The sequence below is a fragment of the Burkholderia sp. S171 genome (assembly GCF_009766085.1).
Lineage (GTDB): Bacteria > Pseudomonadota > Gammaproteobacteria > Burkholderiales > Burkholderiaceae > Caballeronia.
On record NZ_LMUF01000030.1, the window covers coordinates 311632 to 426377 of the forward strand.

General features: G+C 60.4%; 101 protein-coding genes, 1 tRNA gene and 4 pseudogenes (1 of these 106 running past the window's edge). 60 read left to right on the forward strand and 46 right to left on the reverse strand.

What is annotated here, in order from left to right; translation table 11 throughout:
- The first annotated feature begins 109 nt into the window (after nt 1-109).
- Nucleotides 110-1138, forward strand: coding sequence for an autotransporter outer membrane beta-barrel domain-containing protein (locus GSQ93_RS15300; RefSeq protein ID WP_301952066.1), 1029 nt, complete (start codon nt 110-112; stop codon nt 1136-1138).
- Nucleotides 1139-1195: 57 nt separating this feature from the next.
- Here the strand turns inward: GSQ93_RS15300 and GSQ93_RS15305 are convergent, their stop codons facing one another.
- The 3 genes from GSQ93_RS15305 to GSQ93_RS15315 all read right to left on the reverse strand — a co-directional run bounded on the left by GSQ93_RS15305 (nt 1196) and on the right by GSQ93_RS15315 (nt 3614).
- A complete protein-coding gene (locus GSQ93_RS15305) occupies nt 1196-1711 on the reverse strand; it encodes a hypothetical protein (RefSeq protein ID WP_158936512.1) in 516 nt (171 codons plus the stop codon).
- The gene (locus GSQ93_RS15310) at nt 1708-2262 is read right to left on the reverse strand and encodes a hypothetical protein (RefSeq protein WP_158936513.1); all 555 of its coding nucleotides are present in this window, start codon (nt 2260-2262) and stop codon (nt 1708-1710) included. Before GSQ93_RS15310 ends, GSQ93_RS15305 begins: the two co-directional genes overlap by 4 nt.
- A gap of 281 nt (nt 2263-2543) precedes the next feature.
- On the reverse strand, nt 2544-3614 hold the full coding sequence (locus tag GSQ93_RS15315) for a sigma-54-dependent Fis family transcriptional regulator (RefSeq protein WP_158936514.1): 1071 nt from the start codon (nt 3612-3614) through the stop codon (nt 2544-2546).
- 533 nt (nt 3615-4147) lie between these two features.
- Here GSQ93_RS15315 and GSQ93_RS15320 point away from each other — a divergent pair.
- From GSQ93_RS15320 to GSQ93_RS15360, 9 genes are all read left to right on the forward strand, one after another.
- Nucleotides 4148-4480: a hypothetical protein gene (locus tag GSQ93_RS15320; protein WP_158936515.1), complete on the forward strand. Its 333-nt coding sequence runs from the start codon at nt 4148-4150 to the stop codon at nt 4478-4480.
- 98 nt (nt 4481-4578) lie between these two features.
- The gene (locus tag GSQ93_RS15325) at nt 4579-4896 is read left to right on the forward strand and encodes a YqjD family protein (RefSeq protein ID WP_158936516.1); all 318 of its coding nucleotides are present in this window, start codon (nt 4579-4581) and stop codon (nt 4894-4896) included.
- 55 nt (nt 4897-4951) lie between these two features.
- Nucleotides 4952-5221 carry a hypothetical protein gene (locus GSQ93_RS15330; protein ID WP_158936517.1) on the forward strand — a complete coding sequence of 90 codons (270 nt, stop codon included), beginning with the start codon at nt 4952-4954 and terminating at the stop codon, nt 5219-5221.
- A gap of 382 nt (nt 5222-5603) precedes the next feature.
- A complete protein-coding gene (locus GSQ93_RS15335) occupies nt 5604-7007 on the forward strand; it encodes a sigma-54 dependent transcriptional regulator (RefSeq protein ID WP_158936518.1) in 1404 nt (467 codons plus the stop codon).
- Between the two features lie 359 nt (nt 7008-7366).
- Nucleotides 7367-7651: a hypothetical protein gene (locus GSQ93_RS15340; RefSeq protein WP_367889756.1), complete on the forward strand. Its 285-nt coding sequence runs from the start codon at nt 7367-7369 to the stop codon at nt 7649-7651.
- A gap of 167 nt (nt 7652-7818) precedes the next feature.
- Entirely contained in the window at nt 7819-8082 is a 264-nt protein-coding gene (locus GSQ93_RS15345) for a hypothetical protein (protein WP_158936519.1), read from the forward strand.
- Nucleotides 8083-8291: 209 nt separating this feature from the next.
- The gene (gene otsA, locus GSQ93_RS15350; protein WP_158936520.1) at nt 8292-9734 is read left to right on the forward strand and encodes an alpha,alpha-trehalose-phosphate synthase (UDP-forming); all 1443 of its coding nucleotides are present in this window, start codon (nt 8292-8294) and stop codon (nt 9732-9734) included.
- A gap of 143 nt (nt 9735-9877) precedes the next feature.
- Nucleotides 9878-10225 (forward strand): chemotaxis protein, encoded by a 348-nt coding sequence (locus GSQ93_RS15355; RefSeq protein ID WP_254073881.1) that lies wholly within the window; start codon nt 9878-9880, stop codon nt 10223-10225.
- Between the two features lie 186 nt (nt 10226-10411).
- On the forward strand, nt 10412-11293 hold the full coding sequence (locus tag GSQ93_RS15360) for a YihY/virulence factor BrkB family protein (protein ID WP_254073882.1): 882 nt from the start codon (nt 10412-10414) through the stop codon (nt 11291-11293).
- Nucleotides 11294-11368: 75 nt separating this feature from the next.
- Here the strand turns inward: GSQ93_RS15360 and GSQ93_RS15365 are convergent, their stop codons facing one another.
- Entirely contained in the window at nt 11369-12853 is a 1485-nt protein-coding gene (locus GSQ93_RS15365; protein WP_158936522.1) for an RNA polymerase factor sigma-54, read from the reverse strand.
- 484 nt (nt 12854-13337) lie between these two features.
- Between GSQ93_RS15365 and GSQ93_RS15370 the strand changes: the two genes are divergently transcribed.
- Nucleotides 13338-13670: a BON domain-containing protein gene (locus GSQ93_RS15370; RefSeq protein WP_158936523.1), complete on the forward strand. Its 333-nt coding sequence runs from the start codon at nt 13338-13340 to the stop codon at nt 13668-13670.
- A gap of 201 nt (nt 13671-13871) precedes the next feature.
- A complete protein-coding gene (locus GSQ93_RS15375) occupies nt 13872-14189 on the forward strand; it encodes a hypothetical protein (protein ID WP_158936524.1) in 318 nt (105 codons plus the stop codon).
- 205 nt (nt 14190-14394) lie between these two features.
- On the opposite strand, the gene GSQ93_RS15380 is transcribed toward GSQ93_RS15375, so the two are convergent.
- The 7 genes from GSQ93_RS15380 to GSQ93_RS15410 all read right to left on the reverse strand — a co-directional run bounded on the left by GSQ93_RS15380 (nt 14395) and on the right by GSQ93_RS15410 (nt 19887).
- A complete protein-coding gene (locus tag GSQ93_RS15380) occupies nt 14395-14847 on the reverse strand; it encodes a PA2169 family four-helix-bundle protein (RefSeq protein WP_158936525.1) in 453 nt (150 codons plus the stop codon).
- A gap of 576 nt (nt 14848-15423) precedes the next feature.
- Nucleotides 15424-16029, reverse strand: coding sequence for a hypothetical protein (locus tag GSQ93_RS15385; RefSeq protein WP_158936526.1), 606 nt, complete (start codon nt 16027-16029; stop codon nt 15424-15426).
- A gap of 68 nt (nt 16030-16097) precedes the next feature.
- The gene (locus GSQ93_RS15390) at nt 16098-16454 is read right to left on the reverse strand and encodes a DUF1488 domain-containing protein (protein WP_254073883.1); all 357 of its coding nucleotides are present in this window, start codon (nt 16452-16454) and stop codon (nt 16098-16100) included.
- Entirely contained in the window at nt 16451-17134 is a 684-nt protein-coding gene (locus GSQ93_RS15395; protein WP_254073884.1) for a DUF4142 domain-containing protein, read from the reverse strand. The genes GSQ93_RS15390 and GSQ93_RS15395 overlap by 4 nt, the downstream gene beginning before the upstream one ends.
- A gap of 51 nt (nt 17135-17185) precedes the next feature.
- The gene (locus tag GSQ93_RS15400) at nt 17186-17740 is read right to left on the reverse strand and encodes a type 1 glutamine amidotransferase domain-containing protein (RefSeq protein WP_158936527.1); all 555 of its coding nucleotides are present in this window, start codon (nt 17738-17740) and stop codon (nt 17186-17188) included.
- A 128-nt stretch (nt 17741-17868) separates the two neighbouring features.
- Complete coding sequence (locus tag GSQ93_RS15405; RefSeq protein ID WP_158936528.1) at nt 17869-19236, reverse strand: MFS transporter; 1368 nt, start codon at nt 19234-19236, stop codon at nt 17869-17871.
- Between the two features lie 147 nt (nt 19237-19383).
- Nucleotides 19384-19887, reverse strand: coding sequence for a YbhB/YbcL family Raf kinase inhibitor-like protein (locus tag GSQ93_RS15410; protein WP_158936529.1), 504 nt, complete (start codon nt 19885-19887; stop codon nt 19384-19386).
- A 325-nt stretch (nt 19888-20212) separates the two neighbouring features.
- Between GSQ93_RS15410 and GSQ93_RS15415 the strand changes: the two genes are divergently transcribed.
- Nucleotides 20213-21670 carry a sensor domain-containing diguanylate cyclase gene (locus tag GSQ93_RS15415; RefSeq protein ID WP_158936843.1) on the forward strand — a complete coding sequence of 486 codons (1458 nt, stop codon included), beginning with the start codon at nt 20213-20215 and terminating at the stop codon, nt 21668-21670.
- A 29-nt stretch (nt 21671-21699) separates the two neighbouring features.
- Here the strand turns inward: GSQ93_RS15415 and GSQ93_RS15420 are convergent, their stop codons facing one another.
- A complete protein-coding gene (locus GSQ93_RS15420) occupies nt 21700-22182 on the reverse strand; it encodes a hypothetical protein (protein WP_254073885.1) in 483 nt (160 codons plus the stop codon).
- Between the two features lie 148 nt (nt 22183-22330).
- On the opposite strand from GSQ93_RS15420, the gene GSQ93_RS15425 reads away from it, so the two are divergent.
- Nucleotides 22331-23008, forward strand: coding sequence for a TetR family transcriptional regulator (locus GSQ93_RS15425; protein WP_158936530.1), 678 nt, complete (start codon nt 22331-22333; stop codon nt 23006-23008).
- Between the two features lie 119 nt (nt 23009-23127).
- Nucleotides 23128-23295, forward strand: a complete 168-nt coding sequence (locus GSQ93_RS15430) for a hypothetical protein (protein WP_158936531.1) — start codon at nt 23128-23130, stop codon at nt 23293-23295.
- 28 nt (nt 23296-23323) lie between these two features.
- On the opposite strand, the gene GSQ93_RS37780 is transcribed toward GSQ93_RS15430, so the two are convergent.
- Nucleotides 23324-23668: a hypothetical protein gene (locus GSQ93_RS37780; RefSeq protein ID WP_216857623.1), complete on the reverse strand. Its 345-nt coding sequence runs from the start codon at nt 23666-23668 to the stop codon at nt 23324-23326.
- Nucleotides 23669-23756: 88 nt separating this feature from the next.
- On the reverse strand, nt 23757-24155 hold the full coding sequence (locus GSQ93_RS15440) for a DUF1090 family protein (protein WP_158936532.1): 399 nt from the start codon (nt 24153-24155) through the stop codon (nt 23757-23759).
- Between the two features lie 279 nt (nt 24156-24434).
- Between GSQ93_RS15440 and GSQ93_RS15445 the strand changes: the two genes are divergently transcribed.
- The 5 genes from GSQ93_RS15445 (at nt 24435) to GSQ93_RS15465 (ending at nt 25860) form a co-directional block, all read left to right on the forward strand.
- Nucleotides 24435-24665, forward strand: coding sequence for a hypothetical protein (locus tag GSQ93_RS15445; RefSeq protein WP_158936845.1), 231 nt, complete (start codon nt 24435-24437; stop codon nt 24663-24665).
- A 44-nt stretch (nt 24666-24709) separates the two neighbouring features.
- Nucleotides 24710-24913, forward strand: coding sequence for a hypothetical protein (locus GSQ93_RS15450; protein WP_158936533.1), 204 nt, complete (start codon nt 24710-24712; stop codon nt 24911-24913).
- A gap of 105 nt (nt 24914-25018) precedes the next feature.
- Nucleotides 25019-25192 carry a hypothetical protein gene (locus tag GSQ93_RS15455; protein WP_158936534.1) on the forward strand — a complete coding sequence of 58 codons (174 nt, stop codon included), beginning with the start codon at nt 25019-25021 and terminating at the stop codon, nt 25190-25192.
- Nucleotides 25193-25312: 120 nt separating this feature from the next.
- Entirely contained in the window at nt 25313-25504 is a 192-nt protein-coding gene (locus GSQ93_RS15460) for a hypothetical protein (protein WP_158936535.1), read from the forward strand.
- A gap of 179 nt (nt 25505-25683) precedes the next feature.
- Entirely contained in the window at nt 25684-25860 is a 177-nt protein-coding gene (locus GSQ93_RS15465; protein ID WP_158936536.1) for a hypothetical protein, read from the forward strand.
- 101 nt (nt 25861-25961) lie between these two features.
- Here the strand turns inward: GSQ93_RS15465 and GSQ93_RS15470 are convergent, their stop codons facing one another.
- Nucleotides 25962-26222, reverse strand: a complete 261-nt coding sequence (locus GSQ93_RS15470; RefSeq protein WP_158936537.1) for a hypothetical protein — start codon at nt 26220-26222, stop codon at nt 25962-25964.
- Between the two features lie 246 nt (nt 26223-26468).
- Here GSQ93_RS15470 and GSQ93_RS38515 point away from each other — a divergent pair, with 246 nt between their 5' ends.
- Nucleotides 26469-26783, forward strand: a complete 315-nt coding sequence (locus GSQ93_RS38515; protein WP_301952061.1) for a DUF4258 domain-containing protein — start codon at nt 26469-26471, stop codon at nt 26781-26783.
- A gap of 8 nt (nt 26784-26791) precedes the next feature.
- Nucleotides 26792-27226 carry a DNA-binding transcriptional regulator gene (locus GSQ93_RS15480; RefSeq protein WP_158936538.1) on the forward strand — a complete coding sequence of 145 codons (435 nt, stop codon included), beginning with the start codon at nt 26792-26794 and terminating at the stop codon, nt 27224-27226.
- Nucleotides 27227-27383: 157 nt separating this feature from the next.
- On the opposite strand, the gene GSQ93_RS15485 is transcribed toward GSQ93_RS15480, so the two are convergent.
- From GSQ93_RS15485 to GSQ93_RS15495, 3 genes are all read right to left on the reverse strand, one after another.
- Nucleotides 27384-27458: transfer RNA gene (locus GSQ93_RS15485), tRNA-Arg, on the reverse strand.
- Nucleotides 27459-27932: 474 nt separating this feature from the next.
- Nucleotides 27933-29132 carry a GGDEF domain-containing protein gene (locus GSQ93_RS15490; protein WP_158936539.1) on the reverse strand — a complete coding sequence of 400 codons (1200 nt, stop codon included), beginning with the start codon at nt 29130-29132 and terminating at the stop codon, nt 27933-27935.
- Between the two features lie 453 nt (nt 29133-29585).
- Nucleotides 29586-29870, reverse strand: coding sequence for a hypothetical protein (locus tag GSQ93_RS15495; protein WP_158936540.1), 285 nt, complete (start codon nt 29868-29870; stop codon nt 29586-29588).
- A gap of 158 nt (nt 29871-30028) precedes the next feature.
- Here GSQ93_RS15495 and GSQ93_RS15500 point away from each other — a divergent pair, with 158 nt between their 5' ends.
- Together GSQ93_RS15500 and GSQ93_RS15505 are read left to right on the forward strand one after the other, a co-directional pair.
- Nucleotides 30029-30829: a hypothetical protein gene (locus GSQ93_RS15500; RefSeq protein WP_158936541.1), complete on the forward strand. Its 801-nt coding sequence runs from the start codon at nt 30029-30031 to the stop codon at nt 30827-30829.
- A 61-nt stretch (nt 30830-30890) separates the two neighbouring features.
- Complete coding sequence (locus GSQ93_RS15505; RefSeq protein ID WP_158936542.1) at nt 30891-31625, forward strand: bifunctional 2-polyprenyl-6-hydroxyphenol methylase/3-demethylubiquinol 3-O-methyltransferase UbiG; 735 nt, start codon at nt 30891-30893, stop codon at nt 31623-31625.
- 56 nt (nt 31626-31681) lie between these two features.
- Here the strand turns inward: GSQ93_RS15505 and GSQ93_RS15510 are convergent, their stop codons facing one another.
- Complete coding sequence (locus GSQ93_RS15510) at nt 31682-31864, reverse strand: rubredoxin (protein WP_158936543.1); 183 nt, start codon at nt 31862-31864, stop codon at nt 31682-31684.
- Between the two features lie 366 nt (nt 31865-32230).
- Between GSQ93_RS15510 and GSQ93_RS15515 the strand changes: the two genes are divergently transcribed.
- The 5 genes from GSQ93_RS15515 (at nt 32231) to GSQ93_RS15535 (ending at nt 40213) form a co-directional block, all read left to right on the forward strand.
- Nucleotides 32231-32638: a DUF4399 domain-containing protein gene (locus GSQ93_RS15515; protein WP_158936544.1), complete on the forward strand. Its 408-nt coding sequence runs from the start codon at nt 32231-32233 to the stop codon at nt 32636-32638.
- Between the two features lie 200 nt (nt 32639-32838).
- Complete coding sequence (locus tag GSQ93_RS15520) at nt 32839-34773, forward strand: ATP-binding cassette domain-containing protein (RefSeq protein ID WP_158936545.1); 1935 nt, start codon at nt 32839-32841, stop codon at nt 34771-34773.
- Between the two features lie 321 nt (nt 34774-35094).
- The gene (locus GSQ93_RS15525; protein WP_158936546.1) at nt 35095-37110 is read left to right on the forward strand and encodes a DNA topoisomerase IV subunit B; all 2016 of its coding nucleotides are present in this window, start codon (nt 35095-35097) and stop codon (nt 37108-37110) included.
- 92 nt (nt 37111-37202) lie between these two features.
- Nucleotides 37203-39515, forward strand: a complete 2313-nt coding sequence (gene parC / locus GSQ93_RS15530) for a DNA topoisomerase IV subunit A (RefSeq protein WP_158936547.1) — start codon at nt 37203-37205, stop codon at nt 39513-39515.
- A 239-nt stretch (nt 39516-39754) separates the two neighbouring features.
- The gene (locus GSQ93_RS15535; RefSeq protein ID WP_158936548.1) at nt 39755-40213 is read left to right on the forward strand and encodes a CopD family protein; all 459 of its coding nucleotides are present in this window, start codon (nt 39755-39757) and stop codon (nt 40211-40213) included.
- Nucleotides 40214-40342: 129 nt separating this feature from the next.
- On the opposite strand, the gene GSQ93_RS38520 is transcribed toward GSQ93_RS15535, so the two are convergent.
- A complete protein-coding gene (locus tag GSQ93_RS38520) occupies nt 40343-40468 on the reverse strand; it encodes a hypothetical protein (protein WP_301952062.1) in 126 nt (41 codons plus the stop codon).
- Between the two features lie 265 nt (nt 40469-40733).
- Here GSQ93_RS38520 and GSQ93_RS15540 point away from each other — a divergent pair, with 265 nt between their 5' ends.
- Nucleotides 40734-43778 (forward strand): autotransporter domain-containing protein, encoded by a 3045-nt coding sequence (locus GSQ93_RS15540; protein WP_216857624.1) that lies wholly within the window; start codon nt 40734-40736, stop codon nt 43776-43778.
- A 121-nt stretch (nt 43779-43899) separates the two neighbouring features.
- Here GSQ93_RS15540 and GSQ93_RS15545 read toward each other — a convergent pair whose 3' ends face one another.
- From GSQ93_RS15545 to GSQ93_RS15560, 4 genes and pseudogenes are all read right to left on the reverse strand, one after another.
- Nucleotides 43900-46305 carry an EAL domain-containing protein gene (locus tag GSQ93_RS15545; protein WP_158936550.1) on the reverse strand — a complete coding sequence of 802 codons (2406 nt, stop codon included), beginning with the start codon at nt 46303-46305 and terminating at the stop codon, nt 43900-43902.
- A gap of 606 nt (nt 46306-46911) precedes the next feature.
- Nucleotides 46912-47376 (reverse strand): RidA family protein, encoded by a 465-nt coding sequence (locus tag GSQ93_RS15550; RefSeq protein WP_158936551.1) that lies wholly within the window; start codon nt 47374-47376, stop codon nt 46912-46914.
- An 84-nt stretch (nt 47377-47460) separates the two neighbouring features.
- Nucleotides 47461-48669, reverse strand: coding sequence for a PLP-dependent aminotransferase family protein (locus GSQ93_RS15555; protein WP_158936552.1), 1209 nt, complete (start codon nt 48667-48669; stop codon nt 47461-47463).
- 412 nt (nt 48670-49081) lie between these two features.
- Nucleotides 49082-49732: pseudogene (locus GSQ93_RS15560) on the reverse strand (VOC family protein); the annotation flags it as partial.
- A gap of 335 nt (nt 49733-50067) precedes the next feature.
- On the opposite strand from GSQ93_RS15560, the gene GSQ93_RS15565 reads away from it, so the two are divergent.
- Nucleotides 50068-51510, forward strand: coding sequence for a PLP-dependent aminotransferase family protein (locus GSQ93_RS15565; RefSeq protein WP_158936554.1), 1443 nt, complete (start codon nt 50068-50070; stop codon nt 51508-51510).
- 176 nt (nt 51511-51686) lie between these two features.
- Nucleotides 51687-53594 (forward strand): molecular chaperone HtpG, encoded by a 1908-nt coding sequence (gene htpG, locus GSQ93_RS15570; protein ID WP_158936555.1) that lies wholly within the window; start codon nt 51687-51689, stop codon nt 53592-53594.
- Between the two features lie 94 nt (nt 53595-53688).
- Here htpG and GSQ93_RS15575 read toward each other — a convergent pair whose 3' ends face one another.
- On the reverse strand, nt 53689-53946 hold the full coding sequence (locus tag GSQ93_RS15575; protein ID WP_158936556.1) for a hypothetical protein: 258 nt from the start codon (nt 53944-53946) through the stop codon (nt 53689-53691).
- 156 nt (nt 53947-54102) lie between these two features.
- Here GSQ93_RS15575 and GSQ93_RS15580 point away from each other — a divergent pair.
- The 6 genes and pseudogenes from GSQ93_RS15580 to GSQ93_RS15605 all read left to right on the forward strand — a co-directional run.
- Nucleotides 54103-54642 (forward strand): annotated as a pseudogene (locus GSQ93_RS15580) (chorismate lyase); the annotation flags it as partial.
- A gap of 23 nt (nt 54643-54665) precedes the next feature.
- A complete protein-coding gene (locus GSQ93_RS15585; RefSeq protein ID WP_158936558.1) occupies nt 54666-55139 on the forward strand; it encodes a DNA-deoxyinosine glycosylase in 474 nt (157 codons plus the stop codon).
- Nucleotides 55136-56059: a spermidine synthase gene (locus tag GSQ93_RS15590; protein WP_158936559.1), complete on the forward strand. Its 924-nt coding sequence runs from the start codon at nt 55136-55138 to the stop codon at nt 56057-56059. Before GSQ93_RS15585 ends, GSQ93_RS15590 begins: the two co-directional genes overlap by 4 nt.
- Nucleotides 56060-56356: 297 nt before the next feature.
- Nucleotides 56357-56611, forward strand: coding sequence for a DUF3311 domain-containing protein (locus GSQ93_RS15595; RefSeq protein ID WP_158936560.1), 255 nt, complete (start codon nt 56357-56359; stop codon nt 56609-56611).
- Nucleotides 56611-58161, forward strand: coding sequence for a monocarboxylate uptake permease MctP (gene mctP / locus GSQ93_RS15600; protein WP_158936847.1), 1551 nt, complete (start codon nt 56611-56613; stop codon nt 58159-58161). Before GSQ93_RS15595 ends, mctP begins: the two co-directional genes overlap by 1 nt.
- A gap of 153 nt (nt 58162-58314) precedes the next feature.
- Entirely contained in the window at nt 58315-59424 is a 1110-nt protein-coding gene (locus GSQ93_RS15605; RefSeq protein ID WP_158936561.1) for an FUSC family protein, read from the forward strand.
- Between the two features lie 32 nt (nt 59425-59456).
- On the opposite strand, the gene GSQ93_RS15610 is transcribed toward GSQ93_RS15605, so the two are convergent.
- From GSQ93_RS15610 to GSQ93_RS15635, 6 genes are all read right to left on the reverse strand, one after another.
- Nucleotides 59457-59873, reverse strand: coding sequence for a VOC family protein (locus GSQ93_RS15610; protein ID WP_158936562.1), 417 nt, complete (start codon nt 59871-59873; stop codon nt 59457-59459).
- 169 nt (nt 59874-60042) lie between these two features.
- Nucleotides 60043-60996: a transaldolase gene (gene tal / locus GSQ93_RS15615; protein WP_158936563.1), complete on the reverse strand. Its 954-nt coding sequence runs from the start codon at nt 60994-60996 to the stop codon at nt 60043-60045.
- 294 nt (nt 60997-61290) lie between these two features.
- Nucleotides 61291-62478 (reverse strand): benzoate/H(+) symporter BenE family transporter, encoded by a 1188-nt coding sequence (locus GSQ93_RS15620; protein WP_158936564.1) that lies wholly within the window; start codon nt 62476-62478, stop codon nt 61291-61293.
- A 184-nt stretch (nt 62479-62662) separates the two neighbouring features.
- Nucleotides 62663-63838, reverse strand: a complete 1176-nt coding sequence (locus GSQ93_RS15625; RefSeq protein ID WP_158936565.1) for a VWA domain-containing protein — start codon at nt 63836-63838, stop codon at nt 62663-62665.
- Nucleotides 63839-63866: 28 nt separating this feature from the next.
- On the reverse strand, nt 63867-64481 hold the full coding sequence (locus tag GSQ93_RS15630; protein ID WP_158936566.1) for a GNAT family N-acetyltransferase: 615 nt from the start codon (nt 64479-64481) through the stop codon (nt 63867-63869).
- A gap of 13 nt (nt 64482-64494) precedes the next feature.
- Nucleotides 64495-65337, reverse strand: a complete 843-nt coding sequence (locus GSQ93_RS15635; RefSeq protein ID WP_158936567.1) for a MoxR family ATPase — start codon at nt 65335-65337, stop codon at nt 64495-64497.
- 414 nt (nt 65338-65751) lie between these two features.
- Between GSQ93_RS15635 and GSQ93_RS15640 the strand changes: the two genes are divergently transcribed.
- Both GSQ93_RS15640 and GSQ93_RS15645 read left to right on the forward strand, forming a co-directional pair.
- On the forward strand, nt 65752-66117 hold the full coding sequence (locus GSQ93_RS15640) for a c-type cytochrome (RefSeq protein WP_097261818.1): 366 nt from the start codon (nt 65752-65754) through the stop codon (nt 66115-66117).
- A 154-nt stretch (nt 66118-66271) separates the two neighbouring features.
- Complete coding sequence (locus tag GSQ93_RS15645; RefSeq protein WP_254073909.1) at nt 66272-66577, forward strand: c-type cytochrome; 306 nt, start codon at nt 66272-66274, stop codon at nt 66575-66577.
- 109 nt (nt 66578-66686) lie between these two features.
- Here the strand turns inward: GSQ93_RS15645 and GSQ93_RS15650 are convergent, their stop codons facing one another.
- From GSQ93_RS15650 to rsxB, 3 genes are all read right to left on the reverse strand, one after another.
- A complete protein-coding gene (locus GSQ93_RS15650) occupies nt 66687-67118 on the reverse strand; it encodes a DUF1841 family protein (protein ID WP_031361310.1) in 432 nt (143 codons plus the stop codon).
- Between the two features lie 111 nt (nt 67119-67229).
- Entirely contained in the window at nt 67230-67874 is a 645-nt protein-coding gene (gene nth, locus GSQ93_RS15655; RefSeq protein WP_158936569.1) for an endonuclease III, read from the reverse strand.
- 5 nt (nt 67875-67879) lie between these two features.
- On the reverse strand, nt 67880-68812 hold the full coding sequence (rsxB, locus tag GSQ93_RS15660; protein WP_158936570.1) for an electron transport complex subunit RsxB: 933 nt from the start codon (nt 68810-68812) through the stop codon (nt 67880-67882).
- A gap of 474 nt (nt 68813-69286) precedes the next feature.
- Between rsxB and GSQ93_RS15665 the strand changes: the two genes are divergently transcribed.
- On the forward strand, nt 69287-69919 hold the full coding sequence (locus tag GSQ93_RS15665) for a TetR/AcrR family transcriptional regulator (RefSeq protein ID WP_158936571.1): 633 nt from the start codon (nt 69287-69289) through the stop codon (nt 69917-69919).
- A 121-nt stretch (nt 69920-70040) separates the two neighbouring features.
- Here the strand turns inward: GSQ93_RS15665 and GSQ93_RS15670 are convergent, their stop codons facing one another.
- Complete coding sequence (locus GSQ93_RS15670) at nt 70041-71312, reverse strand: polyhydroxyalkanoate depolymerase (RefSeq protein WP_158936572.1); 1272 nt, start codon at nt 71310-71312, stop codon at nt 70041-70043.
- Between GSQ93_RS15670 and GSQ93_RS15675 the strand changes: the two genes are divergently transcribed.
- Complete coding sequence (locus GSQ93_RS15675) at nt 71311-71493, forward strand: hypothetical protein (protein WP_158936573.1); 183 nt, start codon at nt 71311-71313, stop codon at nt 71491-71493. The genes GSQ93_RS15670 and GSQ93_RS15675 overlap by 2 nt on opposite strands.
- A 322-nt stretch (nt 71494-71815) precedes the next feature.
- Here GSQ93_RS15675 and GSQ93_RS15680 read toward each other — a convergent pair whose 3' ends face one another.
- Nucleotides 71816-73675 carry a glycoside hydrolase family 15 protein gene (locus GSQ93_RS15680; RefSeq protein WP_158936574.1) on the reverse strand — a complete coding sequence of 620 codons (1860 nt, stop codon included), beginning with the start codon at nt 73673-73675 and terminating at the stop codon, nt 71816-71818.
- A gap of 373 nt (nt 73676-74048) precedes the next feature.
- On the opposite strand from GSQ93_RS15680, the gene GSQ93_RS15685 reads away from it, so the two are divergent.
- A complete protein-coding gene (locus GSQ93_RS15685) occupies nt 74049-74297 on the forward strand; it encodes a hypothetical protein (RefSeq protein ID WP_158936848.1) in 249 nt (82 codons plus the stop codon).
- A gap of 183 nt (nt 74298-74480) precedes the next feature.
- Here GSQ93_RS15685 and GSQ93_RS15690 read toward each other — a convergent pair whose 3' ends face one another.
- Nucleotides 74481-74633, reverse strand: coding sequence for a DUF3096 domain-containing protein (locus GSQ93_RS15690; protein ID WP_158936575.1), 153 nt, complete (start codon nt 74631-74633; stop codon nt 74481-74483).
- 331 nt (nt 74634-74964) lie between these two features.
- Here GSQ93_RS15690 and GSQ93_RS15695 point away from each other — a divergent pair, with 331 nt between their 5' ends.
- Both GSQ93_RS15695 and GSQ93_RS15700 read left to right on the forward strand, forming a co-directional pair.
- Nucleotides 74965-76188 carry a lactonase family protein gene (locus GSQ93_RS15695; protein WP_158936576.1) on the forward strand — a complete coding sequence of 408 codons (1224 nt, stop codon included), beginning with the start codon at nt 74965-74967 and terminating at the stop codon, nt 76186-76188.
- A gap of 141 nt (nt 76189-76329) precedes the next feature.
- Entirely contained in the window at nt 76330-77403 is a 1074-nt protein-coding gene (locus tag GSQ93_RS15700) for a transporter (RefSeq protein ID WP_254073887.1), read from the forward strand.
- Between the two features lie 82 nt (nt 77404-77485).
- On the opposite strand, the gene GSQ93_RS15705 is transcribed toward GSQ93_RS15700, so the two are convergent.
- Both GSQ93_RS15705 and GSQ93_RS15710 read right to left on the reverse strand, forming a co-directional pair.
- Nucleotides 77486-81778, reverse strand: a complete 4293-nt coding sequence (locus GSQ93_RS15705) for a DNA translocase FtsK (protein WP_158936577.1) — start codon at nt 81776-81778, stop codon at nt 77486-77488.
- Between the two features lie 412 nt (nt 81779-82190).
- Nucleotides 82191-82709, reverse strand: coding sequence for an META domain-containing protein (locus GSQ93_RS15710; RefSeq protein ID WP_254073910.1), 519 nt, complete (start codon nt 82707-82709; stop codon nt 82191-82193).
- Nucleotides 82710-83142: 433 nt separating this feature from the next.
- Here GSQ93_RS15710 and purT point away from each other — a divergent pair, with 433 nt between their 5' ends.
- The 6 genes from purT to GSQ93_RS15740 all read left to right on the forward strand — a co-directional run bounded on the left by purT (nt 83143) and on the right by GSQ93_RS15740 (nt 90784).
- Nucleotides 83143-84357 (forward strand): formate-dependent phosphoribosylglycinamide formyltransferase, encoded by a 1215-nt coding sequence (gene purT, locus GSQ93_RS15715; protein WP_158936851.1) that lies wholly within the window; start codon nt 83143-83145, stop codon nt 84355-84357.
- Nucleotides 84358-84424: 67 nt separating this feature from the next.
- A complete protein-coding gene (locus GSQ93_RS15720) occupies nt 84425-84580 on the forward strand; it encodes a DUF6726 family protein (RefSeq protein ID WP_346730470.1) in 156 nt (51 codons plus the stop codon).
- 130 nt (nt 84581-84710) lie between these two features.
- Nucleotides 84711-85121 carry an MliC family protein gene (locus GSQ93_RS15725; protein ID WP_158936579.1) on the forward strand — a complete coding sequence of 137 codons (411 nt, stop codon included), beginning with the start codon at nt 84711-84713 and terminating at the stop codon, nt 85119-85121.
- A 335-nt stretch (nt 85122-85456) separates the two neighbouring features.
- Nucleotides 85457-87109, forward strand: coding sequence for an acetolactate synthase large subunit (locus tag GSQ93_RS15730; protein ID WP_158936580.1), 1653 nt, complete (start codon nt 85457-85459; stop codon nt 87107-87109).
- Between the two features lie 18 nt (nt 87110-87127).
- Complete coding sequence (locus GSQ93_RS15735) at nt 87128-88597, forward strand: aldehyde dehydrogenase family protein (protein ID WP_158936581.1); 1470 nt, start codon at nt 87128-87130, stop codon at nt 88595-88597.
- A 564-nt stretch (nt 88598-89161) separates the two neighbouring features.
- Nucleotides 89162-90784, forward strand: coding sequence for a DEAD/DEAH box helicase (locus tag GSQ93_RS15740; protein ID WP_158936582.1), 1623 nt, complete (start codon nt 89162-89164; stop codon nt 90782-90784).
- A 169-nt stretch (nt 90785-90953) separates the two neighbouring features.
- On the opposite strand, the gene gluQRS is transcribed toward GSQ93_RS15740, so the two are convergent.
- Entirely contained in the window at nt 90954-91853 is a 900-nt protein-coding gene (gene gluQRS / locus GSQ93_RS15745) for a tRNA glutamyl-Q(34) synthetase GluQRS (protein ID WP_158936583.1), read from the reverse strand.
- A 264-nt stretch (nt 91854-92117) separates the two neighbouring features.
- Nucleotides 92118-92855: pseudogene (locus GSQ93_RS15750) on the reverse strand (sulfurtransferase); the annotation flags it as partial.
- A gap of 238 nt (nt 92856-93093) precedes the next feature.
- Here GSQ93_RS15750 and dnaE point away from each other — a divergent pair.
- The gene (dnaE, locus tag GSQ93_RS15755; protein WP_174254634.1) at nt 93094-96657 is read left to right on the forward strand and encodes a DNA polymerase III subunit alpha; all 3564 of its coding nucleotides are present in this window, start codon (nt 93094-93096) and stop codon (nt 96655-96657) included.
- An 11-nt stretch (nt 96658-96668) separates the two neighbouring features.
- Complete coding sequence (locus tag GSQ93_RS15760) at nt 96669-97766, forward strand: glycosyltransferase family 4 protein (protein WP_158936586.1); 1098 nt, start codon at nt 96669-96671, stop codon at nt 97764-97766.
- Here the strand turns inward: GSQ93_RS15760 and GSQ93_RS15765 are convergent.
- Complete coding sequence (locus GSQ93_RS15765) at nt 97735-98502, reverse strand: glycosyltransferase family 2 protein (RefSeq protein WP_158936587.1); 768 nt, start codon at nt 98500-98502, stop codon at nt 97735-97737. The two genes, GSQ93_RS15760 and GSQ93_RS15765, sit on opposite strands and share 32 nt — an antisense overlap.
- A gap of 451 nt (nt 98503-98953) precedes the next feature.
- Here GSQ93_RS15765 and GSQ93_RS15770 point away from each other — a divergent pair, with 451 nt between their 5' ends.
- From GSQ93_RS15770 to msbA, 6 genes and pseudogenes are all read left to right on the forward strand, one after another.
- Nucleotides 98954-100051 carry a glycosyltransferase family 4 protein gene (locus GSQ93_RS15770; protein WP_158936588.1) on the forward strand — a complete coding sequence of 366 codons (1098 nt, stop codon included), beginning with the start codon at nt 98954-98956 and terminating at the stop codon, nt 100049-100051.
- Nucleotides 100048-100923, forward strand: coding sequence for a polysaccharide deacetylase family protein (locus GSQ93_RS15775; RefSeq protein WP_254073888.1), 876 nt, complete (start codon nt 100048-100050; stop codon nt 100921-100923). The genes GSQ93_RS15770 and GSQ93_RS15775 overlap by 4 nt, the downstream gene beginning before the upstream one ends.
- A gap of 102 nt (nt 100924-101025) precedes the next feature.
- A pseudogene (locus tag GSQ93_RS15780) lies at nt 101026-102307 on the forward strand (nucleotide sugar dehydrogenase).
- Nucleotides 102308-102376: 69 nt separating this feature from the next.
- A complete protein-coding gene (locus GSQ93_RS15785) occupies nt 102377-103513 on the forward strand; it encodes a glycosyltransferase family 9 protein (protein ID WP_158936589.1) in 1137 nt (378 codons plus the stop codon).
- Nucleotides 103510-104799, forward strand: coding sequence for an O-antigen ligase (locus GSQ93_RS15790; protein ID WP_158936590.1), 1290 nt, complete (start codon nt 103510-103512; stop codon nt 104797-104799). Before GSQ93_RS15785 ends, GSQ93_RS15790 begins: the two co-directional genes overlap by 4 nt.
- Nucleotides 104800-105069: 270 nt before the next feature.
- Nucleotides 105070-106788 carry a lipid A export permease/ATP-binding protein MsbA gene (msbA, locus tag GSQ93_RS15795; protein WP_174254635.1) on the forward strand — a complete coding sequence of 573 codons (1719 nt, stop codon included), beginning with the start codon at nt 105070-105072 and terminating at the stop codon, nt 106786-106788.
- 186 nt (nt 106789-106974) lie between these two features.
- Here the strand turns inward: msbA and GSQ93_RS15800 are convergent, their stop codons facing one another.
- The 4 genes from GSQ93_RS15800 to GSQ93_RS15815 form a co-directional block, all read right to left on the reverse strand.
- Complete coding sequence (locus GSQ93_RS15800) at nt 106975-107613, reverse strand: VC0807 family protein (RefSeq protein ID WP_158936853.1); 639 nt, start codon at nt 107611-107613, stop codon at nt 106975-106977.
- Between the two features lie 67 nt (nt 107614-107680).
- Complete coding sequence (locus GSQ93_RS15805; protein ID WP_158936592.1) at nt 107681-107983, reverse strand: hypothetical protein; 303 nt, start codon at nt 107981-107983, stop codon at nt 107681-107683.
- Between the two features lie 107 nt (nt 107984-108090).
- Nucleotides 108091-111306 carry a multidrug efflux RND transporter permease subunit gene (locus GSQ93_RS15810; protein ID WP_158936593.1) on the reverse strand — a complete coding sequence of 1072 codons (3216 nt, stop codon included), beginning with the start codon at nt 111304-111306 and terminating at the stop codon, nt 108091-108093.
- Between the two features lie 552 nt (nt 111307-111858).
- Entirely contained in the window at nt 111859-112080 is a 222-nt protein-coding gene (locus GSQ93_RS15815; RefSeq protein WP_158936594.1) for a hypothetical protein, read from the reverse strand.
- Nucleotides 112081-112844: 764 nt separating this feature from the next.
- Here GSQ93_RS15815 and GSQ93_RS15820 point away from each other — a divergent pair.
- Nucleotides 112845-114746: the beginning of a CheR family methyltransferase gene (locus tag GSQ93_RS15820; protein ID WP_158936595.1), read on the forward strand. It continues 2259 nt past the right edge of the window; 1902 of the gene's 4161 nt are visible here — the first part of the coding sequence; the start codon lies at nt 112845-112847; its stop codon lies beyond the right edge, outside the window.

Below are 114746 nucleotides of genomic sequence, written 5' to 3' on the forward strand. Positions count from 1 at the left end.
GCCTGTGACGCCACCGCCTGTGACGCCACCGCCTGTGACGCCACCGCCTGTGACGCCACCGCCCGTGACGCCACCACCCGTTGTGCCACCGCCCGTCACGCCACCATCCGTGACTCCGCCACCCACGTCACCGCCGCCCGTGACTTCATCACCAACGCCCCCGATCCAGACTGACCCGACGCCGCTCTATCGAATCGAGGTACCGATCTACGCAGAGATTTCATCGCTTGCGCGCGAACTCGGCATACAGCAGATCGGCACGTTTCACGACCGCGCCGGCGACCAATCGCAGCTGAACGAGACCGGTGCGTTGCGTGCAGCGTGGAGCCGTGTCTGGGGCAACCGGACGATCACAAGCAGCGACACGGGCGTCGATCCGCATTTCAACGGCGCAATTGGCGGCATGCAAATCGGTCAGGATCTCTACGCCAGTACCACCGCCGATGGGCATCGGGACCACTACGGATTTCTGCTCGGCGTGGCGCGCGCATCAGGCGATGTGAGCGGTTTCGCGCTCGGCATGCCGACCGTGCAGGCGGGCAGCCTGAGTATCGATGCCGGGAGCATCGGCGCTTACTGGACGCACATCGGCGCGGGTGGCTGGTACACCGATACCGTCGTGATGGGTAGCACGTTGACGATCAAACCGTCGTCGAACGACGGCATCAGCCCGACCACGCATGGCCGGTCGATAGCGGGATCCATTGAGGCCGGCGTGCCGTTTCCCTTGGGCGAAGGATTGAGCATCGAACCGCAGGCGCAAGTGATCTGGCAACACGTGGGAATCGACGATCTCAACGACGGCATTTCAAGCGTCGCCTTCACCAATCCCAACAGCGTCGCCGCCCGCCTCGGCGTGCGGCTGACGGGGCGGATGCAAGCACTGGGCGTGACGATGCAACCGTATGCAGGCGTGAATCTCTGGCGCTACTTCAATGCCACGAGCCACGTGACGTTCGACGGTACGACTGACATTCCGGCGCAATCATCGTCGACGATTGCCGGTATGGCAGCCGGGGTCGCTGTGAACCTGAGCGCACGAGGCAGCGTCTTCATAAGCCTGCATTACGCGATGAACGCAAGCGGAGCCCGCCGCGAGACGCTAGGCGGGAACGCAGCGGTACGCTGGCGCTGGTGAGGCGCCTGTGAGCGTCGATGCACAGCGACGCACATCGAATAACAAAGCTAAACACGACTACTGCAGATTGCCCCAGCGCGCGACAGCCGGTTCCGCCGATGCCCACTTCCAGCCACCGCTATTGTCATTGCCCTTGCAGGCCTGCGCGAGGAACCAGTCCTGATGCGCGTCCGGCTTGTCGCCATCCGCGACCGAGAACGCGAACTCTCGGCAGGTGGCCAGCGCGCTGCTGAATTCACGCAGCACACGCACGTCGCCGTGGCCGTTCTCCACCGGCAGCGTGTGTTTTACGCGCCACGGTTTTGTATCGCCGATAGGGAGATCGCCCGCGGTCGTCGCAATGGCGATTTGCTGGTCGCTGTGCAGGCGTTTCATCAGGCGATTGACGGCTTCGTCGGTAGCAGCCTGGACCGCGATACCCACGCCGAAACCGATGGCCGGATTAGTCGTCACCACGCCCGTGGATATGCCCGCAGCCGCACCGGCCGCAGCACCGATGGACGAACAGCCGCTAACCAGAACGCAGCTTGCCGCCACGCCCGCCGCGAGCATCAAGCCGAACCCGGGCCTCATTGCAACGCACCCCAGCGCGGCGTGGCGGGTTCCGCCGACGCCCACTTCCAGACCTGGCCGTCACGGCAGATGGACGCAACATAAAAACCGCTGTCCGCCGGTTGATCCTTGGTGGCATCGGTATCGACGGAGAATACGATCTCCTTGCAGTCGAGCGTCCCGGTGCTGATGGTCCGGCTCACGGTCACGCGGCCTTTCTCGTCCGGCTCGATAGGCACGCTATGCACCGCGAACCACGGCGCCACCGCGCCGACGGCAAGTGGTCCGGCCGCTCCCGCGATCCGGTCCTGCGTATAGGTGTGCATCACGCGCTCGCTGTACTGCACGCCGGCTTTGGCGGCAGCAACGGCGCCTAGGCCGATGCCGGTTGCCACCGCGGCATTGCGGGTCACACTGCCTGCGATTGCGGCGCCGGCGACACCGGCGCCTGCCACGGCGCCTTCGCTATAGAGCGAGCTACAACCTGAAAGTGCGGAGCACGCGAGCGCTCCGACCAGAAGCGTTGCCAGTGCGACGACGTTGGGGGGACGCCGGTAAATCGTTTTCTGCATGGTGCTGTACCTTCCTCGCCTTTCTTTATTCTTTCGATAACGGCTACCGGCTTGCTTGTGCGGGCACTGAAGGAACACTAAGCAATCGGAGCGCCCGCGCATTTTGAAGGACGCAGCGAAATGAAGGGCAAAGAAATTTGCAAGAAATTGCAAATGCGGGGAACGTGGTGCGGAAAATGAAAACTGCCGGTGACAATCTCGCGGTCGAGTGAGTCGATGAGCCGCATCAGGGCCCATTGACTTCATCGACTTCATAAGCCTTATCGCGGCATTAGAGCGATCTAGCTGTCCGCGCTTGTCGACGTTGACGCGTCTCCGTCGCCGCCTTCGTTCTCATAAGTGCCGAGGCGGTTGTACAGCGTCTTTAGGCTCACGCCGAGCGCCTTCGCGGCGCGACGTTTATCTCCCCCGCAATGCTTGAGCGTGCCGAGGATGATTTGTTTCTGCGCATCGGCGAGCGGCGTGCCGACCCACACGTTCATTGCGTCGCCTTGCGTGACCGGTTTTTTAACGCGCGAGGCCAGATGCGGATGCGCAATCTCCACGGTTTTCTCAGCCAGGATGAACGCGCGATACACCGTGTTCTTCAACTCGCGCACATTGCCCGGCCATGAGTACGTGCGCAGCATGTCGAGCGCGCGTTTGCTGAAGGACTTGTTCGTCCCTTCTTGCGCGTTCATCTCGGAGAGGAAGTGCTGCGCGAGAAATTCGCGGTCGGTATCGCGTTCACGCAGCGGCGGCGCACGCAGCGGAAATACGGCGAGCCGATACATCAGGTCCTCTCGCAAGCCGTTCTCCTTCACCGCCACGATAGGGTCGCGATTGGTCGCCGCGATCACGCGGACATCGGAGTGAATCAGGTCGCTGCCGCCCACGCGAAAGAACGTGCCTGTTTCCAGCGCACGCAGCAACTTGACTTGCCGAACCGGTGACATCTCCGTCACTTCATCAAGGAACAGCGTGCCGCCGTTCGCATGTTCGAAGTAACCGAGGCGTCCCTGCACGGCGCCCGTGAAGCTGCCTTTCTCGTGGCCGAAGAGTTCGGGTTCGATAAGGTTATCGGGAATCGCGCCGCAATTCACGGCGACGAACGGGGCGTCACGGCGGGCGCTTTGATCGTGGATCGTGCGGGCGATCAGTTCCTTGCCCGTCCCCGATTCACCGATGATCAACGCGGTGGCATCGGTGGCGGCCACGCGCTCGATCTGCGAGTACAACTCCATCATCACCGGCGATGAACCGTACAGAAGTCCATACGATTTCAGCCCGGCAATTTCACCGGCGTTGCGTTTTTTTTGCGATGGCGTGTCGCCGGAGGCGACGGCCGGCGAGTCCAGATCGATTGACGCCATGAGTCTTTTGTCCTGCAAATGTTATTCGGGCGACAGCTCAGCCGCTGGGGGAAGACGAGGCGGCGCCGCAGGCCGAGGCGGTCACCGCCAGTCGGATGGCAGGCCCGTTGTGACTGCCGCTCGGGTGGGCGAAGCATCGTTCGACGGGCACTAGTTCGGTTGTTTCGCGAACCGGCGCTTGCATGCGGCTTATCTCATAAACCGTATTTAACCATCCGTAACGACTTAGCGCCAATGTGCTTTGCATGAGCTTTGGCCTTTCGTTGTCCTTTGTCGTTGACTTTGCGCGGCAATTAAATCCGCGTATCTCCATACGAATTGGAAATATTGGCCAGAGGCGGAAAGCTTCACCGATGCCGCCGGAAAATTACGTGTGCCGGGCGTAATTGTTACGTGTTTGACGTGGCCCTCAGCCGCTGCGCTTTGCAGATAATCGACGTTTTGCCGTAGCGGCATACGTATTGAACGGGATGGCACGAAACCTGCGACTGGGGTGGCATCTGCAATGAAAGGCCGGTTTCCGGCACCAAGCCATGGAAGATTCCCTTCACTTCGAGATTCCCGTGCAACCGCGTGTGCGCCCCGTCCGTCGGGCTCGTGCGCCGCAGCGCGCGGCCGAGCGTCCGGAACTACTGACGGCCGAACCGATCAATCTTTATCACTGGGCCGCCGTCGCGCTGGTGACTGCGCTGATGTGCGTGGTGATGGCTTGCGCTGCCGGCACACCCGCACTGGCGCGGGCAGCGAGCGTCACGAGTGTCGTGTTTGCTTCGCTCGGTAGCGTGCTTGTGCTGGGCGCCATGCTGCGCGGGATGCGGCTGCGGCGTTCGGAACATCGGACGCCACTCAAGACGCGGACGCCGTGATGCGGGTGCAGAAGTCGTCGCGTCCGGCGGCCGATCATGAGGCCAATTTATCAAACGTACGAAACGTATCAGACGTCAATGGCAAGGGGTTTCATAACATGAGTCAAACCACCGTCCAAATGTCCTTGGGCAAGCAAAAGATCATCGAAGACATCAAGGTGTTGCTGAACGATTCGGAAGAACTCGTGCGGCTGAGCGCGTCGTTGCCGGCTGAAGGCGTGGACGCGTTGCGCACGCGTTTGCGTGACCATGTCGATGCAGCGCGCAATGCGCTTGAAGCAGCACAATCGAATGCGCAGGAGCGATACCGCGCCAGTCTGGACGGCACGGTGCAATACACGCGCGACAACCCCTGGCAAGCGCTTGGCATTGCAGCAGGGATCGGGTTTCTGGCGGGCATCCTGGTTTCGCGCTAACCGGTCACCTATAACCGCTACAACCGTTATAACCGCGACAAACGGAGGGATCACAATGGCACGACCCAAACTCGGCCTGTTCGGTGCGTTGTTCGCGATAGGCAGCGTCTTAGCCTGGCGATGGGCGCAGGCACAGCGCGACGCTCCAAAACGCGGTGCGCGTGAATTGAACCGCTGGGAAGACGAGGGCGGCAAGGTCGTCGCGCCGGCAAGCGCTTCGGCCGCGTCTGTTGCTACGCCCGTGGCGCCGGTCAAGCCATCGAACGGCTTGGGCAACGGCGCGCTGGGTGGCACACCGGACGCATGGCACTTTCCGCATAGCTGATTCATAGCTGATTCACAGGTGATCGAGAGCAGGTTTTGCCACGCCCATGGGGCGCATTAGCCAATCTCAACACGCGACCGGAACATCAGAACCAAGCGGCCAGGCAGACTATTCGAAACGCACGCCCAGGCGTGCGTTTCATCTTGATAAAGCCTTATAATCGAATCACCTACAGTAATAAGTTCGCTATATGGCAATAATTGCGCGATGCAGTCAGGCGCCATTCGCGAAACCGGAAAGACTTTCATCTTTCGGCGTGCTTGAGTTTCTCTCAGTGCCCATTCGGCCTGGCGGCGTACTGCTTTCATAGCACCGTCCCAGAGACCTCCACGACGCTTTCTGCGCCGTGTGACCCTCAACGCTTTGGATAAATTCGAGACGCATGCCACACGTATTGATTGTCGATGACGATCCCAGTACCCGCGAGGCACTAGCCGCGATCATCGGCGAAGACGGACTGACTACCGCGACGGCGGGTGATCTGCGCGAAGCGCGGATTCAGCTCGTGCGCCAGACGCCGGACGTCGTGTTCACCGACCTCAAGCTGCCCGATGGTTCGGGCGTCGATCTGTTCGAGGACCTCGATCCCCGATCCGGCGTGGAAATCATCGTCATTACCGGCCACGCGACGGTGGAGTCGGCGGTCAGTGCGCTCAAGATGGGCGCAACGGACTACCTCGTCAAACCCATCAACATGCAGCGCGTCAAGGCAATCCTGAGCCGCCTGCCGCGTCCTGGCGACCTCAAGGCCGAGATCGGCACCTTGCGTGGCGAGCTGCGCCGCATGGGCCGCTTTGGCCTGATGCTCGGCAATTCGCCGGCCATGCAAACGGTCTACGACCAGGTCGGGCGAGTGGCGCCCACGGCGGCGTCGGTATTGCTGATCGGTGAGTCGGGTACGGGCAAGGAAGTTGCCGCGCAGACGCTTCACGAGCTGAGCCTGCGCCGCAAGCATTCGTTTATTGCCGTGAACTGCGGAGCGATCTCGCCGAACCTGATCGAGTCCGAGATGTTCGGGCATGAGCGTGGCTCGTTCACCGGGGCGGATCGTCAGCACAAGGGTTACTTCGAACGCGCGAACGGCGGCACGCTGTTCCTCGATGAAATCACCGAGATGCCGATCGAGTTGCAGGTGAAACTCCTGCGCGTGCTCGAGACCGGCATGTTCATGCGGGTGGGTACGACGAAAGAACTTGAGACCGACGTGCGCCTGATTGCCGCGACGAATCGTGATCCGGAGCAGGCTGTGCATGAAGGCAAGTTGCGCCTTGACCTGTATCACCGGCTCAACGTTTTCCCGATTAACCTGCCGCCGTTGCGCGAGCGCGGCACGGACGTGGAGTTGCTCGGCCAGGCGTTTCTCGACGAGCTCAATTCACGCTACAACACCAAGAAGACGTTTCCGGCTCCGGTGCGCGACATGCTCGCGTCGTATCCGTGGCCGGGTAATGTGCGCGAGCTGAAGAACTACGTGCAGCGCGCGTACATCATGTCGGGCGCCGAGTCGGACAGTACTGCGACCGTGCCGCTGCAGATCTCGATGGCGAAGCCATCGGCGGGAACGGCCGTCACTATTCCCTTCGGCACTTCGCTTGCGGAAGCGGACCGGCAGTTGATCCTCGCCACGCTTGAGCAATGCGGCGGCGTGAAGACGCGTGCAGCGGAAATTCTTGGCATCAGCCTGAAGACGCTCTACAACCGGCTGGTTGAATATGGCGATGACGCCGCGAACAAAGCGGCGCTAAGCGAAGCCAGTGAAGTAGGTGATGCCGACGCCGGGCGATGAGCTCTAGCGGTAACATCGCTGGCCTAATGGCTGGTAGCGGCTAAGGATTGGCCTTGTAGTGCGCACTGAGTGAGTCAAACTCAAACGCCCGTCTCATTGGGACTTCGAAAGATGTCCGCTTTGGACGGGCGATTTTCGTTGGTGCGCGCGAACGCAGCGCCGATAATGTCATCAGGCTTCCAGGTTGAGCGTTCCAAACACTTAAACCCGGGGCATGGCCCTTGCTGTGATTGAATGGCTTGGCTCGTGGGCGGTCCGTTCCCTTGGCCGCAGGAGTTCGAGCCGAGAGTCCTTGGCCGGATCGGCCGCTGCGCGCGATCCGAACGAGTGTCATCATCAAAAGATCCAGGGAGCCCGCCATGACCGATCTCGCCTCGCTTCAACGCCATCCCCGAAACGTTTTGCATGTGTGGCAAGTGTTGCGCGTTTCACGATCGCCGCATTTGATGCCGGTCCACGCGCAGACGCCGCAGCCGCCTGACCCGCCTTTTAATCCCGACACACCGCCGTCGCCGTCACCGCAAGAACCCCCGGACACCATTCCCGATCCGACCCGCGAGCCGCCGTCACCGCCGAGTCAGCCAATTGGCGATCCGCCTCCGGGACCAAACGAAACGCCGCATGTCTCGGGCACGTTGCACTGAAGCCGCGGGTAAGCGGGGCCTTTGAACATATTTCATCGTCGCTGTAGGCATTACAACGTATTAGGCAAGAATGACCGGATATGAGCACCGGGTCGGGTCATTTTTGCTGAATTTTGTTGGCAATCCGCCGCCGAATGCTTCTCCGACGGCCTTCTTCTGGAGGCACCATGAGGCACCCCGCACTCCGTCGCTCAGCACGCCATTCATCGAAGCGTGAGGCGCGGCCCGATCCAGCCAAACTGATTCCACCCGAGGCCGCCGCTGTTCCGGCCGACCCGGCCAGTTCAGGCGATCCGCAATCCCAGCATGACCCGGCTGCGCAGAACCGCCCCGCGCCGGGCGTACCGCCGGACGGCGACCATAACCAGGGTGGTATTCGGAAAGAAGGGCTCGATTACCAGCGGGATCTCGGGTCCGAGCAGGACGCTTGACTCGGGTTGAATCGCGTTTGAAGTAGCCGGATTGCGCCTTCGTGCCACCATGAAAATTTTCTGCGTGGCGCGTGATGGCCGCGTGTTTTCGTTCGTCTGTCACATTTATACACAATTTTTATTTTCCAAATTGTAAAAAAGGCACGTGTCTTGCATTGCTATTCCGATCAATTCGAACGAGCAACGACAACTGATGAGGTGAAGCAGTAATGAGCAGATTGATCGTGGTATCGAATCGTGTCGCGCCGATCCAGGAAGGCAAACCGGCTGCAGGCGGTTTGGCGATCGGCGTTCTGGACGCGCTGAAGGAGACAGGCGGTGTGTGGTTCGGCTGGAGCGGCGAGATTGTGGGTGAGGCCTCGGCGCCGGTCATCGAGAAGCGTGGCAACGTGACGTATGCGACCGTCGGGCTGACCCGGCGGGATTACGACCAGTATTACCGCGGCTTTTCCAATGCCACGTTGTGGCCGACATTTCACTATCGCAACGACCTGTCGCGCTTCGACCGTGAGGAATATGCCGGTTACGCGCGAGTGAATGAGGCGCTGGCCAAGCAGCTCAAGCCGCTGCTCGAACCCGACGACATCATCTGGGTGCACGACTATCACCTGCTGCCGTTCGCGCAGGAATGCCGGGCGGCGGGCATCAAGAATCCGATCGGTTTTTTCTTGCACATCCCGTTTCCCGTGCCCGAGATCCTGCGGACGGTGCCACCGCACGAAGAACTGATCAAGGCGATGTGCAGTTACGACATCGTGGGTTTCCAGACCGAGGCGGACAAGCAGTCGTTTGTCGATTACATCGAGCGCGGGCATTTGGGGCATCTCAGCGAAGACGGGATGCTGCAGGCGCATGGGCGCATGTTGAAGGTCGGGGCGTATCCCATCGGCATTTATCCGGACGCCATTGCAAAGGTCGCCGAGCAATTTTCGAATCGCAAGCCGGTCAAGAGCCTGCGCGATAGTCTGCGCGGGCGCAAGTTGATCATGAGCGTCGACCGGCTCGATTATTCGAAAGGGCTTGCCGAGCGTTTCCAGGCGTTCGAACGTTTGTTGTTGCACGCGCCGGGATGGCACGGGCGGGTATCGATGGTGCAGATCGCGCCGCCAACGCGCTCGGACGTGCAGACGTATCAACGCATTCGCCAGAACCTGGAAGGGGAGGCTGGACGGATCAACGGCCGTTTTGCGCAGCTCGACTGGACGCCGATCCAGTATTTGAACCGCAAGTACGATCGCAGTTTATTGATGGCGTTGTTCCGGTTGTCGCAGGTCGGGTATGTCACGCCGTTGCGCGACGGGATGAACCTCGTGGCAAAGGAATATGTGGCGTCGCAGGATCCGGCCGATCCGGGCGCCTTGGTGTTGTCGCAGTTTGCCGGCGCGGCGGATCAGTTGCCGGGCGCGCTGGTCGTCAATCCGTTCGACTTGTCGCAGATGTCCGAGGCATTGGAGCGGGCGTTGTCGATGCCGCTTGCGGAACGCCAGGCACGTCACACGGACATGATGGCGCCGTTGCGCGAGAACAATCTGTCGGTCTGGCGTGACTCGTTCCTGTCTGATTTGCGCAGCGTCGCGACGGCTGCGTCGGCCACGAAGAAAGCGGTGCGGCAAGTGACGGAGGCGAAACGCCCGGCGCGCGCAGTGAGCTAAGTGCGCAGTCTTGTATCGAGTTAAACCGTAAGACGAATTGAGCCCCGCGCCGATCAAACGCCGCGGGGCTTTTTTATGGGTGACGTCGATGAGGGCGGAACGGGACTTGCGTCGCTGAAGGGACGTTTAGTCAGGAGGTGATCATGAGTGGAAGCACATTGGACCCGGATGAAGAAGGTGGCGTGGAGGTGGGCAAAGGACATGGAACCGGCGCATTGGGGCCGAGCGATTCGTCCGATAGCGGCTCGGATGTGCAGGGCGAGAAGCGTTATCCGGGCGATATCGAGGACGAACTCGACGCGCACGCTGTCGGTCAGTCCGCCGGGGAACTGAACAGCGACACGGACCGGTATGGAACGGGCGAGATGGCGTCCGCCGATGGTGACAACAATCTTGAGCCCGACTCGGACATCCTGCCGGACGGCGTGGAAGACGAGGCGCGCGCGATAGACGATGAAACTGCCGACCCGGCCAGCGACGAAGACCTTTAGAACCTTTCCGGAAACAGTGGCTGAAAAATGGCGCGCCCGTCCGGGCGCGCCATTTTGCGTTTAAGGAAAGTAATAAGAAATACTAATCACCGAGGCGAAACAAACAACGCCAATCCGGGAGGCCACGGCCAAACCTCAAATCCGCGCTACCATCGCGAAAAGCAAAACTTGCGGGAGCGCCCAGCCTTGAACACTGCAGCAAAAGACCAAAGACTGAAGTCTTTCTGGTCGTGGATCCAGGACCCGATCGTCGGGTGGTCGCAGGACCACGGGCTGATGTTTTCAGCGGCGATCGCGTTTTTTGCTGCTTTCTCGCTGGCGCCGACGCTGGTGATCATCATCGCGGTGGCGAGCATTTTCTTCGGCGCGGATGCGGTCCAGGGGCGTCTGTTCGGCGAAATCGCGGGGATAGTGGGCGCCGACGCCGCGCATGGCCTGGAAGCGATCGTCGCCAACGCCTGGCATGCGGATATCGCGACGCGCACGGCGATCTTGTCGGGCGTGGGCGTGTTGATCGGAGCCTCGGCGACCTTTTCGTCGCTCTATACGGCGCTCAACGTGATCTGGCCTGCGCCCGTCACGAGCACTCGGGCCAGCATCATTGCCCTTCTGCGGGTCCGCGCCATTTCCTTCGCGTTCGTTCTGGGCGCGGCCTTGCTGATTGTTGCGTTGCTCGTACTCGATGCCCTCGTGGTCCTGGTTGGTCAGTGGGTGCTTGGCACGAACGGGCCGTCCTTCCTGATCGCGGCAATAGCGCAACGAGCCATTTCCCTGGTGATGATGGTGCTCGCGTTCGCGGTGCTGCTCAAATTCCTGCCCCGCGCGCGCATGCAATGGCGCGATGCCGCACTCGGCGCGGCGACCGCCGCGGTTTTGTTCGAAGGAGGAAAGCGGCTCTTCGCGTTCTATCTGCAGCACGCGGGCACCGCGAATACGTTCGGTGCGGCCGGGTCGTTCGCGATCATCCTGATGTGGTTGTACTACTCGGCGGCGGTGTTCCTGCTGGGCGCGGAAGTGTCGGCCATGGTCGCGCGAAGACGCACGCAACGAACTTCCGGCTGGCGATAAAAAACGCCCGTCGACGTAGTCGAGGGGCGTTTTTTTGCAGCCTGTTTTACAGCCTTTGAAACCGTATCGTCTACATCAGCCGCGACGCAACTCCGCCGGCGGCACCTTCATCAAATGGCGATACTTCGCCACCGTCCGGCGCGCCACGATCACCCCCTGATCTGCAAGCATCTTGGCGAGGCTCACATCGGATAGCGGATCGGTGCTGCTCTCCTTCGCGATCATTTCCTTCAGCAGGGCACGCACGGCGGCAGCTGAGCAAGTACCGCCGCTTTCAGTGCTGAGTTCGCGCGGGAAGAAGTGCTTGAACTCGAAAATGCCCCGCGGCGTGGACATGTACTTGTTGCCCGTCGCGCGCGAGATGGTCGACTCGTGGAGTTCGAGTTCGTCGGCCACATCGCGCAATACCAGCGGTTTCAATGCGATTTCACCGTAATCGAAGAACGCCTTCTGATGTGACACGATGCATTCCGCCACGCGCTGGATCGTCGTGAAGCGTTGCTGCGCGTTGCGGATCAGCCAGCGCGCTTCCTGCAATTGTTGAGCAAGCGGCGAGCGGCTTGCGCCCGCCGATTGCGCGAACAGTTCGGCGTACATGCGATGAATGCGCGCACGGGGCAGCACGGCGGGGTTGATCGTTACGACCCAATTCTTTTTCACCTGCCGCACGATCACGTCGGGCACTACGTAGTTATCTTCCGCAGCGCCGTAGTTCGCGCCCGGTTTGGGATCGAGTTTGCGCACGAGCGCGCAGGCAATGCGCAGTTCTTCCGCGCTGCAGCCAATCTTCTTCTGCAACTCGGCCTGCTCGCGACGCGCGAGCCGCTCGAGATGATGGGTGACGATCTCAAGCGCGACCGCGCGTCCCGGAGTTTCGGCGTCGAGCGCGTCGAGTTGCAGCGACAAACATTCGGACAAGTTACGCGCGCCCACGCCCGGCTTGTCGAGCGATTGCACAAGCTTCAAAGCGATATTGAGTTCATCTTCTGAAAGCGCTGGCTCTATGTCCACGAGCTCCGACAGCTCCTGCAAATCCTGCCGCAAGTAACCGTCATCATCGAGTGCTTCGATAATGAGCTGCGCCACTGCACGGTCGCGATCATTGATGGGATAGAGCCGCAACGTGTCATGCAGCGTTTCATGCAGCGAGGGTTCAATGCGTACCCAGTCGGCCGGGTCGGAGCCTTCGCCATCGCCGTTATTGCGCGTCGACGTCCGGCCGAACGGATCGGATGAAAACTCGTTCATCGAGTCCTCATGCGACTGCGAGTCGCTGCTGTCCGAAGTGTCGGCGCTACTTTCGGTACTCATGGGCGCGTCCACAGGCGCAGTTTGATCGACGGGCGCAGGCGTGTCGGCCATGGAGTTGCCGTTGTCGGTGGACAGCGCATTGTCTTCCGCCTGCGTCTCGTCGTATTCGAGGAACGGGTTCGTATCAAGCGCGTTGCGCAATTCCTGCTGAAACTCAAGCGATGACAGTTGCAGCAGACGAACCGATTGCTGGAGGCGCGGCGTGAGCGCAAGACTTTGCTTGGTGCGTAGTTCGAGGGAAGGCGGCATTGCGTGTTGTTCCTCATGTTAGGACTTTCGTGGGTCCTTAAGAGCAACAGTCATGCCATGCGCGCGCCCGTGCGCGTGAGCGCTAGGTTTCAAGACGATTTTCATTCACCGGCGGCGCGCACGGGGGTTCGTCCAGCAGGCAAATGCGCGCACTTTTTACACGGGTTCGGGCAAAAGCACTGCGTATATGAAGATGTGTTTTACCTCGGCCGATGAAGGTAAACAGTGCGTGGACAAAATTCTGGGTAAGCGTTGCAGCACAGGGTCGAAACGGGGATTTCAATGTCACATTTGCCGATTGTCGTAGACGGTCCGGCACGCTCTTTGCGTCTGACCTATTACTACTCGCAGGGTCTTGGCGCTGCGGGTATGAAAACGAGCAGGGCTTTGCAGCAAAGATGCTGCGGCCGTACGAGGCGGCCTACGCTCAACTAACACAGCGGCAATGCCGCAGTTTTTTAAACCAACTAGAAGGAGAATTACTATGAAGTCGACCCAAATCCTGAAGGCAGCCGGCAGTATCGCGTGTGTCGTGTTTGCGCTTAACGTCAGTGCACAAACCGCTACAACGTCGACAGGCGCCTCCACGTCAATGGGTACCAAGGTCGATGACACGGCAGTCACGACCAAGGTCAAGGCCGAATTGCTGGGCGCGAAGAATGTCAAGTCCACGCATATCCATGTGAAGACGCGTGCGGGCGTGGTGTCGCTGACGGGTACGGTGCCGTCGGCAGAAGACAAGAGCGGCGCGGAAGACGTGGTGTCGAAGGTGGACGGCGTGTCGTCGGTGCGCAATCACTTGAAGATCGTAGAGTAAGATTGGCGCAAGACGGGCTGGTACAAAACGGGCAGCGTGGTTGCTGTCCGTTTTGTTTGTATCTCGTTGGAAGTTGGGCAGCGGTATGAAGTAGTTAATAAGAAGTACGAATAGTTGCAGTCTGGATGCAGTCCATCACTCATAACGGACCTGGTCTTCGCTAATCCCGATGAACCAGTTCCCCAGGGAAAGGAGATTTCCATGAATCAATCGAAAAAGTTTGCGTTGCTAGGCGCTTTGGCTCTCGCGCTTTCAGGTCCTGCGCTGGCGCAATCGGCTGGAGGCTCGTCAGGTGGGCCGACGGCTGGGGCAGGCGCGAGCGAAGTTGGCGGGCACGCTGGCGCTACCGCCGCGCCTACAGAAGGCGGTATGGCGGCTTCCGGGAGCATGGGCATGAGCAAGAAGGGCACGCACGGAACGACCCTGCACAAGCAGAACAAGGCGACGCATCTTCGGGGCGCGTCGGCGGCTGCGGCGGCCTCGGCAATGGGTACCAACGACAAGGGTTCACCGCAGTAAGCTGCGGTACCGGTCTTGGCTCGGGGCGTACAGGAACCCGCCGGCTGCGGTAGCAGTCGGCGGGTTTTTTCTGGTTTCCATCGTTGGATTTATACGCATAAAAATCAATATGGATACCGAATGATTATGCGAATTTCTAGGTGTGAATGTAAAAAGCCGATGCGCCTTTCGGCGCATCGGCTTGCTTTCAACGAGTGACCGGTGATTATGGCTTGGCGGCTGCGTATTGGTCGCGCAGATCGCGAATACGGTCGTGATTTTCGATTACGCCCTGGTACTGGCGCTCAACCACGGCGCGTACATCGGCCGGCAATTCCTTGTCCAGCGCGTCGCGATAGTTTTTCTTCGCCACATCTTCCCCGCGCTCGCATTCCTCGAGGATTGCGTGATCGCTACGGTTGGTTACCGCCGACTTTATGTCCACCCAGCCGCGATGCAGTGCTCCACCCACCGTGCCGCCGGTTTGCGGTTTTCCGCCCAGCCGCTGGACCACGTCCTGTAACTCATGCGCCCCGCGTGCACAATCTTCCGCGCGGCCTGTAAACAGTTGCTTTAGCGTCGCGTCCTTGGTGTCTTCAGCGGCCTTCCGGAAGCCCTTCTCGCCGTCCTTCGACGTTTCAACCAGATCGTTCAGTACCGATACGATGTTAGTGCTCATATGAACCTCCTTTGAGTGATCGAAGATGGCCCGCGGTCCTCTGATTTCCCGGATCGCGGTCCAAAAGAGAGTCGCAACAGCTGTGCCCGATCCGAGCTCGATACTCGCGCATTCGATTGCAAAGTGCGGATGGTTTTGGGGTTAGCGGCCTGTCATCGCTTTCTTAATTGCCTCCTAAGAAGTAGGGGCAGCTTGTGGCACGTGCTTTGCTAAAAGACACCCAAAAATTGAATGTCGGAGAAGTAATGACCGTTAAAACCCGCGAGTTTCTTGTATTTGTTGCCATCGTCACATCTGCGATCGTGCTGCAATTGCGTCAGCACAGTATTGATGAGAGTCTCGCGGCCACGCGTGGGCAATCGATGCACGAAAGTCTCTGCTACCCAGCGGTTTCAGCATTGAGAAGGGGGCCCCTGCGCGCGAGTTGCGAGCCGGCGAACGACGTGCGAGGCACACGTGTCCAGCCGAAGATAAGAGTTCAACTTTGGGTGTAATTCATAGTGTTCCGAAACAACAAAGTAAATCAGGCCGCTCACAGAGCGGCCTGATTTACATCAACGCGTGAACTACCCAAACTTACGCACGCGGTTCCGCGAATTCCCGAACCGGCTCCGGTGGCTTGACCGGATCGAAATCGGCCCAGCGTCCGTTTCGCCATTGACCCGTTGCACGCTCGACTTCCATGCCGCCCGCATCGCGAAGAATGGCTGCTGCCTGCGCCTGCAATTCCGGGCCAACATGAACCGCGACTACAACGCCGGAATGCCTCGCGTCGAGGGCGTTAGCCGAGCCATGATTTTCGGTGGTGGTCGCATCGGCGGCCGGGCGCTTGCCGGACCGCGCATGGCTCATTGCGCCCGCTAGCGATCCGACATACGCGCCTGCCCCGGCTGCGAGCACGGCGGCCAGCCAAGGCGTTTTGAACAATACGAAAACACCTGCACCCACAATTGCGCCGAGCACCGCGCCAATCGTGGCACCTTTGCCCGCTCCCTTGCCTGCGTCCTTCGCACCGGCATCGGCGTAGTGGTCTCCGCCTGTTTCAAGGCGCGCATGCTGGCCGCTCGGGGCGACGTAAAAGAGCGTGACATCTTCTTCGAGAAATCCACCTGCAAAAAGACGCTGCGCTGCGACTTCGGCTTTGGGAAAGGTTTGAAACCGTCCTGCAATGATCAGGGACATGAGGACCTCCGGGAAGCGATTGTTTCGATGAACCGCGTCAATGAACCGATGACGGACGAAGCGCGTGGTCAATCCGGTTCCATGCCCGCCACGCGGAACAGTCCGCTACGTAATACGACGCTCTCTCCGCCATTGCTGTCAAGCGCTTCGGCGCAGACCGAGCGGATTCGCGCGCAGCCTCGTTCGAACGCCTGGAGCAAATCGTCCTCCCGCGCCGACGCAGCGCCGAAATGATCCTCGAGTGCTTCGGCGGAAATGGAACACACCACCGCTTGGCCGTCGATCAGCGCGACGAAATGAACGGCGAGATCGTCGCCGTCATAGGTGGGCGCCGCGTCGGAAAACTGGATGTGCATGGTCGAGTCCTCATAGGCTGGCCGAGGTTGCGGAACGATAGAGGCGAGCGAAGCGGAAGCGGTCGTCATGATGTCACTCCCTTCAGCTTGGCGAGCTGCTGCGCCATTGCATAGTGATGCTTGATAATAGGAAGCGCCTTGGCGGCAACATTTTTGAGTGGCGCATTATTGCCGTCCTTGCTCTCGGTGCTGAATACCGCCACTGCTTTCCGATGGCCGCCCACCGCCACCTGTACGATGTAAGCCTTGTCGAAGTCTTTGCCATGCAACGACTCCAGGCTTCCCGTCACCGATGCATCCGCGCTCGCCGCCGCCGTGATGCCTTGCCGCTTTGCAACAACATCGAGGTTGCGCGCAAGACGGGTGTGATCCGCGATCATCCGTTGCGCAAAGCTCTTGACGTCCGCATCCGACGAATTCGTCAACGCCAGCTTGCTGGCCGCAATTTCGGTTGCGCCCGCAGTGCCGGCGTCCTGCACGAACTGTTGATCGGCCGGCGATAATTTGGCCGGGGAAGGCGAGGAGGCCGCCATGGGCGCAGGCGTCGCCGCTCCGTCCGACCCGGGACGTGCCGGCGCCACGGCATTGTTGTTTTGCGCGCTTGCATTCATCGACGCAAAACTTGCACCGAGCGTGAGCGCTGCGAGCGCTGCGAACACACCAACGCTGCGCCGCGACATTGGGAGCGCTATCCCAAGACCCAAAGCGTGCAAACCTTGGCGACTATCCGTCAGCATCGATTTTGTCATTCGGTTCTCCATAGACAATCGGGACTCCATAGACAATAGGGAATCCTCCGCTCAAGCGGCTTTCTTCCGCTCGCTGAGCGCTTCGATAATGACTTTGTTGAACGCGGGAAGATCGTCTGGCTTGCGACTCGTGATGAGATTGCGATCGCGATGCACTTCCTCATCGACCCATGTGCCGCCGGCATTGCGGATATTGTCCTGCAGCGTCGGCCAGCTCGTCAGCGTCCGGCCCGAGACAATGCCCGCGGAGATCGGCAGCCAGCCGCCATGGCAGATCACGGCGATGGGTTTGCCGTCCTTATCGAATTGCTTCACGATGCTTTGCGCCTTCGCATCCACGCGGATTGCGTCGCCGTTGACCACGCCTCCCGGCAACACGACTGCGTCGTAATCGGATGCACGCGTCTGGTCGAAGGTGGCGTCGACCTTGACCTTGTCGCCCTTGTCGGTGTGCACGAAGCCCTGGATCTGTCCCGGCTTTTGCGAGATCACATGCACTTGGGCGCCGGCAGCTTTCAGCGCCTTTTGCGGTTCGACCAGTTCGGCTTGCTCGAAGCCATCGACAGCGAGAATTGCGACCTTGTAACCGTTGAGAGAATCAGCCATGAAATACGCTCCTTAGTGCATTGAACCAACCGGCTCCGGTGTACGGAGCCACGCTCGTTCAATTCAGCAAAGGGTGTGCCTACAAGACTGTAATGCGGGGCTATATGACGGGAATAGAGAGGCCGGTGTCAGGCGGTCGCGGGCGTCTTGCCGCGCGAAATGCGCAGCAGGCTGACCATGGCCGCTGCGGCTGCAAAACCTGCCGCGACAACCAGCGTAATGGTCGTGCCGTGCTGCGGTGCAATGCCGAAGATCAGCGCGACCAGTGCCGCGCCGAGCGTTTGCCCTGAGAGTCGCGCGGTGCCAAGCATGCCGCTTGCCCCGCCGCTTCTATGACGCGGCGCCGACGACAGCATCTGGCGATTGTTAGGCGACTGGAACAAACCGAAGCCCAGGCCGCACACCGCCATGCGCCACGCGATGTCGACGGGCGCGGGATGCGCGCCGGTGGTCGCGAGTAGCAGCAAGCCGAGCGTCATGATGGCCAGCCCGATGCCGCCGAGTACACCCGCTGAATATCGATCGGACAGCATGCCGGCCAGTGGCGCGATGAATACGATCACCAGCGGCCACGGCGTCATCAGAAAGCCTGTCAGGACCTGGCTCATGCCAAAGGTGTTCTGCAGCAGGAACGGCAGCGAGACGAAGGTCAGCATCTGCGCGGTGAACGAACAGAAGGACGTGATGATGGACAGTGCGAACACCGGGATTCGCAGCAGATCGATAGGCAAGAGCGGCGCGGTTTGCGTCAGTTGCCGCCGCACGAAAAAGTATCCGATCAAACCGGCCACGAGAAACTCCGCGAGCACGTACGAACGATGTTCTCCGTGGCCGAGCCCATCGACCGCGGTGATCGCAAGGCCGAACACCGCCGCGTTCATCAACGCGCTGAGATAGTCGTAGGGTTGCCGGTGTCCCCGCGTGCGCGGTAACGCTTTCCAGCCGGCCGTGTAGGCAGCAATGCCGATGGGCACGTTGATCGCGAAGAGCCACGGCCACGGTGCAATCGCGAGAACGCCGGACGCCACCGTGGGCCCTATGACCGACGAGATCGCCACCACGGAGGCGTTGATGCTGACGCCGCGGCCCAGATGCTCCGTGGGATAGATCATGCGCACCAGGGCTGTGTTGACGCTCATGATGCCCGCCGCGCCGAATCCTTGAATTACCCGTGCAACGGCAAGCGAGGTCAGCGACCCGGACAGCGCGCAGCCGAACGACGCAATGGTGAACAGCGCGAGTCCCGACATGTAGACCCGCCGGTAACCAATCCGGTCGCCGAGCGAGGCGAGCGGCAGCAGCGAGACCGTGATGGCGAGCTGATACGCGTTGACGACCCAGATCGAGTCGGCGGGACTGGCGTTCAGGTTGCGGGCGATGGTGGGAAGCGCGACGTTGGCGATGGCGCCGTCGAGCACGGCGAGCGTAATGCCGAGGGCTACGACCAGGATGGCCCAATAGCGCTGGGGAAGGGGAAGGCCTTGGTCTGCGTCCATCGATAGGGAAGAAAAGGGGAGCGCCGAAGTGTAAGGCTCGCGCCTTTCAGACGGTTTACTTCCTTCAAAACGGGTTCAGGACGCGTTCAAAACGCACAGGGCCGCGCGACGCCGTGCGAGCGTGTGTGCGCGACCCCGATCCGGCGCTTATTTCAACTGATACAGCCCCGTATACGTAGCCGAATCGATTTCGTTGAGATGCGTCATGAAACGCGCGACCGCGTTGGTCGCCGAGACATCGAGCGGCAAGTGATCCGCTTTCAGCGCGTGAATCCGGAAAATGTACCGGTGCGGTTTGTCGCCGCGAGGGGGCGCTGTGCCGCCGAAACCGACCGTGCCATAGTCGTTGCGCATTTGCAGCGCACCGGCGGGCAGCAGGCTGCCGTCGGCCTTGCCGGCGTTCTGCGGCAGCGAGCGGGTGTCCACCGGAATATTCACCACGATCCAGTGCCAGAAGCCGCTGCCGGTGGGCGCGTCGGGGTCGTAGACGGTGAGCGCGAGGCTCTTGGCTTCGGGCGGCACGCCGTCCCATTGCAGCGCGGGCGAGAGGTTTTCGCCGTCTACGCCGAATGCTTGCTGATCGAACTCATGATTCTTCGAAAGATATCCGTTGGCCGCGAATTCATCGGACCAAATGCGAAAGTCAGCCATGGCAACGTGTCTCCTTTGCTAGGTTTTAAGCGGTTTGATATCCCGGCGCCTGGCCGGCTTTCAATCATTCGCCCGGGCGTAAATAGACTGCAAGACGGCCGCAAAACGGCCACTTTACGTGCGGCCACCAGCGCCTGCGCGCAGCAAACATGCCTGAAGTCCTCCATTGTTGCTCACGGCCGCAGTGAGCGCGTTCCCCCTGATTATTTCCTTCCAGCTTTCTTCCGCCACGTCTGCGCATAAAATGGCGGAACTGAACCATATCAAGCTAGATCATCGGAAAAGGATGGACATGCCGAACAACCAGGGGCGCGTTTTGCAGAGCATGGCGGCGGCATCGACGACTGCGTCAAACGCGCCGGCGGACGATGCCGATATGTTCGACCTCGCGCCCGTTTCGCTTTGGCTCGAGGATTTCAGCGCCGTGCGCGAGGTGTTCGAAGGCTGGCGCGCACAGGGCGTGGTCGACCTGCGCGCTTTCCTGCTTGAAGACTTGACGCGGATTGCCGAGTGCTCGTCGCGCATCCGGCTGATCAAGGTCAACCGGCGCACGCTCACGCTGTTCGGCGCGAAGGATATCGACCATCTGGTACGTAATCTGGGCGCTGTTTTCCGCGACGACATGCTGCTCACCCACGTAGATGAACTCGAACAACTCTGGTCCGGAAAACCGGCGTTTGTGAGCAAGACGGTGAACTACGCGCTCGACGGCAAGCGGCTCGACGTATTGCTGAAAGCGGTGATCCTGCCCGGCCACGAAGCAACCTGGGACCGCGTGCTGGTGACCGTGGAAGACATTACGGAACTGGAAGATGTGCGCCGCAAGGCCGCGCTGAGCGAACTGTATGCGCGCGGCCTGTTCGAGCATTCGCCGGTTTCGCTGTGGGTTGAAGACTTCAGTTCCGTGAAGGCGCTGCTGGACGATATACGGGAACGCGGGATTGTCGACTTCCGGACATTCACGAATGTTCATCCGGAATTTGTCGAGCGCTGCATGCAGGAAATTCACGTGCTCGATGTCAATCAGCACACGCTGACCATGTTCGGCGCACCGGACAAAGGCGCGTTGCTCTCACGTCTGGGCGACGTTTTTCGCGACGAGATGGTGGGACATTTCCAGGAACAACTTATCGATCTATGGGAGAACCGCCTGTTCCACCAGCGCGAGGTCGTCAACTATTCGCTGGAAGGGCAGCAGTTGCATGTGCATCTGCAATTCTCGGTATTTCCCGGCCACGAAGCCGATTGGGATCTCGTCCTCGTCGCGCTCACCGACATCACCGCGCGCAAGAAAGCGGAGGCGTACCTGGAGTTTCTCGGCAAGCACGACGCGCTGACGAAACTCAAGAACCGCTCGTTTTACATCGATGAAATGAACCGGCTGGAGCGCAAAGGCCCGTTCCCGGTGACCGCCGTGGCCGTAGACCTGAACGGTCTCAAGACCGTCAACGATCAACTCGGCCACGCCGCCGGCGACGCGCTATTGCGGCGCGCCGGCGAAGTCCTCGGCAAGGCGGTCGAAAAGCCGAGCCATGCTGCGCGCATTGGCGGCGACGAGTTCGTGCTGCTCCTGCCCGGCGTGGACGAACGCGGTGGCGCCGCGGTAATCGACAGCATCCGGCAACTGCTCGAGGTCAACAACCAGTTCTATTCGGGCATGCCCTTGAGCTTTGCGATGGGCGCAGCCACCGCGCAGGACGGCGAGCGGCTGGAAATCATGCTCCAACGTGCCGACGCCGCCATGTACGCCGAAAAGCGTGCTCACTACGGCGCGCCTGGCTAAGCGCGGCTTATTTTCGGGTCACGTTCGGGTTACTTCGTCACTTCGTCGATCCCCTGGGTCAGCGCCGGACACGCTTCGCCGATCTCTTTTGCGTACTCGGTGGGGTTGTTGGTTTTCATCGCCGCGAAGCGATCGACCGTGGATTGCGCTTCCTTGTAGCCGAGATTCCACTCGCCCTCGAAATCGGGCGCGGCGGGAAAACTCTTGCGCGTCATGGCCTTGAACCGGTCGATCTTCACGCGATCGATGTGGCAAATATCGGCGGCTCCCCGTGCAATGTTGGCGCTCGTGCGCACGCCTTCGGCCGCGAGACTTTGCGGTGACGGCGGTTGCACCGCGGGATGGCCCGGCGGCAGTGCCTGAGCGGGAAACGGCTGTTGGGTGGGCGCGTTTTGTGCGTTAGCGTTTAATGACACGGCACACGCGCCACCCATTACGCATGCAATAAGGGTCGGCTTGACCATCGAATGGATGGCCGATACAACGCGGGCCAGAGCTTGCTTGTGAATCATTCGGTTCCTTGTGGGGCGCGCTGCAGGGGTCTGCAAAATCCTGCGGAAGTATAGCGAAAACGGGACGAAACCCCTTGAAACAAGGGTTTTTGTGAAGAATTCGCATGCTAAAATATTTGTTAACCTAAGGCGCTCTGCACATTAAACGATGAAAAAGGCAAGCAAAGTTGCAGCGCCGGTTCGGTCGGGCAAGCCCCCCGACAAACGAAAATACGACCCTGAACAAACCAAGCGAAACATTATCGACATCGCCACCGAGGAGTTCGCGGCGATGGGTCTCACTGGTGCACGGGTCGACGCCATCGCGGAGCGCACCAATACAACGAAACGCATGTTGTATTACTACTTCGGCAGCAAGGAAGGGTTGTACGAAGCGGTCATTGAAGAGGCGTACGGCAAGATCCGCGCGCTTGAACAGTCTCTACAACTCGATACCATGGACCCGCGCGAGGGCTTGCGCGACCTGGTGGAATTCACGTTCGATTTCCACGACAAACACCGCGATTTCGTCCGCCTCGTGACCATCGAGAACATTCATGGCGCGAAGTACATCGGCCAGTTGAAGACGTTCAGGGCGCGCAACGCGAGCGCGGTGAAAACGATCGCAGACCTGATCGCTCGCGGCGTTGCGGCGCGGCATTTTCGTGGCGATGTCGATCCACTCGACCTGCATCTGCTTATCAGTTCGCTGTGTTTTCATCGCGTCGCGAACCGGCATACGTTCACCGTCGCTTTCGGGCGCGATCCATCCGGGACGAGGTCGCGGGATCGGCATCGCGAGATGGTTGTCGACGCCGTCATGCGGTTCATGCGGCGCTCAAACTGAGCGCGGTTGCACTACGCCGAGAAGCAAGCCGAGAGTGGATTAAGTCCACTGCCCACGCCCCGATCCCTGACGCCTGACCTATGCTTGAATCATGGCAGTCGACCGGAATGGAGGACGTCATGGAGGGTTTAGCGAATATCCTCGTTGGTCTCGCGGCACTGGCCGCGCTCGCGATTGCGGTGCTCGCGCACGACTGGCGTGACGAATTCCGCGAGCGTATGCTGCGTCGCCGCAGCCATGCAAATTATGGCACCTTGCGCGACTGGTGGCTTCGGCACAGGCACTGAGCGCCTGCGCGAGCTGCGCGTGACGTTCCTACGAGCGGTCTTTCCCGAACGGATGAGCCGGTTTCCATTGCGGGACCATGCGCGGCATGGGTGCAATGGACGTCGCTGGGTCGGGAGTGAGTTCGGGCGCGGTATCGAGTGGCCGGTGGCCGGCTTCGTGCGCATCGATCTGCAGATACAGCCGATGAACCGTCTGGATCTGCGTGTGGGAAAGATGCGAATTTCGCGCGACAAGCGCAAGCCGCTCGCGCCAGTAAGTAGGCGGCATGATGGGGCACAACGCGTCGTCGATCAATGAACGCCGCAGCACCAGTTCGAGGTGCGTCAACTCCTGGTCTGCGAATAGCGCAGAGGGCGCGCCTTGCAGTTTCATGTCGATGGTTGAGTCCATCAATGCGTAACGGCAGCGCGGAAACAAACTTTAGCGAACGCCCGGTCGGGACAAACCCTTAACAGGCGGCCTATTGAACGGGTCGCGCCACCGCCCGGTCCAGATCGGCGCGCGCCCGGTTCACCTTGCGCTCCCAAGCCGCTATGTTCAGCTGATCCGTGCCCTTTTTCCGGGCGCGGGCCAACTCCGCTTCCCAGTCACGCAACCGGTTCCTGGCCTCGGCCACGGCACTGTCGTGCCGTCTCAACGCGTCTGCACGTTTTTGCGCAATCGCGTCGGGCGTGCATTCGGCGTTGGTCTTGTTGAGTTCGGCTTGCAGGGCGTCGAGTTGCGCTGAGTTGTCCTGGTTCAGCGCCGTAGCCATCTGCCTTTCGAGAGTCTGGCGATGGGCATCGCAGGCATCGGTTTCCTGCGAGGCGTGAGCGGTCGACAAACACAGGCTTAAGGCGACGACGGCAAGCAATTTCATAGCGGAATCCGTGGCTGACGAGATTGGGCAGGGTTGGGCAGGGGACAAACGGTATTTAACCTGTACAAGGTGTCCGCTTATTCGGCTGGACGGTTTATTGAATAACGATCGTGCATCCCTTCGTCCCGGCCAAGGTCGGCGTATTTTAACGAGTTTATGGGGACCGAAGGGGCCAATACGACGGCCATGCGTCCGGTCACTCACGCTAAGTCGCATCATGCGGAACGCGTCTTGCGCGAGATTGCTGGAACTGTTCACATTTTTGCGAGGAACACGCCGATGCGTTTCGATTACAAAGGTTTTCACATCGACTGTCGCTCACGACACGATCAAGATGGCTTGTATTACGCGCAAGCTCGCATGATCCGCATGTCGGCGGACGACGCGCATCCGGAAAAGCACGAGTCAGGCGACATCGACGCATTCGATAATGACGGCGATGCCATCGCGTGCGCACGTGCATGGGCGCTCGACTGGTGCGACGAGCACGAAGCCGCAGGGCGGGCCTGAAGTCGTCGTCATGCTAGGATCGCGTCCTGCCAACGGGAGAAGCCATGCGTTATATGCACAATGAACATGTCATCGACGTGTTCGTCGAACAACGCGGCGGCCGCTGGGACTGGTCCGTGCAGGCGGGCAGCTTGCCGTTGAAGACGAATGCGGGCGAGATGGCGCCGACCAGCAATGTCGCCGAGAACGAAGCGCTTTATTGGGCGAAGCGGGAGTTGAACCGCCGCTTTCCGGTTGAGCCGGAGTGACAGGTTATGGGTTCGAGTTTGCTCGCGAGTATTATCTGGCGCTGCTGTTCAACGCGCCGGTAATGCGGGCTTAAAGTTCCTTGTATCGGCGCCGTTAGTGTTGGCATGGATACCAAAGACCCCACCCCAGAAGCCTCCCGCGATCTCATCCGAGCTGCGGGCGAAACGCTCGAACTGATCTGCCGCCTGCGTGGGGTTGATATCGAAGATCTCTCCGATGACGAGCTTGGCGAGTTCTTTTCCAATGCACTGGGCGATGACATTATCGGCCCCTGGTGATTGGGACGGACTACGGGAACACGGTGTCGCGCTGTGAATCTGTTTTGGATAACAGTGCGTCGTTCTTGAGGTTTTTAGCGAGGCATTAAAGCTCGCTTGAGCCGTGCCGTTATTGCGCTCATGAAACTCGACAAACTCGCTTATACCGATACCCGTAGCGCACTCAATGCCGCCGACGAAGCGTTGGAATTGCTTTGCCGCCTGAGGCAGATTCCGCTCGACAGTTTGTCGGACGCGGAATTGGGCGAGTTCTTTTTCAATGCGCTTGAAGACGAGCTGGGCGGTGGCGCTTATCCTGGCGGGCGAATTTAATTTTTTACAGCGATGCGAGCGGCGCTCGCAATCAGCGTCATGCGTTTTACATGATGCACCGGGCACGGATTGCTTGCGACGTATTACCTTGGCCTGTCAGGATCCGGCTTGGCGCGGCTCGTCGAAAATATCGTGCATTTGGGTCTAAAGTTTTGTCAGCAGAGGCCGTTAGCGGATGCATGGACACAACCAACCCCACCGCCACCGCGTTTCGAAACCTCGTCATTGCTGCTGACGAGACGCTCCACGTGCTTTGCCGCCTGCGCGGTATTACGATCGACGATTTGTCGGAGGACGCGCTGGAAGCATTTTTCTTCCAGGCACTCGATGACGAATTCTGGATCGGCGCGCGGTAAGTTGCGGTAAAACGCGGTAAGTAGCAGAGGGCACTGGTATCCGCCGGCATCGACCGGCGGCTTCTTCGTTTCTTCCTCGCTTCCTCGCTTCCTTCCCCCATCTACGCCAGCAGGTCTGGCCGTGCTGTAAAGCGCGGATCGGCTAGCCACGCAACAAACTCGTCGCGCCACTGCTCGAAAGCGTTCTCGTCCAGGTCGAATATTTCATCGACATGACCGGCGTCGCGCAAGTAGGCGCCCAGCACCTGTCGCCCGTCCCAATAAGCAACCGCGAAATCGGTCAGGTCCGCGGTCATGCCGCGTGGCTGATCGGTCAGCAGCATCCTGAGTTGAGCCTTGAAAACGCTATAGGTCGTGGCCATGGCGGATCCCGAAGAAGAATCGACACCCTGCGAGGCGAAACAGGGCCCGCTAAGAGTAGCGCTTTCCGAGGCCTTCGTGCGTGTGGAAGAGTGGGGTAGGTCGCTTAGGCGTGCGGTTTAACGGCGTCGTTGTCGGGATGCTGGAAATGCCGCACAGCGGCATCTGCGGCAAGGTTCGATTGGGTTGACGCCGGACGACATTTAAGTTACTTGCATTTCTTGCTGCTACCCATAATAATTATGGGTATGGTTTCCAGCCCCACGCCCTTCCGACTGAGCGATCAAAGCTTGAGGCGCCTGATAAGCGACGCAGCTAAAGACACGTCCAGAGTGTTCTTCACGTCGCACTCGAAGAAGCGAATGAAGGAGCGGAAAATTTCGCCGACTCAAGTGTATGACTGCCTGCGCAATGGCCTGGTGACAGAGCCCGCGCACACGAACATTCATGGGCACTCGCAATGCACGCTTACGAGGCGAAATGCCGGCGACGACGTTCGGGTGGCTGTCGCACTCGAGCGCGCTGAGAATGGCGAATGGGTTGTTGTATTGACTGTTTTTTGAGGTGGACGATGTACCACTACACAGAGATCGGGCTTCAGAACGTGTGGCTGGAAAACGGCTACAACGAGCGGAAGACTCCATACGGAAAGGCTATTTCAATTGAGGACGCTGATGGACTGCACAAAGCCATCGGGCGGGCGGTGGCTTGCAAGAGTCATCTGACGGGCGCTGAATTCAGATTTCTGCGCAAGGAGATGGATTTGTCCCAGCACGGCGTTGCGGATCTCCTTGGCACGTCAGAGCAGACTGTCGCGTTGTGGGAGCGGCGCGGCAAGATTCCGAAGACCGCAGACCGTATGATTCGGGCGATCTATTTGGAATCGGTTGATGGCAATGTAAAGCTGAAAGAACTCATTGGTCGCATCGCTGATCTGGACCGCAAGGAAGATCAACGAATGGTGTTCCATGACACAGATGCGGGATGGTTTCCGCGAGCGGCATAGCTAGGCCGTCGAGCCCCGCTCAAGGTGTCAAAGTAAGAGACGTTACCGTCGAACAGTTGGCGGCGTTTGAGCATTTCAAACTGCGCCCTTATCAGATCGAGGCGGTTCGACGCGTGTCGAATTTTTGGTAATCGTTGGGTGTTGCTGGGAACTGAGATGGTCCCCCCGGCAGGAATCGAACCTGCATCTAGCGCTTAGGAGGCACTTGTTCTATCCATTGAACTACGGGGAGATGGATATTTCAGCGGGTGGGCTCAAGCCTTGAAGATGATGGCTTTGGCGCCGCCCAGTGTGCGTTTTCGGCTGGTTTGCTTCTTCCTAAGTGAAGCGCCGTGACGCACTGTGAATCCGGATTTCTCAACTTGGCTGCTACGCTTTTGCTACGGAACGGTGCTTTTGGCGACTTGACCTTATAGCAACAGGTAGCAATCCCAAGCAGATCGACCTTGCTGTTTAACGATTTCGAGCAAAGAACGTGACCTCGATCTTACCCGTCGGTGAACGCTGGCGAGCATGGATCCGGCGCAGCGGGCAGAGTATATCAAAGACGTTTAAAACGAAAGTCGCGGCTCAAGCGCGAGAGCGGGGAAGCGGGGAAGCGGGGAAGCGCAATCAACAAGGGTCGCAATGCTGTCGATACCAACACCGCCACCCTTAGGCCGCCAATAACCAGGTAAAGGCAGACGGGGCTACGCAAAGAGAACCGTCAAGTTGGTTCGGGTGCGTCCTTCGTCGCGCCCACCGCCTCATCGCCCGTAGACACCGCCAACACCACCCGATTTCGTCCCATCGCCTTGGCCGAATAGAGCGCTGCGTCGGCCCGCGCCATCAAATTTGCCAGCAGCTCATTCGCTTGATATTCATCCACGCCAGCACTGAACGTGCACGTCACTTCTCCACAAGGTACTTCTAACGTCGATGCAGCCAGATGCAGTCGCAAACTGTTCACCAACGTCATCGCGTCCGCCCGGGTTGTCTCAGGGAACAATATTGCAAACTCTTCCCCGCCAAGCCGCCCAAAAATGTCTCCTCGCCGGATGCCCTGCGACACTATCGAAGAAAAGTGAGCGAGCGCGCGGTCTCCGGCCGCATGGCCGTGAACGTCATTGACTGCTTTGAAGTTATCGATATCGAGGATTGCGACCGCGAAGCGGGATTTCGCGCGGTTACTACGCTCCAGTTGCGACTCGGCTTGCGCCATAAACTCGCGCCGCACGAGCGCACCGGTCAACTCATCAATAGCCGCCAACCGCTCCATCCTCTCCGCCATGCGGTCATAGGCCAGCATGAGCGCGCCGATAGAGAGGCAAGGCAGGGTGACAATGCCGAGCGCGAGGAACGCAATGGTCAGTGGCGTCGGCTCGAGAAACCGCGTGTGATGCTCCCAGCCGAAGCCAGCGGCAAGTCCACGTGCAACATGAACGAGCCCGCCGAGCGCGGCGATAATCGCGACGAATTGATAACTGTATCCCGGTCGATGCAACGGCCTCCTCGTGTAGGTAATCCACCCCACGGACAACCGAACGTAGGCGAGAAAAGCGGACATCAGCACAACCCGGGCAGCGGCGTTCGGCGAAAGCGCGGTCCAGTAAATAACGCCAATCACCAGCATCGTGAAAGCAGCGACTTCGTGAACCCTCGAAGGTCGAAGGCCGAAGAAGAGTCGGCAACCTTGTAGTACAAGAAACGCGGCGCTGGCGAATAGCAGACTCGCGACCACGATGGTTAGCTGTGTCGGCGAAATGTCATCCAGAGCCAGCGCGGCGAATGCCGCCACAATCAGGACGTTTGCAGCTATCCAGCGAAACAATCCGGGTATCCCGGACCGCACCAGCGAGCCAAATACGACTACGCTGATCGCGCCGGACATAATTCCGACAACGTAAAGTGCGACGGGACTGAACATAGGTTTCAGTGAGCAAGGTGACTGAAAAGATTCGCGCGAGTCGAATAGGTTGAGCGCCTGACACTCTCGTTTCAAGGTTGCACGAAGGTGCTGAACGACGACGCCCGCGGCTCAGATAATACGCTCTGGCACCAAATATTCACAAAAATGCAATGCGTTGCCGCATTCTCGCGCGATGGCATAGTGGCAAGTCGCTCGCGAGGCTGGAAGCAGCAGCATTCAGCCGACGCGTTCCGCTCGAATTTTTGCAGGTAAGCCGCCGAGCCGAGGCCGCTTCTGGCTGTTAGCTGTTTTTATAGCGTTGGCTCAGCGTCAAGCGGGCAAGGGGAGTTTGTGCGACCGGTTTGTGCGATCTCCCGAATCCGGTCTGCTACAGAAGTGCTTGAGAAAAGCGGGGATATCCGCAGGGATGCCGCGATTCGGGGAATCGGGAACACCCCACAAAGCAACAAACTAAAGCGCCGACCGGTCGCCGCACACGAGCGGCGCGGTCCCACGACTGCTGCCGGTCGCAAAACCCGAGATCAAGGTCAACGCCGTTCTCAACATATCGTCGGACACCGTGCTGTCTTTTGGCCGTGCGAATGGTTTGATCGATTTGTCCGTGCACTCATTGCCCATGACTCGGTCGTTCGCGGGCGCTGCGCTGCGGATGACGTTATCGGCGGCGACATTGGCGAATGCGCACCCGCTGGCCGCTAAAGCGAACGCAGCAACCCAGTATTTCGTCTTTTTCATACCCTCTCTCACCGGTCGATTAACAAGCACGACTGCTGATTATCGTTGCTACTTCATAGCAGGGTCAACGTGATCACGCCACAACCCGCCGCATTAAACCATTCGTCTGGAATAAGCTGCCACTTCGTCCGATAATACAAACGTCCCTGACCTTCGCCATGACTGAACTCGAAACCTCTGTCATCGTGTTCTTGTGCCTGCTCGCGGCCACGGGGCTGGGTGTTTTCGTGCGCCCGTTGCTGCCTGAAGAACACAAGGCGCACGAAACCGTGCAGTTGCTGAAACTGGTGGTCGGCATGCTGGTTACGTTCGCGGCGCTTGTGCTGGGTTTGCTGACGGCATCGTCGAAAGCGGTATTCGATACCACCACCACCGACATCCGCACCTATGCCGCAGCGCTGATCCAGCTCGACAACAGCTTGCGCGAATACGGCCCGGATACCGGCGCTGCCCGCCGGGTTCTGCGCGCCTACACGGCGGCCGCGATCGCGTCCACCTGGGCGCAGGAACCGCCGCCTCCTGGCGACTATTATCAGAAAACACTGCCGAGCTACGGCACCGATAACCTCGATAGCCGCGTACTGGGCGCCATGCTTGAACGGGCGCAACGATACACGCGAGAGTTGAAGCCGCCTGACGAGTTGCACCAGAAGCTCGCCGAAGAAGCGCTTGGCCGGTTTGACCGGCTGATCCAGCAACGCTGGAAAATCGTGGAGGAGGCACGTGGTTCGGCTTCTTCGCCGTTCGACCGGATTCTCGTCTTCTGGCTGCTCGTCATCTTCCTTTGCTTTGGCCTGATCGCTCCACGTAACGCACTGGCGATGGTTACGATCATGCTCGGGGCGTTATCGATAGCGTCCACAGTGCTCGTGATCCTCGATCTCGACACACCGTTTGCGGGCACCATCGTCGTGCCGAGCCAGTCCATGCGCGATGCGCTGGGTTACCTCAACCGTTGAAACTCTGAAACGCTCAACGCCCGGCGCTTAACCACTTTTAGCCACTCGTCCAACTTATCCGATGCCATCCACGCTATACACTGACCCGCGCCTCGTCGCGCTGTACGACACGCTGAACCCCTTCGCCGCCGACACCGACTTCTACCTCGCGCTGGCCGCAGGCAAGCAGCGCGTAATCGATCTCTGTTGCGGAACGGGTTTGCTCGCGTGTGAATTGGCGGCGCGGGGGCATCGGGTGATTGCAGTCGATCCCGCGCCCGAGATGTTGCAGGTGGCGCGGCATCGACCGAACGGCGACCGCGTCCAGTGGATTGAAGGCGATGCTCGCGCGCTCGCCTTGCTGCCGCCCGCCGACCTGCTGATCATGACGGGCCACGTCGCGCAGGTGCTCCTCGACGACACCGCGTTCCTCAATACGCTCAAAGCCGTCCGCTACGCGTTGCGCGACGGCGGCACCCTGGCGTTCGAGAGCCGCAATCCGGCCGCGCGAGCGTGGGAATCCTGGACGCCTGCGCAATCGCACAGGCTGATCGATGTGCAGGGGGGCGGCGAGGTGGAGGTGTGGCAGGACGACGTAAGCGGAAGCCCGGAGTCGGGCATTCGCTTCAACACGTATTATCGATTCAAGGCGACAGGCGAGACGCTGATGTCCGCGAGCGAACTGCGCTTTCGCACTCAGGAGGAACTCGCCGCGCAACTCGAGGCCGCGGGGTTTCGCCACCTCGGATGGCAAGGCGGTTGGGATGGTGCAGCGGTATCGGCGGCGAGCCGGGAACTGATTGTGGTCGCGCGCTGAACGGGCGCGAAATCAGGCTGAAACGACCCAACACAACGACCGATTTTGCAGCCGGATCAGAACTCGACTGCCACGAAATCGTCTTTGCCGACGTCGCATAATGGACAACGCCACGTGTCCGGGATATCAGCGAAACGGGTTCCGGCCGCAATGCCGTCTTCCGGCAAACCGTCTTCTTCGTTGTATATCCAGCCACAAATCAGGCAAACCCAGCTTTTATATTCTAAAACTTCACTCACGACAGACTCTTTCTTCTCGTTCGACAAAATATAGATAAATATTCCACGCGGCGGCGATAACCCGAAAGTTCGCCTTCCGGATTGCGCCCGCGTGCGGCCGCCGAAACATTCGGCGACCCGCATAGTACCGGATTGTCAGAATGTGTCATCGAAGTGGAACAGATCCGGGGCAGGGCGACAGCATGGATCTGCGTGATTTCTTATGCTCGGTGTATCCTCTCCCCGGCGGTTTTTGAGTCCCTTGCGTGTCGTCCGGCGGGCTGCGTCCTGTCTCTGCCGCGTCGATCACGCCACGCGTGTCGCACGAACCGTTTTGGCTTGCCTGGATGTTGATCCGGCAGCCGCATTCTTCTGGGAGCGAAAAAAATGATGTTCAAGAAACTGTTGTCGGGAGCGGTGTTGTCGAGCGTTTTCCTTGTAGCCGTTGCGGTGCACGCGCAACAAGCCCGGGTGTTTTTTGTCGAGCCGAAGGACGGTGCTACCGTCACGAGTCCGGTGCATGTGGTATTCGGTCTGGAAGGCATGGGGCTCGCGCCGGCCGGCGATACGGATCCGCAAAAAGGCCACCACCATCTGTTGATCGACGCAGGCCCGATGCAAAAGGGTCTCGTGATTCCAATGAACGATAAATCGCTGCATTTTGGCAAGATGCAGACGGAAGCGGACGTGAAGCTGCCCCCGGGCGATCACACGCTGACCCTGCAATTCGGCGACGGCGCACACCAGTCGTTTGGACCAGAAATGAGTCAGACGATCAAAATTCACGTGAAATAACGGCTCTCGTGCCGGAATTCATCGGTTGGCGTCGGGCCGCTCTGGTCTTGGCGCTCATCTCAAAAACGCGGCGCGGCCGCGTTTTTTTTGCAGCTTTTCGGGCACCTCGCCTTGTCCTGATGGCATAGGGCGTCCAAGCGCGCCGGTCAAGACCGGTACAATGGCCGCTTCCAGTATTTGCACTTTTCCGGCTGCCTCCCATGTCGCTTTATTCCATTTCGAACGCGCAACTCGCGTTCGGCCACGTTGCGTTGCTCGATCACGCTGACTTTTCACTCGAAGCGGGCGAACGCGTCGGCCTGATCGGCCGTAACGGCGCGGGCAAGTCGTCGCTGCTGAAGATCATCGCCGGGCTGACCAAGCCGGACGACGGCCTTATCACGCGGCAAAACGAGCTCACGACCGTCTACGTGCCGCAGGAACCTGAGTTCGACCTGGAGGCGTCGGTGTTCGACGTCGTCGCGTCCGGCTTGTCCCATGAGCGGGAGCTGCTCGACGAATATGACGTCGTGGCGCACAAGCTTGCCGATACCCCCGAAGGTCCCGAGCACGACGACCTGCTGCATCGCATGAACGCGCTGCAGTCCTCGCTCGACTTGCACGATGCGTGGAGCTGGCAAACTCGCGTGGCGACCACGCTGCAGCAGATCGGGCTGGATGGCGACATCCGTTCGGGCGCGCTTTCGGGCGGCATGAAAAAGCGCGTGGCGCTGGCCCGCGCGCTGGTCGTGCAACCGGACGTGCTGCTCCTGGACGAACCGACTAACCACCTCGACTTCGACGGCATTCGCTGGCTGGAAGAGATGCTGGTCACGTTGCGCACGGGTTTGCTGTTCATCACCCACGACCGGGCTTTCCTCGACAAGGTCGCGACTCGCATCGTGGATCTGGATCGCGGACGCTTGCTGTCGTATCCAGGTAATTACAGCGCGTACCAGACGCGAAAGGCGCAGCAGCTTGAGATCGAACAGGTCGAAGCGGCCAAGTTCGACAAGTTGCTGGCGCAGGAAGAAGTGTGGATTCGCAAAGGCGTGGAGGCGCGGCGTACGCGCAGCGTTGGGCGTATCGCGCGGCTGGTAGAAATGCGCAACGAGCGCGCCGAACGGCGCAACGTGCAGGGCAACGTGAAGCTTGATGTGGGCCAAGGCGAGCGCTCGGGCAAGATCGTTTCGGAACTGACCGATGTGACGAAGAAATACGGCGACCGAACGATCGTCGACAACTTCAGCGCCACCGTCATGCGCGGCGACAAGTTCGGGTTCATCGGTCCGAACGGCGCGGGCAAGACCACGCTGCTCAAGATGATCCTGGGCGAACTCGCACCGGACGAAGGCACGGTGCGCACCGGCACGAACACGCAGGTAGCGTATTTCGACCAGATGCGCGCGCAGCTCGACCTCGACAAGACGCTCGCCGACACCATCAGCCCAGGCAGTGAATGGGTCGAGGTGAACGGCGTGAAGAAGCACGTCATGAGTTATCTCGGCGACTTCCTGTTCGCACCGGAGCGCGCGCGTTCGCCTGTGCGTTCGCTGTCGGGCGGGGAACGCAACCGCTTGCTGCTCGCACGTCTGTTTGCGCGACCTGCGAACGTGCTGGTGCTGGACGAGCCGACCAATGACCTGGATATCCAGACGCTCGAATTGCTGGAAGAACTGCTCACCGATTACGACGGCACGGTGCTGCTGGTGAGCCATGATCGCCAGTTCCTGGACAACGTCGTGACCTCGGTCTTTGCGTCGGAAGGCGGAGGCATGTGGCGCGAATATGTCGGCGGTTTCACCGACTGGCAGATCCAGCGCGAACGTGCCGAGCGAATCGCTCTCGACGCCGCCCGTGACACGGCCAAGCAAGCGAAGAAGGAAGACGGCCCTAAAGACAGTGGCACCGGCCGCAATTCGCAGCGCTCGAACAAATTGCCGTACAAGGAAGTACGTGAGCTGGAAGCGCTGCCCGCGCAGATCGCCGCGCTCGAAGCCGAGCAAAAGTCGATTGCAGCGAGGCTCGAAGACGGGTCGGTGTACGCGAAAGATCCGAAAGAAGGTACGCGGCTGAGTGCACGGCACGCGGCTATCGACGAGGAATTGCTGGTCGCGCTCGAGCGCTGGGAAGAACTGGAAGCAAAGCGCAAGTAAGCCGGTCCTCGGGATCGGCGTCTTCCCCATATCGAAAAAATTGTCGGAAACAGTAAAATACGTCGCGTTTTCGGGCGCACGGCCTTGAGGAAAAATCACCGAAGGCGCCGCTGCGGTTACACCGTGGTGACACCTTGTAGTGAAACGCTATAGTCCAAGCGAGAGGCCGTCGCGGTTTCGAGTTAATAACGCGCAATCCGGCGCGGCCGGCTCAGGCGCGGTTGGCCGGGTTGGCCCGCTATGTTCACGCATTCGCCGGTTGTCCGGCTGGCCGTTGCCATCAGGCTGCGGCCGCCCGGACCGCCGGACCCACGTCCAGACATGTCCACGAAAAAACCCAGCGCCGCCGACAGCGGCAAGAACAGCGGATACAGCGAAGCATCGATCAAGGTGCTCAAGGGTCTCGAGCCGGTCAAGCAACGGCCCGGCATGTACACCCGTACCGAAAATCCGTTGCACATCATTCAGGAAGTCATCGACAACGCCTCCGACGAGGCGCTCGGCGGCTACGGCAAGCAGATCACGGTCACGCTGCACGTAGATCATTCGGTGTCTGTCGAAGACGATGGACGCGGTATCCCGTTCGGCATGCATCCGGAAGAAGGCGTGCCGGTCGTCGAGATCGTGTTCACGCGCCTGCACGCGGGCGGCAAGTTCGATAAGGCCGCCGGCGGTGCGTATACGTTTTCGGGCGGCCTGCACGGCGTGGGGGTCTCGGTCACGAACGCGTTGTCCACACGGATGGACGTGACCGTGTGGCGTGACGGCAAGGTTGCCGATCTCGGCTTTTCGAATGGCGATGTCGTAAAGCCGCTCGAAACCCGTGCGATGAATCGCGGTGAAAAGAAGTCAGGGACCCGTGTCACCGCCTGGGCCAATCCGAAATATTTCGATTCGCCGAACCTGCCAGTCGGCGAATTGCAGCGGCTGTTGCGCTCCAAAGCGGTCTTGCTGCCGGGCGTGGAAGTCGTGCTCATCAACGAAAAAACCGGCGAACGGCAAACCTGGAAGTATGAGGACGGCTTACGCGGTTATCTTCTCGAAGGCATGGGCGGCAGCGACTTGCTCATCCCCTTGTTCGAAGGCGAGCGGTTCGCGGGCAATGCGAAGTCGAGCGAGGAAACCTTCGCGGAAGGCGAGGGCGCAACGTGGGTCGTCGCGTGGAGCGAAGAAGGCCCGTTATTGCGCGAGTCGTACGTCAACCTGATTCCGACGCCCGCTGGCGGCACGCATGAATCCGGTCTTCGCGACGGATTGTTCCAGGCGGTCAAGAGCTTCGTCGAACTGCACAACCTCCAGCCCAAGGGCGTGAAGCTGCTGGCCGAAGACGTGTTCGCCCGGGTGTCGTTCGTGTTGTCGGCGAAGGTACTGGATCCGCAGTTTCAAGGGCAGATCAAGGAGCGCCTCAATAGCCGCGACGCGGTGAAACTCGTGTCGTCGTTTACGCGGCCCGCGCTCGAACTGTGGTTGAACCAGCACGTGGAGTACGGCAAGAAACTCGCGGAACTGGTGATCCGGCAGGCCCAGGCGCGCACGCGCGCCGGGCAGAAGATCGAAAAGCGCAAGAGCTCGGGTGTGGCGGTGCTGCCGGGCAAGCTGACCGATTGCGAATCGACGGATATCTCGCGCAACGAACTCTTCCTGGTCGAGGGCGATTCGGCTGGCGGCTCCGCGAAGATGGGTCGCGACAAGGAGTTCCAGGCCATTCTGCCGTTGCGCGGCAAGGTGCTGAACACGTGGGAAACCGAACGTGACCGGCTGTTCGCGAACAACGAAGTGCACGACATTGCGGTGGCGATCGGCGTGGATCCGCACGGTCCGGACAGCCTGGACCAGAAAGCCGATCTCTCGAATCTGCGCTACGGCAAGATCTGCATCCTGTCGGACGCTGACGTGGACGGCTCGCACATCCAGGTCCTGCTGCTCACGCTGTTCTTCAAGCACTTCCCGCAGCTGATCGAGCAGGGCAATGTGTGCATCGCGCGGCCGCCGCTGTTTCGCGTCGACGCCCCCGCGCGCGGCAAGAAGCCGGCGCAAAAGCTCTACGCGCTCGATGAAGGTGAACTCGAGGCGATTCTGGACAAGCTGAGGAAGGACGGCGTGCGCGAGACGCAATGGTCGATCAGCCGTTTCAAGGGGCTGGGCGAGATGAGCGCGGAGCAGTTGTGGGACACCACGATGAACCCGGACACGCGCCGGCTGCTACCGGTTCAAGTCGGTGATCTCGGTTTTGACGACACGGTCACACGCATGACGATGCTGATGGGCAAGGGCGAAGCGGCGTCACGGCGCAGTTGGCTCGAGGAGAAGGGCAACGAAGTTGAAGCCGATATTTGACGCTTTCATGCTTCGGTGCATGTGACGCCCGACCTGACGCTGATGCTGTATGCACACTCTGAACTTCGTCAACGCATAACACTGGAAATCTGATGGACGATCTCTTCGCGGACCAAGAAGCCGCGCCCGAAGGCGAAAAACTGACGCTCGGCGATTACGCCGAGCGTGCGTATCTCGACTATGCGGTGAGCGTGGTCAAAGGCCGGGCGCTGCCCGACGTCTCCGATGGCCAGAAACCCGTGCAGCGCCGCATCCTGTTCGCGATGAACGAGATGGGCCTCGCCAACAACGCCAAGCCGGTGAAGTCGGCTCGCGTGGTGGGTGACGTGCTGGGTAAATACCATCCGCACGGCGATCAGTCGGCCTACGACGCGCTCGTGCGTCTCGCGCAGGCGTTTTCGATGCGCTATCCGTTGATCGACGGGCAGGGCAACTTCGGCTCGCGTGACGGTGACGGCGCGGCCGCCATGCGTTACACGGAAGCGCGTCTCACCCCGATCGCGAAATTGCTGCTGGATGAAATCGACATGGGTACCGTCGATTTCATGCCGAACTACGACGGTTCGTTCCAGGAACCGAAGCTTTTACCCGCGCGCCTGCCGTTCGTGCTGCTGAACGGCGCGTCGGGTATTGCCGTGGGGATGGCGACCGAGATTCCTTCGCACAATCTGCGTGAAGTCGCGGCGGCCGCGGTTGCGATGATCCGCGATCCGAAGATCGATCATGCACGGCTGGTCGAGCTGATTCCCGGTCCGGATTTTCCGGGCGGCGGCCAGATTATTTCGACTCAGGCCGAGATTGCGGCGGCTTATGAAACTGGCCGCGGCAGCCTGAAGGTGCGGGCGCGCTGGAAGATCGAAGAGATGGCGCGCGGTCAGTGGCAACTGGTCATCACGGAATTGCCGCCGAGCACGTCGGGCCAGCGGGTGCTCGAGGAGATCGAGGAACTGACGAACCCGAAGATCAAGCTCGGCAAGAAAGCGCTGAGTCCCGATCAGTTGCAGACCAAGCAGACGCTGCTCGCCTTGCTCGACACGGTTCGCGACGAATCCGGCCGCGACGCGCCGGTGCGGCTTGTGTTCGAGCCGAAGTCGAGCCGTATCGATCAGACCGAGTTCGTGAATTCGCTGCTCGCGCACACGAGCCTGGAGTCGAATGCATCGATCAACCTGGTGATGATCGGTGCGGACGGCCGGCCGCGCCAGAAAAGCATTGGCGAGATCCTGCACGAATGGGTCGGCTTCCGCTTCACGACGGTTACGCGCCGCACGCAGCACCGGTTGGGGAAGGTGAACGACCGGATTCATATTCTTGAAGGGCGGATGATCGTCTTTCTGAATATCGATGAAGTGATTCGTGTCATCCGCGAAGCCGACGATCCGAAGCAAGCGCTGATGGACAGGTTCAACCTCAGCGAGCGTCAGGCCGACGACATTCTTGAAATCCGTTTGCGGCAACTGGCGCGGCTCGAAGCAATCAAGATCGAGCAGGAACTGAAGGAATTGCGCAGCGAGAAGGAAAAGCTCGAAGAATTGCTCAACAGCGACGCTTCCATGAAACGGCTGCTGATCAAGGAGATCGAAGCCGACGCCAAGCAATATGGCGACGATCGCCGCACGTTGATCCAGCCGGAAAAGCGGGCGACGTTCGAGGTGCGCGTGGTCGACGAGCCGGTGACGGTGGTGGTGTCGCAGAAGGGCTGGGTGCGGGCGTTGAAGGGGCATGGTCTCGATCCCGCCAGCTTCCAGTTCAAGGCCGGCGACGGTATTTACGCCGCGTTCCAGGCGCGTACGCCGGACATGCTGATCGCGTGGGGCAGCAATGGGCGCGTGTACTCCGTGCCGGTCGCGATCCTGCCGGGCGGGCGCGGCGACGGCGTGCCGGTCACGTCCCTGATCGAACTCGAGTCGGGGTCGCACCTGCTGCATTATTTTGCCGCTTCGGTTGAGCAGCCGTTGCTGCTGGCATCGAGTAACGGCTTTGGTTTCATGGCCAAGCTGGGCGACATGGTGAGCCGGGTGAAGGCGGGCAAGTCGTTCATGACCATCGACGAAGGCGCGACGCCGCTCACGCCCATGCCGGTGCTGCCAAGCGCCAAGAAGGTCGCGTGCTTGTCGAGTAATGGGCGCCTGCTGGTATTTGAAATCGACGAGATGAAGACCTTGTCGGGCGGCGGCCGTGGTGTCATTTTGATGGCGCTCGATCCGAAGGAGACGTTGCGGCAGGCGCTGGCTATCGACGCACGCGGGCTGGTGCTGATCGGCACGGGCCGGGGCGGCAAGGCACGTGACGAGAAACTTGGCGGGGCGGCCCTGGAAGCGCACGTAGGCAAACGGGCGCGCAAAGGCCGTGCGCCCGAGTCCACCATCAAGGTGACGGAGTTGCGGCCGGTGTTCGAAGGCTGATAACCGATGCGCAAGTACGCGTAATAACGCGCCCCGGGTTGGCTAAGCCGGCCCGGGGCGTTTGTTTACCTTGAAAATACTTGAACTGGCTCCGTCTCGCTGAGTCGAACGCCCAAACCTTATAGAAACTGAAAAGACGGCGGGCGAGGTGGCGGATAAGCGCTTGGGCGATTACTTGGTCGATTAAGCGCTTGGCCCGGCAGTTAGAACCGGTGATTCACCTGCATTTAGGAACGTTAATGAATAAAGCGATTGAAGTAGCGCTGTTCCTGCACTTGTTGGGAGTGGCGGTCTGGATTGGCGGGATGATTTTTGCTCACTTCTGTCTGCGGCCGGCAATAGCGGATTTGTCGCCGCAATTGAGATTGCCGCTATGGGAGTCGGTATTCGCTCGATTTTTCAACTGGGTGGCGGCATCGGTGCTGGTGATTTTGCTGACCGGCGGCTTTTTGTTGACGCAATTCGGCGGCGCCCACGCGGCGTTGCCGTTACACACCATGGCAGGTCTCGGCATCGTGATGATGCTGATTTTCGGCCATATCCGCTTTGGCGTATTCCCGAAAATCCGCCGTGCCGTGCAATCGCAAAACTGGCCGGATGGCGCGAGAGCGGTGGGTACCATCAGAAGGCTGGTGCTGGTCAATATCGTGCTGGGCGTGGTGACAATCGGCGCGGCGGTTTTATCGCGGGGAATGTAGCGCGTTATTGCACAAACCGTCGCAGAAACGAATGACGGATTGCAGCGGTCAGTCTCAGCATTTCATTCCGTGTTTGAAGGTATTCCGGGTCATGGTCAATACCTTCGCGACGGTCTAGAGTGCTGGGATTTAATCGTCCGGGAAATGGGCAATGCGTGCTTCGATCGTGTCAGCAAGAGGATGCCCGCGTTGTTCGTTGTCCGGATCTAAAACCGGGCATGGCTGGCTGGGCGCTTTAATCATTCGAATATCCATTCTGATCCTGGTCAATTGCGTTGCTGAGCAAGCTCGTGCAACCGATCTTGAAAGTTCTCAGACCGGCTATGCATTGACTCCCGCTGGCAACCCGTACAACGTCATTGCCGGCGCGGATATTGATACCACTGCGCAGGCCACCATTGGGATTTACGGGAGTTCCATCCGTCCAGCCACATGGGTACTGACTAATAACGGGACTGTCACGGGGGGTTATAACGCGGCTGAGTTCGACAGCCCCGTCGTGCTTGTCAATAATGGATCAATGATTAGCAGGGCCACCACGTCCATCGCTCTATTCGGCGGCGGTGATGTGACCAATTCGGCTGGTTCCACGATCGTGGGCCGGCTAGATGGCATCTACGCTAATAGCGCAACCAGCTCGGTGACCAATGGCGGAGACATTGGCGGCTCGGCACCGGATATAACGAAAGCCCAGTCGGGCGTTCACTTGCCGAGTGGGGGGGCGGTGACCAATCTCGCCACTGGAAGAATCGCGGCTTATGGTCCGGGCATTCTCGCTAATTCGGCGACGACGGTCCAGAACGCCGGGCTGATTACTTCGTTGAATGGTACGGCTATCGATTTGACAGTTGGAGCAACCGGAACGGGCAGCGTGGTTTCCAATAGCGGCACCATCGTCGGGCAAGGGGGCACGGCGATTCTCTTCGGCCCGGACGACAACACGCTCATCCTGGCGGGCACCTCAGCGATTACCGGTATTGTCGATGCGAGTGCGCATGGCGTATCCACAACCAATACGCTGATTCTTGATGGTACCAGTGCGGGAAGATTCGATATGTCGAGCCTGGGCTCGACCGAGCAATATCGTGGCTTCAACATCCTGCAAAAGAACGATCCGGGCATTTGGACTTTCACCGGCACCAATGTCGCCGCGCAGACATGGCTCGTGAGCGGCGGAGGCGTGGAGATGGCAGGGCACTTGAGCGGCAGTCTCATGGCGACACCGGGGGCAACGGGGCTCGATATCGAGGTAGTGTCCGGCGGCGGGATTTTCGATTCGTCGGGAAGCGCAGTGTCGGTCAATAATTCGAGCCGTGTAGTCAATAGTGGATCAATAAGTAGCAGTGCAGATGGTGCCGCCGCGGTGGTCGCGAACGGTGCGGGAACGAGCATTAGCAACGCAGGTTCTATTGCAGCGACCGGCGGGAACGCAGCCGCGATTACGATCAATGCGTTAACCGGCGCGGCGAGTTTGACGAACGAGCGGGGTGGATCGATTACGAGTGCAGCGGGCGATGCCGTGCAGGCTGGTTCGAATGTTTCGATTATCAACTCAGGTTTCATTGCGGCGACGAGTGGGAACGGCGCCGGGATTACGATCGGTGCACCAACGGGCCCTACGACGCTTCAGAACAAACAAGGTAGATCGATTAAAAGTGCAGCGGGTGTCGCTGTACAGGCTGGTTCGAATGTCTCACTCTATAACGCCGGAACCTTGATCGGAAATGGCGCCGCGGTTAGTTTTACAGGGTCGAATAATCGACTGACGCTCGACAGCGGCAGTCAGATATCAGGCGACCTCGATGGCGGAAGCGGTTCGGCGAATGCGCTGGTCTTACAGGGTTCGGGAACACTGTCCAGTCGCACCTACGGCTTTTCCACGCTCGCGATGCAAGGCGGTGACTGGACCGTGTCCAGTTCCGTTCAGATAGGTAGCTCAAGCGCAATCGAAAGTGGCACCTTGAGGCTGACGGGTGCCTTGACCAGCCCGGTGATAACCGTCGCTCCGGGAGCCACCCTAACTGGAACCGGAACCTTGAATGGTGCGCTCACGGTGCAAGGCGTCATTGCACCGGGCGTGACGAGCACCGCGACAACAACAGGTCTTCAGCCTTTGGCGATCGGCACGCTGTCAGTCGCCGGCTCATACATCCAGACCGCCGGCAGCCGCTACGAAGCCAATGTTTCGCCGCAAGGAATCGACCTCATCAGCGTCGATGGCACCGCAACGCTACAGGGTGGCACAGTACAAGCACGGTTGCGCGCCGGATTGTTCACGCCAACTGACACGTACAAGATAATTAGTACAACTTCTGGTCTAAACGGAACTTTCTCGGGCATCACAACGGTTAACCCATTTGACTCGCCATCGTTAGTCTACGACGCGAACAATGCATACATTCACGTACAACGCGGCTTCCAGTTCGCCGGTGGCACGCCGAACCAGATAGCGGTCGAGGCGGCGCTCGATCACGGTGTAGCAGGCATCGGCACGGGGGCTCTGCCAACTCGCGACTTTCTGTCCGTCGCGGGTGACCTGGTGAACCTCGAAGGTTCATCGGCTTACGCAGCGCTCGACCAACTGGGCGCGGAAGCCTATACGGCGTTCCCAAACGCACATTTCGAAGCCGCGCGGCTGGGCATGGATGCAATCGATACAAGATTGACCGTGGCACGTACCGCGGGTGCATGTGCTGCAGGCGAGGCGACTGCATTGTCTGCAAGCGGGGAGCGGGCATGTTCGTGGATCACCGTGCTCGGCAGCACTGGCAAGACAGGCGGGTATGACACGTGGCTTAGCCAGCAAACAAGTCTGGCGGGCGTGATATCCGGCATCGACTATCGCGTCGCGCCGAAGCTCACGCTGGGAGCCGCGTTGGTCGCTATCCACGGTAATACGTCAACCGACACGCTGCCTGTACACGGCCAATTCGATAGCTATCAGGGTGCGCTGTACGGCAGTTACGCGCCGGGAGCTTATTGGATCAACGCCACGATTGGCTATGCGCGCAATGACGATGAAATGAAACGTTCCCTCTTTTTCACCGATACCCCGCGCACAGCGCTTGGAAACGCTGATGGAAACCAGTACTTCGCATCGCTACGTAACGGGGTGGATCTGCCAATAGCAAAATTCGGTGTATTCACGCCGTTCGTGGCGCTTGAAATGCAGAGCGTGGAGAGTCCTGGATTTACTGAAACCGGAGCAGACTCGGTGAATCTGGCCGTCTCCGGGAATACGACGAATTCAATGCGGTCGCTACTCGGTGCTCAATGGCGCAAAGACGTCGATTGGCTTGGCCGCGCCTTGAGCTTGAACGGGCAACTGGCCTGGGCTCATCAATATGGCACGCAGACACAAGCGATTAACGCGCGCTTCGAAGGCGCAAGCGATAGTGGTTTTACAGTTCACGGCAGCGGACCGGCGCGAGATATGACACAGGTCGGTCTTGGAGCGCGAGTGGAATTGGGTCGGCAAATCCACGCCTTTTTGCGCTATGACGGTGAATTCGGCGGCGGTGGGCACACACACGCGGGAAGCGCAGGCGTCGATTACCGGTGGTGACTGACGCCCGGAAACCTGATGCAACATACCTGAGCGTTCCTCGCGCTGCGCGCACGTGAATTGAGTCCGACTGCCAAACGCAGCCCCGCCTGTCTTCGCGTGCGAATCGACCCACACGGGATCAATCCACGGCATTAGACGGGGCTTCCCCCAACGGCAGGGCCGCTACGTCCGCCATCAGCCCCAGGCCGCAGACTCCAAACCGGTCGAGTAGCGCCTGCACACCGTCTGCCGGAACCGCGCGAGAAAAGAGAAAGCCTTGTGCCTCGATCGGCCCAAGCCGGGACAACCATGCAACCTGCTCCTCGGTTTCGGTCCCTTCAACCACAACTGTCAATCCCAGCGACCGGGCGAGATTAACGATTGCAGACACCATCACGCAGACGCTGCGATCGTGTGGAATAGCCTGGATAAATGACCGGTCGACTTTCAGCGTATCGACGGCAAAACGGTTTAGATAAGACAGCGACGAATATCCGGTACCGAAATCATCCAGTGCGATCCTGACGCCGAGCCGCTTCAACGCCGAAATCTTTTCCGCGACGATATCCGGAAATTCCATCATCACAGTTTCGGTAATCTCGAGTTCGAGTTTGCCCGGCGCAATACCGCTTTCGCGAATAGCGGCCGCTACCGTCTCAAGCAAATCCCCACGCCAGAACTGCACTGCCGAGATATTCACCGCGAGCGACAACCCGTCATACCCTTGACGCTGCCAGATGGCCAATTGCCGGCAAGCTGTATGAATCACGAAGTCACCGATAGGCACGATCAGTCCCGTCGATTCCGCGACCGGAATGAACTCGTTAGCGGGAATCAGACCGTGCTGCGGATGATTCCATCGCGCCAACGCTTCGAAACCTGTGATACATCGCCGGGTCAGATCGATCTTTGGCTGATAAGCGAGGAACAATTGATCCTGAGCCAAAGCGACGCGTAATTGCTGTTCCCACTTCATCAAATGATCGGCGCGATGCGATAACTGCGGCGAATAGAATTGATAGCAGTTCTTGCCCGCATCCTTCGCGCTGTACATGGCCAAGTCGGCCTTCTTCAGCAAGTCGATTTCGCTCTCGCTCGACACTGAATACAACGCAATGCCAATGCTCGCGTGCAACACGAAGGCGCTGCCGCGCACGTCGAAAGGCGTCGCGAACATATGCGAAACCGCTTCCGCCAGTTCAACCGCTTGCCGCTCGACGTCGGCGCCCTTGACCACCACGACGAATTCGTCGCCGCCAATGCGCGACAGCGTGCCATTGTCGCTGACCGTTTCCGCCAGCCTCGACGCGGTCATCTGCAAGACGATGTCGCCGGCGTTATGGCCGAGGGTGTCGTTGACGGTCTTGAAGTTGTCGAGATCGATGAAAAGCAGCGCAAGATGGCCGACGTTCTCCGGCTTGGCAACGTCGTGACGCAGCATTTGCAGCGTGGAATAACGGTTTCGCAGACCGGTCAGCAAATCGTATTCAACCAGATGCGTCATCTCGCGCTCACGCCCGAGCAGCTTGCCGATCAACCCGGTCGCTACCGCAAAAAATCCGAGCATGGCGAGCGAGATGAAGGTCGCCATCAACAGATAAACACGCCGCGTGTGATTGAAGTCGGTGAATTCCTCGGCCTGCGACAGCCCGACAAGCACACCGAGCGGATAGCCATCTATGTGCCGATACGAAACGATGCGCGTGACGTTGTCGATCGGATCGACATAGATGCCGGATGCGTGCTCGGAGGTCGGGTACACGCCGCTTGCCGTGAACGCGCCTTGCGGGGCGGCGCCACCGTTGGCCGTTTTGATCGGAAGTCCTTCGGGTTTGCCGGACGCCGTGCTTGCACCCACGCCGGTGCTGCGTGCGAGCACCGAGCCGTTGTCCGAAATCACGGCGACCACGCCGTCGCGTCCGATCGACGCCACGTTGTAGAAGTCGCTCGTGAAGTAGCTGGGATCCTCCGACACCACCACGACGCCCGCGAACGAGCCGTCGGGATGGTTCAGGCGGCGCGTGATCTGCAGCGTCCATTGCCGGGAGACGCGGCCCAGGACGGGCTTGCTGATGTAGAGCAGGTCGTCGTTGGAAAGCGCGTGAATCCGGAAATGTTCGCGATCGGAAAGATCGACAGGTTTCGATATGGCGCCCGTCGTGGACCCGATCAGCATGCCGTGTTCATCGATCAACGAGACTTGCACCAACGTGTCGCTCTGCACCACGCCTTTTTCAACCGTGCTCGCGAGGTTGAACTGTCCAGGGGTCTTTTCGAACTCGTATTTGACGAAACGCGTGATCTGGTCGACTTGGTGAATGGCTTTGATCGTGTGCTGCTCGAGCGCGGACGAAAGAATGGCCGCTGAGGCCATTGACGCGTGCGTGGCGGCATCGCGCTCAACCGACAGGCGCGCGAAGATCACCGTCCACAGCAGGACGAGCACGAGCGCGCCCAACGCCGGAATGGCGAACAATGCGCGGCGCCGTCGCGGAAAATCCGCTTGTTTCATGTCGCGTGGCGCTTTGGGCCGTGATCGATTCATGGGTTTGGTCAGTCCATGGACCCTGTGACGGGTTGAGCCGGTAATGCGTCCGGAACAACACAAATGGGTGTCGGCATTGCTGAAGCGCGTTCAATGCCGGTGAGGCGGGGCATTATTGCCGATTCCCGATAAATCCGGGCCATCGTTCGAATTATTTGCAGCCCCTCTTTCCAGGTTAGGGCCGACGGGCGCGTCAAGCACGCTTTCATTTCGATTTCGATGGTTTTGGTGTTGCCGCTTTTAGAACTCCGTTCGGCGTTGACCCGGGTTGACCGGTGCCGCTGGTTATCCAGTCTCCCCCGCGTGAGGCTGATTTCCATAATGGCGGCTGAGCCAGATAATACCAATGACAACCCGCTTAGATATTACTGAAGGCGACTCATTTAAGGAAGCGTGGCGGCGAGGCGAAGTATCGAGGTATACACGGATAGGCTGGGACGCTTATCTGGAGGGGCTTTGGACGGGCGGCGTTCGTTTCGTCAATGTGAATTTAAGCGAACAAAAATGCGGTAATTTGTATCCCGACGCCAAGTGGCATCGGGATTAAGAGCAAGACTAAAATTCGTTGCAGCGATTTATGCTTCTTAAGCGTTTAACGCGGCGGTTTCAGCTCACTTCCGCAATCAATTCAATTTCGACGCACGCGCCAAGCGGAATTTGCGCTACGCCAAATGCCGAGCGTGCATGTTTGCCGGCCTCACCGAAAATATCGGCTATCAACTCGGACGCGCCATTGGTCACCAGATGCTGCTCGGTGAACTCGAACGTGGAGTTGACGAGGCTCATTACCTTCACGATGCGCGTCACCTTATTCAGGTCACCGACATGCGCGTGCAGCGTCGCGATCAGGTCGATGGCGATGGAGCGTGCGGCGGCGCGGCCTTCCTCGGTCGTGAGCGTAGCGCCCAGTTTGCCTGCCCACACCTTGCCGTCCTTCTTCGCGATGTGGCCGGACAGATAAACCGTGTTGCCGCTTTGCGCACTCATCACGTAGGCGGCGGCGGGCGCGCCGGCTGTCGGCAATTCGATGCCGAGTTCCTTCAGCTTGTCGTAGACGTTCAGTTGGGCCATGGGGTATTCCCTAAAAATGGAAAGGATGACGCGAGAGCGCGCCGAGGCAGACGTCCCGCCGCGGCCCGCTTTAATGCAACGAGATCAGACCAGCGCGCGGATCAGCGCACCGAGCTTGGCGACACCTTCGTCGATTTTCGCCGGCGGCACGGTCACGAACGACAGGCGCAGCGTGTTGTGTTCTGCTTCATTCGCGAAGAACGGACCGCCCGGCACGAACGCGACGTGCTGCTCGATTGACTGCTCGAGCAGCTTCATTGTATCGATGTGCTTATTGGCGTGTTTCGGAAGCTTGACCCACACGAACATGCCACCCTCCGGACGGTTCCATTCAACGCCCGCCGGCATGTGCTGTTCGAGCGACGCCAGCATGGCCGCGCATTGATCACGATACAGCGCGCGGATCTTCGGGATATGCGTCTCGAGAAAGCCGTCCTTGACGACCTCGTGCACGATGCGCTGCGTGAGGCTCGGCGTATGCAGGTCGGTTGCCTGCTTCGCCTGCACCAGCTTGAAGTGCAACTCTTCGGGCGCAATGATGTAACCCACGCGCATGCCGGGCGACAGGACCTTCGAGAACGAACCCAGGTGCACGATGTGATCGGGCGCCATCGACAGCATGGTCGGCAGCGGTGTGCCGGCGTAGTCGAGTGCGGCGTACGGATCGTCCTCAATCACCGGGAAGCCTGCGCGTTGCGCAAACGCGGCCAGCGCAGTGCGGCGTTCCAGCGACAGGCGACGGCCCGTCGGATTCTGGAAATTCGGCTGCGCGTACAAGAGGCGAGCATCGGCCGTCAGCGCGGCGTCGAGCGAGGACGGGATCAAGCCGTGCTCGTCGGTCGGGACTTGCACGTAGTTTGGCTCGTACATTGAAAAAGACTGCAGCGCGCCGAGATACGTAGGCGTTTCGACCAGTACGCGGCTGGCGGGATCGATCAGCACCTTGCCGAGCAGGTCGAGCGCTTGTTGCGAGCCGGTTGTGATCAGCACTTGCGATGGCCGGATCGACGCGCCGTTGACCGAGTAGCGTTGCGCGACCCATTCGCGCAGCGGCAGATAACCTTCGGTGGCGCTGTATTGCAGTGCGGCGGCGGGGCTGTCGCGCAGGATGCGGTCACACGCCACGCGCATTTCTTCAACTGGAAACGTAGCCGGCGACGGCAATCCGCCCGCGAACGAAATGACCTCGGGCCGCTCGGTGACCTTCAGGATTTCGCGAATGGCCGAACTGGTGAGCTTTCTCGCACGTTCGGAAAGCTGCCACGGCTTGGCTTGAAGGTCGGCTTGATTCATGGGGTCCTCGGTTGGTCTCGGTAAGCGGTTCTAATGCGTTTGCGGGTTGATAAATACTGCACGATGTTCTGAATAAGGTCCTGCGTACTGCGTGCAATCCATTGCAATCGGGGTACGGCGGCAGACGCTTATTATGGCGTGCCCGATGCTCCGGTGGCGGCGGTCGATTGTCAAACCAGCACAGCTACGAAGCACGCCGGATGGTCTAGCGCTGGTCTTCCTGCATTGTTTCGTCTTGCGCCGGCTCGGCCGTTTCCTCGGGCGCGTCCGTGTCATTCGCTGCGGTTGCGTCCTCAGTCTTCTTGCTCTTCGCGCGCTTGCGGGCCGGCTTGGCTGGCGTGATCTCCGCCTGTTTTGCCGCATCGATTGATTCCGCCGATTCCCCCAGCGTAACAATGGAGGCATCCGCCAGTTCAAACTCCGCGACGAGTACCGGCGCACCCGCCGTCACCTCGACCTGCATCAGATGCGACACACCGAGCCATGCCAGTTGCTCGGAGATCAGGTGCGCACGCGGATGAAATCCCGTCAGCGACTTCAGTGCGATACCCGTTTCCGGTAACGATTCGCTCGGATGCTGCGGCGTGTCCCACTGGATCAGCGATGGCAAAAGCCCGTCGCCGGCATCCTGCCACGCGGGGAAAGCGCCATCGGCGGGAATGGTGAGATTCCATGCGTTCCCGCCGCGCGTCATGGCCACCACTGCCGGGATACGCTCCGGGTACTGCGCCTGCCAGCGCGTCAGCAGCTTCGGCCGGTTCACCCGCACAACCCAATGCACGAGTTGCGGACCGGCGTCGAGACGTAAGCGCTGCGCCGGGTCGTCCAGAGCAAAGAGGCGAGGCCGTGGCGTATCAATAACAGCAGCATCCGGGTCGATCGCGATCACCTCGAGATACGCGCCACCCCACAGATTCAGCAGGCGGTTATGCGTGCGCATCAGCGGATGCGCACCGCCGCCGGTCATCTCGACGCCCAGTTTCGCGGCGATAAAGTCCGCGCCTTCTTCCAACGTGCGGGCGGCGATAACGAGGTGATCGAGTTGCAGCGGATAAGCGGTCATAGTGCACGAATAGCGTGAAGGAAAATTGCCCGGACAACGCCGGCTAAGCTCGTCAGCATACCCGTTCCGCTTGGCCGTGCCGCTGCGTTAGCCATCTGGCCGGGTATTTGGCCAGACGATCGGCGCACAACCGGCAGACAACTCGAAGCGGCCGAAAACCGGTCCGGAACGCCCTCTGCAACGGTGAAAGCGCATGAAACGGGTGCAAAAACCGCCAAGTTTACCCATCGTCCCAGTCTTAAATGTATCGGCAACGACCGTAACAGTAACGGTACAATCGATCCGATACTCTGCGGTACAGTCATCGAACGCATTCAATCCCGATGGAACCTGACATGTCAGTCCCGCTCGACCAGATTCCCGCGCCGCACGGCGCGCCTCAACTGACGCTCGTCGACCAGTTGGTCCAGTGGGGCCGGCGCCGTATTGACGAACGGGTGTTTCGTCCCGGCATGCGTATGCCGTCCATCCGCAAACTCGCGGTGGACAAGGGCGTGTCGCGCTTCACGGTGGTCGAGGCGTACGAACGGCTAGTCGCGCACGGTTATCTCGACTCGCGGCGCGGCTCCGGGTTTTTCGTGCGCGACCGGACCAGTTCCAACGATTCCCACGTCCACCCGACACTGGCCACTGAGCGCGCACCGGTGCCTAGCACCATCGATGTGGTCTGGCTGCTGCGCAACATGCTGCATACGTCGAGTCCGGCGAAAGGGCCGGGCATCGGTTATCTGCCTTCCAGCTGGCTGAATGGCGAACTGCTGACCGGCGCGCTGCGCTCGATGAGCCGGCAAAGCGGTGCGCAAATGCTCGGCTTTGGCTCGGCGCAAGGATTCCTGCCGCTGCGTCAGCAAATCCAGACTCGGCTGGAAGAGCTGGAAATAGGTGCGTCGACGGAGCAAATCGTGATGGTGTCGGGCGTGACGCAGGCTATTGACCTGATCGCGCGGGTCTTCGTCAAACCCGGCGACACGGTCATAGTTGGCGACCCCGCCTGGTTCCAGATGTTCGGCCGCTTCGTGGCGCAGGGCGCGCGGCTTGTCGGCATGCCTTACACGCCGGATGGGCCCGATCTCGACGCGCTCGAAGCCATGGTCCAGACCTGGCGCCCGAAGATGCTCGTGATCAATTCCGTGCTGCAGAATCCCACCGGCACGTCGCTGACCGCGGCGCAGGCGTTTCGCATCCTGCAACTCGCGGAAACCTACGATTTCATCGTCGTGGAAGACGATATCTACGGTGATCTCTGCCCGACCAATTTCCCCGCGACGCGCCTCGCGAGCCTCGACCAACTGAAGCGGGTGATTTTCCTCAACAGTTATTCGAAGACGCTCGCGCCGAACCTGCGCGTGGGTTATGTCGCCGCGGCGCCTGAAGTGGCGAATGCTATTGCCGATCAGAAAATGCTGGTCGGCATGACGAGCCCCGAACTTAACGAGCGCGTGCTGTACAAAGTGCTCACCGACGGCCACTACCGGCGTCACGTCGAACGGCTGCGTGCAAAACTGGACGGGGTCCGGGAGAAAACCGTCCGGATGTTCGAAAAAGTCGGCTACAAGCCGTATCTGGTGCCATCGGCGGGCATGTTTTTATGGGCCGATACCGGCGTGGACTCCGAGGGGCTCGCCGCCGCCGGACACGAAGCCGGCTTCTTGCTGACGCCCGGCAGCCTGTTTTCCCCGCATCAACTTCCCAGCACGTGGATGCGCTTCAACATCGCGAATTGCGGCGATCCGGGCCTGCCCGCGATGCTCTCCGCCTACTCGGATCGCGTCGGGTAGCGCTGCCGCAGCACGCTCAAGTGCAATCAAGAGGTGCCGCGAGGCGGTTCGACCTCTTGAAATTATCGCGGGCGACCTCATGTTTCGCAGAATTCGCGCGATGCATTCCGGCTGCAGGGTGCATCGCCGCCGTTAAAAAAACCCGTCAACATCAGACACAACCAGAGGAACCGACCATGGCACAAGAAACCATGAGCTTTCAGGCAGAAGTGAAACAACTTCTGCACCTGATGATCCATTCGCTTTACAGCAACAAGGAAATTTTCCTTCGCGAGCTGATTTCGAACGCATCGGACGCGGCGGACAAGCTGCGTTTTGAAGGTATCGAAAATAGTGCGCTGTACGAGAACGATCCGGATCTGCGTATTCGCATTTCGTACGATAAAGCGGCGCGCACCGTGACTATCGACGACAACGGCATTGGCATGAGCCGCGACGAAGCGATCTCGAATCTCGGTACGATCGCGCGCTCGGGCACGAAGGAATTCTTCTCGAAACTCTCCGGCGACCAGCAGAAAGACGCTGCGTTGATCGGCCAGTTTGGCGTGGGCTTTTACTCGGGTTTCATTGTCGCCGACAAGATCACGGTTGAAACGCGTCGCGCCGGTTTGCCAGCAAGCGAAGGCGTGCGCTGGGAAAGCGCCGGCGAAGGCGATTTCGTCGTCGAACAGATCGAGCGCGCGCAACGCGGTTCGAGCATCACGCTGCATCTGCGCCCGGAAGAAGACGAGTTCCTCTCCACGCACAAGCTGAAGTCGATCATCCAGAAGTATTCGGATCACGTCGCGCTGCCCATCCTGATGAAGCAGGAAGAGTGGGACGCAGAGAAGTCCGAGATGGTCACGAAGGACGAAGACGAGACGGTGAACCAGGCGAGCGCGCTCTGGACGCGTCCGAAGAGCGAGATCACCGACGAGCAATACAAGCAGTTCTATCAGCACCTTTCCCACGATCACGACGATCCGCTCGCATGGACCCACAACCGCGTGGAAGGCCGTAGCGAATACACGCAGTTGCTGTACGTGCCGAAGCACGCACCGTTCGATATGTGGAACCGCGATCACAAAGGCGGACTGAAGCTGTATGTGAAGCGCGTGTTCATCATGGACGACGCGGAACAACTCGTGCCGGCGTATTTGCGCTTCGTGAAGGGCGTGGTCGATTCGGCCGATTTACCGCTGAATGTATCGCGTGAAATCCTGCAGGAAAGCCGCGATGTGAAGGCAATCCGCGAAGGCGTGACGAAGCGCGTTTTGTCGATGCTGGAAGAAGTGGCATCGTCGTCGGCAGAAGCGACGGATGACGCCGAGAAAGCCAAGTACGACACCTTCTGGAAAGAGTTCGGCCAGGTGTTCAAGGAAGGTATTGGCGAGGATTATGGCAATCGCGAGCGTATTGCCAAGCTCGTGCGGTTTGCATCGACGCAATCGGATTCGTCGTCGGAACAGACCGTGGCGCTCGCGGATTACGTCTCGCGCATGAAGCCCGAGCAGACGAAGATCTATTACGTCACGGCTGACACTTGGCGGGCCGCGAAGAACAGCCCGCATCTTGAAGTGTTCCGCAAGAAGGGCGTGGAAGTGCTGCTGCTGACGGATCGTGTCGATGAATGGATGCTGTCGTTCCTCAACGAATTCGATGGCAAGCCGCTGCAAAGCGTGGCGCGCGGCGACCTGGATCTGGGTGCGCTGAACGACGAAGAAAAGCAGGCGCAGGAGAAGGTCGGCGAAGAGTTGAAGCCGCTGGTGGAAAGCATGAAGGCCGCGCTGGAAGGCAAGGCTAAAGATGTGCGCCTGACGTTCCGCCTGACCGATTCGCCGACGTGTCTTGTAGCCGATGACGGCGACATGAGCGGTTACTTGCAGCGCATGCTGAAGCAAGCCGGTCAGGCAGCGCCGCAGATGCAGCCGATCCTGGAGGTGAATCCGGAGCATCCGCTGGTCAAGAAGCTTCACGCCGATGACGCGAACTTCGGCGACTGGTGTCATCTGCTCTTCGATCAAGCCATGTTGGCCGAAGGCGGCACGCTCGAAGATCCTGCGAGCTTTGTAAAGCGGACTAACGCGTTGTTGCTGGCGCGATAAGTCAGCGTTCGGAAGAAGTTAAAAAACGCGCTGCCAGGAAACTGGCAGCGCGTTTTTTATTGCAGGTCATTCATAGGTTCAGCGACATCGCGATTTACTTTGCCTTGCGTTCCTTGTTGGCTTGCGCGACGACCGACGCCGCTAGCGTCTTGGTGTCCTTTGAATATTTGTCGCTGTGAAGAACCTGTCCGGCCTTATGTTCCATCTCTGCGCCCGTTTGATTCTTCGTATGCGTTTGCGATAACGCCGACGCAGCGAGGCTCTTTGCAATCACCGACGCCTTCGGGTCGTGCAGCGTATGCGACGCCAGCGTGGCGACGACCTTTGACGTTTGTTTTGTATTGACCGACATGTGTTTCCTCTCATGCTTTATAGATAGCCCGCAACAAGATTGCCGTGAGCGCCGGTCCGTCGTTTATTGACCGGCCGGTTCGTCAGTTTCTCGTGAGCGCACGCCGACATCTATACGAATCCTCCTATATACGCGTCTGGTTTTATAATCTCGCGCATGCCAAAAGCTCCTCTTGCCGGTACTCAAGCCTGGCGCGACCGTCCGCTTCCCACCTTCACCGCCCATCAGAAAGACTGGCTCACGCGCGGCGGTTCGCTGACCGCCCATTTGCGTGAACTGGGCGATGTCACCGTCGATGTCACCCGCGAGACGGTCGGGCAACCGTGGCTAGATGAAGCCGCGGCGCTGGACATCACGCCGCGCACGCCGGTATGGATCCGCGAAGTCGTGTTGAATGTGAACGGCGTGCCGTTCGTCGCGGCGCACAGCGTGGTGCCGCTCTATGCCAGTTCGGGCGTGTGGCAAGCCATGCGTCGATTGAGGACGCGTCCGCTTGCAGAGTTGCTATATAGCGATAGCAGCGTGTGGCGCTCGCCGCTCACGAGCAGAAGGATCGATGCGCGCGATCCGCTATACAAGCTGGCAGCTCGACAAATACTGCATGAGAAACCGCATTCCTTTGTCGCGCGCCGTTCGGTGTTCATACGACTGGACGCGCCGTTGATGGTGACGGAATGCTTCCTGCCAGCGCTTTGGACCTTCCTCGATCGTCGCGAAAAATGCTGAAAGGCTTTCCACCTATCGCCGATGAAAACACGCACACGCTGGTTCTCGGCAGCTTTCCCGGCGTGGCATCGCTTGTAGCGACGCAGTATTACGCGCATCCGCGTAACCAGTTCTGGCGGCTGGTAGGGACGGTGATCGGCGAGCCATTGCACGAGCTTCCCTACGATGAACGTGTGCTCAAGCTACTGGCACACGGCATCGGCTTATGGGACGTGCTCGCGGCTTGCGAGCGCGAAGGCAGCCTCGACACCGCGATACGCCACGCCAACCCCAACGATTTCGCCGCATTTCGCCTTCATGCGCCGCGACTCAAAAAGCTCTGCTTCAACGGTAAAACTTCCGGGCGTTTCGAGCCCGTGATCCGCGCGGCGGGCTTCGAAACCCTGGTCCTGCCGTCGTCGAGTCCGGCGAATGCTATCCTCTCGTTCGATCAAAAATTGCGCTTCTGGCGCGACATCCTGAAATGACCCAATTAATCAAACGCGCGTCGGCGGAAGCTCGCGCGTTCGGCAGCAAGCGTGAAAACAAGCAAGACAAGAAGCACGGCAAGCGCTCGAAGCGCGAGCGCGGCGACAATCTTGACCGCGATCTCGACGACGCGCCACGCATCGATGTCCCCCGCAAGCCGCGTTTCGCGCCCGTGACGTTCTCAGAAGAGGGCGGTGTGCGTTTCCTGCATTTCGGCACCGAATGGGTGCAGGGCGCGATGCGCCTGAAGAAGCCGAATCACATCGAGCTTGAATACGCTCAGCAGATGATGGCGTGGTTGTTGTTCATCGAAACGCCGAAGCGCATCGTGCAACTCGGACTCGGCTCCGCCGCGCTGACCAAGTTCGCCCACGCGTTCCTGAAGCGCGCGAAGGTGGAAGCGGTGGAGCTGAATCCGTCCGTCGTGATAGCGGCGCGCACGATGTTCGAGTTGCCGAATGACGACGCGCGCCTGACCGTCCACGAGCAGGACGCGTGGGACTTCGTCAACGACCGTGCGAATCACGGGACCATCGGCGCATTGCAGATCGATGTCTACGATGCCACCGCGCGGGGCCCCGTGCTGGACAGCACCTCGTTCTATCGTGCGTGCCGGGCTTGCCTGACGGCACCGGCGGGCGTGGTAACGGTCAATCTGTTCGGCGATCATCCGAGCTTCGTGCGCAATATGAAGCGCCTGAGCGAAGCCTTCGATGGCCGCGTGATCGCGCTGCCTGAAGTCCATGACGGCAATCGCATTGCCATCGCGTTCGCGGGTCCGGAACTCGACGTGCCGTACGCGCAACTCGAAAAGCGGGCGAAACTGATCGAGAAGGAATTGAAGCTGCCGGCGCGTCAATGGGTGAAGGGGCTGGCGATCAGCGCCAGCGCGGACGACGCAACCAGCTTCTCTATCTGATCAGCAAGGGTCCAAGCTAAAGCGCCCAAAACGACATAGGACGGCGAACCCGCCGTCTGAACGGACAAAGCGCAGACAAAACGCCAACAGAGCGCCAACAGAGCACAGCCGAAGAAACGAAGACATTACAACTGGCTGTTCTCCGTCATTACGGTTCGGGTTCGCCCTGCTTGACCCGCTTTTCTGCGTCCATATACTCCACGTGTTATTTCGGGGCGCTATAAGACTGATGTTTTGCCGCGAGACCCGCGTCAGGCCCAGTCAAGCAGCAATTTCAAAAGAAAAGAGGAGAGCGTCATGGCTCAAGAGGCGGTGACCGCCAGTGGTCAAGTTCGCAACAAGCGGTGGCTCTGGCTGCTGATTCTTCCGTGGATCGGCGTGGTCTGGGTGCCGTTTTACAACAAGATCGAGCCTGTGCTCATGGGCTTTCCGTTTTTCTATTGGTACCAGTTGCTCTGGGTACTGATCAGCGCGGTGATTACGGCCGTGGTCTATCTGAAGACCAAGCCTATCCACGATGTTCCCAAGCTCACGCCGGGGAGCCCGCGATGATGAACTCCACAGCAACCTTCGTCTTCGTCCTGTTTTTTGTCGGCGTGACGATCCTGGGTTTTGTCGCTGCTCACTGGCGCAAGGCCGATCTCGGACAACTCGATGAATGGGGCCTGGGCGGCCGTCGCTTCGGCACGATCGTCACGTGGTTCCTGCTGGGCGGCGACCTTTATACGGCGTACACGTTCGTCGCGGTTCCCGCACTCGTGTTCGGCGCGGGCGCGACCGGCTTTTTCGCGTTGCCGTACACCATCCTGATCTATCCGTTCGCCTTCGTGGTGTTCCCGAAGCTCTGGGCGATCTCGAAGAAGTTCGGCTACGTTACCGCGGCTGACTTCGTGCACGCTCGCTACAACAGCCGCATGCTGGCGTTGGCCATTGCCGTGACGGGGATTGTTGCGACCATGCCGTACATCGCGTTGCAGCTGGTCGGTATTGAAGTGGTGATCGGTGCGCTCGGTTTCGATACAACGGGCTTCGTCGGCGATCTGCCGTTGATCATTGCGTTCGCGATTCTCGCGGCCTACACGTACACGTCAGGCCTGCGCGCGCCGGCCATGATCGCGGTCGTGAAGGACGTGCTGATCTACATTGTGATCATCGCTGCAATTATCGTCATTCCGGCGCAGCTCGGCGGTTTCGGCGCAATCTTCGCCCATGTCGATCCGGCGAAGATCCTGCTGAAGGCGCCGGATGCGTCGAGCCTGAACGGTTACAGCGCGTACGCCACGCTGGCGGTCGGATCGGCGCTTGCGCTGTTCCTGTATCCGCACTCGGTGACGGCGGTGTTGTCGTCGAAGTCGGGTAACACGATCCGCCGCAACATGGCGCTGCTGCCGGCGTATTCGCTGGTGCTCGGTTTGCTCGCGTTGCTGGGTTACATGGCGCTGGCATCGGGCGTGAAGGACATGCCGGAATTCGCCCCGTACTTCAAGGCGTACGGTTCGAACTTCGCCGTCCCGGCACTGTTCCTGCACTTCTTCCCGTCGTGGTTCGTGGGCGTGGCGTTTGCCGCTATCGGTATTGGCGCGCTGGTTCCGGCGGCCATCATGTCGATCGCAGCGGCCAACCTGTACACGCGCAACGTGCACAAGGAGTTCGTGAACACGAACATGACGCCGGAGCAGGAGACTAATGTCGCCAAGCTGGTGTCGCTGCTGGTGAAGGTGGGCGCGGTTGTGTTTATCCTGGCATTGCCGCTGACCTACGCTATCCAGTTGCAACTGCTCGGCGGGATCTGGATTATCCAGACGCTGCCGGCACTGGTGCTCGGCCTGTACACGCGGGTTCTGGATCACCGTGGCTTGCTGCTCGGCTGGGCTGCCGGCATTGCAACGGGTACGTGGATGGCGGTATCGCTAAAACTGGCTGGCTCGATCTTCACGATCCACCTGTTCGGCTATGCGATTCCCGGTTACGCCGCGGTCTGGGCGCTGGTCGTGAACCTGGTGGTATCGATCGTGGTGAGCATTGCCGTGCGTGTGATTGGTCTCAAGCGCTCGGACGACCGTACGAGTCCTGAGGATTATCTCGACGTCGCGGAAACCTGATCCTGATTTGATCGGGAAAAACGGGCAATCTAACCCCGTTCTGACCCGAAAGCTGGTAAAACGCCCGTAACGGATGTTGCGGGCGTTTCGTTTTTCGGCGCCCGGTTCATCAAGCTTTTGCCCGTCTTTTGCCCGTCAACTCATCGGAACCGCATGTCCTCGACCGATACGACCCGGCCTCACCGTAGCCAGGCACGGCGCGCCCTGCATGTGCTTGGCTCGCCGTATTTCCGTTATCGCTACGCCAAATACCTGCACGCGGTGCGTGTGGCGCTGGCCATGCTCGCGTCGATCGCGCTGACCTCGGGTATCAATATTCCGCATGGCGAATGGTCATCGGTGACCCTTCTCGTGGTGATCGGCGGCTTGCAGCATCACGGCAATATTCGCAAGAAGGCAGCGGAGCGCGCGGTGGGTACGCTGCTTGGCGCGTCGTTGGGGCTGGGGCTGATCCTGCTGCAATCGGCGACCCATTCGACCATGGTCACGTACGTGCTCCTAGCGGTAATAGCGGGCGTCTGCGCGTATCACGCCATCGGCAAGCCGGGGTATATCGCGCTGCTGACGGCCATTACGACGATCATCGTCGCGGGACACGGCGACCTGTCCATCGAAGTCGGCCTGTGGCGCACCTTGACGGTGCTAATCGGGATTGTGATTGCGCTCGCGTTTTCGTTCGTGCTACCGCAATACGCCACTTATTCGTGGCGCTACCGGCTCGCCGACAACATGCGCGACAGCGCGCGGATTTACGGCGCAATCATGGAAGGACGGCCGATATCCGCCGACACCCTGACCAAGCGCTTTCTCACGATGAACGCACGGCTGGTGAGCTCGCGTTCATTGCTGGCGTCGGTGGGAAAAGAAATCGGCGTGCCGGTCGCGGTGCTCGACGACATCCAGCGCCAGCACAGGTCAATTCTCAGTGCGCTGGAAATGATGGCGGCAGCCATGCCGGCCGCCGCGCCGGGATTTGCCGGGAGCCCTCACGCGGACGAGCGCGCGGTGCGCCACACGTTGCTGCTGGTTGCCCGCGCGTTGCGTTTTGGGCGCGTGGGGTTGCTGCACGCCGCGACCGGGTCTGCCGCAGCGGCCGTGCGACTGGAACAGACGGCGAATATCGCGGCGAGCCTCGCACCCGAACTGCAGGGACCGTACTGGCTCGCGCAACGGCTGGCGGAACAGGTCGACCGATTGCGCTTGCGGCTGATCGAGATCGAGCGGCAGTGGAACATCGAGGGCGCGCAACCGTTTCATCGATGAGCGGGTGAGCATCTTCCGCTCCGAGCGGTTCGCTATCCTTCGAGGTCGTCCATCACGGTCACCATCCACGGGATGCCGAATCGATCGGACACCATACCGAATCCACTTGTCCAGAACGTCCGTTGCCATGCCATCCGGACGTTGCCGCCCTCGCTGAGTGCCTCAAACATTTTCTGGCCGGATTCGATGTCGTCGGCGGCTATCGAAATGCTGAAACCCGAGAAAACCTGCGGTGCGGCGTTCACGCCATCGGACGCCATGATCAGGCTTTGCCCTATCCGGAATGTCGCGTGCATGACCTTGTCCAGCCATTCGGGCGTGGCGTTCACGCCTTCGGGAGAATCCTTGAAATGGAGGATGGACAAGGTTTCCGCGCCGAGCGCTTTTTGGTAGAACGCGAGCGCTTCTTCGGTGCGGCCGTTGAAGAACAAATAGGGTTCGAGACGCATTGGCAACTCCTGGTAAATCGGGCAACTTCGCCGCCCGTGCCAAAAGTCTAGCCCACGCCGGAGGGCTAAAAACGCACCCCGCAGCCTCGATCCGCATAAAAAAAGGCGTCGGCGCAATAGCGCCGAAGCCCGTTTTCAGACGCGAAATACAGGTGTTGCAACCGCGAAATTATTTCAACGCTTCGATCAGTTTTTCGAGCTTGACTGCATCGGCCGCGAACGCGCGGATGCCTTCTGCGAGCTTTTCGGTTGCCATTGCGTCGTCGTTGACGAGGAAGCGGAAGCTCGATTCATCGACTTCGATCTTGCTTACCTGATCGTTCGCGACCGCTTCCGGCGACAGCTTGCGCTCAACCTTGTCATTGCTCTCGGCGAGCTTTTGCAGCAGATCCGGGCTGATGGTCAGCAGGTCACAGCCGGCCAGTTCGGTGATCTGGCTGACGGTGCGAAAGCTCGCGCCCATCACTTCGGTCTTGTAGCCGAACTTCTTGTAGTACGCGTAGATCTTGCGCACAGACTGCACGCCCGGATCGTTCGCGCCACCCATTTTGACTGCGTCCCAATCGGCGCCTGCCGACTTCTTGTACCAGTCATAGATGCGGCCGACGAACGGCGAGATCAGCTGCGCACCGGCGTCGGCTGCGGCCGCGGCTTGCGCGGTCGAGAACAGCAGCGTCATGTTGCAGTGGATGCCTTCCTTCTGCAGCACTTCCATTGCGCGGATGCCTTCCCATGTCGATGCCAGCTTGACGAGGATGCGCTTGCGGTCAATGCCCGAGTCCTCATACAGCTTGATGATGTCGTGACCCTTCGCAATGGAACCTTTGATGTCGAACGACAGGCGCGCGTCCACTTCGGTCGATACACGGCCCGGGACGATCTTCAGGATTTCCTTGCCGAAAGCGATCAGCAACTGGTCGATGATCTGACCCATCGGCTTGCTCGCGTGTTCCTTGACGGTCTTCTCGAGCAGCGGTTTGTAGGCATCGTTCTGGACGGCCTTGAGGATCAGCGACGGATTCGTGGTCGCGTCTTGCGGCTTGAACTCGTCGAGTTGCTGGAAGTTGCCGGTATCGGCGACGACGGTGGTGTATTGCTTGAGCTGGTCGAGAGCGGTGGTCATATCTGGTCTTCGGCGCGTTATGCCGTTGTCAAAGATGCGGAGTGCCCGCGGGTGAAAGGGTTTTGCGAGGCCGCCGGTGCTGGTGCTGCGCCAATGCTGCTGGCGAGCGGCTCGCCCAAGATTGCCATTCTATTCCTGCCGCGCCATTTGGCGCAGAGAACGCGGTGGTTCGCGGCTGGGGATGTGCAAAACGCATACCCCTGTCTCGTGCGCAATTCCAATGCCAGAGCCCAGCATCGACACACGCCCCATTACACGTGGTTCGCGTGACCATTTTGCGTCGATACGATCAATCTACGCCCGCCGCGCGTTGAGCACAATCTGCGTGACGACGCCCGCTACCAGGCCCCAGAACGCCGAGCCTATCGACAGCAGCGTCAGTCCCGACGCGGTAACCATGAACGTGACGAGGGCGGCTTCCCGCTGGCGCGGGTCGCTCATCGCGTTGGTGAGACCGCCCATGATCGAGCCGAACAAGGCCAGCGCGGCGACTGAGACGACCAGCGCTTTCGGCATCGACGCGAACAAGGCGGAGATGGTTGCACCGAACACGCCGGCCAGGAGATAGAAAATTCCGCACCAGACGGCGGCCATGTAGCGCTTCGATGGGTCTTCGTGGGCTTCGGGGCCAGTGCAGATGGCGGCGGTGATCGCGGCCAGGTTGATGCCGTGCGAGCCGAACGGCGCGAGCACAAGCGACGCAAGGCCGGTTGTCGCGATCAGCGGTGCGGACGGCGTGTCATAACCGTCCGCGCGCAGCACGGCGATGCCGGGAACGTTCTGCGAGGCCACCGCGACCACGAACAGCGGTATGCCGATACTGATGACCGCCGCGAGCGAGAAGTGCGGCAGCGTGAAAACGGGATGGGCGAGCGCGACGTGGAACTGGCTGAAGTCGAGCAAACCGAGCGACCCGGCCGCCACGATGCCGACCACGAGCGTCATGAGGATGGCATAGCGGGGCGCGAGGCGTTTCACGATCAGATAGGTGAAGAACATCGCCAGGACGAGGGCGGTCTGGAACTGCGCGGCCTTGAATATCTCGATGCCGATCTCGAACAGGATGCCTGCCAGCAGGGCGGCGGCAATGCTGGCGGGGATTTTTCGCATGAGCGTATCAAACCAGCCGGTCAAGCCCACGATGGTGAGCAACACCGCGCAGACCACGAACGCGCCGATGGCGTCCGGGTACGCCACGTTCGGGAGCGATGTTACGAGCAGGGCGGCGCCGGGCGTCGACCAGGCGGCAACGATCGGCGCGCGAAACTTGAGCGAAAGGCCGATCGTGCACAACGCCATGCCAATGGAAAGAGCCCAGATCCAGGAGGAAATCTGCGCATCGGAGAGATGGGCGGCGCGCCCGGCCTGGAACATGAGGACGAGCGCACTGGTATAGCCCGTCATCATGGCGACGAATCCGGCAACAAGCGCGGAGACGGAGGAATCGGCGAAGGGGCGGAGGGTCGTGGCGGGCGGATTCATGCGAAATCCTGGAAAGGCGATCGCAGATCGTACTGGCCGGACTGAATTAAGGGCAGTGACAGTCTGAAAAAAAATCGCCGTGCCACTTTAAAGTGATGTGGATAAAACGGGCAAAGGGGGCGGTATAAACCCTTGAGTGCGGATTGAGCCGCGCGAGGGAAAGGCTCCGCGTAACGCGCGTGAGCTATTTAGAAAGCGCTCGCATCGCGCTTTCAAGTCCGCCAAGCGTCAACCCAAACATCCGACCGCCCAATATTTGCCGAATAATCGACACCGATTGCCGATATTCCCACAGCCTCTCAGGCTCAGGATTGAGCCAGGCGAAATGGGGGAACTGATCGGCGAGCCGTCTTAGCCAGACCGCGCCGGCTTCGGCGTTGTTATATTCAACCGATCCACCGGGTTGAACGACCTCGTAGGGACTCATGGTTGCATCGCCGACAAAAATCAGCTTTGTGTCCGGCGAATATTTGTGCAGGACATCAAACGTGGCGGTGCGCTCGCCATGCCGTCTCCGGTTGTTTTTCCAGAGATAGTCATAAACGCAGTTGTGGAAGTAGAAAAACTCCAGATGCTTGAACTCGGATTTCGCCGCGGAAAAGAGTTCTTCAACGCGCTTGATGTGGTCGTCCATCGACCCGCCTACATCCAGCAGCATCAGGACTTTCACCTTATTGTGACGCTCCGGCACCATCTTTATATCTAGCCAGCCAGCATTGGCGGCGGTACTGCGAATGGTGTCGGGGAGATCGAGTTCATCGGCGGCGCCTTCGCGCGCGAAACGCCGCAAGCGCCGCAATGCCACTTTGATATTGCGCGTTCCGATCTCGACCTGATCGTCGTAATCCTTGTACGCGCGTTCATCCCAGACCTTGACGGCCGTTCGATTTCCTGCGGAATCCCCGCCAATCCGAATCCCTTCCGGATTAAACCCGCCATTGCCGAACGGCGACGTCCCGCCTGAACCAATCCACTTACTGCCGCCTTCGTGCCGTTCATTTTGTTCTTCGAGGAGCTCTTTCAGCCGTTCCATCAACTTGTCGATACCGCCAAGCGCTTCTATCTGGCGTTTTTCCTCGGGCGTGAAATCCCGCTCCAGCCGTTTCTTGAGCCAGTCGAGCGGCACATCGAACGCGTTTTCATCGAGTGTCGCGATGCCGTTGAAATAGGCGCCGAACGCCTGATCGAATTTATCGAAGTATTTCTCGTCCTTGATCAGCGTCATGCGCGCGAGAAAATAGAACTCGTCAATAGACGGCCCGATTACCTGAGCCTTGAGCGCTTCAAGCAGCGTCAGGTATTCCTTGACCGAAACCGGTAGCTTGGCGCCGCGCAGAGAATAGAAAAAGTCGATCAGCATGCCGGGCTCCTTGCCCCAATCAGTCGCGCTACGAGTTGCGCGACGAGTCGAACCGCGCTTCGAGTTTCGCGCGCAAATTCGCGCGCACGGCCGGCCACTCGGACTCGATAATCGAAAACACCACGGTATCGCGGTAAATGCCGTCCCGGCCGATCTGGTGATTGCGCAGAATCCCGTCTTCCTTCGCGCCCAGCCGCGCAATAGCCGCGCGCGATTGACGGTTCATGAAGTGAGTCCGGAACTCGACGGCGATGGTCTTCAGCGTATCGAATGCATGCGAGAGCAAAAGCAGCTTGGCCTCGGTGTTTATCGCGGTGCGCTGCACGCGTTTGGCATACCACGTGTTGCCAATCTCCAGCCGCCGATGCGCCGCCTCGACATTCATATACCGCGTGCTGCCGACCACGTCGCCTGTCCTTGCATCGATGATGGTGAACGGTTGCACGCCGGCTGAATCGCGCATGGCGAGCGCCGTGTCCATCCAGGCGGCGATGGTGTCGGGCGAAGGGACGCTCGTGTACCACAGCTTCCACAACTCGCCGTCCGCGGCGGCGCTGGCGAGCGCGTCCAAATGCGCGCGTTCGAGCGGTACGAGTCTCACATAGCTGCCTTCCAGCGTAACCGGATCGATCCAGCGGCTCATGCGTGCAGCCCTTTCAACGGTTGTTGCGGTTCATGAACAACAGGCGCTCGAACAGGCTCAGGTCTTGTTCGTTCTTAAGCAACGCGCCATGCAACGGCGGGATGACTTGTTTCTGATCGGTGGAGCGCAGCGCTTCCGGGCCAATATCCTCGGCCAGCAGCAGCTTCAACCAGTCAAGCAATTCCGATGTCGACGGTTTCTTCTTCAGCCCGGATACATTGCGCAACTCGAAGAAACTTTGCATCGCGGCAGCGAGCAGTTCCTGCTTGATGCCGGGAAAATGCACCTCGACGATCTGCTTCATCGTCGTGGGTTCGGGGAATTTGATGTAGTGGAAAAAGCAGCGGCGCAGGAATGCGTCGGGCAGTTCCTTCTCGTTGTTCGATGTAATGATCACCAGCGGCCGGTGTTTCGCTTTCACCAGCTCGTGAGTCTCGTATACATAGAATTCCATCCGGTCGAGTTCGCGCAGCAAATCGTTCGGGAATTCGATGTCCGCTTTATCGATTTCATCGATCAGCAGCACGCCGGGTACATCGGCGTCGAACGCCTGCCACAGCACACCCTTGACGATGTAATTGCGAATGTCCTTCACGCGCTCGTCGCCGAGCTGGGAATCGCGCAGGCGCGACACCGCGTCGTACTCGTAAAGGCCTTGCTGGGCCTTTGTGGTCGACTTGATGTGCCATTGCAGGAGCGGCATGCCGAGCGCGGCGGCGACTTCCTCAGCCAGCATGGTCTTGCCGGTGCCGGGCTCGCCCTTGATCAGGAGCGGGCGCTGCAAGGTGATGGCAGCGTTGACGGCGAGCTTGAGATCGTCGGTGGCGACGTATTGCGATGAACCTTCAAAACGCATGACGCGTCCCTCGGAGAAGGAAAAATTGCAGTATAAGTCAGAAGGGTTTTACAGGCGTCGCGCCCAGAAACGCCGCCGGTCGGGCTAACCCGGGCTGATTTGATCTTGGCCGAGCCTAATCGCGTGCTTTGTTGCCGAAGGAGAAACAAATGTCCATCGGACAGATTGTCGCAGCCCCCTGGACCCCAGGCGGCGCGGCCTTGTGCGATGGGGCCGACCCCGCTGCGGCCGGTGGACGCAGGGTAGGTCGCGCGGTACAATTAGCGCGATTTTTTTGGCCCGCGTGGCTGGAAAACGGATCAGCGCTCCGAGGTGGCATTCAGTCAGTGCGCGTTCGTTTGACCAGTCCCGAGAAAGTCCCGGAACGCCAGGCGTCCAAGGTGCCGGATTTCCCCTCATGCCAGGTTAGAAGCTATGAATAAATTCGTCGGCAAATGTGCCGTGATCGCAGCGCTGTCGGGGCTTGCCGGCTTCGCGACACAGGCATCCGCCGATGTCGTGGGCAACGCGAAAGCAGCCCAGGGCAAAGTTGCGATGTGTATCGGGTGCCACGGCATTCCCGGTTACCGCACCGCGTATCCCGAGGTGTACCGGGTTCCCATGCTCGGCGGCCAGAGTGCCCGCTACATTGAGAACGCGCTGCATGCCTACAAGAAGGGCGATCGCCATTTCGAGACGATGCATGGCATAGCGACCACGCTGTCCGATCAGGATATAGCCGACATCGCTGCGTACTACGCCGCGCAAACCCCCTCTTCGAAGAACAATCCCGACAAGTGATCCGCGTTGCGCCCCCATCTGACCGTCAGATCAAGGGCGCCCGTCACCCGGTAATCACTAATCGCGGATAGGAGAATTCATGAAGGCACTCGACACAGTGTTCAAGACAACATGCACGGCAGCCGGGCTGATCGGCGTTATCGGCGCTCTGGCCATGCAGCCGGCGCATGCAGCCGATGCAGGCAATGGCAAGGTGCTCACCGAGGCCCACAATTGCGCGGCCTGCCACGGCCCGAACCTGAACAAGCCGGTGAGCGCGGAATATCCGAAGCTCGCAGGCCAGCACGCCGACTATCTCTACTGGGCGCTGCGCCAGTACCAGATGGGCAACGGCAATCCGAACTTCGGGCGTAGCAACCCGATCATGGCCGCGCAGGTGCAAAGCTTGTCGCAAAGCGACCTGAAAGACATTTCGGCGTATATCGAATCGTTGGACGGCGATCTGGTCGTGAAGAAGTAAGCATCGCCGGATCGTTGTTGCTGTTTTGCTGAGCGCATGAAAAAACACCCCGCCGGTGAATGACCCGCGGGGTGTTTTCGTTTTTGATGCAGGCTACGACCTTCAGCCCTTAGTCTCGTGACGCCCGCTGTTCGATCAGTGCAAGATACGCGTCGGTGTCCGGCGGCGTGTTGTTGCGCTGTGATTCCCAGATGATCTGCCCAAGGCATTCCATGATCGCGTGCTGAGCGTCGTGCGTCGAACCCATCCGGCCGACCAGCCGCTCATGTGCGCGCCGGATGCCGGGCGGTTGATCGATGGACAGTTGCTCGGTAATCGCAAGATGCATCGATAAATGCAAAAACGGGTTGCTCTTGCCCTGATCCGGCGAGTAGTCGGCATGGGCGACGTCGGGATCGGCGAGTTCTTGCTGGTATTCAGGATGTTCACCGATCCAGTCTGCCGCAATGCTCTCAAGCGGCGTCAGGACGCCGCCCTCGCGCTGCTTGCGCCAGGTATCGGTAAAAAATTGGCGAACTTCGTCGCGGCTGGGGTTGAACATGGTTATGGAGGCGGCTTGCGGGTGTCGTTTTCAGAGGCTCATTTTAAGCTGCATCGCCGTCTCTCGCCCGCTTCGGTTAGCCCGCTTCGGCTCGCGTCGTTTGCCCGACGTTTATTCGATAGGCGCTGGTGTCTTCGGCCGGAACTCGCACAGCGGCTCGATCGCGCAATGCCAGCATTCCGGCACGCGTGCCCGGCATACGTAACGGCCGTGCAGGATCAGCCAGTGATGGGCGTCCTGTTTGAATTCATCGGGGACGAATTTTTCCAACGCCGTTTCTACCGCCCGCACGTCTTTCCCGGGCGCGAGCCCAGTCCGGTTCGATACCCGAAAGATATGCGTATCCACCGCGATGGCCGGATGACCGAACGCCGTATTCAGAATCACGTTCGCGGTCTTCCGTCCTACGCCGGGGAGTGCTTCGAGCGCCTCGCGATCATCCGGGACCTCGCCACCGTATTGCTCCAGCAGGATCTTGCACGTGGCGATCACGTTCTTCGCTTTCGTCCGGAACAATCCGATGGTCTTGATGTACTCAGTCACGCCTTCTTCACCGAGCGCGAGCACCTTGGCCGGCGTGTTGGCGACCGGGTACATGCGCCGCATAGCCTTGTTCACGGAGACATCGGTGGCTTGCGCCGACAACAGCACCGAGATCAGCAATTCGAACGGCGATTCATGCTCGAGTTCGGTGGTCGGATGCGGGTTCAGGCTTTGCAGCGTTTCAAAGATCGCGTGACGTTTTTTGGCGTTCATCGTGTTCAGGCTTTCTGATCGTTGTCCGACGCGTTATCAGGTTTGATGTCGGGCTCGGCAGCAGGCGTCGAACTTTTGTCGTCATCTGTGGGGATCATGCCAAGCCGGCGTCGCCGCGCTTCCGCTGCATCGATCTGCGCCTGAACCTCGGGGCTGACCGCGTCGATGTTTTTTGGCCCCGCGCCGAGTCTGGCCAGTTCTTCTTTCTTCTGGCGCGCACGGTCCATCGCTGCCTGGATGATGGCGCGCTTTTTTGCCTGCGCGTCATCGTCAGCGGTGGTGGCGGGTTGCGCCGTTTTTGATGCAACCGATCCATCCGGTTGAGTATCGAGCTGAGTACCCGGCTCACTGCGCGGCTCACTGCGCGGCTCACCATCCGACGCCTCAGCCATACGTGCCGCCTTGCGCGCTTCGGCCGCGTCGCGTTCACGTGCGAGGCGTGCCTGGCGCAAGTCGTGCCGCTCGCGCGCCGCGTCGGCTTCCTGCTGGCTCCATGCGTCCCAGCCGGTCTTCTCGCCCGTGACCGGGACCATGGCGATGCAATCGACCGGGCAGGGCGGCACGCACAGGTCGCAACCGGTACAGAGCTCGGGGATGATCGTGTGCATCTGCTTCGCTGCACCGATGATTGCATCGACTGGACATGCCTGCAGACAGAGCGTGCATCCGATGCAAAGATTCTCGTCGATGATCGCAAGCGGCCGTGGTCGTTCCAAGCCGTTATCCGGATTGAGCGCAATGACGGGCATGCCGAGGAGGCTGGCCAGGCGCACTACGCCTTCCTGTCCGCCGGGCGGGCACTGGTTGTAGTTTGCCTCGCCTGCGGCAATGGCCTCGGCGTACGGCCGGCAAGCGGGATAGCCGCATTTGGTGCATTGCGTCTGGGGCAGCCGGTCTTCGATCTGGTCGGCGAGAGTCTTGGAAGAGATTGCAGTCACTACAGTCACATTAACGGCTTGCTAACAGCGTGGGGGGCGGGCACCGGCTCGTGACCTTCGCGCGAACTCAACTCATTCGCAACACGAACGGTCTGCTCATCTGACGTTGGCCTGGCTTGGGGACAGACGAAACAGACAACAGACGATTGGCATGGCCCGATCCATATGATCCGTATTCGGCGATATCCGATGACGGCGCGTGGGAACATGTCGACCGCTCCGGTTCGTGCTCATTTTTGAGAGCGTTTCCGGCCGTTGCACGGGAAGCGGCATTATCGCCGAATTTCAAGCTGTTCCCAATCATTCCCAATTGCCAACATGCCAACGATGTGCACATAATCAAATCGCTTTCGATTGACTGCAGGACGGTATTCCCCACTCACGTTGGCGTAACCGATCCATCGCATGCTTCCTGTGGACACGGGAACGCGTGACGATATCCCGATAACGCGGTTTGTCGATCACAAAGCCACCATGAACCAGCCAAAAATCAAAAGAGATCCCGAGGGTACACGCCGTCGCATCCTGCTCGCCGCCGCAGAGGAATTCGCTGCGGGTGGCTTGTTTGGCGCGCGTGTCGACCAGATTGCACGCCGTGCCGAAACCAACGAGCGAATGCTCTACTATTATTTCGGCAGCAAGGAGCAGTTGTTCACGGCCGTGCTCGAACATGCATTCGCCGCGCTCACAGAGGCTGAAAAGACGCTGGACCTCGATGGGATCGCGCCCGTCGAAGCCATCACGCAACTGGCGCATTTCATCTGGAATTATTATCGTGAGCATCCCGAACTTTTGCGGCTCATCAATAACGAAAATCTGCACGAAGCCCGCTATATAAAGGGTTCCACGCGAATCCGGGAATTGATATCGCCGGTGGTCGCCACGCTCGCGAAAATTCTTGAACGTGGTCAGCATGCCGGACTATTTCGCAATAACGTCGACCCGCTGCGTTTTTACGTGACCTTGTCGGGTCTCGGCTATTACATCGTATCGAACCGATATACGCTCGAAGCCACATTCGGACTCGACTTCAGCCGCGACGCCGAACGCGATGAAATCATCAAGATGAACACGGAATTGCTGCTCGCGTATTTGTTGCGACGCTGAGGACTTGGCTTCCTCGCGGCCTTTGTCGCCGCAGAGGGGCTGCAAATGAAACACGCCGCGTAAAACGCGGCGTGTTTTGTCGTGCCAATTAATTTCAGACCGCTATGCGCTCAGACCGCGATCAAGCCGGGACAGCTTCCTTTTTCGGAGCTTTGTCGTGCGCGAGAATGAATTCGCGCAGTTGCGGATACACCATCGTGCGCCAGCGGCGGCCCGAGAAAATGCCATAGTGGCCGGCCTTCTCAGCCATATAGTGGCGTTTGTTCTTCGCCGGAATGCCGGTGCACAGATCATGTGCAGCGCGAGTCTGGCCGCTACCGGAGATGTCGTCGAGTTCGCCTTCGATGGTCAGCAGTGCCGTGTGCTTGATGTCCTGCGGACGCACCAGCTCGCCGTTGACGTCCCACGTCCCTTCGGCCAGACGGAACTCCTGGAACACAATGCGAATGGTGTCGAGGTAGTAGTCGGCATCCATGTCGAGCACGGCATTGTATTCGTCATAGAAGCGGCGATGTTGCTCTGCATCTTCGTCGTCACCACGCATCAGGTTCTGATAGAAGTCCCAATGCGCCGTCACGTGCCGCTCAGGGTTCATGGCGACAAAACCGGCATGCTGCAGAAAGCCCGGATACACCTTGCGGCCGACACCCGGATAGTTCGCCGGCACCGTGTAGATCACGTTGTTTTCGAACCATTCGTATGAATGTTCACTCGCGAGCGAGTTGACCGACGTGGGGCTGCGACGGGCATCAATAGGACCGCCCATCATGGTCATGGTGCGCGGCGTGTCTTCACCACGGCTGGCCATCAGCGCGATGGCGGCGAGCACCGGCACGGTCGGCTGGCACACCGAGATCACGTGCAGGTCTTTCGCGCCAATATGGCGGATGAATTCCTGGATGTACTCCACGTAGTCGTCGAGATGAAACGAGCCGTCTTCAAGCGGCACCATGCGCGCGTCGAGCCAGTCGGTCAGATAGACCTTGTGATCGTGCAGCAGCGTTTTTACGGTGTCGCGCAACAGCGTGGAGTGGTGACCTGACAGCGGGGCGCAGACCAGCACGATAGGTTCGGTCTTGAGTTCGGTGACCGTGGCGCTGTCGTCCGAGAAACGCTTGAAGCGGATCAGCCGGCAGAAGGGTTTTTCCACCACGATCTGCTCAACGATAGGAATGGCATGGCCGTTCTTCTCGATCTGGTGCAATTCGAATTCCGGCTTTTCGTAGTCCTTGCCCAGGCGGTACAGCAACTCGTAGCCGGCCGCGAGCCGCGTGGAACCGGGCACGTACGCGAGCGGGCTGGAAGGATTGGTGAACGACTTCGATGCCGCTTCCGCCCATGCCGTAAGGGGACTCAACATGGCCCGCTGAAACTCGTGGAATTGATAGAGCATGTCTGACCTGTATAAAACCGGCTGCGTCCGTGTTCGGGAGCGTCTCCGGCGGTTGGCCTCTATCGGCGGTGGCGTCATGCCGGGGCAGGCTTTCGCTGGTTCCCGGCTCGGCGTGCAGTTCGTCGATTGCACCGTATTGCTGGCGCTGGCAGTTATTCGTTATTGCTTATTTGCTTCATGAGAGGTCGCGGGGAATTGGGGCAGGGAGTGGGATCGAGCTTGGGCATAACCGGCGTTGCGCCTTCTGGGCTGAACATGGAACAGCACACGAAACACATGCCGGCTAAGCCGTAACACCAGACCCCATTCACCTTTCGCTTCGGACTCCACTTTGGAGCCCCGCCTTGAGCCCTAATTCACCGAACGACCGGTCGGAAAGCCTCTCCGATCATAGCCAAGAATGTGCTTTTGTGCAACGCAACATACGTGTTCTTTACCGCTATTGAGCATGAATTTAGCGTGAAAACCGTCAAATTTCGTCAATCATTCGAATAACATTACGTTTAGCTTTCTTTTGTGAGCGTTGCATCCGAGGGTTTGTCCTGACGCGACGTGGGTTGGCCCGTTGCCTTCGCCATGCCTTGTTCGTGCCGCATCAGGTTCATACCGGTATGCACGAGCGCGACATGCGAAAACGCCTGCGGAAAGTTACCAACAAGACGTTTCGCGACCGTGTCATATTCCTCGGCCAGCAGACCGACGTCGTTCGCGAGACCCAGTAAACGCTCGAACATGGCATACGCTTCCTCGTGGCGGCCCTGCAACGCGAGGTTGTCGACCAGCCAGAAGCTACACGCGAGAAACGTGCCTTCCCCGGGCGGCAGGCCGTCCTGTACTTCCGCCGTGTGGTATCGCTTGACCAGCCCGTCATGCGTGAGATCACGCTCGATGGCGTGGAGCGTGGAGATCACGCGCGGATCTTCCGGCGGCAGAAAACCGAGCAGCGGAATCAGCAGCAAACTGGCATCGAGATCGGCGCCGCCGTACGTCTGTGCGAACGAGTTCATCGATGGATTCCAGCTTTTCTCGCACACGTCCGCGTGAATGGTGTCGCGCATGGCGCGCCAGTGGTCGGTCGGCCCTTCCAGGCTGAACTGTTCCGCCGATTTGATCGCGCGGTCGTAGGCGACCCACGCCATGACCTTCGAAAACGTGAATTGCTGACGGCCGCCGCGTGTTTCCCAGATGCCTTCGTCCGCTTCCTGCCAGATGGTGTCCAGGTGATCGAGCATGGCGCGCTGGATCGACCATACGGTTTCATCGCCCTGAAGGCCGCCCACGCGCGCGAGATGCAGCGCGTTCATGACCTCGCCGTAGACATCGAGTTGCAACTGGTTGACCGCGCCGTTGCCAATGCGCACGGGCTTCGAGTTCTCGTAACCCGGCAGCCAGTCGGCTTCCCATTCGGGCAGGCGCCGCTCGCCGGCAATGCCGTACATGATCTGCACCTGATCCGGCGATCCGGCCATCACGCGGCCGAGCCATGCCCGCCAGGCGCGCGCTTCATCGTAGTAACCACTGCGCATCATCGCGAGCAGGGTGATGGTGGCGTCGCGTAACCAGCAGTATCGATAATCCCAGTTGCGCGTGCCGCCCAGTTGCTCCGGCAATGACGTGGTCGGCGCCGCGACAATCCCGCCGGTCGGTTCGTAGGCGAGCGCCTTGAGCGTAATCAGCGAGCGGCGGATGGCCGGACCCCAGCGGCCATCAAGGTTGCTGCGTCCCGACCACTCCAGCCAGAAGTTCTCGGTGCGTGCGAATTGCGTATGCGGATCGAGCGCGCGGGGCAGGCGCAAGTGCGATTGCGAATACACGAGCGAGAAGGGGACGCGCTCACCCTCGCTCACCGTGAATTCGCCGACGGTGCGCATGTTCTCGCCGGTGAGATCGATGGGCGTGCGCAACACGCACAGATCGGGACCGGCGATCGCGCGGATACCGCTTTCGTCGGGGAGGCGGCTGACCCAGGGAATGGAGGAGCCGTAATCGAAGCGCAGCACCAGTTCCATTTTCATCTTCACGGTGCCGCGCCGGCCCACGACGATCCGCACGAGATCGGACGCGCCGTCACGGACCGGCATGAAGTCGATGAGCGAAACCTTGCCGTCGGGCGTTTCGAAATCGGTTTCCAGGATCAGCGTATCGCCGCGATACCGGCGCGTGATGACGGGCGGCGGGGCGCCGTCGGGCAGGTCGGGCGTAATCAGCCAGCGGCCGTTTTCCGGCGTGCCCAACAGCGCGGCAAAACACGCGCCGGAGTCGAAGCGCGGCCAGCACAGCCAGTCTATCGAGCCCTCTTTTGAAATCAGGGCGGCGGTGTGACCGTCGCCGACCAGGGCGTAATCCTCAATCAATGCGGGCATAGGCTAGGGGTTTGAGGTCGATGCGGCCGCAGTACAGGCGCCGCGTGGTTGGGGAGGCCAAGCTGTTCCAGCCCGTCGAGCGTTCGATTATGAAGCGCATTCGGCTTTCGCGTTTTTCATGCAGGTCATCATGCATGTCTGTCACGGGGTTCGGTCGCAAGTTCCAGTCCGTCACGCCGAGTCTGGGTAGCCTTGCGCAAACGCAAGCGCGGAAAGGTTGAAAAAACGTGTGACAAATGCATAGAATGAAACTTCGCGCCTGACGGTGGTTTCGCCGAACGTAGTCATGTGGGTCCGTGCCATTGGACCTTGATGATGCTCGTCACGCGCTCCCTGCTTGCTTAACGTTTCGAGGACATCGAAAGTGAAAGCCATGCTGAATCCGTCGAGAGCCGATTGCATCGCCATCCTGTCGGCTGCGAGCCGTATCGTCGATCAAACCACGCTCCTGGATCTCAATTACCAAAATCTCGGCCTGTCCCGCAACGGGATGGAAACCGCTGCGTCGTTCCTGATCGAACGCGCCTGCTTCACGCGGCATCGCGCGGTCGATGGGCGTACTGCCGTGGGCGGTTTGTCGCTGCAGGGCCGGATGCGCCTCGACCAGCTCGCCAATAACTGATACGGATTGCGCTGCAACACGCAGCGCCGTCGTTCAACTTCAGAACATTCCTAGTGCGCGGGATCGCGGATTGCGACCCCGCGTTCATCGCGTTGCTCGTCGTTCGGAACCTCGCTTCAATAACGACGTCTTATGGAGCGCGGTGCAGATAGCAACCCGATGGTTATGCACGGGTTGAGGCCGTCAGAAATGTGTCGCGCTCAGTCCGAACACGCCGATCAGTCCGATGATGATGAGGTAAATCGCGACGATGAAGTTGAGCAGGCGCGGCACGATCAGGATCAGAATGCCTGCTATCAGCGCGACCAGCGGTCCGAGGCTCAGATGGATATCCATGGTGACTCCTTGTTGATTTTTTGATGGGAATGGGTCTGCATCAGGTCTGCATCATGCGCCGAAGCAGTGACTGGTGACAATTGGGACAATCGGGCGCTTTCCACGGCTCATGTAACCTGAAACAAGCCCTGAAACAAGCCGTAATAACGAACGATCAGGAGGCAGTATGCAATTGGTGGATTTCACTCATTTCCCTCGTTTGACGCGTCTTACCCGTCGGTTTCCTTCTACGTCCCGTGTCCGGGGCTTCGCTCCCACGCAAACATCGTGCCGCGCCGTTGAACCGGCTTGCGTGCCTTCATCTGAGCGTCGCCCTGGCCGGCCGCGATTGATGTCAAAAAGCGTCGCGGCGGGGGTGGCGGCAGTGTTGTCGCTTGCTGCTGCTCAAGCTTTCGCGCAAGGGGCGGGGGCGACTGAGACGGGTATGTCAGCAACTGCGTCAGGTGCGTCCGATAACGGCGTATTCGACTTGCTTGTGGGCACGTACACCGGCAGCGGCAAGAGCGAGGGAATCTACGTGTACCGGTTCGATGCAAACACCGGTGCGATCACGCGCCTTTCTTCCGCGCAGACGGTGAATCCTTCTTATCTCGTGGTGAGCCACGACCGGCAGCATGTCTACGCGGTCAACGAGTTGCCTGGCGATAATGGTCCCGCTTCGCAACGCGGCGGCATCAGCGCATTCCGCTTCGATCCCCCGAGCGGACAACTCACCTTCGTGAACCGTGTCTCGTCCGATGGCAACGATCCCGCGTATCTCGCGCTATCGCCGGATGGCCGTTATTTGCTGACCGCCAACTACTCGGTGGCATCGAATCCGGGTGGCAGCTTTGCCGTGTTTCCACTGGAAGGCGACCGGGTTGATCCGTCGGTGCTCACCGTGCATCATGACGGCAGCGGTCCTGTGAAAGGACGCCAGGACAATTCGCACGTTCATTCCACGGTGTTTTCGCCCGACGGCCGTTATCTGTTCGCGCAGGATCTGGGTGCGGACAAGATCTACTCGTACAGGTACACGGCCGACGGCAGCCGCGGCTTGTTCGGGCCGACCGAGTCGCGTTATACGCTCGTGAAACCCGGTTCCGGACCGCGCCATCTGATTTTCGATCAGGCCGCCAAACACGCTTACCTCACGACCGAAATGAGTGCGTCGGTGTCGGTGTACGACTATGACGACGGCAAGCTCACGTTGAGGCAAACCCTGCCGATGACCGCGCCCGGTTTCAAGGGCAAGGTTGGCGGCGGCGCGATCCATATGTCGCCGGATGGCCGCTTCCTCTACGCCACCAATCGCGGGGATGCGAACGAAATCCTGACCTACGCCGTGAATCCCTCCGATGGGCATCTCAAGCTGCTCGGCCGCAACTCGACGCTCGGCAAGACGCCGCGCGAATTTGCGATCGATCCGACCGGCCGCTGGCTGATCGTCGGCAACCAGGACAGCGACAGCGCCTACTTTTTCCGGCGTAATCCGGACACGGGCGAACTTGCGTCTGATCCGAAGCGCCTGGAGATTGGTTCGCCGGTCGATTTCAAGTTTGTTTCGCCATCCTGAAGAGTGTTTCCCTAGCTGTGCGAGTCGTGGATCGTCCGTGGTTCGTGGCTCGCACAGTTATCTCAAGTAACGTGGTTTTGGTTTAACCCGTAAGGCCGGAGTCGTCCCGCGGGGTCGTCCCGGAACAGAAGGAATTCAACGTTGAACATTACGTCAGCAGTAAACAAGGAGTCGGGTCCCCCCGCCGGCCAAATCGCCCGGAGTACGCCGCCGGACGCGCCTACGCCGCCGGGTTTCATCTGTGCGTTCCGGTTTGTCGGCGCAGAAGCGTTACGGCTGTCCTGGGATGAAGCGCGTCGCGAGATTGCGGGCGACGGCCCGACATGGCTGCATCTGAGCGCAAACGACGACACCGTCGAAAGCTGGCTGACCGGCGTGACCGCCATGCCCGATGTCGCCCGCGAATTCCTGAACGGTGAGGACAAGCGTCCGCGCGTGCACATGGGCGGGACGTTCATGTATGGCGTCGTGGCGGATCTTGAGCGCGTCGCGGAAACGCCCGACGCCGATCCGAACGCGCAGGCCACGCGCCGGGCGACGGGCGCGCTGCGCTTTTACGTCGATAGAAACCGCATGATCACGGTGCGCGCACAGCCGTTGCAATCGACCGACCGGCTGCGTCATGCCGTGCTCGAAGGCGCCGTGTTCCGCGATACCGTCGATCTTTTCGCCGGCCTGATTCGCGCGTTGAACGAGACGTTCGCAGATCGTATCGATGAAATCGGCGACCGGCTCGATGACGTCGAGGAGGGCGTGCTCGACGGCCGTCATTCAAACTGGCGTGCGGAGTTGGGGTCGGTGCGCCGGCGGCTGGTGGAGGTGAAGCGGTTCGTGGATCCTGAACGCAACGCGCTCACGCAACTGGTCATGCGGCGGCTGGAATGGGCGGAACCCCGGTCGATGGAAACGCTGGTCCAGGCCATTCAGGTGCTCAACGGACTGGCGGCCGGGCTTGAAGCGCAATACGAACGCTCGAAGCTGCTGCAGGAAGAGATTGCCGCGTTGCTGTCGGAAGACATCAACCGCAAGCTCCTGTGGCTCGCGGTCATGTCCGCGTTGCTGATGCCCGCAACGCTTGTGTCCGGTATTTTCGGCATGAACGTGGCGGGGCTGCCCGGCACGCACGACGGTCATTCGTTCTTTATCGTGATGGGCGTGATGGCCGTTTGCGCCGCTTTTACGCTGTATCTGTTGCGGCGCTTGCGGTTGTGGTGACGTGATACGGTCAATGGTTGATGGTCGATGCCCAGGCTATGATTTTGCAACCTCGCCTGGGCACCGGCCATCCGCTAGCTGCTTATTCCGACGGTCCCGGTGCCAGCACTTCGCGGTTTCCGTTCGTGCCCATCGGTGAAACCAGGCCCGCTGTTTCCATCTGTTCGACCAGCCGTGCTGCACGGTTATAGCCAATCCGCAATTGCCGCTGCACCGACGAAATCGATGCCCGGCGATTACGCAACACGAACGACACGGCTTCGTCGTAAAGTGGATCAGCTTCGGCATCGGGCGTATCGCCGAACAGATCCGGCGTGCCGCCTTCGGGCGTCGGTCCCGACAAGATCCCTTCCTCGTACTCCGGTTCGCCGAACTGCTTCAGATACTCCACGACGCTATGCACTTCTTCGTCGGCGACAAACGCGCCATGCACGCGTTGCGGGTAACCGGTGCCGGGCGGCAGGAACAACATATCGCCGGCGCCGAGCAGGGACTCCGCGCCCATCTGGTCGAGGATCGTGCGCGAATCGATTTTCGATGACACCTGAAACGCCACCCGCGTCGGAATATTCGCCTTGATCAGCCCGGTGATCACGTCCACCGACGGCCGCTGCGTCGCGAGAATCAGGTGAATGCCGGCGGCGCGCGCCTTCTGCGCCAGCCGCGCGATCAACTGCTCGATCTGCTTGCCCGCGACCATCATCAGGTCGGCGAGCTCGTCGATCACGACCACGATCATCGGCAGTTTGGCGAGCGGTTCCGGTGCGTCGGGCGTGAGCGAGAACGGGTTCGTCAGCTTCTTGCCGGCCGCTTCGGCATTGCGGATTTTCTGGTTGAAACCCTGCAGATTACGCACGCCCACCGCCGACATCAGCTTGTAGCGCTTTTCCATTTCCCCGACACACCAGTTCAGTGCGTTCGCGGCCAGCTTCATGTCGGTGACCACCGGCGCGAGCAGATGCGGAATGCCTTCGTACACCGACAACTCCAGCATCTTCGGGTCGATCATGATCAGGCGCACGTCTTCCGGTTTCGCCTTGTAAAGCAGCGACAGGATCATTGCGTTGATCGCCACCGATTTGCCCGAACCCGTCGTGCCCGCGACGAGCATGTGCGGCGCGCGCGCGAGGTCGGTCACGACCGGATTGCCGACAATATCCTTGCCCATTGCAATGGTCAGGAACGACTTCGAGTCGCGATAAACATCGGCTTCCAGGATTTCGGAGAGCCGGATCATTTGCCGTTTGGCATTCGGCAGTTCGAGCCCCATGCAGGTCTTGCCGGGAATCGTTTCGACCACGCGAATGGATGTCAGCCCGAGCCCGCGCGAGAGGTCCTTCATCAAGCCGACAATCTGGCTGCCGCGCACGCCTAGCGCCGGTTCGACTTCGAAGCGCGTGATGACCGGTCCCGCCGATGCACCGACCACGGTCACCGGTACTTTGAATTCCTGCAGGCGCTGCTCGATCAACTGGCCCGTTTCGGCGAGATGTTGTTCGGAGACGGGTTCGACTTCGTCGGATGCCGGTTCGAGGAGATCGAGGCCGGGGAGATCGACAGCCGACGCCGCGGGCGCGTGGAACTCAAATTCGGTCGCGATGAAACCACGTACCGGCGGACGGGAATCGGGTTGCTGCGGGGGTGTTTCAGGCGCAGCAGGCGCAGGAGCTGCACTCGTACCCGCACCCGAACTCGCTCGCGGGAAGTGCACGACGTTCGACGCATGGTCCAGGTTTGGATCTGGTTGTGCTTCGGGCGCCGTTTGCCATTCCGCCTGCGCCGATTGATCGGTCGGCGTTGGCGTGGCGTATTTGTTCGGGACGTCGGTGCTGGCTTCGACGTTTGCGTTGGTGTCGTCCGGCGTGGCGTGTGGTGTTTCGACAACTCTGAACGGCGGACGTGCGGCGCCCGCATCGGCTTGCCAAGGTGGTGTGCGGACCTGATCCGTGGACGCGGTTGTCGAGCTTCCCGAAAGCGGTGAGGTCGGTGTCGTCGGTGTCGCCGGGGCGATGTCACGCGTCGTCTGCACTGGGTGCGTTTGCCCGGCGCGGACGGCCCACGGCGGGAGATCGGCGAGATGAACCGGCGTCTGCGCGGGTGTTTGCGGTTGCGTAAGCGGTGACGTATTGGGCGACGACATCGTGTTCGGTGTTGCCGGTTCTTGGCGCGTAAATGAATTGTTCAGGCCATGGGTTTCGATAGACCCAGAACCGTTCGATGAATTGAGCGCAGTGCCGGAGGACGCCGGATGCGCGGTTCCATTGAACTCGGCCGACGCTATCGGATTCGATGTCCGATTTGCAGTCTCGTCGCTATCGACGCGCTGCACAGGCGGGTTCGACAACGGGTTCGAGCGTGCATCGATGGATTGCGTCGTGACCGGGGCGGTTGGTGGTGTTTGTTGGGCGCCGTTATTGTGGGATGTCGGCGATGCGGGATAGGGCAGGGCGCGGTTGTCGCGGATGTCCACTTCGCCCGTGCCTGCGTTCGTGCTGATCGCCGGCTGGGTAGTCTGGGCGCTTGAGCTGAACGTGTAGCCGTCGCGTAACGACGCGTTCGACGAATACGTGCCCGCAACACTCGATGCCGCCATCGACGCAACGCCGTCCGCCATTCCCGCTTGCTCGACATGGTTCGCGGATGGGTTCGTTACGACCAATGGAGTATTCGTGCCTGACGTCGGAGGCAAATCCGAGATGAATGTGGCGTTAGCAAGTTCCGTCGCGGCTGGTGTCGGCGTGTTGGAGCTTGCGAGACCTGCACTTACCAACGATGTAGAACCGGCGGCGGGCGAAAACGATGACGCCATAGAAGCTGTGGGCGTGGTGACAACCGCGGACACTGTGGGAACTGAACCAGCAGAACTACCCGAAGCGGCCAGCGCGTGGGAATCACCCAAAGCACCCGAAGCGTTCAACGCCGCTGCATCGTGTCCGTTGTCTGCGCCACTTGCATTTGGCAACGCTCCCGCTTCCCGCGCGGCATCAGCGGCATCGGCGCCACTGGCGCGCGCGGTCCATTGCACTGTGCTCTGCTCGATGGAGCGTAGCGTCTCCTTGATACTTTCAGGTGCTGGCGGCGGACCGGCGGGCTTGGCGGGAACAGACTCGAATGCTGTTGTCGCAGCAAAAAAGTCGCTCGACACGACCGGAGGAACCGGCTTGCCGCGGGCCGGGTTCAATGATGCATTGCTTGAAGCGGCGTGAGAAACGTTGGAGGAACCCGACGAACGAACGGCGCCCGGTGCGCTCTGGTTCAGCGACGAACGCGTTACGTCTGGACGCCGTGACGCGGCAGTATCCACAGGACGGTCGGTTCCCCGCGTTGTCGATGTCTGGGCAGGATTCGGTCGTATTGCACCCGCCGTTCCCGCCGCTGTGCCCCCGTTACCGGCAGCATTCGCGACTCGCGTGATGCCAGCCGATCCCGCGCCAATCGCTACTACGGGCGCGTTCCCGCCCGCTGTCTTTTCCCGCGTTCCCGCCGATATTGCCGCCGACGTTTCCCCCGCCGATCCGGTCTTCAGCCAGCCAGCCGGCGCTATCGGTTCGAGCGGCTCCCGAACTCCTGCTCCACGACCGCTGTGCGAAGCAGCGGGGCGTGCATCGGGGAAGCGATCCGAATAGCTATCTTTGCCGGCACCCGGTTCACGATGTGTCGGCGACAAGGGTTCGATCGGCCGCGCAGCCTCGGGACCGCGCAGGGGCCGCTCGGCGTCGCTGCGCCGGGCCGGCTGCGGACGCCAGACGGTCGGCCGCTGATAGCGCCCGCCCTGTCGCTGCGTTGCGGTCGGCAAGCCGAGTGCCGGAGCATCGTGCGAGGTTCTGCCAGACGTCGTGACACCGCTCCCAACCGCACTGCCCGACTTGAAACTACCGAGCCCCGTGCTTGCTCCTCGCGTTTCCGCTTTGTCGCGCGATGCCCGCGCGCGTGCCGGTTTCTCGCGGACCGACCGGTCCCGCGGCGTAAACCACTCGGGGCTGAGGCCCAGGCCAAATGCGCCGTTTGCCCAGCCAAGGGTTTCGCGCCATTGGAACCCGCAGAGCCACGGCAAGCTGATGAGAAACACAAGCGCCGCGCCGGCACCCACGCTCATCGCAGCCGGCGTGCTGACGACTCCAGCATGTCCGCCCAGGCCGAGCAGCAGCGCGTGACCGAGATGGTCGACATCGGCTGCGAATGCGAACGAATGAAACAGCGCGGCTTCGAGCGCGCAGCTCGCGAGGAGCACGCAGAAGAAACCGAGCCAGAGCCGGATCGTGCCCGGGCCGCGCAGGCCGCCGCCGTTGGGAAGAACGGACTTGACGATGCGCCAGAGAAGGGGGATGAACCAGACGGCCGAAGCACCGAACCAGCCGAAAACTACCGTGTGCATGCAAGGAACCAGGAATGATGTAAGCGATGTGAGCAGCGAACCCAGGCTCAGACAAAGATGAATCGATACCGCCAAGTTTAACCGCCATGAAGGCGGCGAGGGCGGGCGGTGGTCAAGCGATCAAGCATTCAGCCGGAGGCGACGATTGAACCATCGAGACGGTGTTGGCCGGGTCAGGGGGACGTTCATTAACGTTCGCATTAAGTTCGAAGTCGAATAGCCAAACGAACAACCAACACGTTTAACGACGTCAAACTCAACGAAGTCAAACGTCCGAAAGCCAAATGCCCTGACTCGACCGAGCGTCAAGCTCCACGTCCAACAGACTCCGCGACGACCGCCTGAAACGCAACCGCCTCCCCCAACCTGCGCCCTCAAAAACCTCAACCCTCCAACGCGGCCTGTATCGCTCTCAAGGTTGCGCGTCTCGTGTGAACGTCATCACGTCGCCGTTCTTGAGCGTGATCTGCAATTGTTGCGGTGGCTGCATTTGCACGCCGGTCTTTTCGATATCCGCCAGGCCCTGGAGGAACGGTTGCTCTAGCGCGCTGCCCGGTCCCGGCGCGCAGGCCATCCGTGTACTGGCAAGCGGGCCGAAGGTGAGTTCGCCGCCGGCCAGATCGTAGGTGCCGGTGAAACGGTTGCATCCGGAAAAGCCGGTCGTTTTGCGTTGGCCGCCTTGCGTCGAAAAATTCAGGGTGATCGGCGCTCCGCCAGCGCTTCCGGCGGTGGCTCCAGCCGGATTGGACGGTACCGGGCGGGTCTTGCCGTCGGCATTGACCCAACTGGTGAGTTGCCATTGGGTATCGTCGAGAAGCTGGGTCGCGGCCGGGTTGTAAGGATCGGTCGGCGGCGCGGCGCTGTCCGGATGCGTCGGCATCGTGCAACCTGCTAATGCAGCGCCAAAAGCGAGGGTCACGGCAGAAACCATGGCGGCCAATGAGGGCCTGGAACGCGGGAACGCAGCATGGACCCGGCTGCGCGCCGAAACACGCGCAGGTTGCGAACGGGAAGGCTGCATCGACATGGAATTTCCTCGGGAGCTGGCAAAACCGTAAGGGTATCGCACTCGTCACAAGATTGACCAAGGCAGATTGCGGCAAAGTCATCGCAGCATGTAAAGAAAAGTTATCCGAGCCCGCAGTTTGATGGAGCGGAAGCCTCCGCACATATGGCGGGTGGCCGATCTCAACACCACCCCCGGTCTGGCAGGTCGCGTCCCGAAACGCAACACCGATCACGTCCGGAAAAGAGTCCGCGTGTTAACATTGCGGGCTTAACAGGCCTCTTTTTCTGGAGCATCCATGCAGAGCGCGAAGTCCGCTGCGTCCGCCGTTTCTTCCCCTCAATCCGGCGCGCAGCCGATGCAGCCGCCCGTGAAAATCGGCACGCCGCTCACGCCCGGCGCGACGCGCGTGATGCTGCTCGGCGCGGGCGAACTCGGCAAGGAAGTGATCATCGCGTTGCAGCGGCTCGGCGTGGAAACGATCGCGGTCGACCGTTACGCCGATGCCCCCGGTCATCAGGTCGCGCATCGCTCACATGTGATCGACATGACGGACGGCGCGGCGTTGCGCGCGTTGATCGAAGCTGAACGGCCGCATTTGATCGTGCCGGAAATCGAGGCTATCGCAACCGATACCCTCGCTGAAATCGAAGGCGAGCAGCTTGCCGTCGTGATCCCGACCGCGCGCGCGACGCAACTCACGATGAACCGCGAAGGCATTCGCCGTCTCGCCGCCGAAACGCTCGGCCTGCCGACGTCGCCATATGCGTTCGCCGAGTCGCTGGACGAGATGACGCCGGCCATCGGCAAGATCGGTTTTCCGTGTGTGGTGAAGCCGGTGATGTCGTCGTCGGGCAAGGGGCAGTCCGTGCTCAAAAGCGCCGCGGATATCGAACCGGCCTGGCAGCACGCCATGGCCGGCGGCCGCGTTAATCATGGGCGTGTGATCGTGGAAGGGTTTATCGACTTCGAGTACGAGATCACGCAGCTCACCGTGCGCGCGGTCAGTCCGGAAACGGGTGATCTGCAGACGTATTTCTGCGAACCGATCGGCCATGTCCAGGTGGCAGGCGACTATGTGGAATCGTGGCAACCGCAGGCAATGAGCGCTGCGGCGCTCGCAAAATCGCGCGATGTCGCGGCAAAAGTGACGACGGCCCTCGGCGGTCGCGGATTATTCGGGGTCGAATTGTTCGTGCGCGGCGACGACGTCTGGTTTTCCGAAGTCAGTCCGCGACCGCATGACACAGGCCTCGTCACGCTTGCCACGCAGCGTTTCTCCGAATTCGACCTGCACGCGCGCGCGATCCTCGGTCTTCCCGTCGATACAACGTTGCGTGCGCCGGGTGCATCGGCGGTGATTTACGGCGGATTGGACGAAACGGGCGTCGCGTTCGAAGGCGTCGCTGACGCGCTCGCCGTGCCTGATTCGGACCTGCGCCTGTTTGGCAAACCGGAAAGTTTTGCGAAGCGCCGCATGGGCGTCGCGCTTGCAACCGGACGCGATACCGACGAAGCGCGGGAACGCGCGAAGCTGGCCGCGTCTAAGGTAAGACCCGTCTCCACTCGATGACGGCAACACGCCGCTCGCGGCGGGCTTTTCGCGAGCGGCACGGAGGTTTCAAGTGAAATGGTGTGCAATGGTCGCGCTGTGCGCGACGTTGGTTGGTTTGGCTGGATGCGGCGTTGCGGCGGCGCCGTGCCGGGTGGCATCGGCGGGATTGAAGATGGTGCCGCTCGTTGGCCATGTGGCGGCGGCGCCAACCGATGCGTGCGCGGGCGTCATCGATCCTTGATGGATGTTGGAAGCGCAGTTTGAAGGCGTCGGCTGTTCCGGCTGACCGGTTTCGACGCCGCTCCGTGCATCCGATGCTTGGCCGTTGCACGGCTGGTTCACCGGGAAAGAGGTATCGAAAGGACAGAAAGATGAAGGATGGAAAGAAGAACGCGCTGTTTGAACCGATCGCACGAACGATCAGATCGATCGCTTGGACCGCCGGTACGCTGTGTTTGATATCCGTGACCCAGTCGGCTGTGGCCATGCCGCTGACCGTGCCGCAAATTCAGACCGCGACGACCAACACGCTGCGTTACGAATGCCGTGGCGGCAGCGCGTTGACCGTGCAGTACATGAACACGAAGAACAAGCAGAGTTTTGCGTTACTGACCGTCGATGGCCGGAAGATGTTGTTTGTGAATGTTCTGGCGGCATCGGGCGCGAAATACGTCGGCGATCACTACACGTGGTGGACCAAAGGCCCTGAAGGTTCGCTCACCGACGACACCGCCGATCCAAAGGCCCCGCCCATGCTTGCCGAGTGCAAGACGGGCAGCTAGCGACCCGTTCGGCAGCATGATGAAAAAAGGGCCCGTTCTGATTTGCGTCGGAACGGGCTCTTTGCATTCGATGTCCGATCCTTCAAGAACCTTAAACCCCGATACGCGTAAGGTTTGAAGGCTAACGCTCGCCAAACCTCAACCCGCGCCGTCGTCCGCGACATCGAATCGCTATCCGGAGTAAGGTTGTATTCGCGCGCGCAAACCGCGTGCGGTCAACTGACCATAAACGGACGGGCGGGTGCCGCGCGGCCTCATTCAGCAGCACCCGGTCCATTTCATCCCCGTCTTTTGCACGACATTTACCGTGCACGCCGTCCCAAGCGAGACTCTTCATGAAAGCATCGGATCTGTTCGTCAAAGCGCTGGAAGCAGAAAAAGTCGAATACGTATTTGGCATTCCCGGCGAGGAAAATCTCGATCTCCTTGAGTCGCTGCGCCGCTCCAAGATCAAGCTCGTCCTGACTCGCCACGAACAAGCTGCGGGTTTCATGGCCGCCACCTACGGCCGCCTGACGGGCAAGACCGGCGTGTGCCTGGCCACGCTCGGGCCCGGCGCGACCAATTTCGTGACCGCCGCCGCCTACGCGCAACTCGGCGGCATGCCCATGCTGATGGTGACCGGCCAGAAGCCGATCAAATCGAGCAAGCAAGGCAGTTTCCAGATCGTCGATGTCGTGCGGATGATGGAGCCGCTCACCAAATACACGCGCTCGATGGTGTCGATCGGCAATATTCCGGCGTCGGTGCGCGAGGCGTTCCGGCGCGCGGAAGAAGAGCGTCCGGGTGCCGTGCACCTTGAATTGCCGGAAGACGTGGCGCACGAAGAGGGCGACGGCGCGCCCATTCCGAAGAGTTTCAGCCGTCGTCCTGTTGCGGAGGAAAAGGCGGTGGAGCGTGCCGTCGAGGCGATCCGCGAGGCGAAATATCCGCTGCTGATGATCGGCGCGGGCGCCAATCGCAAGACCACGACGAAGATGCTGCGCGAATTTGTTGACCAGATTGGCATTCCGTTCTTCACCACGCAGATGGGCAAGGGCGTGATCGATGAATCGCACCCCATGTGGCTCGGCAACGCCACGCTCTCCGACGGTGATTTCGTGCATCGGGCGATCGATCACGCCGATTGCATCATCAATATTGGCCATGACGTGATCGAAAAGCCGCCGTTTTTCATGCGCAGCGGCGACGGCGATGAAAAGACCGTAATCCACGTGAATTTTCTGGGCGCCCAGGTCGATCCGGTGTATTTCCCGCAGATTGAAGTGGTTGGGGACATTGCGAACGCGGTATGGCAGATGAAGGAATTACTGAAAAAGAGCGAGCAAAGCTGGGATTTTTCGCGCTTCAAGATGATCAAGGAACATTTTGACGCGCAACTGGCGAAAGGCCAGCACGATGACCGGTTTCCGCTTTATCCGGTGAGGATCGTCAAGGACGTGTACGACACCATGCCCAAGGACGGCATCATTTGCCTCGATAACGGCATGTACAAGATCTGGTTCGCCCGTTATTACCGGGCGCACGAGCCGAATTCGATTCTGCTCGACAACGCGCTTGCATCGATGGGAGCGGGCCTGCCGTCTGCTATTGCAAGCAAGATCGTGCATCCCGACCGCAATGTCATGGCGGTCTGCGGCGACGGCGGTTTCATGATGAATTCGCAGGAAGTGGAAACGGCCGTGCGGCTGAAGCTCGATCTGGTGATTCTCCTGCTGCGCGACGATGCGTTCGGCATGATCCGCTGGAAGCAGGAAAACATGAATTTTCCGGATTACGGCATGACGCTGCAGAATCCCGACTTTGTCGCGTATGCGCAAAGTTATGGGGCGCATGGGCATCGGGTGGATTCGGCGGCGGCGCTCGCGCCTTTGTTGCGTGAGTGCTTCACGACGCCGGGCGTGCATCTGATCGATGTGCCTATCGACTATTCGGACAACGAGCGCGTGTTGAATCGCGAAATCAAACGGCTTAGCGCGCAACTTTGAGCCTATTCGGAGGCTGATATGTTGAAGAAAACCTATCCGTATTACTTGGCGAACGTCGCGGTCGCGGCGAACACAGACCTGGAAGTCACCGATAAATTCAGCGGCGAAGTGGCTACCCGCGTGGCCATGGCGGACGCGAAGGCAATCGACGAAGCCATCGGACACGCCGTTGCCGCCCAGCGCGCGATGCGGGAATTCAAGCCGTATCAGCGCCAAGCGGTGCTCGATCATTGCGTGAAGCGCTTTCGCGAGCGTTTCGACGAACTCGCCGAGGCGCTGTGCATCGAAGCGGGCAAGCCGATCAACGATTCGAAGGGTGAGGTCACGCGGCTTATCGATACCTTCAGGGTCGCGGCCGAGGAGTCGGTGCGTATTGACGGCGGCATGATCAACCTGGAGATTGCGCCACGCGCGGCCGGTTACCACGGCTATTACAAACGCGTGCCAATTGGCCCGTGTTCGTTCATCTCGCCGTTCAATTTCCCGCTGAATCTCACGGCGCACAAGGTCGCGCCGGCCATCGCGGCGGGTTGCCCGTTTGTGCTTAAACCCGCGAGCCGCACGCCCGTCGGCGCGCTCATCATGGGCGAAATTCTCGCTGAAACCGACTTGCCGAAAGGCGCGTTTTCGATTCTCCCGGCTCACCGCGACGGCGCGGATCTTTTCACCACCGACGAGCGGTTCCGGCTGCTGTCGTTCACCGGATCGCCGGCGGTCGGCTGGGAACTGAAGAAGAAAGCGGGCAAGAAGAAGGTGATCCTGGAACTGGGCGGCAACGCGGCGGCGATTGTCGATCGTGATCAGGCCGATCGGCTGGATTACGTGGTGGACCGGCTGGCGTTCGGCGCGTTTTACCAGTCTGGGCAGAGTTGCATCGGCGTGCAGCGGATCTTGATTCACGCCGATATCTACGACGCCTTGCGCGAAAAGCTTATCGCGAAAACGAAGTCGCTGAAAATGGGCGACCCGAAGGATGAAAAGACCTTCGTTGGCCCGATGATCTCGGAATCCGAGGCGAAGCGGCTGGCTGGCTGGATGGAAAGCGCTGTGGCGAGCGGCGCGAAAATCATCGCGGGCGGCAAGGTCGAGGGCGCAATGTTCGAAGCAACGCTGCTGGAAGGCGTGAAGCGCGACCAGGACTTGTACCGGAAGGAAGCGTTCGGGCCGGTCGCGATCCTTGAAAAGTTCACGGACTTCGGCCAGGCGCTCGAAACGGTCAATGACAGCGATTTTGGCCTTCAGGCGGGCGTGTTCACGGACAGTCTCACGAACGTGAATCTTGCGTGGGACGAACTGGAAGTAGGCGGTGTGGTGGTCAACGACGTACCGTCATTTCGCGTTGATAACATGCCCTATGGCGGCGTCAAGGATTCCGGGCTTGGCCGCGAAGGCGTGAAATACGCGATCGAGGACATGACGGAATTGCGTCTGATGGTCGTGAGGGACGTGCCGAAACCTGCGCAGAAACCCGCGCAGAAATCGAAATAGGCTGTTATAGCAACTGGGGTCGGGGCGCCGAGGTCCGTCTGGCCGGGCTTCCCGGTCGGGGCGCCGCACGAAAAGCGCCTCGCTGGTCGACGTGATGGAGAACGGGGGAGTGCTACAATAGCGGGCTTTCCCGAAGTCCGAACGCCTCACCCGGCGGGACTGGAAGCCGGACTAGAAACGGGTCGTTGGGCTGGCAGGTTGACGTCCTTTTGTGTCGATTGCCAAGATTTCATGCCCGCGGCGGTTGCCGTCATGGTCACGCAGCATTAGTACTTGCGTACTTGCCCTCCGTACTTAGCTGTTGGTTAGCCGCTGTTTAGCCGTTTGCACGCGCTTTGTACCGCTATACGTACTACGCCGTCCGGTTGAGTCAGACCGGATCAAGCGAGGATTCGCAGTGATCCAAACCCTGCGGGTCTGAAGTCCGCGCGTTGATCGTCGTTTGCCGGTTTGCATCGACGAAACACGCGGTTCTTCTTCATCCGATGTCCATGAGCGGTGGAATGACCGCTCGCGCGCCGCTCCGGCGCATTTTTAGCGAAAGCGAAAGCCACCAAAGTCACCATGTCCGATTCCGTCGCCACGAACCCGTCCGCCGCTTCATCCGACGCCGCACCCGGGGCTGATTCCAGCACTGAAGTTCAAGCGATTCCTGCCACGCCTGAAGTTCAAGCGAGTCCCGGCACGCCCGCTGCCGCGCTCGAGTTGGGCGCCACAGAGTCCGCTGTTGCCGGTCCCGTGCCCACGTTCGACCAGTTCGGCTTGTCCCCCGACATCCTGCGCGCGGTGGTCGATTCCGGCTACACGATCCCCACGCCGATCCAGGCGCAAGCTATCCCCGTGGTGCTGGCCGGCCGCGACATGATGGGCGCCGCGCAAACGGGCACGGGCAAGACCGCGAGCTTTTCGCTGCCGATCATCCAGCGCTTGCTGCCGATGGCCAGCACGAGCGCATCGCCTGCCCGCCACCCGGTGCGCGCGCTGATTCTCACGCCAACGCGTGAGCTCGCCGACCAGGTCGCCGCGAACGTGCAGGCGTATTCCAAGCACACGCCGTTGCGCAGCACGGTGGTGTTCGGCGGTGTCGACATGAACCCGCAATCGGAAGCGTTGCGCCGCGGTGTTGAAATTCTGATCGCCACGCCGGGACGCTTGCTTGACCACGTTCAGCAAAAGACGCTGAACCTTGGCCAAGTGCAGATTCTCGTTCTGGACGAAGCCGACCGGATGCTCGACATGGGCTTCCTGCCGGATCTGCAGCGCATTTTGAATTTGCTGCCGAAGGATCGCCAGACGCTGCTGTTTTCGGCCACGTTCTCGGGCGAAATCAAGAAGCTTGCAGCAACCTATCTGCGCAATCCGCAAACCATTGAAGTCGCGCGCAGCAATTCCACGAACGCGAACGTGCGGCAGATCGTTTTCGAAGTCGCGGAAAGCGATAAATCCGGCGCAGTGACGCAACTGATTCGTGAGCGCGGCCTGAAGCAGGTGCTGGTGTTCTGTAACAGCAAGATCGGCGCGAGCCGGCTGGCGCGCGTTCTGGAAAAAGACGGAATTATTGCGACGGCGATTCACGGCGACCGTACGCAGGGCGAGCGGATGCAGGCGCTCGACGCGTTCAAGAAGGGCGAGATCGAGGCGCTGGTCGCAACCGATGTAGCCGCCCGGGGACTCGATATCACCGACCTGCCGGCGGTGATCAATTTCGACCTGCCGTTTAGCGCGGAAGATTACGTTCACCGGATCGGCCGTACGGGTCGAGCGGGCGCAACCGGTGACGCTTTGTCGCTGTGCAGCCCGAATGAGCGCAAGCAACTCGCGGATATCGAAAAGCTGATCAAGCGGCCGCTGGAAGTCATGGTGCTGAAGGTCGACGTGCCGGTGCGGCGCGAAACGTCTTCCGCTCCGCGTCGCGAAGAACGCTCGGGCCGGCCGGAGCGCGGCGAGCATCGGCATGCGCGTAGCGAGGAACCGCGTCGTCGTTCGACGTCGTTCGAGCGTTCGCATACGCGTCAGCAACCTATCGACGATTTCTTCCTGAAGCCGTACGAGCCGTCGGCGGCATCGACGAGAAAAACGCAAGACGACGCCGCTGCGGAAGCCGAACGCAAAGCCACGCCGCGTCAGCCGCTGGCTGCGCTGCTCGGTGGCTTGGGTATGCCGCGGAGAACGCCTTCGGGGTCTTGAGGTTATTGAAGCAAGACGAGTGAACAAACGATTAAGCGGCAGAGATGCCGCTTTTTTGTTTTTTAACGGTCTGTTTTTAACGTCTATCTTTAACGCTTTATTCGGAACGCTAAGTCTCCAGTGCGCGGGCTTCGACGTTCGGCGATCACCGCTCCCCCTAAAACGACCGCTAAATCGCGAATCGCTTTGCCCACTGCGCCGTTACATCGGAGTAAAACGCTTCGAGCGAGCCGGCCGCGGAGGGATGCAGACCGAGATGCTTTGCCGCTTGCGTCAACTCAACCAGCGGGGCTCCGGTATCAAGCGCCGTTGCGCCCGTTTGCTTGCTGAGCTTCTCACCTAGCTCGTTCACGATGACGGGCACGTGCAGATAAGCGGGCGTTGAAACGCCCAGGCAGCGCTGCAGATAAATCTGGCGCGCGGTCGAGTCCAGCAGATCGGCGCCGCGCACGATATGCGTAATGCCAGCGTCCGCGTCGTCGACGACGACCGCCAGTTGATACGCCCACTCGCCATCGGCACGCTTGAGCACGAAGTCACCGACTTCGCCTGCCAGATCCTGCGTCTGCATCCCCTGCCAGCGATCCTTGAAGCTTAAAACAGCGGCGTTACCATCGGGAACGCGCATCCGCCACGCGCGCGGTGGTTTTCCATGCAGCCCGTCGCGGCACGTACCCGGATAAGCCAGCGTGGCGTGGCGAGTGTGGGTGTGGCGGGTGTGGCTGTGTGCGAGCGAATCAGCTATTTCGCGGCGCGTGCAACCGCACGGAAACACGAAGCCGGCGGTCAGCAGTTGCGCGAGGGCCTGCTGGTATGCAACCTCACGCTGACTTTGCCAGACCGGTTGTTCGGCGGAAAACATGCCGAACGTGCCCAGTGTGTCCAGGATTTCCGCGGACGCGCCCGGCACGGTGCGCGGACCGTCGATATCTTCAATCCTGATCAGCCACGTTCCGCGATGAGCCCGTGCATCGAGAAAACTCGCCAACGCGCTCACCAGCGAGCCGAAATGCAGCGGCCCCGTGGGTGAGGGCGCAAAACGGCCTCGATAGCCCGGTTCAGCGTTCATCCCGTCCGCCGACCCGTGAGTCTGGGTTGCAACGTCGCGACCATCAGGTTAACGCGGGACGCGCGACGAAAAGTGATGAACCGCTTACGTGCCGGAAGCCCCCGCATCCTATTCGTGCCGACTATGGTTCGGGCCGGGGAACGACGCCTGGCCGTCTGCCGTGATCGCTGCGTGCGCTTCGTCTGTATCGGTGGCATCGGCGGCATCGTCTTCCGTGCTTGGCGTGGCCGCTGCCGCTCGATCCTCGCCGTTCTGCGCAACCGGTGCGGGTTCAAGCGCGGCATTCAACGCCGTCCGGTGATCGAATACAAAACATTCGCCGTGATAATGCGCGCCGCCCACTTCCTCAAAGTATTTAAGGATGCCGCCCTCGAGTTGATAGACGTGGTCAATGCCTACTTCTTTCATGTGGATCGCCGCTTTCTCGCAGCGAATCCCGCCCGTACAAAACGACACCACCGTCTTGCCCTCAAGATCCGCGCGATGCTCCTCGATTACGCCCGGAAACTCGCTGAATTTCGCGATGCGGTAATCAAGCGCCTGATCGAACGTGCCGACGTCGACTTCGAACGCATTGCGCGTGTCGAGCATGACGACGGGACGGCCCTCGTCGTCATGTCCCCGATCGAGCCACGATTTCAGCGTGGCCGCGCCGACCGACGGTGCGCGGCCTAGTTCAGGCCTGATCGCCGGTTTTTTCATGGTGATGATTTCGCGCTTCAGCTTGACGAGCATCTTGCCGAACGGCTGGGTTTCCGAGACGCTTTCTTTGAACTCGAGATCGGCGAATTTGCCCTCGAAAAGCGGATCCGTACGAAGGTAGTCCATGAACGCGCCAATCTGCTCCGACTCGCCCGCGACAAACAGGTTGATGCCCTCCGGCGCGAGCAGGATCGTGCCGCGCAGGCTGAGCGCGGTGCACCGGTCGACAATCAGCGGACGCCAGTCGGCGCCGCTCTCGATGGTCACGAACTTATAGGCAGAAAGGTTGACGATGCTCATGACGCAAATGCTCTTAAAGTGCTGGAAAACGGGCGTTGCCGGAGGAAAAAACGGTTTCGACGAGCGCTTGAGGCGTTCACCGAATCCGTATTATCCCGCAAACGGCGCGCGCTTCCGACTCGACCGATCGGCCGATGACCCTGCGTCGATTCGGCACTATTTTCATACACCTTGATTAGCCTTGGCCGAATGGCTAACGCAGCCTTCGGGGCGAATTTCGCGAATAGGCGCATGTACAATATCGTTCATGTCAGATCCCCGCTTTGTCCATCTTCGTGTTCACTCCGAATTCTCGATTGCCGACGGCATCGTGCGCCTTGACGACGTCGTTAAAGCCGCTGCCAAGGACGGTCAGGGCGCGCTCGCGCTGACCGATCTCGGCAACGCTTTCGGCCTCGTCCGTTTCTACAAGGAAGCGCGCAGCAAGGGTGTCAAACCCATTGCCGGCTGCGACGTCTGGATCACCAATCCTGCAGATCGCGATAAACCCGCGCGTTTGTTGTTATTGGTGAAGAACCAGCGCGGTTATCTCAACCTGTGCGAGTTGCTGTCGAAAGCCTGGTTGACGAACCAATACCGCGGCCGCGCGGAAGTCGAATACGAGTGGCTGGAAGGCGGATTGTCTGAGGGTTTGCTGGCGTTATCGGGCGCGCAGTATGGCGACATTGGCATGGCATTCGCCGCCGGCAATGATCAAGCCGCGGAACGTCATGCGGAGCGCTGGGCCAAGCTCTTTCCAGGCGGGTTCTACATCGAATTGCAGCGTGCGGCACTGCCGGGCGGAGAAGCCTACATTCAGCAGGCCGTCGCGCTCGCCGCGAAGCTCAAGCTGCCGGTAGTCGCTACGCACCCGATGCAGTTCATGACGCCGGATGACTTCACGGCACACGAAGCCCGCGTATGTATTTCCGAGGGCGATATCCTCGCGAATCCGCGTCGTCAGAAGCGCTTCACGACCGAGCAATATTTCCGCACGCAAGAAGAAATGTGCGCGTCGTTCGCGGACATTCCGTCGGCGTTCGCCAACACGGTCGAAATTGCTAAGCGATGCAACCTGAAGCTGGAACTCGGCAAGCCGAAACTGCCGTTGTTCCCGACACCCGACGGCATGTCGCTTGACGACTACCTCGTGCATTTGTCGAAGGAAGGTCTCGAGAAACGGCTGATCCAGCTTTATCCCGACGAAGCCGCGCGCGAAGCGCAGCGCGAGACGTATTACGCGCGCCTGGAATTCGAGTGCAAGACTATTATTGGCATGGGCTTTCCGGGCTACTTCCTGATCGTCGCCGACTTCATCATGTGGGCGAAGAACAACGGCGTGCCGGTCGGGCCGGGCCGTGGATCGGGCGCCGGTTCGCTGGTCGCATACGCGCTGTTCATTACTGACCTCGACCCGCTCAAATACAACCTGCTGTTCGAACGTTTCCTGAACCCGGACCGTGTGTCGATGCCTGACTTCGACATCGACTTCTGTCAGGAAGGGCGTGACCGCGTCATTCAGTACGTGAAGCAGAAATACGGCGCGGACGCCGTGTCGCAGATCGCAACCTTCGGCACGATGGCGGCGAAAGCTGCCGTGCGCGATATTGGCCGGGTGCTTGATCTGGGCTACATGTTCACCGATGGCATTGCCAAGCTGATCCCGTTCAAGCCGGGCAAGCATGTGACCATCGCGGATGCGTTGAAGGAGGAGCCCACGCTGCAAGAGCGCTTCGACAACGAAGACGAAGTGCATCAGCTGATCGAACTCGCGCAGCGCGTGGAAGGGCTGACGCGCAACGTCGGCATGCACGCGGGCGGCGTGCTGATCGCGCCGGGCAAGCTCACGGACTTCTGCCCGCTGTACACGCAGGGCGAAGACGGTGGCGTGGTCAGTCAGTACGACAAGGACGACGTGGAAGCGGTCGGGCTGGTGAAGTTCGACTTCTTGGGTTTGACCACGCTCACCATTCTCGATTGGGCTGAACGGTATATCCGTCGACTGGATCCATCGAAGGAAAACTGGAACTTGTCGCAGGTTCCACTCGATGATCCCGCTTCGTTCCAGATCCTCAAGAAAGCCAATACGGTGGCAGTGTTCCAGCTGGAAAGCCGCGGCATGCAAGGCATGCTGAAGGACGCGCAGCCTGACCGTTTCGAGGACATCATCGCGCTCGTGGCGTTATATCGCCCGGGCCCGATGGACCTGATCCCGAGCTTCTGCGCGCGTAAGCACGGCCGCGAAATCGTGGAGTATCCGGACCCGCGTGTTGAGTCCGTCCTGAAAGAGACCTACGGCATCATGGTCTATCAGGAGCAGGTGATGCAGATGGCGCAGATCATCGGCGGATATTCGCTCGGTGGCGCCGACTTGCTGCGTCGCGCGATGGGTAAGAAGAAGGCCGAGGAAATGGCCGAGCATCGCGAACTGTTCCGGCAGGGCGCGGCCAAGAATGGACTGACGGCCACCAAAGCCGACGAAATCTTCGACTTGATGGAGAAGTTCGCCGGCTACGGTTTCAACAAGTCGCACGCGGCGGCGTACGCGTTGCTCGCGTATTTCACGGCATGGCTCAAGGCGCATCATCCGGCCGAATTCATGGCGGCGAATATGTCGCTCGCCATGGACGACACGGACAAGGTCAAGATCCTGTTCGAGGATTGCATCGTCAACAAGATGGCCGTGTTGCCGCCGGACATCAACCAGTCAGCGTACCGTTTCGAGCCGGTGGCCGAAGCTAACGGCACGCGTTCGAAGACCATTCGATACGGCCTCGGCGCGGTGAAGGGCAGCGGGCAGAGCGCTATCGAAGAAATCTTGCGCGCGCGGGAAGAAGCGCCATTCACCGATCTCTTCGACTTCTGCATGCGGGTGGATCGGCGCATGGTGAACCGGCGCACGGTGGAAGCGCTGATCCGTGCCGGCGCATTCGATTCGCTGCACGAAAACCGCGCGCAATTGATCGCATCGGTGTCGCTTGCAATGGAAGCGGCCGATCAAGCCGCGGCCAATGCAATGCAGTCCGGTCTCTTCGACATGGGCGACGAACCCCAGCAAGGCCATGAGCTTCTCGACGAACCCATGTGGTCGGACAAAAAGCGTTTGCAGGAGGAGAAGAGCGCGCTGGGCTTCTACCTGTCAGGCCATCTTTTCGACGCCTACAAGACCGAAGTGCGGCGCTTCGTGCGCCAGAAGATCGGTGAATTGAAGGAAGGGCGCGACAAGCTTGTTGCAGGTGTGATCACGACCATGCGAACGCAGATGACCCAGCGCGGCAAGATGCTGATCGTGAATCTGGACGACGGCACCGGCCAGTGCGAAGTGACCGTATACAACGAGCAGTTCGAAGCGAACAAGGCGCTCTACAAGGAAGACGAGTTGCTGGTCGTGCAGGGTCAGGCGCGCAATGACGCATTCACCGGCGGCATTCGCTTCACGGTGGAAGCGGCAATGGATCTCGAACGCTCACGCAGCCGCTATGCGCAGGCGGTGAAGGTGGAAATGAACGGCAACGCCGACGCGCTGCGGCTTAAGAAGGTGCTCGAAGCGCATAGCGCGCCGCCTGAACAAGCAGCCGCGCCGGCAGCGGTGCAGGCTCCGTCGCGCGGAGGCTCGCGAGGAGGCGGGGACCGTGACGGCGGCCGTGGCCAGCGGCCACCGGTGCAGATCCCGAATGGCCTGAACGTGAGCATTGTGTATCGCAGCGAGCATGCGGAGGGTGAAGTGCGGCTCGGCGACGCGTGGCGCGTGAAGCCGACCGACGATCTCATTACGGCATTGCGCGGCGAATTCGCGGGAAGCTCCATCGAAATTGTGTATTGATGCGCGCCGGGATGAAAATCGCCGTCTCCGCCAACGCGCTAAAACTCAGCGGCGGACTTGAACGTTACGCGCTAGACCTGATTCGAGGGCTCAACGCGGCCGGATTCACCGGCGAGCGCAAGCCGGTATTTTTCGCGCGGAAGATTGATACATCGCAGCCGGAAAGCCAGATGGTCGATGCGCGCCGGATCAACGTGTCGTTCCTGCCTTCCAGGCTGCGCGACACGTACTACAACTGGGCGCTCAAACGGGCGCGCAAGAAAGCGCAGGTGGATCTGCTGATTGGCTGCAATCGTGTGGAGTCCTCCGAGATAGCGATTTGCGGCGGTACGCATATCGGCTTTCTCGCCGCGACCGGCCGGCGCGAGCGCCCCTCGGACAGCCGCCAGATAACGCTGGAGCGTTTGCAATACGAGCAAGCCAGCGTGATCGTCGCGCACTCGGAAATGATGCGAGACGAACTGCGCTCGCTCTACGGTGTGGCCGACGCAAAAATCCGCGTGCTTTATCCGCCGGTGGACGGCACGCGGTTTTCTCCTGTGCTCGGAGCGAAACGCAGCGAGCTGCGCAAGCAGTTTGGTTTCGCCGATCACGAAATCGTCCTGCTGTTTCCGTCGAGCAGCCACGAGCGCAAGGGCTTGCCGCTGATTGAGGCGGCGCTGCGTGACAGCGGCCTGCCGGTGGTTGTCGCGGTTGCCGGTCGGCCGCCCGCGCAGACCTCAACGCAGGTGCGATACATTGGTTATGCGAAGAATATCGAGGACGCTTATCGAGCTGCGGATTTCACCGTGTTGGCCTCGAAGTACGAGCCGTTCGGGTTGGTGGGTATCGAATCCGTGATGTGCGGGACGCCGGTGATTTTCCCGACTAGCGTAGGCTGTTGCAGCGCGATTGCAGGGAACGCGAAGTTTACCTTCCGGCCAGGCGATGCAGATGGCCTGCGGCACGCCGTCCAACGCGCCCTCGATGCAAAAAATATCAACGTGACGGCGGCATCCATTCTTTATGACACAAGCATTGCCGCGCACATTGCGTCGTTGCTGACGCTCGCCGAGGGCGTAGTTGCCGACGTGCCGGTCAGCGCATCCGGTTCAATTCAGCGAGCTTGAGAAACCGGTAATACACGGTCTGCGCATTGAACACGGCAATCATGAAACCCGCGCGGCCGTCGAGAAAACCGCGTCGCAGAACGTAGGTGCGAACAAAGGCCCACGCTCCGCGCAGCACTGCAGTGCCCAAACTGCCGCGTTTGCCCGCCGCGTGGCGTTGACGCGCCCCGGCCGTGGAGTAGTTATCCAGCTTGCGCAAGACGGTCTCGAAGTCCTCGTAGGAATAGTGCATCAGCGTGCCCTGCAGACGCGCGACCCTGGTTGCATCCGGATTCGTCAGCACTAGCCGCTCGTGCACGAGGTCATCGGAGAAACGGGCTGTGCCGCGTTTGAACAAACGCGGAATCCAGTCCGGATACCAGCCGCTGTGCCGCACCCATTGCCCGCAAAAATTCGACAGCCGGTCGACCGCGTAGACATCGGCTTGCGGCTTTGAAAGCGCTGCACGGATCGCGGCGCCCAATTCCGGCGACACCACTTCGTCGGCGTCAATAGACAATACCCAGTCGGTCGTGAGCGAATCGAGCGCGCGATTTTTCTGCGGCCCGAACCCCGGCCAGTCGCGCGCCTCGATCACGCGCGCGCGATGCGCCTCCGCTATGCCGGCGGTTGCGTCGGTGCTGCCGCCGTCGATCACGACGATTTCATCGGCGAAGGAAACCGCCTCGAGACACTGCGCGAGGCGTGCGGCTGCATTGAAGGTAATGAGGGCAATACCGAGCGTTGGACGAGTCATGGGGCGTAAGCGTGGAGTATGCGAATTGCTAAAATTTGATGCGAAAAGTTTCAGCGGTGAATGCTGCGTTTATAGTCGCGGTCTCGTTGCGTTGTCACGTCCCTAACAGGGCGTGCCAAGCTCAGTGAGGCCGGGTGAATTTACGCCATACGCGTTCCGCATCAATCTTGGCCGCCCGGCCACCGTTATACCAGACCAATAGCACCATGCCCCGGTCGGAAGGGGCATAAGCCTGAAAAACCGCGGACCGCCGTGAGCCCGAATGCGCTGCCGGAAAAAACGCAACGCGGGCACGCAAACGTGAGCAGCTTGGCGCGCGAGATTCAGCGCACGAACAGGGCGCCGGAAGTAGACGAAAAGCACACGAAACGCAGGGTCTGCAACTCCGAATCCCGCGTTCGGCGCCATTCACCTTGAGACTATCAAGATTCACTCGGAGTTCGCCATAGTAATGAAACCGCTGAGAATTCTGCACAGCGAATCGTCCAACGGGTGGGGCGGTCAGGAACATCGGACGTTCAAGGAGATGCTCGCGCTGCGCGAACGCGGTCATACGCTCGAACTGGTGTGCGTGCCGGGCGCGCGGCTTGGCGAGCGTCTTGGGGCGGAAGGTTTTACGGTCCACACCACGGCCATGCGTTCAGGTGTCGACGTCAGCGCGGTTGCGCGCATGCGGCACATTCTCAAGCAAGGTCGCTTCGATGTGCTAAACACGCACAGTGGCCGCGACAGCCTGCTCGGCGGCGCTGCCGCACGGCTCTCGGGCACGCCGCTGATCGTGCGGACCCGGCATCTGGCGCTCGCCATTACGTCGCGGGCGACCTACACGTGGTTGCCGCACAAGGTGGTGGCGGTGAGTCAGTCGGTGATGCGTTACCTGGTGTCCGCGGGCGTGCCGCAGAAGGATATCGTCACGATCTATACGGGCATCGTCAAGTCGCCGCCTGTGAGTCGCGAGCGCTCCACGTTGCGGGCGGAACTAGGTCTTGGCGAGGACGCCGTGATCGCGGGCACGGTGGCGATCTTGCGCGACAAGAAGGGGCATCCCGACCTGATCCGCGTCGCGAAACCGTTGATCGAACAGCGGCCGAACCTCCATTTTGTGTTCGCCGGCGACGGTCCGCTCTTCGACGAAATCCGCGCGAACGTGCAGGCGCAAGGTCTTGGCCGCCACATCCATCTACTCGGCCTGCGCCGCGATATTCCGAACGTGTTGGCGGGCTTCGACCTGTTCGTGCTGCCGACGTATCAGGAGGCGCTGGGTACGTCGTTTATCGAGGCCATGGCAGCCGGCCTTCCGGTGATCGGGACGGCGGTGGACGGCGTGCCAGAAGTGATCGATGACGGCGTGAACGGCCTGCTCGTGCCCGCGCACGACGACCGTGCGCTGGCCGCGGCGCTGCTGCGTCTCGTCGACGCCCCCGACGAACGCCGCCGCATGGGCGAAGCCGGATTGCGGACCACGCAGACGCGCTTTTCCGTCGATACCATGGCTAGCGAGATGGCCGCGTTCTACCGAAGCAGCTTGAGCGAGCGAGGCGCTGCGTGAGCACGACGCTGAGTACGACGCTGAGTACGGCACTGGAAACGACGCTGAAAACGGCACGTGCAGTGCCCGTGCTGATGTATCACCACGTGAGCCCGGCGCCCGGCGCAGTGACGGTGTCGCCTGTGCATTTCGCGGATCAAATGGCCATGCTTGCGCGTGAGGGTTACACCACGCTCGGCGCGCGGGCGTTCAGCGAGTATCTGGCGGGCCAGCCTGTGCCGGCGAGGTCGGTCGTGCTCACCTTCGACGACGGTTATCTCGATAACTGGATTCACGCGCATCCGGTGCTTGCCGAACACGGTTTTACCGCGCTCGGATTCCTTGTAACGGGCTGGGTGAACAGCGGCCCCGTGCGCCCGAATGCGGTCGACTCAGCGTCTTCCCTTAACCTGCTGGGCCACTCGGAAGCGAAGGCGGCGATCGAGGCAGGCGAGTCCGACCGGGCCATCCTGCGCTGGTCGGAAATCGATGCAATGCGTCAAGCCGGGACCTTCGAGTTTCACAGCCACACGCACACGCATACGCGCTGGGACCGTGTAAGTGTTAATTCGGCCGCCAATCCAGCCACCAAACGCGCGAACCTGCGCAACGACTTGCTGCAGGCACGGGCGGCGCTCACCGAGCACCTTGGGAGCGTATCGGATCATCTCTGCTGGCCGCAAGGCTATTTCGATACCGACTACGTGGAAGAAGCGCACGCGGCGGGTTTTCGTCATCTGTACACCGTCGAACCCGGCACCAACCGGCGTCACGGCAATCCCGCGCGCATCTTGCGGCTGGATGTGCGCGACAAGCCGGGCACATGGCTGAAAAGCCGTCTGTGGGTGCATAGCCGACCGCTTCTCAGCGGCCTTTACCTGAAAATCAAATGACGGCCTTCGGGCGGATTTCCCGCCCGCTGCTGACCCTCCGGGCGCTGCCTTCGGGCGCGCCCGTCATGACCATTCTGAGCACTTTTCCGAGCACTTATCGCCATGCATGATCGCCACGTCTCCGTCATTGGCCTGGGCTATGTAGGTTTGCCCGTCGCCATTGCATTCGGCCTGCAACGCCGCACGATCGGTTTCGATACAAGCCCGGCCCGGCTAGCCGATCTGCGTGCGGGCCTCGATCGCAATGGCGAAACCAGCCGCGATGAACTGAGCGCGGCTCATCTGGAACTAACCGATAGCATCGAGATGCTCCGTCAGGCCAATTTTCATATTGTCGCGGTGCCCACGCCAATCAGCTCCGGCGCGCAACCGGATCTGATGCCGGTGAAACAGGCGTCCGAAACGGTCGGCCGGGCGCTCAAACGCGGCGACGTGGTGGTGTACGAATCGACCGTCTATCCCGGCGTCACCGAGGAAATCTGCATCCCGATCCTCGAGCGTGAATCGGGCCTCAAGCTGGGCGTGGATTTCACGGTGGGCTACAGTCCGGAGCGCATTAATCCCGGCGACAAGCAGCACACGTTTCGCAATATCGTGAAGATCGTGTCCGGCTCGGATCCCGCGACGCTTGATCTGGTGGCAAAGGTCTATAGCTCGGTGGTGACAGCCGGTGTGTACCGTGCCGGTTCGATCAAGGTGGCTGAGGCCGCGAAGGTCATCGAGAATACGCAGCGCGACCTGAATATTGCGCTGATGAACGAGGCGGCCATCATCTTCGATTACCTCGACATCGACACCCGCGAAGTCCTGGACGCCGCCGGCACCAAGTGGAACTTCCTGAATTTCACGCCGGGACTGGTGGGCGGACATTGCATTGGGCGTGGATCCGTATTATCTGACGCACAAGGCGCAGGTCTCCGGTTATACGCCGCAGGTGATCCTGGCCGGGCGGCGCGTGAACGACGGCATGGGCCGTTTCGTGGCCGATCGCGCCGTGAAGACGCTGATCGGGACGGGCCGCGCGCCGCTGCGTGCAAAGGCGACCGTGCTCGGGCTGACGTTCAAGGAAAATTGTCCGGATTTGCGCAATTCGAAAGTGATCGATATCGTGCATCACCTGCAAGACTACGGGCTCGATGTTCAGCTTCACGATCCGCTTGCGGATGCGGTGGAAGCCTTCGATGAATACGGCGTGACGCTGACGAGTTTCGACGCGCTGGAGCCCGCCGATCTGATCGTGCTGGCGGTGCCGCATCGCGAATTCCTGTTGAAGCAGGATGCGTTGCTGGCGCTGGCGACCCCAGGCGCCGTGTTCGCCGATGTCAAGTCCAGCTTGCCGCTTGACGCCATCAGCGCGGCGGGTCTTGTAGTATGGCGATTATAAAAACCCGTAAAATCCGGGCTCCCCACGACCAACCGGCATAATCTCGATTTCACGTAGGAACGCCACCCGATGAGCCGACTTTCCGGACGCGTGCGCATCTTCGCCCGCGCGTTGCCCCGGCTGGCGTTGAAGCCGTTGCGCCGCAAGCCTCAGGCCTTGAAGCGCATTCTGATTGCGCACCATTTGCTGCTCGGCGACACGCTTCTGCTGACGCCGCTCGTCGCGAAACTACGCGCACAATATCCCGATGCGCAGATCGTTTTGACCTGTCCCAAGCCGATCGTGCCGCTCTATGCGGGCAGGCCATTTGGCATCGACGTCATTCCGTTCGATCCGCGCGATTTCCGCTCGGTCAATGCGGTGCTGCGTTCGGGGCCGTACGATCTCGGCATCGTGGCCGGGGACAATCGACACGCGTGGCTTGCGTTGGCGGCGGGGTGCCGCTGGATCATCGGACACGCTTCGGACACGCCGGCCTGGAAAAACATGCCGATGAACGAAGTCGTGCCGTATCCCGACGCGCCCGCGGCATGGGCGGATCTCGCAACTGACCTGGTGGCCGGTCCGCCGCCACGGCCGTATCGGGTGAGCGACTGGCCGGCGCCTGCGTCCGCCGCGTTTTCAGACCCTGACGCGCGCGTGTTGCGAAGTCCTTACGTGGTGTTACATCCGGGGGCGAGCACGGCGGTCAAACGCTGGCCCGATGACCGCTGGAAAGCACTGGCGGCGTTTGTCGAAGCACGGGGTTTCACGCCTGTGTGGAGCGGCGGCCCGAGCGAGACGGCGCTGATCGATGCCATCGATCCCGATGCCCGCTATCCGAATTTCGCGGGCCGGATTGATCTGGGGCAGGTGTGGCATCTGTTCGCTGGCGCGCGTGCAATCGTCTGTCCAGACACGGGCGTCGCGCACCTCGGGCGTCTGACCGGCGTGCCGACGGTTGCATTGTTCGGCCCTGGTAACGCATTGATACATGGCGCCGGAAATTACTGGCGCGATGCGCCGTTCATGCCGGTTACTATCGCGGACATGCCGTGCCGCGATGAGCCGAATATTTTCAGACGGCACGTGGCTTGGGCTCGCCGCTGTGACCGCAACACGACTACCTGCGTCGCGTGGCGCGGTGACCATGCGGACTGCATGGGATTTATTTCGCTTGAGGTCGTCTGCAACAGCTTGCAGTCGGTCCTTCCGGGAGTGCAATGACGAAGACGTGCAGGCAGGTGGAACGCGTTCTGTGGGTGGCGTGTCCAGTGATTTTGTTTGTCGCGATGTTCGCTCACATGACTGCGCTTGAGAACATGGCGCTGGTGTTGGTGGGCATCGGCACGATCGCCGCGGCGTGTTCTTCGGAACGGCCGTCGCCGCTGCACTGGCCGCTGCTGTGGCCTATTGTTGTCTGGAGTGCGTGGGCGCTGGCGTCGATCGCGTGGTCGCCTTATCCGCGTGACAGCATGCACGCGTGGCTCGACGAAGTGTTGTATCCGCTGGTGTCGTTTTTTGCGTTCTGGCTGATGGGCACGCGCACGACCAAGCCCGAGCGGATGGTATTGATCAATTGGGTTGCCTGCCTGTTGCTGGCCGCCGGCAGCCTGTATTACTGGGGCCGTTTGCAGCCGCCCACGAATCCCGCTGACCTCCTTCTCCACTATTACAACCGCGTCGGCCACTCAAGCACGCTTGCCATCTTTTCGATGACGCTCTTCACCGGTCTGATGCTGAACCGCCGCTGGTGGCCAATTGGCCTGAGCGGGCTGGTGCTGGCGCTGGTGATCGGGCTGGCAACGCTCAACCGTTTCTTTTGGCCGGCCGCGGCCGTGACGCTCGTGATTGCGTGTTACCCGTTGTACCGCAAGCACTTGTTGGTTGCGGGCGTGTGCGTGATGGTGATCTGCGTGGCGGCAGTCGGCACGCTCGAACTGAGCGCGCGGCTTCGCTACGGCCACACCATGCCAAAACCTGCTGCAAGGGAATTGAAGGTGGGCGGCGACCAGGTGTACGTCCCTGAGGCGCTCGCGGGCATTGGCGACGTCATGTCTTCCGATACCCGTCCCAAACTGTGGGCGTTCTACGGCCGGGAAGGCGAGGCGCATACGTGGACGGGCATTGGTTTCGGCAAGCCGCTGCCGGGGCGCGTATTTCAAAGCGAAATACCGCCCGCGCTGCTGGAGACGGAACCCCAGGCGTTGACGCATGCCCACAACCTGTTTCTGAATACCTGGCTGGAGACGGGAATCGTGGGCGTGGTGCTGGAAGCGGCGCTGCTGATTGCGTTGATCCAGCGTTTCTGGCGGCTGCGGCATGTGGTGCCCTGGCTGAGTGCGGCGGGCATGGCGCTGGTTATCGGCATGATTACAAAGAATTTCACCGACGACTTCATGTGGCAGACCACCGCGCTTGCCTTCTGGTGTTTTTCAGGCTTCCTGCTCGGTCGCGGCGAACGCTTGGCGGGGCGGGTGGCGCCGGCACGACGGGCTTTATCGCAGCAGTAGGGGCGGACCTTTCAACCGTGTTGCCGCCCTCGCCCGGACAAGTCCCTTAATGAGACAAGAGGGTCCGGCGCATTACAATGGCGGTTTGCCGTGCCGGCGGGATTCAGCGCGCTCAGAGCCGCTCGGGCGCAGGTTCAGTCCTGCTCCGCTTGCCGTCCGACCCACGGATACACAAATACTCGGACACACGACTAAGGACACCTTTTGAGTCAGAAGCCCACCTTGAGCAAAACGATCGGCAGCGGGCAGACCACGTCGCCGGCCGCCGTGATGCGCCGGCTCTGGCCGTACATCCGCCCCCTGATCTGGATTGTCGCGCTCGGCCTGATCGCCATGGGTTTCGTCGCGGCGAGCGAGGCCGGCATTCCCATGCTGCTCAAGCCGCTGCTCGACCACGGCTTTGGCGCGAAAGGCAGCGCCAGCGCCAAGTGGATCGTCCCGGGCGCGGTGGTGGGCCTCGCGGTCGTGCGGGGCGGGGCGCAATACGCGTCGGGATACTTGCTTGCCTATGTCACCAACAAGATCCTGCTCGAACTGCGCCTGAAGATGTTCGACCGGATGATCCATACCAGCGCCGGTTTCTTCCAGCGGGAAACGGCCAGCACGATCATCAATGCCATCGTGTTCGAGGTGAACCAGATCCTCAACGTGCTCCAGAGCGTGGTCGTCACGCTCGTGCGCGACTCGCTGACTGTCGTGTTCCTGCTCGGCTACCTGTTCATCCTCAACTGGCGGCTGACGCTGGTGATCGCGGTGATCCTGCCGGCTATCGGCTGGCTGGTAAGCAAGATCAATCGACGGCTGCGGCGGCTTAATCGTGAATCGCAGTTGCTGACGAATGAGCTGTCGTACATCGTGGAAGAGACCGTTGGCGGTTATAAGGTCGTCAAGGTGCATAACGGCCAGCGCTACGAAAACGACCGTTTCACCGAAATGAGCAATCGCCTGCGCGGTTACCAGATGCGCATGACAGTGTCCGGCGGCCTCGCGCAGCCGCTTACGCAGTTCCTGGCATCGATTGCACTGGCCATTGTGATCACCATCGCCGTGGTGCAGTCGGCGAACGACCAGACGACCGTCGGCGGGTTCGTGGCGTTCGTCACGTCCATGCTGCTGGTGATCTCGCCGCTCAAGCACCTGATCGATATCAACCAGCCGTTGCAGCGCGGCATGACGGCGGCGGAACTGATCTTCGGTCTGATCGATGAACCCGTCGAGCCCGAAGGCGGCGGGCGGCCGCTCGAGCGCGCCAGCGGCGAGGTGGAATTCCGCGAGGTATCGTTTAGTTATGGAACGACCGGGACACCCACGCTCGATGCCATCTCGTTCAAGATCGCGCCCGGCGAAATGGTGGCGCTGGCCGGTGCATCGGGAAGCGGCAAGACCACGCTGGTCAACCTGCTACCGCGTTTCTTCGATCCCGCCAGCGGTGCAGTACTGGTCGACGGCGTGCCGCTCACCGAGTACAGCCTGCACGATTTGCGTGGACAAATGGCCATGGTGAGCCAGGACGTGGTGCTCTTCAACGACACGATCGCCGCCAACGTCGCGTACGGCCAGACGCCGGATCGCGAGCGGGTGATGGCGGCGCTGGCGGCGGCGAATCTCGCCGATGTCGTCGCGGCCATGCCTGAAGGCGTGGACACGCGCGTGGGCGGCAACGGCATGCGTTTGTCGGGCGGGCAGCGGCAGCGGCTGGCGATTGCTCGGGCAATCTACAAGGACGCGCCTATTCTTATCCTCGATGAAGCTACTTCCGCGCTCGATTCCGAGTCTGAACGGCACGTGCAGGAAGCCCTCGAAACGCTGATGAAGGGTCGCACGACGCTGGTGATTGCGCACCGCCTTTCGACCATTGAACGTGCGGACCGGATTCTGGTGATGGACGCCGGGAAAATCGCGGAGCACGGCAGCCACGCCGAGTTGCTGCGCCAGAACGGGCTGTACGCGAACCTTCATCGGATCCAGTATCAGCAGCAGGCAGCCTGACGTTTTTTGGGTTTAATCGATGCGCGCCTCTGGTCGGTACGATCAGAGGCGCATTTTGTTTTGGGAAGCTTGGAAGGACCGGTCGTGTCCTGCACGGCGGATGTATTTCCGCGTAGCCGGGAAGGCTGGCCGTGCCTGACGATGCCCTGAACCTTAACGCGCTCGCGAATCAATCGACCCATCGCACTACGGAGGAACAGCCGCCCCAGACCCGGCCGTAGCGCGCTTTTGCATCTTCTTGCGATACATCAACGTCCATGCCGTGAGCGCGCCATAGATCGCGTAACCAATGAACGGCGACACGACCAAAAAACGCTCGATCGGCCAGTGCCACGCCAGCCAGCTTCGAAGCGCATTTTCGCCCGTCAGGCCGAGACCCCACACGCCCGTCATCAGGCGAATCGATCGACGCAGCGCGGGCCGCTCGTTCCAGAGCGCTTCGAAGCGTGCCGCGCCGCCTTCGCCTTCCCGCGCGACGGTTGCTCTAGCGAGATAAAAGGTGAGCGGACGCCGCATGGCGAGGGACAGCAGGAACACGACGCCGATAGCACCGGAGGCCATCGATTCACGCATCAGCAGCAGCCGCGGACTGCCGCCGAGCGCCATCAGCACGATGGACAACACGATCCCGAGCAGGACCAGCACGCTGAGGGCATCGACGCGACGGGTTCTCGCAAACTCCACGAGACTCCACACGACAGGCGGCACCGCCGATGCATACAGCGCGCCAAGCTCGCCCCAATGCGGCAACGCGAGCCGATACGCAAGCCACGGCAGGATGAGATTGACGCCGAGTTCAACGACAAGACCTGCGCGTATCTTCATCTTCATGACGAAAGAGAGAGGGGACGCACTAAGGGTAGCCATGAAGGCGGCGCGAAGTGAGCAACCCTCATTGCGTGAACACGGACACGACGATCGCCAGCCACAGCGCCCCTACGCCGCCCAAAAATGCGTGACGGGCGAGACGCAGGCGGGATTCATCGTCGGGCTGCTTTGTGGGAGACGTGGCGAGCCAAGGGACAGAACCCAGGCACGCGAAACCGGCGAGTGCGAGCAGGGCGACGGAGACATCACCGGAGTGCCAATGCGAGCCTTCGTGGATACCCCAGTAACCAAGGAACACGATACCGATGGAAAACACCGTCGATGCGGCTGAACTGAGCGCCTGAACGGATCCTGCTGGAAATTGCATGACATGCCTCCTGACACGCGAGAAAGTACGCGAGGTGCCGCCATCATAGGGGAATCGTATCGGTTGAAAGGGATGCTGCATCGCGCACGAAGCGATCCCCTGCCGCGTTATCCCTCTCGCGAGCCTTGAACGTCGCGACGCGGCGCCTCGGACTCGACATTTGCCGTGACCTTTTCCTGAGTCATCGACTTCATCCGGTTTTGAATAAACCGTTGCCCCGAGACGACGATATAAAACGCCAGCGGCGTGAACACCAGCCCCAGCACGGTCGCCGTAATGGCCCCGCCGAACACACCGGTCCCGATCGATCGCCGGCTTTCCGCCCCGGCGCCGCTCGACACGAGCAAAGGCACGACGCCCAGTAAAAACGCCGCCGATGTCATCACGATCGGCCGGAAGCGCGCACTCGCCGCGGCGACAATTGCGTCCTTCAGCGGCGCGCCATCGGCGTAGAGCGTGCGCGCGAACTGCACGATCAGAATCGCGTTTTTCGCCGATAACCCGATCACGGTGATCATGCCGACCTTGAAATAGACATCGTTCGGCATGCCGCGCAGAAGCATCGCGATCACTGCGCCAATCACGCCCAGTGGCACGATCGTCAGCACCGCAAGCGGAATGGTCCAGCTCTCGTAGAGCGCCGCGAGCGCCATGAAGACGGCCAGTAGCGACAAGCCGATCAGTATCGGCGTCAGGCGGGCGGCACGCGTTTCTTCAAGCGCCGAGTCGGTCCAGTCGTAGCCCACGCCCACCGGCAGCGCTGCTGCGAGCCGCTCCATCTCGGCCATCGCCGCGCCGGAACTCGTGCCGTCGGCGGGACGGCCGCTGACATCGAGTGAAGGCGAACCGTTGTAGCGCGTGAGGACGGTTGGCCCGGTCGTCCAGTGCAGCGCCGCCACGGACGATAACGGCACCATCTGCCCGGCGGCGTTACGCACCGAGAGGTTCATGAGACTGTCTTCGGTCATGCGCGACGACGCGTCGGCTGCGACCATCACGCGGCGCATCCGGCCGCCTGACGGGAAGTCGTCGATATACGACGAGCCAAAGGTGTTCCCCAGCGCATCGCCGATCTTGTCGAACGAAACGCCCAGCGCATAAGCCTTCGCGCGGTCGACGTCCAGCACGATGCGCGGCGCGTCCGGCAGCGCTTCCGAACGCACATCGGCGAAAGCGGGATTGTTGCGAGCCCGCTCGAAGAGTTGCTCGCGCGCGGCGGTCAGCGCGGCAATGCCAACGCCGCCGCGATCTTCCAGCCGCATCACGAACCCTTCCGAATGGCCCATGCCGGGCACGGACGGCGGCATCTGCGCGGACACGGTGCCATCCATGATCTTCGAGAGTGAGCGGTTCAGCGTGTCGCGCAGCGTGGCCGCGTCGGTGTTGCGCGCTGACCAGTCCTTCAAGTCGACAAAACACATGGCCACGTTCTGGCCGCTGCCCTGGAAGCTCCAGCCGACCACGCTCGTCACGTTCGCCACCGCTGGTTCGCGTTTCAGGATCGCTTCCGCCTGCTCGACGACCGCGAGCGTGCGCGCCTGCGTGGCCCCCGCCGGCAACTGCACCATCACCTGAAGCTGCGCCTGGTCTTCCTGGGGCAAGAAGCCGCCCGGCATATGCAGATAAAGCGCCGCACACGCGCCGGCCAGCACGAGATACACCACGAACATGGGACCCGCTCGGCGCAGCACGCGCGCAACGAGCCCGCGATATCCGCGCGAGGTCCAGTCGAAGGCCGCCGTGAAGCCGAACCGGCTACGGGCCTCGTTTGATCCGTGCGCGCCATGTGAACCATGTGCGCCATGCCGCAAGGCGCTCCGCGGCGGCGCTTTCAGCAAGTTCGCGCACAGCGCCGGCGTCAGAGAAAGGGCCGTGAACGCGGACACGAGAATGGACGCGATCATCGCAACCGTGAACTGCCGGTAAATCCCGCCGACGCTGCCGGGAAAGAACGCCATCGGCACGAACACGGCGGTCAGCACAGCGGTAATACCGACAATCGCGCTGCCCATCTGCTGCATCGCCCGGCGCGTGGCTGCGCGTGGCGCGAGGCCTTCTTCGCGCATCACGCGATCGACGTTCTCGACCACGACGATGGCATCGTCGACCAGGATGCCGATGGCCAGCACCATCGCGAACATGGTGAACACGTTGATCGACATGCCGAGTACGTAAAGCGCAAGCAGCGCGCCGGTCAACGCAACCGGAATGACCACCGTGGGCACGAGCGCATAACGCAAGTCGCGCAGGAATAGCCACATGACCAGGAACACCAGCAGCACGGCTTCGAACAGCGTCAGCGCGACTTCGTGCAGCGCGACGTGGACGAATTTGGAACTATCGAACGGAATCTCCACGGCCGTGCCCGGCGGCAGGCTACGCGATAGTTCCGCGAGCTTCGCGCGGATCGCAGCGGAAGTTTCCATCGCGTTGCCTTGCGGCGAGAGCCGGATACCAACCGTTGCCGCCGGCTTGCCGTTCAGCCGCGAAAACGACGCGTAGCTGTCGCGGCCCAGCTCGACCCGCGCGACATCCTTCAGCCGAACGGCCGATCCATCCGTATGCGCTTTCAAAACGATCTCGCCGAATTCAGCCGGCGAGATCAATTGCCCCCTGACCGTGACCGACGCCGTCAATTGCTGACCGGTGACGAAGGGCACATCGCCGAGCGTGCCCGCTGTGACTGTCGCGTTTTGCGCCGCGATGGCCTGCGTGACATCGGCGGCGGCCAGATTGAATTCGCGCAGTTTCATCGGGTCGATCCAGACCCGCAACGCCTCTCCGGCATCCCACAATTCGGCTGAGCCAACGCCTGGCGCGCGCTTCAGGTCGCGCAGCATCGTGCGGTTGACGTAGTCGCTCAGTTCCACGGAATCGCGCTGGCCGTCAGTGGACGTGAGCGCGACGAGCATCAGGAAGGTTCCGGTCGACTTGAAGACGCTGATGCCTTGCTGCACGACTTGCTGCGGCAGGCGCGATTCGATCTGCTTCATCCGGTTCTGGACATCGACCATGGCGATGTCCGGGTTGGTACCCGCCGAAAACGTGGCGTCGATCTCGAGTTCGCCCAGGCTGTCGCTGGTGGTTTCGTAGTATTGCAAGCCTTCAGCGCCGTCCAGGCTTTCTTCGATCACGCTCGCGACGGTGTTGTCCACGCTTTCTGGCGACGCGCCCGGATACATCGCAGCAATCACGATGCGCGGCGGCGTCAGCCGCGGATATTGCGCGACAGGCAGAAAGGGCGTGACCAGTGCACCCGCCACAAAAATGGCCAGAGCAACAATCCACGCAAAAACCGGACGATCGATGAAAAAAGACGGCACGCGGGTCCTGACGATTCAATGAGGTTTATTGAAGGCTACCGGGATTTGCCGATCTTCATCGGGAGCCGTTGCGACCGGGATACCGCGGCATTTCCGCAGTGACCGCCACTGACGACTTATCCGGCATTACGCCAATCTTGCGTGGAGAAACGCTGTGTCGTGATTACTGCGCCGGGATCGTTGCGCCGAATATGCCAGTCTTGAAACCAGGCGACGATGGAGGTTTCTTGCTGGCTCTCGTCCACGCGTCAGCGGAGTGATCTTAAAAACATAAAATTATTGTGTCCAGCATTATTGGACGCTGGCTTCTTTCAGATACGGTTTCACCGCCGAATCTCGTCGAGCGCGGTAATTTCATTATTATTTTAATAGTGAAAGGTGACGAGAATATGCTTTTAAGACATGGACTATTATTAAATGTGATATTCGACCGTGCCCGTTGCGGGACGATCAGGTTTAAACCGAGTCAATCTGAATTGACCCGGCTGCGGGCAGGCCGTTCGAGCGGTCTGTCGAACCTTGCTTAGTCCTTGCTTGGTCGTGAACCAAGCATCAACCGAAGCGGGAGGTCTCGCTCACCGCCGTTTGCTCGAGCATCGAGATAACAGCATCTATATGGCCGATGCGCTTGCGTTGCGCCGGCATGAGGCTCATCGATAATACTGAATCAACACGATTTCGCCAATACGCTAAAGACAATCCATGGCTCGATGCAACCCGGTTGATTATCCGTTCCAGATGCGCAAGATCTGTTTCTACGAGTACGTGATTCATTGTATTCCCCGGTAGCGCCGTCATTTTTGCGGTCGCTGGTTTTAGTGATCCGATTCAACACTTTTATATGCGTTCTAAAAGCCGGCGCGGCTTGGTGCATCATAAAAACGCGGCCCTGAGAACGTTGATAAGCGCCGCTTCGCCATTGCACTGGTCAATGCCCGGCGTGCAGAATCTCGCAGCATGAGTCGTGCCACGAGGCACGGCGCTTTGAGGAAATGCTAGAAACCCTTCACCGGCAAGCTTTTTCGGGCGACAGGAGTTAGCGGGAAAGCATTGCACGGGGATCATGCGCACGATTGCCGTTACGACATTCCGCCGTGCCGCGTTACGTTTGTTCAGGGCGTGATCGCGAGCCGAAGCGACGCAAACGATAAATCGACCGCATGTGCTAATTTGTATCGTTCTTCACACGTGTCACCGTTGCCGATTAAAATATCACTGATATTTTTCGATAAAACCTACCGATAAATTCTCATTGACCGTCAATGTTAATAATCATTTGTACCGAATTTTGATGTTTACGTTACGCAGGCTTCAATAAATACCTCAGCAAAAATTAAATAACGATATTAATCCGGGATCTTCTCTCCGCAGAGTCCAATAAGGATTAACATCACTAAAATAAACCCGGCGGCGATAACGTCGTTATTACCTGTTTCTATCTCGCGAGACGGAAGGACACCCGGCGCAGATGGCCCAGGAAGCAGACTTGCAAATCGCTCTTGTCCCGGCGGTTTGCAAGTGCTCGACAGGAGCCTCCAATGACCATTAGAAAGCCGCCCATTGCCCGAATCATTTCATCCCCGGAACCCTTGCCGAGTCCTCATTTAGTCGATTTCCCAATTGTTGGTATTGGCGCGTCGGCGGGCGGAATCCAGGCGTTGATGCGTCTGCTCGAAGGTATGCCGGCGGACGGCGGCATGGCGTTTGTCGCCGTGCTGCATACCTCTCCGAATCACGCGAGTCATGCCGACACCTTGCTGCAACGCGCAGTCTCCATGCCGGTCGTGCAGGTCGTCGGCACCACACCAATCGAAAAGAATACGGTTTACCTGATTTCACCGTCGAACGATTTATCGCTCGCGGAGGGCTGTCTTCATGTCGCCCCGAGCGACCCCGCGCGACGTCGGCCGGTCGCAATCGACCTGTTCTTCCGGAGTCTGGCGGACGCGCACGGGGCACGCTCGATCAGCATCATCCTCTCGGGGATGGGCAGCGACGGCGCCATGGGCATTGCACGGATCAAGGAGCAGAACGGCATCAACATCGTGCAGGACCCGCTGGACGCGGAATACGACGAGATGCCGCGCAATGCGCTGGCAACCGGGTGCGTCGATATCGTGCTGTCTGTCGAGCGGATGCCCGCGCGCCTGATCGAGTTGCGCGACAACGCCCGCGCGATGAAAGCGCTGCACGCGGTTGACGACTCGCCGTTGAATGAGCCCGATGGCGGGTCCCACATTGAGCCAGCCGTCCCGAACGTTGATGTCGACGTGCTGCATGCATTACTGACCATCCTGCGTATCCGCACTGGCCATGACTTCCGGCACTACACGCGCGGCACGGTGATGCGGCGCATCGAACGGCGGCTGCAGGTGAACGGCGTAGCGGATCTCGCCGCATACAAGCGGTTTATCGAAACGCATCCTGAGGAAACGACTGCGCTTCTGAAAGACATGCTGATTGGTGTGACGAATTTTTTCCGCGATCGCAAATCGTTCGATGCCTTGGAGCAGCAGGTGCTGGCAAACCTCTTCACCGTGCGCCCGCTCGACGAGCCCGTGCGCGCGTGGTCGGCGGGGTGCTCGACGGGCGAGGAACCGTTCTCGCTGGCGATGCTGCTGAGCGAGCACGGGCCCGCCCACGGCAAATTTCCACTGATCCAGGTGTTTGCCACGGATGTCGACGCGAATGCGATCGAGACGGCGCGCGCAGGCGTGTATGCCGGATCGATCGTGGCGGATGTATCGCCTGAGCGGCTGAGTCGGTTTTTTGTGAAACCCGGCGACCGTTTCCAGGTGAGCAAGGAATTACGTCAAAAAGTGGTGTTCGCTATCCACAACATCCTGAGCGATCCGCCGTTTTCGGGCATGGACCTGATCTCGTGCCGCAACCTGCTCATCTACCTCGATAGAACCGTGCAGCGCCAGGTGCTCGAGACGTTTCACTTCGCGCTGCGGCCGGGCGCGTTTTTGTTTCTCGGCGGCACGGAGTCCATTGAGATTGCGAGCGACCTGTTCGAGCCAGTAGATGCGCGCAACCGCATTTACCGGTCGAAACGCGTTGGTATCCGCGTGGTTCCGCCGCTGCCGCTCGTGCGCCCCGCGATCTTCGATATCCCCAGGCCGCCGGGTTTGGGGCACGAGACGCCAGCGTCGCTGGCGGCGTTGCGTCAGCGCGTATTCGAGCGTTATGCGCCGCCTAACGTCACCGTCGACCGCGATGGCGTGATCCTGCATATGTCCGATCACGCGGGACGTTTCCTGCAGTACGTCAGCGATGAACCCTCGCGCAATCTGCTCACGCTCGTCAACCCGGAGTTGCGCGCGGAGTTGCGCAACGCGCTGCATCGCGTATTGCGCGACGGTGACAGCGTCGTGTCGCGGCGCGTGCGTTTTTCGCGCGGCGAGACGCGCTCGTTTGTGAATATATCGGCGCGGCTG

What these genes read in the sequence shown, in the direction of transcription:
- GSQ93_RS15320 (WP_158936515.1), top strand. Translation starts at nt 4,148, where the DNA reads ATGGAAGATTCCCTTCACTTCGAGATTCCCGTGCAACCGCGTGTGCGC.
- GSQ93_RS15425 (WP_158936530.1), top strand. Translation starts at nt 22,331, where the DNA reads ATGAAAAAGGCAAGCAAAGTTGCAGCGCCGGTTCGGTCGGGCAAGCCC.
- GSQ93_RS37780 (WP_216857623.1), bottom strand. Translation starts at nt 23,668, where the DNA reads ATGAAACTGCAAGGCGCGCCCTCTGCGCTATTCGCAGACCAGGAGTTG.
- GSQ93_RS15355 (WP_254073881.1), top strand. Translation starts at nt 9,878, where the DNA reads ATGAGTGGAAGCACATTGGACCCGGATGAAGAAGGTGGCGTGGAGGTG.
- GSQ93_RS15740 (WP_158936582.1), top strand. Translation starts at nt 89,162, where the DNA reads ATGTCCGATTCCGTCGCCACGAACCCGTCCGCCGCTTCATCCGACGCC.
- GSQ93_RS15575 (WP_158936556.1), bottom strand. Translation starts at nt 53,946, where the DNA reads ATGTCGGTCAATACAAAACAAACGTCAAAGGTCGTCGCCACGCTGGCG.
- GSQ93_RS15450 (WP_158936533.1), top strand. Translation starts at nt 24,710, where the DNA reads ATGCGTTATATGCACAATGAACATGTCATCGACGTGTTCGTCGAACAA.
- GSQ93_RS15705 (WP_158936577.1), bottom strand. Translation starts at nt 81,778, where the DNA reads ATGCACACGGTAGTTTTCGGCTGGTTCGGTGCTTCGGCCGTCTGGTTC.
- GSQ93_RS15415 (WP_158936843.1), top strand. Translation starts at nt 20,213, where the DNA reads ATGGCGGCGGCATCGACGACTGCGTCAAACGCGCCGGCGGACGATGCC.
- GSQ93_RS15635 (WP_158936567.1), bottom strand. Translation starts at nt 65,337, where the DNA reads ATGCGTTTTGAAGGTTCATCGCAATACGTCGCCACCGACGATCTCAAG.
- GSQ93_RS15710 (WP_254073910.1), bottom strand. Translation starts at nt 82,709, where the DNA reads ATGGTTTCTGCCGTGACCCTCGCTTTTGGCGCTGCATTAGCAGGTTGC.
- GSQ93_RS15420 (WP_254073885.1), bottom strand. Translation starts at nt 22,182, where the DNA reads ATGATTCACAAGCAAGCTCTGGCCCGCGTTGTATCGGCCATCCATTCG.
- GSQ93_RS15480 (WP_158936538.1), top strand. Translation starts at nt 26,792, where the DNA reads ATGTACCACTACACAGAGATCGGGCTTCAGAACGTGTGGCTGGAAAAC.
- GSQ93_RS15695 (WP_158936576.1), top strand. Translation starts at nt 74,965, where the DNA reads ATGTCAAAAAGCGTCGCGGCGGGGGTGGCGGCAGTGTTGTCGCTTGCT.
- GSQ93_RS15630 (WP_158936566.1), bottom strand. Translation starts at nt 64,481, where the DNA reads ATGAGCCGCTGGATCGATCCGGTTACGCTGGAAGGCAGCTATGTGAGA.
- mctP (WP_158936847.1), top strand. Translation starts at nt 56,611, where the DNA reads ATGAACTCCACAGCAACCTTCGTCTTCGTCCTGTTTTTTGTCGGCGTG.
- GSQ93_RS15620 (WP_158936564.1), bottom strand. Translation starts at nt 62,478, where the DNA reads ATGAATCCGCCCGCCACGACCCTCCGCCCCTTCGCCGATTCCTCCGTC.
- GSQ93_RS15645 (WP_254073909.1), top strand. Translation starts at nt 66,272, where the DNA reads ATGCAGCCGGCGCATGCAGCCGATGCAGGCAATGGCAAGGTGCTCACC.
- htpG (WP_158936555.1), top strand. Translation starts at nt 51,687, where the DNA reads ATGGCACAAGAAACCATGAGCTTTCAGGCAGAAGTGAAACAACTTCTG.
- nth (WP_158936569.1), bottom strand. Translation starts at nt 67,874, where the DNA reads ATGAACGCCAAAAAACGTCACGCGATCTTTGAAACGCTGCAAAGCCTG.
- otsA (WP_158936520.1), top strand. Translation starts at nt 8,292, where the DNA reads ATGAGCAGATTGATCGTGGTATCGAATCGTGTCGCGCCGATCCAGGAA.
- GSQ93_RS15520 (WP_158936545.1), top strand. Translation starts at nt 32,839, where the DNA reads ATGTCGCTTTATTCCATTTCGAACGCGCAACTCGCGTTCGGCCACGTT.
- GSQ93_RS15375 (WP_158936524.1), top strand. Translation starts at nt 13,872, where the DNA reads ATGAATCAATCGAAAAAGTTTGCGTTGCTAGGCGCTTTGGCTCTCGCG.
- GSQ93_RS15540 (WP_216857624.1), top strand. Translation starts at nt 40,734, where the DNA reads ATGATTAGCAGGGCCACCACGTCCATCGCTCTATTCGGCGGCGGTGAT.
- GSQ93_RS15735 (WP_158936581.1), top strand. Translation starts at nt 87,128, where the DNA reads ATGTTGAAGAAAACCTATCCGTATTACTTGGCGAACGTCGCGGTCGCG.
- GSQ93_RS15515 (WP_158936544.1), top strand. Translation starts at nt 32,231, where the DNA reads ATGATGTTCAAGAAACTGTTGTCGGGAGCGGTGTTGTCGAGCGTTTTC.
- GSQ93_RS15335 (WP_158936518.1), top strand. Translation starts at nt 5,604, where the DNA reads ATGCCACACGTATTGATTGTCGATGACGATCCCAGTACCCGCGAGGCA.
- GSQ93_RS15380 (WP_158936525.1), bottom strand. Translation starts at nt 14,847, where the DNA reads ATGAGCACTAACATCGTATCGGTACTGAACGATCTGGTTGAAACGTCG.
- GSQ93_RS15470 (WP_158936537.1), bottom strand. Translation starts at nt 26,222, where the DNA reads ATGGCCACGACCTATAGCGTTTTCAAGGCTCAACTCAGGATGCTGCTG.
- GSQ93_RS15525 (WP_158936546.1), top strand. Translation starts at nt 35,095, where the DNA reads ATGTCCACGAAAAAACCCAGCGCCGCCGACAGCGGCAAGAACAGCGGA.
- GSQ93_RS15495 (WP_158936540.1), bottom strand. Translation starts at nt 29,870, where the DNA reads ATGAAAAAGACGAAATACTGGGTTGCTGCGTTCGCTTTAGCGGCCAGC.
- GSQ93_RS15555 (WP_158936552.1), bottom strand. Translation starts at nt 48,669, where the DNA reads ATGAATCAAGCCGACCTTCAAGCCAAGCCGTGGCAGCTTTCCGAACGT.
- gluQRS (WP_158936583.1), bottom strand. Translation starts at nt 91,853, where the DNA reads ATGAACGCTGAACCGGGCTATCGAGGCCGTTTTGCGCCCTCACCCACG.
- GSQ93_RS15430 (WP_158936531.1), top strand. Translation starts at nt 23,128, where the DNA reads ATGGAGGGTTTAGCGAATATCCTCGTTGGTCTCGCGGCACTGGCCGCG.
- GSQ93_RS15800 (WP_158936853.1), bottom strand. Translation starts at nt 107,613, where the DNA reads ATGAAGATACGCGCAGGTCTTGTCGTTGAACTCGGCGTCAATCTCATC.
- GSQ93_RS15325 (WP_158936516.1), top strand. Translation starts at nt 4,579, where the DNA reads ATGAGTCAAACCACCGTCCAAATGTCCTTGGGCAAGCAAAAGATCATC.
- GSQ93_RS15505 (WP_158936542.1), top strand. Translation starts at nt 30,891, where the DNA reads ATGCCATCCACGCTATACACTGACCCGCGCCTCGTCGCGCTGTACGAC.
- GSQ93_RS15590 (WP_158936559.1), top strand. Translation starts at nt 55,136, where the DNA reads ATGACCCAATTAATCAAACGCGCGTCGGCGGAAGCTCGCGCGTTCGGC.
- GSQ93_RS15550 (WP_158936551.1), bottom strand. Translation starts at nt 47,376, where the DNA reads ATGGCCCAACTGAACGTCTACGACAAGCTGAAGGAACTCGGCATCGAA.
- GSQ93_RS15340 (WP_367889756.1), top strand. Translation starts at nt 7,367, where the DNA reads ATGACCGATCTCGCCTCGCTTCAACGCCATCCCCGAAACGTTTTGCAT.
- GSQ93_RS15665 (WP_158936571.1), top strand. Translation starts at nt 69,287, where the DNA reads ATGAACCAGCCAAAAATCAAAAGAGATCCCGAGGGTACACGCCGTCGC.
- GSQ93_RS15685 (WP_158936848.1), top strand. Translation starts at nt 74,049, where the DNA reads ATGCTGAATCCGTCGAGAGCCGATTGCATCGCCATCCTGTCGGCTGCG.
- GSQ93_RS15585 (WP_158936558.1), top strand. Translation starts at nt 54,666, where the DNA reads ATGCTGAAAGGCTTTCCACCTATCGCCGATGAAAACACGCACACGCTG.
- purT (WP_158936851.1), top strand. Translation starts at nt 83,143, where the DNA reads ATGCAGCCGCCCGTGAAAATCGGCACGCCGCTCACGCCCGGCGCGACG.
- GSQ93_RS15760 (WP_158936586.1), top strand. Translation starts at nt 96,669, where the DNA reads ATGAAAATCGCCGTCTCCGCCAACGCGCTAAAACTCAGCGGCGGACTT.
- GSQ93_RS15465 (WP_158936536.1), top strand. Translation starts at nt 25,684, where the DNA reads ATGGACACAACCAACCCCACCGCCACCGCGTTTCGAAACCTCGTCATT.
- GSQ93_RS15650 (WP_031361310.1), bottom strand. Translation starts at nt 67,118, where the DNA reads ATGTTCAACCCCAGCCGCGACGAAGTTCGCCAATTTTTTACCGATACC.
- GSQ93_RS15605 (WP_158936561.1), top strand. Translation starts at nt 58,315, where the DNA reads ATGTCCTCGACCGATACGACCCGGCCTCACCGTAGCCAGGCACGGCGC.
- GSQ93_RS15400 (WP_158936527.1), bottom strand. Translation starts at nt 17,740, where the DNA reads ATGGCTGATTCTCTCAACGGTTACAAGGTCGCAATTCTCGCTGTCGAT.
- GSQ93_RS15815 (WP_158936594.1), bottom strand. Translation starts at nt 112,080, where the DNA reads ATGAATCACGTACTCGTAGAAACAGATCTTGCGCATCTGGAACGGATA.
- GSQ93_RS15680 (WP_158936574.1), bottom strand. Translation starts at nt 73,675, where the DNA reads ATGCCCGCATTGATTGAGGATTACGCCCTGGTCGGCGACGGTCACACC.
- GSQ93_RS15500 (WP_158936541.1), top strand. Translation starts at nt 30,029, where the DNA reads ATGACTGAACTCGAAACCTCTGTCATCGTGTTCTTGTGCCTGCTCGCG.
- GSQ93_RS15690 (WP_158936575.1), bottom strand. Translation starts at nt 74,633, where the DNA reads ATGGATATCCATCTGAGCCTCGGACCGCTGGTCGCGCTGATAGCAGGC.
- GSQ93_RS15405 (WP_158936528.1), bottom strand. Translation starts at nt 19,236, where the DNA reads ATGGACGCAGACCAAGGCCTTCCCCTTCCCCAGCGCTATTGGGCCATC.
- GSQ93_RS15670 (WP_158936572.1), bottom strand. Translation starts at nt 71,312, where the DNA reads ATGCTCTATCAATTCCACGAGTTTCAGCGGGCCATGTTGAGTCCCCTT.
- tal (WP_158936563.1), bottom strand. Translation starts at nt 60,996, where the DNA reads ATGACCACCGCTCTCGACCAGCTCAAGCAATACACCACCGTCGTCGCC.
- GSQ93_RS15330 (WP_158936517.1), top strand. Translation starts at nt 4,952, where the DNA reads ATGGCACGACCCAAACTCGGCCTGTTCGGTGCGTTGTTCGCGATAGGC.
- GSQ93_RS15770 (WP_158936588.1), top strand. Translation starts at nt 98,954, where the DNA reads ATGAAACCGCTGAGAATTCTGCACAGCGAATCGTCCAACGGGTGGGGC.
- GSQ93_RS38515 (WP_301952061.1), top strand. Translation starts at nt 26,469, where the DNA reads ATGGTTTCCAGCCCCACGCCCTTCCGACTGAGCGATCAAAGCTTGAGG.
- GSQ93_RS15445 (WP_158936845.1), top strand. Translation starts at nt 24,435, where the DNA reads ATGCGTTTCGATTACAAAGGTTTTCACATCGACTGTCGCTCACGACAC.
- GSQ93_RS15640 (WP_097261818.1), top strand. Translation starts at nt 65,752, where the DNA reads ATGAATAAATTCGTCGGCAAATGTGCCGTGATCGCAGCGCTGTCGGGG.
- parC (WP_158936547.1), top strand. Translation starts at nt 37,203, where the DNA reads ATGGACGATCTCTTCGCGGACCAAGAAGCCGCGCCCGAAGGCGAAAAA.
- GSQ93_RS15460 (WP_158936535.1), top strand. Translation starts at nt 25,313, where the DNA reads ATGAAACTCGACAAACTCGCTTATACCGATACCCGTAGCGCACTCAAT.
- GSQ93_RS15490 (WP_158936539.1), bottom strand. Translation starts at nt 29,132, where the DNA reads ATGTTCAGTCCCGTCGCACTTTACGTTGTCGGAATTATGTCCGGCGCG.
- GSQ93_RS15625 (WP_158936565.1), bottom strand. Translation starts at nt 63,838, where the DNA reads ATGCTGATCGACTTTTTCTATTCTCTGCGCGGCGCCAAGCTACCGGTT.
- GSQ93_RS15410 (WP_158936529.1), bottom strand. Translation starts at nt 19,887, where the DNA reads ATGGCTGACTTTCGCATTTGGTCCGATGAATTCGCGGCCAACGGATAT.
- GSQ93_RS15310 (WP_158936513.1), bottom strand. Translation starts at nt 2,262, where the DNA reads ATGCAGAAAACGATTTACCGGCGTCCCCCCAACGTCGTCGCACTGGCA.
- GSQ93_RS15720 (WP_346730470.1), top strand. Translation starts at nt 84,425, where the DNA reads ATGGTCGCGCTGTGCGCGACGTTGGTTGGTTTGGCTGGATGCGGCGTT.
- GSQ93_RS15305 (WP_158936512.1), bottom strand. Translation starts at nt 1,711, where the DNA reads ATGAGGCCCGGGTTCGGCTTGATGCTCGCGGCGGGCGTGGCGGCAAGC.
- GSQ93_RS15535 (WP_158936548.1), top strand. Translation starts at nt 39,755, where the DNA reads ATGAATAAAGCGATTGAAGTAGCGCTGTTCCTGCACTTGTTGGGAGTG.
- GSQ93_RS15785 (WP_158936589.1), top strand. Translation starts at nt 102,377, where the DNA reads ATGAGCCGACTTTCCGGACGCGTGCGCATCTTCGCCCGCGCGTTGCCC.
- GSQ93_RS15390 (WP_254073883.1), bottom strand. Translation starts at nt 16,454, where the DNA reads ATGACGACCGCTTCCGCTTCGCTCGCCTCTATCGTTCCGCAACCTCGG.
- GSQ93_RS15675 (WP_158936573.1), top strand. Translation starts at nt 71,311, where the DNA reads ATGTCTGACCTGTATAAAACCGGCTGCGTCCGTGTTCGGGAGCGTCTC.
- GSQ93_RS15395 (WP_254073884.1), bottom strand. Translation starts at nt 17,134, where the DNA reads ATGACAAAATCGATGCTGACGGATAGTCGCCAAGGTTTGCACGCTTTG.
- GSQ93_RS38520 (WP_301952062.1), bottom strand. Translation starts at nt 40,468, where the DNA reads ATGGATATTCGAATGATTAAAGCGCCCAGCCAGCCATGCCCGGTTTTA.
- GSQ93_RS15790 (WP_158936590.1), top strand. Translation starts at nt 103,510, where the DNA reads ATGACGAAGACGTGCAGGCAGGTGGAACGCGTTCTGTGGGTGGCGTGT.
- GSQ93_RS15565 (WP_158936554.1), top strand. Translation starts at nt 50,068, where the DNA reads ATGTCAGTCCCGCTCGACCAGATTCCCGCGCCGCACGGCGCGCCTCAA.
- GSQ93_RS15805 (WP_158936592.1), bottom strand. Translation starts at nt 107,983, where the DNA reads ATGCAATTTCCAGCAGGATCCGTTCAGGCGCTCAGTTCAGCCGCATCG.
- GSQ93_RS15595 (WP_158936560.1), top strand. Translation starts at nt 56,357, where the DNA reads ATGGCTCAAGAGGCGGTGACCGCCAGTGGTCAAGTTCGCAACAAGCGG.
- GSQ93_RS15765 (WP_158936587.1), bottom strand. Translation starts at nt 98,502, where the DNA reads ATGACTCGTCCAACGCTCGGTATTGCCCTCATTACCTTCAATGCAGCC.
- GSQ93_RS15725 (WP_158936579.1), top strand. Translation starts at nt 84,711, where the DNA reads ATGAAGGATGGAAAGAAGAACGCGCTGTTTGAACCGATCGCACGAACG.
- GSQ93_RS15610 (WP_158936562.1), bottom strand. Translation starts at nt 59,873, where the DNA reads ATGCGTCTCGAACCCTATTTGTTCTTCAACGGCCGCACCGAAGAAGCG.
- GSQ93_RS15455 (WP_158936534.1), top strand. Translation starts at nt 25,019, where the DNA reads ATGGATACCAAAGACCCCACCCCAGAAGCCTCCCGCGATCTCATCCGA.
- GSQ93_RS15315 (WP_158936514.1), bottom strand. Translation starts at nt 3,614, where the DNA reads ATGGCGTCAATCGATCTGGACTCGCCGGCCGTCGCCTCCGGCGACACG.
- GSQ93_RS15365 (WP_158936522.1), bottom strand. Translation starts at nt 12,853, where the DNA reads ATGCCGCCTTCCCTCGAACTACGCACCAAGCAAAGTCTTGCGCTCACG.
- GSQ93_RS15345 (WP_158936519.1), top strand. Translation starts at nt 7,819, where the DNA reads ATGAGGCACCCCGCACTCCGTCGCTCAGCACGCCATTCATCGAAGCGT.
- GSQ93_RS15385 (WP_158936526.1), bottom strand. Translation starts at nt 16,029, where the DNA reads ATGTCCCTGATCATTGCAGGACGGTTTCAAACCTTTCCCAAAGCCGAA.
- GSQ93_RS15545 (WP_158936550.1), bottom strand. Translation starts at nt 46,305, where the DNA reads ATGAATCGATCACGGCCCAAAGCGCCACGCGACATGAAACAAGCGGAT.
- GSQ93_RS15370 (WP_158936523.1), top strand. Translation starts at nt 13,338, where the DNA reads ATGAAGTCGACCCAAATCCTGAAGGCAGCCGGCAGTATCGCGTGTGTC.
- GSQ93_RS15730 (WP_158936580.1), top strand. Translation starts at nt 85,457, where the DNA reads ATGAAAGCATCGGATCTGTTCGTCAAAGCGCTGGAAGCAGAAAAAGTC.
- GSQ93_RS15440 (WP_158936532.1), bottom strand. Translation starts at nt 24,155, where the DNA reads ATGAAATTGCTTGCCGTCGTCGCCTTAAGCCTGTGTTTGTCGACCGCT.
- msbA (WP_174254635.1), top strand. Translation starts at nt 105,070, where the DNA reads ATGCGCCGGCTCTGGCCGTACATCCGCCCCCTGATCTGGATTGTCGCG.